Raw genomic sequence first — 112077 nt, 5'->3', positions numbered from 1 at the left:
ACTGCATCACGGCGGCGCTGGGTACCACACCGATCACGCCGACGAAGAATCCGTTCAGGGCGTACCACATATATAAGTGTTCCGTGCCGCTCGCCAGTTGCTGGTAGAGCAGCCATGAGGTCGCGCCCAATGCCACACAGCCGTAGGCGAGTACGCGCCCCGCGCCGTAGCGGTCGGCCAGCGCGCCGAACACGACGCAGCCTATGGTGAGCGCCAAGGTGGCGAAGCTATTGGCGGTGAGCGCGGTGGCGCCGGGAATGGCGAACAACTTCTGCATCAGGGTCGGCGTCATCAAGATCATCACCACCACGGCAGCGGATAACAGCCAGGTCATGAGCATGGTGAGCACCACGGCCGGGCGGTGTGCGCGCACCACTTTCTTCAGCGGCAATTCATCGGCCAATTCTTGACGGGCCTGCATCTCTTTGAACACCGGCGTCTCTTGCAGGTATTGGCGCAGCCACACGGCGAGCAGGCCGAACACGCCGCCGAGGATGAACGGCACGCGCCAGCCTTCGGCCAGCAGTGCGGCAGGATCGTAGGCATGATTGACCGCCGTCGCCACCAGCGAGCCGAGCAGGATGCCGCCGGTCAATCCGGCGGTGAGCGTGCCGCAGGCGAAACCGACGTGGCGTGGCGGCACATGCTCAGCCACGAACACCCAGGCACCCGGCACCTCACCGCCGATGGCCGCGCCCTGCAACACGCGCAAGGCCAGCAACAGCAACGGTGCGGCGATACCCAATGTGGCATAGGTGGGCAGCAGACCGATGAGCAAAGTCGGCACCGCCATCAGCAGGATGCTGAGCATGAACATGCGCTTGCGGCCGAACAGGTCGCCGAAGTGCGCCATGATGATGCCGCCCAGCGGACGCGCCAGATAGCCGGCGGCGAAGATGCCGAAGGTCTGTACCTGACGCAGCCAGTCCGGCATGTCGGGCGGGAAGAACAGTTGCGAGATGGCCGCCGCGAAGAACACGAAGATGACGAAGTCGTAGAACTCCAGCGCGCCGCCCAGCGCGGCCAGCGTCAGCGTGCGGTAATCATTGCGCGTCAGGCTGGACACGTTTCCTCCGCAAGGCATACAGCAGGTTCACCTTGATCGTCACCCACAGCGCATAGATGGCCAGCGGCGCATCGATCAGGTAATCCCACAGGTTGGTCGATTCGAGCACGTTGAAGCTCCAGCCGGTCGCGGCCAGCGCGAACACCAGCGGCAGCAGATAGAGACCGCGCCGCATCAGCCACAGCGCGAGCAGCGCCAGCATCAGCAACAGACCGACACCGCCATAGCCGGAGCGGTAAGGATCGAGCGAGCCCAGTCCCAGCGCGAACGGATACAGTAGCAAGGCCAGTACTGCGAGGAAGCCAAGCAGAGCGCTGCGCTCGCGCGCATCCCACGGCGGTGTCACCTTGAACAATCGTGCATACACCGCGACCGACAACAGCAGCATGCTGGTGATGCTCAGATCGCCCACCATGCCGCGCAGCCAGATCGCCAGCGACCAGCCCGCAACGGGGAACATCACCACTACATAACCCAGCCCCGCCAGCAATGCGCGGCGTTTGCCGTCGAGGCGCTGCGCATAGGGCAGACGCAAGGCGAACAGCAACCACACCAGCGCCAAACCGCTCAATCCCATCCAGTCGGTGAACAGCATCACTTGTCTCCCTTCGCGTCCAGCCGATTCTTCAGCCAGCGTGCGTCGATGCGCACATGTTTGATGAAGGTGCGGTTCCAGGTGTAAGCCAGATGGATGTCGCCGTTGCGCGTCTGGATCATATAAGGATAGGAGAACTCGAAATGGCAGCTACCGCCGCTCACCACCTTGGGTCGGGCCGACTCGACATAGGGCGCGAGAATTTCCGCGTCCGCCTTGCGCAGCAAGGGGTCGCTGCTGCGCAACAACATCTCGGTGACGCCCAGACAGTCACCTTCCGACATCTCCTTGTTGCGCAGCACGTTCATCTCTTCCAGCCGGTGCAGTTCATGCCAGCTTGTGCCGCCGTCCTCCGACAATTGCAGACTCAACGATTCGCGGCCGTGCTCCTGATCGTTCAACACCGCCAGCAAGCGGCCGTCTTCCAGCGCCAGTGCGGCCAGCGCGGCATCGGGATTGCGCATGGAATTCTTGTGCGGTGCTGCCCAGTGACGTCCGCCGTCCCCGCTCGCCATCACCACCACACGCTTATCCGCGTCCTTGCCGGAATAGCGATTGAGCACCAAGGCCTCTTTCTCATTGCGCACCAGCACCACCGGCTGCAGCGTGCCCTGTCCGCCCGCTGCCAGACGCTGTTTGTCGATCACCTTGCCGGAATGGTCCAGACGCAGGATCTCGGAGAACTTGCTGATGAACTCGTGATACACCGGCAGGCCCATGGTGCCGTCGGCGTAGAAGAACGGCGCGCCCTTCACCAGTGTGCTGATGTTGATGAACGGCGAGGTGACCAGTCGGCGCGGCGCGCTCCAGCTTTCACCTTCATCATTCGAGGTCATCAAGGTGATGGAACTGCCCGCCCAACCGCCCAGCGATACCGTCACATAGAACAGCCACAGCTCGCCGTTCGCTGCGCGCACCGCCACCGGATTGCCGACCTTGGCGATGTAGCGATGCAAGCCGAGTTGTGTGCTCTTGCGTCCCGCCACTTCCTGCTCGCGCCACCAAGTGTTCGCGGTCGGATCGTAGATGGCGCTGTTGATGGTGACATCCGCAGCGCCTTCGCGACTGCCGGAGAACCAGAACGCGCGCAGACGGCCGTCCTTCAGCTCCACCAGCGAGGCGGCATGGGTGGAGGTGTGCTGGCGGCTGGAGACCAGATGCGCTTCCAGTTTGCCCATCACCACGCGCGGCTGCGGCGGCTCCGCGCGGCGACCGCGATAGCGTTTCACCGGCGCGGGTGCCGGTTCGGCATCCAGCACCACCGGTTCCGGCAGGCGGAAATCAAAACCCAGTTGCCAGCTGGCGGCCTTGGACAATGCCAAAGTGAACGCCGCCAGCACGAACGCCAGTAAAGCGAGGCGCTTATATTTCCCCATCAACGACACCCTTCCTCATTCTGTATTCCCTCTCCGTTACCTGCCGGTGCGCGCAACAGCCATTCGCGCACGAACAGTTGCTGCATCACGTCGCCGCCCAGCATGGCTTTGATCTCTTCATCGTTATGCCGGCCGCGGATCTCCAGACGCGAGCCGACCACTTCACATTCCGCACAGGGCTCGTCCTGCAAGGGCAACTGCACAGCGAACAGCGCATAGCGCGCTTTCAACTCATCCACCGGGACCGGCGGCTGCGCATGGTAACCGTGAATGCGCGCAGCGGGCAGCAGGAATCGATAGTCCTCCCAGCTGGCGCGAAAATCACACGGCACCCACACATCCTTATCCTGCGTCGCCTGTTGTGCGGTGTCATCGTAGCGTCCCGCCGCGCTGTCGAAGGGGCGCAGGAACATGGCGAGCACGAGCAAGGTCAGCAAGGCCACGACAGTGCTCAAGCCGCGCGTCCAGCGTGATGCATAAAGCGCCAACGCAACCAGCAACAGGGTGACCAAAAGCACCGACCAGAACACCGTGTCGTACAAGCCGGCCATCTGCGCTTCCAGGTTGTACGCGAGCCAGCCGAACAGGGCGAGCGCCGCGACGGAAAGCAGCAGGCTGGCGACGAACGCCGCGCGCGGGATGCGCTGCCAGTTCAAGGCCAGCAGCAAGGCCACGCCCGGCATGGCATCCAGCAGATAGCGCGCAGAACGCTGGCTGGGAATGGCGAAGATCACGAACAACACGATCATCCACATCCACAACAGGCGCTCGTCGTCGTTCATGCGGTAGCGGCGTTGCCACGCGACCACGAACAATGCGATCACCGGGAAGGCGAGCAGGCCCGCATTGAGCGGATAGCCGAGCAGCAGCACCCACACGCTGCTGCCGCCCCACAACAATTTCGCCCAGTAGCTGCCGCCGTGCGGGTCGAACTTGCCGGCGTTCTCGCCCAACACGAACTCCTGCCACACCGCCTGCGGATCGGGATCGAGCGCGAACCACAACGCGAACAGACCCAGCGCAACGACGCCGACGATCACCAGCTTCGTCACATCGTGCAGCAGGAAGGGCCGCAAGCGATAACGGCGCTGGTACAGATACCACCAGGTCAGCGCGATGCCGACCGGCGCGAGCAGCGCGAACGATTTATACAGCAGGCCGATGCCGGTGAAGATGCCGAGCAACAGCGGCACGGCGAAGCGTGAATCGAAGGCGCGCTCGCGCCAGTACAGCAAAGTGAAGAAGGGCAGGAACAGCCAGAACGTCTCGGCCGGGTTGACCAGATAGGGACGCCCGAAACGATAGGTGCTGAAGAAGGCAAGGAAGACCAGCGCGGCGATGGCCCCCACCGCGCATTCGCCGCCCAGCTTGCGCCCGAGCAGGAACACCAGCCAAGCGGTGAGCAGGGTGTAGATCACGCTCGGGTAACGCAGATGCCAGCGGTCCCATTCCGTCGCCCATTCAGTGGAGACGATGCCCTGCCAGAACAACAGCGGCGGTTTGGTGTTGCGCATGTGATCGAGATTCGATTGCAGCGGCAGCCAGTCGCCGCTCAGCGCGGTGAGGCGGGTGATATGCGCATACACGTTCTCGTCGCCGTTGCGCGGGATGTGCAGACCGTCCAGCGCGTAGAAGTAGACGAACACGGCCAGTGCCACCGCCGCCAGATATTGCAGCGGACGCGATTCGGCAACATGTCTCATCGTGTCGCGCAACATGTCAGTTCTTGCGTTCTCGCAGCGCAGCGGCCTTGAACTTGAGACGGCCGAAGGTCCAGATGTCGTTGAGCAGGAAGTTCACCACGCTGGTGACGCCGATGGCGATGAAGTTCGCGATCAGGTAATAGACATGCGGTGCCAGCAGATTGGTGAACATGAACTGCAAGGCGATGCTCACGCCGCAGGCCAGCGTGTATTGCCCGAACTGCACCAGCCAGGGACGGTGATGCAACTCGACACGGTCCTTCCATGTCCACAGCCGGTTCCAGAAGAAATTATTCAGCGTCGCAAGGAAGATCGCCACCGACAGCGAGGCATTGAGCAGCAGCCAATCCACCTGCCCGGCCACACTCTGCACTTGGAAGACATGCTCCTGCATGACATACAGCGCGCCCTGATTGACCACGATGCCGGAGACGCCGACGGTGCCAAACTTGAGGAAGCGGACCGAGAACAGGCGTCGCAGCAGCGACGCCGTGCGCATGCGCAGCTTGAACGGCGTCATGCGGCAGGCTGCTCCTGCAGCAACGCGCGCGCCCGTTCCAGCACTTGCGTCGGCGTGATGCGCTTCAGACACTGGTTGTCGCCGTCGCACGGCGAGTTGCGGTGGTTGTATGCCGTCAGACAGGGCGAACAGGACAACGCTGTGTACAGGCAATGGATGTTGGGTGCGAGCGGACTGTACAGCGCGGGCGTCTCCGGCCCGAAGAACACCAGCGTGGGCAGCGATGTCAGCGCTGCGAACTGGCCCGGTCCGCCGTCGTTGGTCACCAGCAGCGCTGCGCGCTGGAACACAGCCAGCAGATGACGCACGTTGCGCGTATAGCCGGTCAGATCGATGCAATGGTCATGCTGGCAATGCGCCACGATGCGTTTGGCCAGCGGCTTGGCATCGGGCAGGCCGATCAGTCCCACCGCGTAGCCCTCGCGCAGCAGGGTATAGCACAGTTGTTCGTAGTATTCGGGCGGCCAGGCGCGGATGGGCAGGATGCCGCCGTCAGGATAGACCAGCACCAGCTTCTTGCCTGACAGCACAGGAAAATCTTTTTCCAGTTGCGCGATCTCGCGCGCCACTTCGCCTTCCTCGAACTGCAGCAGTGGCGGTGCGCCGACTGCACCGGGTGCGCGTTTGGCGAGAGGACGGCCGCTGCATTCGATGGCCTCGACCATGGTCAGGAACTGTTGCGACAGATGCTGGTAGGGGTTGTACATCACCTTGCGGTTCATGAACGAGCCGCGATACAGACCTTCCTGCGTGTGCGCCTCGAAACCGACACGTACCTTGGCACCGGACAGGTAGGAGAAGATGCTGCTGATGCGCGTGAACAGTTCGCAGTCGATCACCACATCGAAGTCCAGCGCGCGCATCTTGCGGATCGCCTTCAGGCTGTCTCCGGCCAGATCGCCCAGCGCCTTGTCGTTGAGGGTGATGACGTTCTCCCTGGGCATCACGCCTTGCAGGTCGAGCACTTCGCGGTTCTTGCGGAACATCAGCATGTACAGCTCGGCACCGGGATAGCGGCGTTTGAGTTCAGCGAACATGGGCTGCGCCAGCACCAGACTGCCCATCTCGGACAGCAGCACGATCAGGATGCGCTTGGGTTGGGATACCACGACAGGCGCGACGAACGCCGACTTCAATCGCTCATAGAGCGACAAGGCTACGCAGATGGGTACTCCGGCCAGCCGGTCGACGGCTCTCTGGAAATCGATATTCAATGGATGGTCCCATGCTTGAAAAAAGACCGAATGCGGCATGACCAGCATTCGGCGCCACACGATTATCGGCTAAAGCGCCATCCCGGACAAGCGAGCAGGCTGCTGAAAAACGTAGCGAGGATGGGCAGATGCAAGGCGCACGGCGCGCAGGAACCGGAATGTACAAAGTACATGAGGATTCCGAGCACCGCGCAACGCGGCAGATGACCACCGCAGTAGTTTTCCAGCAGTCTGCCGGGGCCCGACTGTTCGCGCCTTCTTACTTGGTGTAAATTGCCGCGCATGGAAGCAACCACCACATCCCCGCAAACGACCCAGCCCCCCGCCTTCCTTGGCAATTACCGCATCCTTCGCAAGATAGGCCACGGTGCGACCAGCGAAGTGTTCCTGGGGTTCGATCCGTTCAGCAAACGCGAAGTCGCGATCAAGGTCATCAAACAGTCCTTCCTCGAAGACACGCGCAATGGTCGCCAGAACCGCAAACACCTGCAGAACGAGGCCGCGCTGTCCGGCACGCTGAACCACCCGCACATCGTCGACATGTATGAGGCGGTGATCGCCGACGACATCAGTTATATCGCGATGGAGTTTGTGCCCGGCGGCACACTGGAACAGCACATCCATTCCGATAACCTGCTGCCGCTGGATGCCGTGGTGGCGCGCATGTACGAATGCTGCCGCGCGCTCAACTATGCGCAATACAACGGCGTCATCCACCGCGACATCAAGCCCGCCAACCTGCTACTGACCGCGGACGGCCAGGTCAAAATATCCGACCTGGGTGCCGCGGTGCGCATGGACATCGAACAGACGCAGAGCAACGTCGGCTCGCCCAACTACATGTCGCCGGAACAGGTTCGTGGCGAATCGCTGTCGCACCTGACCGACATCTACTCACTGGGAGTGGTGATGTACCGCCTGCTCACCGGCCATTCGCCCTACAGCCCGAAGAATCTGGCGCATCTGTACCAGCAGATCATGAACGAGATGCCGCCCATGCCCACCTCGCTGCGCAAGGACCTGCCGCCGCAGCTGGAACGCATCGTGATGCGCGCCCTGCAGAAGAATCCGGCGGACCGTTATGCCAGCTGGCGCGAGTTCGGCGACGAACTGGCCGCACTCGGCCATTTCGAGAAGAGCGACCTCGAGGTGGCCGAGAACGAGAAGTACAAGATCTTGCGCAAGATGAAGTTCTTCAGCGACTTCAGTGACCTGGAGCTGTGGGAAGTGCTGCGCATCGCCGAATGGCATAAACAGCCCGAGAAGACCGTTCTGATGCGCGAGAACGAGATGAGCGATGCCATCTATTTCATCATCGACGGCAGCGTCAGCGTCACGCGCGGCACACGGCTATTGATCGCCCTGCGCGGCGGCGACTGCTGCGGCGAGATGGCCTACATCCGCGGCAAACAACTGCCGCGCTCGGCCACGGTCACCGCCAACACCGAGATATCAGTGATGAAGCTCGACCCGCAACAGATGGTGCAACTTTCCGACAGCTGCCAGAGCCATTTCAATCAGGCCTTCCTTTACGTGCTCGCCGAACGCCTGCGTCTGGCCGACGAGCGCATCTCGCGTCTGGTCAGTTAGAATCGCGCCCTTTCAAAGGAGGAGCAAGTCATGGCACAAAAGACCATCATACAAACACCCGACGCACCCGCCGCCATCGGCACTTACTCGCAAGCGGTGCGTGTCAACGACACCGTCTACCTGTCCGGCCAGATCGGCCTCGACCCGATCAGCATGCAGATGGTGGATGGCATCGAAGAACAGATCCACCGTGTGTTCCAAAACCTGCGCGCGGTCGCCAATGCTGCCGGCGGCAGCCTGGACGACGTGGTCAAGCTCAACATCTTCCTGACCGACCTGATCCACTTCGCCAAGGTCAACGAGATCATGGCAAGCTACTTCCGCCAGCCCTACCCGGCACGCGCCGCCGTCGGTGTCGCCACCCTGCCGCGCGGCGCGCTGGTGGAAGCGGACGGGGTGCTCGTGCTGCAGGATTGAGCCAGCCGCTGAAAATCGCGCCGGCCACGCTGGCCAAACTGGCCAAGCTCGGCATCCATCACCGCGCCGACCTGCTGCTGCACCTGCCCCTGCGCTACGAAGACGAGACCCACCTCACTCCCATCGCCCAAGCATTGCCGGGCGAGACGGTACAGGTGCAGGGCGAGGTCACGCATTGCGAAGTGATGTTCCGCCCGCGCCGCACACTGGTGTGCCGCATCCAGCAGGGTGACGAAGAACTCATCCTGCGCTTCCTCAACTTCTATCCCAGCCAGCAGAAACAACTCGCCGTCGGCAAGACCATACGCGCCATCGGCGAAGTGCGCGGCGGTTTCTTCGGGCTGGAGATGGTGCATCCGAAATGTAGATCGGTGGACGACGACACGCCGCTGCCGCAGAGCCTGTCGCCGGTTTATCCCACCACCGCAGGGCTGTCGCAGACCGTGTTGAGCAAACTGATAGGCAACGCGCTGGAGAGCATCCCGCTCAGTGATACCTTGCCGGCGCCTCTGATCAAGCGATTGAATCTGGCCGACTTCGCCGACAGCTTGCGCCTGCTGCACAGCCCGACACCCGATATTTCCGCCAGCACATTGGAGTCGCGCAGCCACGCCGCCTGGCGACGCATCAAGTTCGACGAGTTGCTGGCGCAGCAACTGTCGATGCGTGTGCATCACCGCGAACGCAGCAACCGCATCGCTCCCGCCCTGCCCGCACACGACAAGCTCACGCATGCCCTGCTCGACAAGCTGCCGTTCCGGCTCACCGGTGCGCAGCAAAAAGTATGGCGCGAGATCGCGCACGACCTGTCGCAATCACACCCGATGCAGCGCCTGCTGCTGGGCGACGTCGGCAGCGGCAAGACCATCATCGCAGCGCTGGCCGCCTTGCAGGCGATAGAGAACGGCTATCAGGTCGCCTTCATGGCGCCGACCGAGATACTGGCCGAGCAGCATTATCTGAAGCTGCGCGAATGGCTGGCACCGCTCGGCATAGAACCGGTGTGGCTGTCTGGCAGCTTGAAGAAGAAGGTGAAGACCGAGGCCGCCGCGCGCATCTCATCGGGCGACACCCTGCTCGCCATCGGCACGCACGCGCTGTTCCAGAAGGATGTCGAGTTCCACAAGCTCGGCCTCGCCCTCATCGATGAACAGCACAAGTTCGGCGTGCAGCAACGGCTGGCTTTGCGCAACAAGGGCAAGGAACCGCACCAGCTGATGATGAGCGCGACGCCCATCCCTCGCACGCTGGCCATGAGCTACTACGCCGATCTTGACGTGTCGGTGATCGATGAACTGCCGCCGGGGCGCACACCCATCGTCACCAAACTGGTGAGCGACGCGCGACGCGAGGAAGTGTTCGAGCGCGTGCGCCAAGCCTGCCTCGTCGGCCGGCAGGCGTATTGGGTCTGCCCGCTGATCGACGAGAGCGAAGCGCTGCAATTGCAGACCGCACTGGACACGCATGCCACGCTGACCGAGACTTTCCCAGAGCTGCGCATCGGCCTCGCCCACAGCAAGTTGAACAGCGAGGAGAAAGCCGCCACCATGGCCGCCTTCAAATCAGGCGAACTGCAACTTCTGGTCGCCACCACGGTGATCGAGGTCGGCGTGGACGTGCCCAACGCCAGCCTGATGGTGATCGACCACGCCGAGCGCATGGGACTGGCGCAACTGCACCAGTTGCGCGGACGCGTCGGACGCGGCGCGGCGGAGAGCATGTGCGTGCTGCTGTTCCAGCAGCCGCTGTCGGAACTGGCGCGCGAACGCCTGCGTGTCATCTACGAGAACACGGACGGCTTCGTCATCGCTCAGCAGGACTTACAATTGCGCGGCCCCGGCGAACTGCTGGGCGCGCGCCAGAGCGGCGTGGCGATGCTGCGCTTCGCCGACATCAGCGAAGACGAAGAATTGCTGGAAGCAGCGCGCGACATCGCTGACGAACTGCTGCGCGACCACCCGGAAGCGGCACGCTCACACTTACAAAGATGGATGGCGAACAAGCATGACTTCCTGCAAGTCTGATCCCTACTGGAACGGCAGCGCACTGGGCTGCGGCGCGGATTTGCGCCCGTGGCTGAACGACCACGGCTCGCTCACGCAACGCATCCAGCAGCGCTGCATGCAGTTCGCCGTACAGCCGGTGCGCAGCGGGCTGGCGCGCATCGCCTACGATGAAGCTTCCGTGCTGGGCATCGCACCGCATCAGTTCGCCTATTCACGCGAAGTGTTCCTGCATGCCGACGGCAAACCGGTGGTGTTCGCGCACAGCGCCTGTCACGCCGACGATCTGCGCGGCGCATGGCAAGCCATGAAGGGATTAGGCAACCGCTCGCTCGGCAGCCTGCTGTTCACCCATCCGCTGGTCGTGCGCCATCCGCTGCATTTCGCCGCCCTGCGCCCGCACCACCCGCTCTATCAAAGTGCCGTCACCGGTCTATCCGCCCGCCCGGAAAGATTGTGGGCGCGCCGTTCCCTGTTCACCCTGCACGGCGCACCGCTGCTGGTGACCGAGGTTTTTCTGCCCGAGATATTGAAGCTCAAGCTCTGAGTCGCTCGGGTAAAATCCCGGCATGGACCTGAAACAACGCCTCTCGCTCTACATCCAGCTCACCCGCCTGAATCGCCCTATCGGCATCCTGCTGTTGCTGTGGCCGACCTTGTGGGCCGTGTGGATCGCGGGTGCGGGCAGTCCCTCATTGCTCATCATCTTCATATTTACGCTGGGCACGGTGCTGATGCGTTCCGCCGGATGTGCCATCAATGACTATGCCGACCGTCACATCGACCTGCATGTAGAGCGCACCCAGCATCGCCCGCTCACCAGCGGCAAGGTGAGCGAACGCGAGACTGTGTGGCTGGCGGTGATACTGGCGCTGCTAGCCTTCGCGCTCATCCTGCCGCTCAACCCGCTCACATGGCTGCTCGCTTTCCCTGCCGTTTTCCTCGCCGGCAGCTACCCGTTCACCAAACGCTTCTTCGCCATCCCGCAAGCCTACCTCGGCATCGCCTTCGGCTTCGGCATCCCCATGGCCTTCGCCGCACAGATCGGCCATGTGCCGCCGGTAGCCTGGGTGCTGCTGCTCGCCAACGTGTTCTGGGCTATCGCCTACGACACCGAATACGCGATGGTGGACCGTGATGACGACATCCATCTCGGCATCCATTCCTCGGCATTGCTGTTCGGTAGTTTCGATGTGGCAGCAGTGATGACGTGCTACGCCATCACGCTGATCCTGCTGGCGCTGGCCGGCGTGATGGCCGGGCTGGGTGGGGTCTACTTCGTCGGACTGCTCGTTGCAGCGGGTATCGCGCTACACCACTACACGCTCATCAAGGACAGACAACGCGAGCAATGCTTCGCAGCCTTCCTGCACAACAACTGGCTTGGTGCGGCGGTGTTTGTGGGGGTGGCGGGGGATTATCTGCTCGCTTGAGCCGCTCACATGGTTCCTGCCTGCAGCCTCAACTGCTCCAGATCGCACCTTCCTGCTCCATGTCCGCACCACCAAGGCCAGCGGCCCATTCCGGAAAATTCTCCGGTCTCCAGATACGTTCGTAGAGCACCTGCCAGTTACAGGAGACGCGGACACTGAGGGTACGGCTCTCCAGCATGCTCACTCTTCCAGCAGACTCCTGAGCATCCACGCATTTTTCTCATGCACTTCCATACGCGCTGACAAGAGGTCTACGGTGGGCTGGTCGCCCGCTTTCTCGGCGATGGGCAGCACTTCCCGCGCGGTGCGCGCGACGGTCTCCTGACCATCCACCAGCTGACGGATCATCTCTTTCGCGCTAGGTACACCGTCGCTTTCCTTGATGCTGGTCAGCGCGGCGAACTGCTTGTAGCTGCCCGGCGCCGGGAAACCCAGTGTGCGGATACGTTCGGCCACCAGGTCGACGGCGTTCCAGGTCTCTGTGTATTGCGTCATGAACATGAGGTGCAAAGTCTGGAACATGGGACCTGTCACGTTCCAGTGGAAGTTGTGCGTCTTGAGATACAGCGTGTAGGTGTCGGCCAGCATGCGACTGAGACCGTCGGCGATCTTCTTGCGATCCTTGTCGTTGATGCCGATGTTGATGGCGACGGGTTTGTTCTTGCTCATGATGGTTCTCCTTCAAACATTGGTTGATGGATGGTGCGTCATGTGGCTGCACCGATGATGTTACTCCTTTGCCCCGGGAAGCGGACTTTCCGCCACTGCCGGCAAAGGGTGTCCGACCTGCTTGCTCATCTCGTTGCGTTCGGCGGCGTAGCGCCCGGTGAGCACGAAGCCGGTCATGCACTGTTCCACATCGAGGAAAGCCATCTTCACGCCGTCGCTGTTGGCGCGCAGTTGCCAGGAACCGACCGCATCGCGCGCCACCGGCAACACCGCAACAGGATGCGCGGGTGTCTTGACCACCACCGGCATGGCGGGAAATACCACCGGTGTCTCGCACCCGGAAAGCGTCTTCGCCAGTGCGCGCGCCGCGTGCATGATGGGTAGCACGAAGGGTTGCACTTTCCCGTCGATCTCGGCGCAATCGCCCAACGCAAAGATGGCCGGGTCGCTGCTGCGCAGGTATGCATCCACCTTGATGCCGCGATTCACTTCCAAGCCTGCCGCCTGCGCCAATGCGATGCGCGGGCGCAAGCCCACTGCGGATATCACCAGACCGGTTTGCAGTTGCGTGCCATCCGCCAGCGTCAGGGTATAGCCATTCTCGCGACGATCCACGCGGCTGACCGAGGTACCGAAATGCCAATCCACACCGATCGCCGCAAGGGGGGCGAGCAACTGCTTGCCCGCCTGTTCCGGCATCAGGCTGGCGAGCGGATACGGACCGGGATCGATGACACTGACTTTGTAACCGGTTGTCGCCCAGTCGTTGGCGAATTCGCAGCCGATGAGTCCGCCGCCCATGATGGTGATGTGCCCCACCCCCTGCACGGACTTGCGCAACTGTGCGTAGTCAGCGATGTCGTTGACCGACATCACCGCATCAGCAGCATCACCCTGCACCGGGATGCGGATGGGGTCGGCTCCCAGTGCGATCACTAACCTGTCGTATGCCAGCTCGCCCGCACTGGTAGCCAGCTTTTTGTTCGTGCGGTCGATAGCATGCACCTCGGTCTCCGCCAGCAGCGTGATGCCGAGTTGCGCGGCCATCTCCGCCGCGCGCGTCAGCACCAGTCCGGCGGCATCCTTACCTTGCGCATAGGCATTGGAGAGCATGGGCTTGGAGTAGTAATCGCCGCTGTCGCGCGTGACCAGCGTGACCGGGATATCTCGATCCAGTTTGCGCAGTTCACGGATGACGGAGTAACCCGCCAGGCCGCTTCCTAATACGACGATTGGTTTCATGCTCATCTCTCCTTTACTTGTTTAGCGGGCTGAAAAACGTAGCGAGGATGGTCAGATGCAAGGCGCGCGGCACACAGCGACGAAGACATACCGATTGGGTAGGCTAGGAAGCGAGCACCGCGCAACGCCGCAGATGACCACCACAGTAGTTTTGCAGCCCGCTAAACCTCGATCATCTCGAAGTCGGCCTTCGCCACTCCGCAATCCGGGCAAGCCCAGTTCTCGGGGATGTCCGCCCATTTTGTACCGGGCTTGATGCCTTCTTCGGGCAAACCCTGAGTCTCGTCGTAGATGAATCCGCACACCACACATTGCCAAACTTTCATGTCGTTCTCCTTAAATTATCTAGTTGCTATCAAGCCGTGACCTTCGCCAACTGGGCGCGGTATTGGTTGGCATGGCGTTCTTCCACTTTGGCCAGTGCCGCGAAGCGCTTGGCCGCTTTTGCCAGGGTGGCCTTGAACATCTCGGCGTGTTCCTTCGATTCATCGATCTGCTGCTTGATCTCGACCGTGGCGGCATCGTGACCTTCCTGCTGCGCGGTCTTGAGGAAGCCGGGGTACATCTCTGTGTACTCGTAGGTCTCGCCTTCGATGGCCATCTGCAGGCAGCGCTCGGTGGTCATCTCCGACTTCGGATACAGCAGGTCGAGATGGCCCAGCGCGTGCATCACTTCCTGCGCGGCGGTCTCTTCGAACACGCGGGCGACTTCCTCGTTGCCTTCGGCGCGGGCGATGGCGGCGAAGTAGCGGTATTTGGTGTGTGCCATCGACTCGCCGGCAAAAGCCGCTTCGAGATTTGCATGGGTCTTGATGTCAGGTCTTTGCATGGTGTTCTCCTTGGTTGGTAGTCGGGTGGCGTCCTGGCCACGGGTGCAATGTAGGCCTATCTGAGTCATCAATCCAATTGATTGTTCAAAGTAAGTTGATTTACTATGCAAATCACATACGCGGTCATTCCGGCGCAGGCCGGAATGACCGCTCAACAGGAGAACACCATGACCCTCAACGAACTGCGCTTCATCGTCGCCGTGGCACAGGAACGCAACTTCCGCCGCGCGGCGGCGAAGTCATTCATCAGTCAGCCCGCGCTGTCGCTGGCGATACAGAAGCTGGAGGAAGAACTCGGCCTGAAGATATTCGAGCGCGGCAAGAACGAGGTTACGCTCACGCCGGTGGGCAGCGCCATCGTAGAGCAGGCGCAGCGTGTACTGGAAGAGGCGGAGCGCATCCGCGAGATCGCCGCGCAGGGCAAGAACCAGCTCAGCACGCCGCTGCGCCTCGGCATCATCCACAGCGTCAGCCCCTATCTGCTGCCCGACCTGATCCCGGAGTTGAAGCGGCTCGCCCCGCAGATGGCGCTGGAGGTGGAAGAGAACATCACCGCCAACCTCGAAGCCCTGCTGCGCAACGGCAAGCTGGACGGGATCATCATCGCCTTGCCGTTCGGCGACTCCGGCATCCTCACCCACCCCCTGTATGACGAACCGTTCGAAGTGGTGGTGAGCAACGACCACCGCTGGGCCGCACGGCGCAGCATCAAGCCGGCCGAACTGGCACAGGAGAAAGTGCTGCTGCTGGATTCCGGCCACTGTTACAGCAACCAGGTGGATGAGGCCTGCCCCGGCAGCCGCAGGAACGACAGCGTGCAGCACGGCACCTCGCTGGAGACCATCCGCAACATGGTGGCTTCCGGCCTGGGCATCACCGTGCTGCCCGCGTCGGCCAACAGCGCGCGCTACCGCAGCAAGTTGTTGAGCGTCGTGCCCTTCACCAAGCCCGCGCCCTCGCGCCGCATCGCTTTGGCCTGGCGCAAGAGTTTCGCCCGCACCGAGGCGGTGGAAGTACTGGCCGCCGCTGTCGGACTAGTCAAGATCACCGGCATCCACCATCTGGACTAAGCCCATGCCAGTAAAATGGATACAGCGGGCTGTTGGCGCTTGCCGCTGCACGGCGTAGAATGCAGCCAAGCATCACCGCACCCCATATCAGGAGCACATCATGCCTACGATACCCGGCCTCTCCGTTTCCAGCCTGAACAACTATGCGCAGCAGCAGCCGGTGGGCACTTCGTCCACTTCGTCGCAGCCGCCGCAGGACACCAAGGATCAGTCTGCGAATGCGCAGAACAATGTGGTCGCCACGCTGACCAGCAACGAACAGAATTCATCCACCTCCGCGCTGACCTACAACGCTTCCGGTCTGCTGAGCCGCTTCCAGCAATCCGTGCCGCAGAGCACCAGCACCGATACCGAACAGGCCGCGCGCGACGCGATACTGAACGCACAGGACGCGATCACCCAGGCGCAGGGTTCTTTCGATTCCAGCCAGACCTCGACCGGCAATTCGGCAATCGACACATTAGCCAGCTTCGGACAAGGCGACGTAGCAACCAAGAACGGCGAAAGCAGCCAGACCGCGCAAGCTGCCATCGCTCAAGCGCAATACGCCAAGAATCAGGCACTGAACGATCTCCGCAGTAACAGCACCGCAACCACCGCCTGACTTCATCGCGCGCACCCTGAATCGGTGCGCGCGAACCTGATGGGGACAACATGATTACCCCACGCCAGCCCTACCGCCAGAACCCGTTCCTGCGCACCAGCTACACGCTGATCGCACCGCTGTATGATTTTGTCATCGAAGCGCCGATGCGCGCCGCACGCAAGCACTCGCTGGCCGCGCTTCCCGCTATGGCAGGGCAAAATGTATTGGTCAGCGGCGCGGGCACCGGTCTTGATCTGCCGCACCTGCCGACCATGCATCGCTACACCGCGCTGGATTTCAACCCTGACATGCTGGCGCGCGCCCGGCCGCGCGGCGACCATCTGGATATGGATTTCATCCTCGGCGACAGCATGGCGTTGCCATTCGATGATGCGCGGTTCGATGTCGTGGTACTGCACCTGATCGTGGCGGTGGTGCCGGAACCGCATCGCGCCTTGAGCGAAGCGGCGCGCGTATTGAAGCCGGGCGGCAAGATATTGCTGTTCGACAAGTTCCTGCAGCCGGGCCAGCGCGCGCCCGTGCGCCGCTTGCTCAACGGCCTGTCGCGCCGCATGGCGACGCGCATGGATGTGGTGTTCGAGGAAGTCTTGAGCCAGGTGCCGCAGCTCACCGTGGAGAGCGATACACCGGCGCTGGGTGGCGGATGGTTCCGCCAGATCATATTGAACAAACATTGAACCTGCCTGTCCACACTGCACCTGCACCGGGTTCAGGCACAATGTGTAACACCTCATGTGAAGCGAGAATCGATATGTCCAAACATGCCGCAATTTCCTCCACCCGCTTTAATGCTTCGGTTGCGCCATCGCTTGCGACCGTCACCCCGCTTTCCAAGCTATTCGCCTTGCCCCTGCTGATCGGCGCGTTGCTGCTGGCGATCGCCACCAGCGCGCAAGCCGCGACCGATACATTCACCGCAAGCGGCACATGGACCGCCCCGGCCGGCGTCACCAGTGTCGATGTGCAAGTGTGGGGCGGCGGTGGCGGCGGTGGTGGCGGAGAAGGCGACAGCTCGGACGGCGGCGGTGGTGGCGGCGGCGGTGCCTATTCCAGAACCACGTCCATCACTGTTGTGCCCGGCACAACCTACACGGTGACCGTCGGCACGGCAGGCACGGCGGGCGCAACCAATGGCGCGGGCGGCACAGGCGGCGATTCGTGGTTCATCAACACCACAACCATCCTCGCCAAAGGCGGCTCGGGCGGATCGGCTCCCGTTTCCGACGAAGGCGGCGTCGCAGGAGCGGGTGGCTCGGCAGCGGCAGGTGTGGGGAACGTCAAATTCTCGGGCGGCAACGGCGGCACCGGACGCGACAGCAGCACCGGACGCGGCGGCCCCGGCGGCTCCTCGGCAGGCACTGCGGCGAACGGCACCAGTGGCGCCAACTCCTGGTACACCTGTACTGCTGCTGCCCCGCCAGCCGGAGGCGGCGTAGGCGGCAACGGTGGCTGCGTCAACAGCCAGAACGGTTTTGCCCCGGCATCGGGTAACGGTGGTGGTGGTGGCGGAGCGGCGGAAAGAACTACAACCGGCGGCGCAGGCGCACCGGGCTTGGTGACCATCACCTACACACCGGGCGGCGGCAGCTCGGGCACGGCCATCTCCAATCCGACGCTGTGCATCAACGATACCGGTATCGGCACCCAGCCCTGGACCGGCCTGACCAATGTCGGCTCACAAAACAATGTATATGCGACGGCGACGGCGGCCAACAACCAGATCACCAACTACCTTAAATGCACCGGCTACAACTTCGCCATTCCCGCTGATGCCACCATCACCGGCATCACGGTCGGGCCGTGGGTGAATGCCACGCGCACCTTCACCGTGAATGCGATGCAACTGGTCAAAACAAATGTCATCCAGCCGACCAATCTCGCCGCCGGAACCAACATCCCGAATGGCGGCGGATCGTTGCTGCCCGCGCCAACGCAACTTACTTTCGGTGATGCCACCAATCTTTGGGGCAACACCTGGACGCCTGCCAACATCAACGCCGCCACTTTTGGCACTGCATTCGCCGCCCAGCGCGGCCCATACACCACGACCCAGACCGTGGCGGTAGACGCGATGCCGGTGACCATCGACTACACACTGCCCGCGCCACTGGCGGCTGACTATCACATGGACGAAAGCAGCTGGAACGGCACTTCGAACGAGGTGGCAGACAGCGGCACAAATGCCCTGCATGGCACCGCTCAACTGGGCGCAACCACGGCCGCAGCCAAACTCTGCAATGGTGCGAACCTTGCAGCCAATTATGTGCAAGTCGCCGACAACGACCGGCTCGACCTGCCGACCACACTTACGGTCACTGCCTGGCTGAAACCCGCCCGCTGGGGCGGTGCTCCCGGCAAGGATGCGCTGATGAGCTTCATCTCCAAGGGCACGAACTACAAGGCGCACATCGATGTTTCCGGCAAGATCTACTGGCAGTGGGGAACCAGCAGTTTGACCTCTGCAGCGTCCGTGCCAACCAGTACCTGGACGCATGTCGCGCTGGTATATGCGAGCGGTTCGCAGACCCTCTATATCAATGGCGTTGCGGACAGCTCGGCGGCGATGACCGGGACACTACCCACCAACACCTTGCCGCTGCAGATCGGTGACGATCAAGGTTACGGTGGCGGCACGCGCCGTTTCGACGGCATGATCGACGAAGTGAAGTTGTTCAATATCGCGCTCACACCGGCAGAGATCGCTGCCGGCTATGCCAACGAAAATGCAGGGAAAGACTGGTACGGCTCGACACGCGTTTGTCCTTCGTTACTGGATCACGTCAGCATCAATGCACCTGTTACAGCGATGGCATTGGCTGCCACCCCCGTAGCGATCTCCCCCCATACCACTACACATGCCCCCCTGAGCGGTTATTCGATCAACCTGTCCACCAATACCGGACTAGGAGACTGGAGCATCGGGACCGGGACCGGCACCCTGACACCGGGCGCAGCGAACAGCGGACAGGCGAGCTACACCTTCGGCGCGGGAGAAAGTGCCGCCTCCCTGTATTTCACCTATCAGGCCGCCGACACCGTGACGATCTTCGTGGACGATAGCGGCGGCATTGATCTGCTGGCGAGCACACCGATCGCCGAGCTTTCCAACACCATCACCTACACCCTGCCTAACTATGTATTCACCGACAGTGCCTGTGTGCATGACTTCGCATTCGGTGCGCCGGGACAAACCTGCGCCGTTCTCAACTGGTCGCCACAAGTGGCGGGCATCGATGCCGCCAATGTCTACATCACGGCATTGAATGCATCGGGCATCCCCACCCGTCTCCACCCGACACAGGTGCGTACGCGCGACATGGCGTTCGCCTTGTCGTGCCACGATCCGGTGGCGCATGCCGGCATACAGGCGGCTTTCTCGGGCGTGACATTGCCGTTGTGTCAGTCCAACGGCGGCACACCCGCCAGCTGGTCTGCCGCCACGCTGGCCGTCAGCTTCCCCGGTGGCAGCCCCTCTTCCGGCCCGTACGCCTTCAACTACGCGGACGTCGGCAAGGTGGAATTCTGGATGCGCAACAGCGCCGCCACCGCACAGGTCGGCTCTAGCGGACTGTTCGTCGTCGTCCCGCACCACTTCGGCATCTCCGCCGTGACCGCCGGCCCGATCAAGGCGGGCAACGATTTCTCCGCCTCGGTGACGGCCTACAACGCTCTACCCACACCGACCGCCACACCGAACTTCGGTAAAGAGACCACGCCGGAAATCGTGTCGATCACCTTCAGCAAATGCCAGCCCACCGGCGCCTCATCGTCCACCGGCACATTCAGTACAGGCACACTGCCCGCTTTCGCCAACGGTACCGTGACCGCCAGTACGCTCAACTGGAGCGAAGTGGGCAACGGCGACCTGACCGCGACACTGCGCAGCGGCAGCTACCTGCTTTCCGGTCTAAGCGCCAGCGGCAACACCGGCACAGGTGGCACGGTCTGCAATGGCGCCGGCAATGTCGGTCCGTTCGTGCCGCATCATTTCAACACCTATGTGACCGCACCGATGGCGGACTGCCCCACCGGACTGATCTGCCCCGTCGCGGGCTGGGCCTATTCCGGGCAGGCGTTCACGGTCAACGTCACTGCGGCGAACGCCAGCGACGCCATCACCGTGAACTACGACGGCACGGCGAACACCTCGCCCAACTTCGCCAAGGCCGTGACACTGACGGCATGGGATGCGGCGGGCAGCAGCACCACACAGGATCCGCCCGCCGCCGCCCCCGGCGCACTGTCGAGTGCCAGCGTCGCGGGCAGCGCATTCAATCGGGGCAGCACGATACTGGGGACGCCTGCGGCACCGCTCTACACTTTCGCCACATCTCCCACCGCGCCTACCGACATCTACCTGCGCGCGGCAGATGCCGATGCCAGTTCGCTGCGCAGCCTGGCCGTCAGCTCCATCGAAGGCGGAGTGAAGGTCGTCAGCGGCCGCATCAAGATCAGCAACAACTACGGTTCGGAATTGCTGCCGCTCACGATGAATGTGACCGCGCAGTTCTACGGTGGCGCGAACTGGTTGACGAGCAACACGGACGATGCGACCTCGTTCAACAGCGCACTCAGCACGGCAGGCGGCAACGTGGTCGTCTCCAATCTCGTGGGAATGGGTGGCACAGTGATCATCAAAGCACCCACCACCGACACCATGACTGACGGCGTACGCGCCATTACGGTGAATGCACCCGGCGTACCAGGCAGTGTCGATCTCAGCCTGAACGCACCGAGCTACCTGCTGACCGGCAGCAACGGCGCAGCCGTCGACCCGAGCATCCCGGGTCGTGCCACGTTCGGCATCTACAAAGGGAATGACGCGTTCATCTACCAGCGCGAGGCTTATTAAATCGCGCGCCTCGCGATGATCGCCGCACGCTGAAAGCAACTATTTTCAGCGCGATTCTGCCGTCACGAGACAGTCCGGCGGCAATAACAATAGACGAACTGCTGCACCTTGCCTGCCGGGGTGTGGTGCGCTTCCTTAGCGTGTTTCAACAACGTGAAGGCTTCGCCGAACTGGTCGTGCAATTCTTCGGGGCGATAGCGCATCACCGGCAAGCCGCTGCACTCCAGCGGGCCATCCTCGGCAAAGGTCGCCACGATCACATGCCCACCCGGCTTCACCGAACGGAACACAGTCTGCACATAGGCTTCACGTTGCTCTGGCGTGGTAAGAAAGTGGAACACCGCACGGTCATGCCAGATGTCATAACGCTTGGCAGGCAGATCCACCTCGGTGATGTCGGCCTCGATCCAGCGCACCATTGATTCATCCTTACCCAAACGCTGGCGTGCTGCTTCCATGGCATGCGCCGAAAGATCGAGTACGGTGAGGTCGTTGTAACCATTGGCCAGCAGATCATCCACCAACGTCGATGCACCACCGCCGACATCGATGATGCCCGCATCCTTGTCCACGCCCGTGGCGCGGATCAGATCTAGCGAGAGCGCGGCATGCGGCTGGAACCAACTCACCGCATCAGTAGATTTCGTCGTATAGACTTCTTCCCAGTGCTGTTTCGGCTGCATACTGACCTCCTATCGGAAGATTAAATCCAGTCTTTGGGGACTAGGTACTTGTCGTACAACTCCGCTTCCGGCGTACCTGCTTCCGGGTGCCAATCATAGCGCCACTTCACCAGCGGCGGCATGGACAGCAGGATGGACTCGGTGCGGCCGTTCGACTGTAGACCGAAGATGGTGCCACGGTCGATGACCAGATTGAATTCAACATAGCGCCCGCGACGATACAACTGGAAGTCGCGCTCGCGCTCGCCGTAGGGCATGTCCTTGCGCTTCTCCAGCAGCGGCACATAGGCCGACAGGTAATGGTCGCCCACGCTCTGCTGGATAGCGAAGCAGGAATCGAAATCCGGCTCGGAAAGGTCGTCGAAGAAGATGCCGCCCACACCGCGCGGTTCGTTGCGATGCTTGAGGAAGAAATACTCGTCGCACCATTTCTTGTACTTCGCATGCAGCGATGCATCGAACGGTGCCAGCGAGTTCTTGCAGATCTGGTGGAAGTGCACCGCATCTTCCTCGAATCCGTAGTAAGGCGTGAGGTCCATGCCGCCGCCAAACCAGAACACCTTCTCGCCATTCGGTTTGTGCGCCATGAACATGCGCACGTTGGCATGCGAGGTCGGCGCATAAGGATTGCGCGGATGCATCACCAGCGACACGCCCATCGCCTCCCACGAGCAACCGGCCAGCTCGGGACGATGCGCGGTAGCGGAAGCAGGCATCTTGTCGCCCTGCACATGCGAAAACGCCACACCGCCGCGCTCCAGCACATTGCCTTCCTCGATGATGCAGCTGATGCCCTCGCCCTTGCCGATGCCGCCCGAACCCGTGGCGCGGGTCCACTTGTCGCGGATGAATTTCTTGCCGTCCACTTGTTCCAGACGGTCAACGATCAGCTCCTGCAGTTCCAGCAGGTAGGTCTTTACGGCGTTGGGATCAACATTGCTCATGCACTTCTCCGATTGCGTTTACGAGCGAACGATTCTATCACCGGCCCACGCCTTGATCGTCGAAGGACGTTTACGTTTTCCCACGCGACCGCGCAATACCCACACGCGCTTACCGAACATTCGCTGGCACTCGGCATAGGTCTTGGCCGCACGCATACCGCTGCTATTGGCACTGGTCGACACCAGCGCGCTATCCACACTGCGGCACAGCTGCTGCGCAAACGGATGCGCCGTCAGCCGCACCGCCAGCGAGTCATGCACCCCGCGCAGCCAGCGCGGACACGATGGTTTCGCCGGCATCAGATAGGTCACCGCCTGCGCGCCATCCTGCTGCAGGCGCGATCGTTCGGCCGACGTGAGTGGACGAATATAAGGCTCCACCTGATGATAATCAGACGCGATGAGGATCAAGCCCTTCTTCTGTGGCCGCTGCTTCAGCTTCAGGATGCGCTGCACCGCGCGCCGATTGCGCGGATCGCAGCCGAGGCCGTAACAGGACTCGGTTGGATAAGCGATCACGCCGCCACGTTTAAGGTGGGCAGCAAGCGCACGGGCGGAAATATCTATTCTTTGCATAGCGGCTAGCGCAAAAAACACAGCTCGAAAAGCTGCACGCGAAGTTTTCTACTCATCACACTTCACCTCCTTCGTTGAGGATAGCAAGGTAAGTGTCATATACGAATACGCGGTTGCGCCGCTGACCGGTGAGTTCGCGTGCGATGCCGAGTTCGATCAGGGTTTGCATGGCTTTTCCCGCAGTGGGGAAACTAATGCCTGCCTCTGCCCCCAGCAGCTTGAGTGTAGACACTGGATGGCTACGCAGGGCAAGCAGCAAACGTTGAGCATTGGCTGCACCGCGTCCGCTTTGCTGGATGCGCTGGCTGTCTTGTTCGAACAGCGCCACCAAGCGCTGTGCAGTCTGTACTGCACCATGTGCGGTTTGTTCTACACCTTCCAGAAAGAAGTCCACCCAAGTTTCCCAGTCACCCTCGGTGCGCACTTTGTCCAGTAGCTCGTAATAGACATTACGGTGCTGTTTGAAATACAGGCTGAGGTAAAGCAGCGGCTGAGCAAGCAAACTGCCTTGGTGCAGCAACAGAGCAATGAGCAGACGTCCTAGTCGGCCGTTACCGTCAAGAAAGGGGTGGATGGTTTCAAATTGCACATGCGCCAGTGCGGCCTTGATCAGCACAGGCGCAGCCTCATTCGGCAGATTGATATAGTGTTCAAGTGCAGACATGCAGGCTTCCACCTCCTGCGGAGGGGGAGGCACAAAGCGCGCATTGCCCGGGCGAGTGCCACCGATCCAATTCTGACTGCGGCGGAATTCACCTGGTGCCTTCTCGCTACCGCGACCGCGCGCCATGAGTCGTGCGTGCATTTCACGCAGCAAGCGGTTGCATAACGGAAAAGGTTCGCTCAGACGCGCCATACCGTGCTCCAACGCAGCAATGTAGTTGGAGACTTCGACCACGTCATCGAACGGCACGCCGGGCGCTTCGTCCAGCTCGAACAGCAGCAGGTCGGATAGTGAAGATTGTGTCCCCTCAATCTGCGACGAAAGAACGGCTTCGCGGCGTACATAGGCATACAAGAAGAGTTGCGGATCTGGCAGCAAGGTACTCACGCTATCGAGCCGTCCCACGGCAAGCGTGGCGCGTTCCAACAGGCGTTGGCGCGCTTCATTGATTGTTAGCGCGGGGATTGGTGGCAGCGCATCAGGCACAAAGGCGTGTACTGTTTCGCCACCCGCGAGGCTGGTGAGATATTGCCCAGTGATGTCTCGCCGCATAGTCGTCACCTTTAATAAGAAATCATGCTATTTAAATTTTAATCGATTTCTTGAATAAGGATGCGCATTTCAGGTAACAGCGCTTAAAAGAAGAACACAGGCTTTCCAGGAGGCCGCCACGTTGAAAGTAGGCGGCAAGCATTCTGGCTTTGCTCATTTCTTAGTGATCCACTTATTCTTTGCAGGCGGCAGGAAATTTCAGTCGGTGACAATTTGTCACCGACTCGCGGAAAATCATACCGAAATTGCAGACAGCCGTACCGCGCTACAATGCGCCCCCCCCCCGGCTCGCCGCCGAACTTTCCGAGCAAGCGCATGACTGACGAACGCCTCATCCACATCGAAGAAAAGATCACCTTCCAGGAAGACCAGATCGACGAACTGAACAAAACGGTCTACCAGCAACAACAAAGACTGGAACGGCTTGAAGAGTTCTGCAGGGAACTTGCCGGTCAGATCCGCTCGCTATCCGAAGCCGGCAATGCAGGCCCGACAGCAAATGAAAGACCGCCGCATTATTGACAGAACCGATCGTCGTTATCATGGCGGCACCCGTCTCGACACCTCGATACAAACACCATGCTCAACAAACTGAACGAATTCTTCTCGACCCTGATCACCCCGGCCAACGACACGCCGCGCCCCGAACACACCCTGCAACTCGCCACCGCCGTGCTGATGATAGAAGTCATGCGCGCGGATGCCCAAAGCACCGATACAGAGCGCGCAACAGTATTGCGCATCCTCAAGGAACGGTTCCAACTCAGCGATAGCGAAGTGCAACAACTCTCTGCACTAGGCCAGCAGACCGCGCAACAAGCTCACGACCTGCACCAATTCACCTCGCTCATCCACCGCGAACTGGGACGAGAAGAAAGGGGCCGCATCGTCGAATACATGTGGCAAGTCGCCTACGCCGACCGCCACATCAGCGCTCACGAGAACCACCTCATGCGCAGAATGACCGACCTGCTCCACATCTCGCAGGCTGACTACATCGCCGCGAAGATGCGCGCCAAACCGGCGGATATGGAATAGCCGCTACCTGTTTCTGGCTGAATCAATGCGCATCGTCCGATTTTCTTCACCGGCGATACCGTGATTTACAGAGTGGAATCAGCGCCCTGACTCCGAGCTGCATACATGAGAAAAATACTCGAATGAATGTGCCCTGCAAGGGGTGTATAAAATAATCGTAGTCGCAACAGCATGAACGCCAACCCGAAGAAGGGAGCAGCTTATCGACCCCGCGATGATTCCTCACAATTAGACGCAACACCAATCAGCCTGACAGGCTGAACGCTTCGGCAACCCATGATGCCGACATAAAGATAACGCCGCATAGATGCGGCGTTTGCTTTTCGGCGTTTCAAAATATTCAAAGTGCCCAGCAAGACAAGGCGCGATCGATCCATTGCGTCGGAGTTTGGATTTATAGAGGTTCCCTTTAGAATGCGCCCCCCGCCATCACCCCGAACAACATGCGCCTGATTCTTGCCCCAATGGATGGCCTTGCCGACCATAGCCTGCGCGACATCCTGACGCGGCTCGGTGGCATCGACCTGTGCGTGGCGGAATTTGTGCGGGTGACGAACCATCTGCTCAACAAAAGAACCTTTCTCAACACTGTGCCGGAACTAGAACGCGGCGGCTGCACACGTGCCGGCGTACCGGTGCGTGTGCAATTGCTGGGTAGCGATCCGGTCTGCCTCGCGGAGAATGCCGCCTTTGCCGCCTCACTCGGCGCACCGGGTATCGACCTCAACTTCGGCTGCCCCTCCCCGCTGGTGAATCGGAACGGCGGCGGCGCGGTGCTGCTCCAGTTCCCCGAGCAGATCCACGCCATCGTCGCCGCCACCCGCCGGGCCGTACCACCACACATCCCCGTCACCGCCAAAATGCGCCTCGGCTTGGAAGACACCTCGCTCACGCTGGATTGTGCCCGCGCCATCGAAGCGGGCGGCGCCGACGAGCTCATCGTCCATGCCCGCACCCGTGCCGACCGCTACCGGCCCCCCGCGCGCTGGGAATGGCTCGCCCAGATCCGCGAGACCGTAAAATTGCCGGTGGTCGCCAACGGCGAAGTGTGGACACCGCAGGACTATCAAAACATCCGCCAGGTCAGCGGCTGCACCGACGTCATGATCGGGCGCGGCGCCATCATCCGCCCTGACCTCATGCATCGCATCAAAACCGGCGACGAAGCCATGCCCTGGCCGGCGCTGCAAGGTTGGGTGATCGATTACTACGAACAGCTCGTCGCCAGAATGGACCCGAGGCACGCGCCGGGCATGATCAAGAAATGGCTGGGCATGATGCGCACCGCCTACCCGGAAGCAGAGACCCTGCACAGCAACATGCGCACCGAACACGATCCGATCGTGGTGGGGAAGATACTGGCAAGTAGCCAGAGTTGATCGGGATGCATCAGTCGAAACGACTGCGAAGGTCTTACACCTTTAAGCGAAAGCAGTTTCTCTACTACTGACTGTCCACCCACCAGCGCGCGAACCAGTCGGTCAAGGCGCGGCTCTCGCCGAGACCGGCGAGGCGCTGATCGATGGCATCGTGATTGCCCCACACCACATCGGCCAGCGCACCATCTGCCTCACGCATCTCGATGTCCCGACAATAAAGACCTTTATCGCGCTGCACGTAATAGCCGTAGGTGCGGCACGCCACCGGGCGCTGGGAATAGACAGGACAGGTGCCGGCAACAAGATCCAGCATCGGGCAAGTGATGGGGCGCGACTGCTGGTTTCTCAGGGCAGTCATCTTGATGTGGATCGCCTGCAAGTGTTCCGGCGGTAGATCGACCAACCCCTCCCGCAGTAGATCCCATTCTGCTGATGTCAGTTGCGGCACCTCGGCAAGCTGCTGACAACAACCATCGCAACCCTTGCCGCACAACCAGTCGGCGTGATCCACCCGGATGGTTCGTACGCGCTCGGCGATATCTTCATGGAGTTGGATCAGTGTGGTCATCATGGGTCGTCTGGATTTTCCGGCTCGACTTGTTGGGGTACGAGAAGAGCAGGCATTTATTTGGAACGAATCTTCTCGAAGCAATGGCGCGCAGCGCCAGTGTCACCTAAAGTATTTCGAGCACATTCTCAGGCGGTCTGCCAATCGCCGCCCTGTCGCCATTGATCACGATCGGACGTTCCAGCAGCTTCGGGTTGGCTGCAATGATGTTCAGCCATTCAGCATCTGATCGATCATCTGCCGGGGAAATGCCGAGCGCCTTTGCGTCATCCTCATTGAAGCGGATGACATCCTTGGCACCTTTGCCCAGCTTGACCAGCACCGCCGCCAGCGCATCCGCCGTAGGCGCGGCTTCCAGATAGTGGATCAGCTCCGGTTCGATTCCCTTTTCCTGCAGCAAGGCCAAGGTCGCTCTGCACTTGCTACATTTGGGGTTGTAATACATTGATACGCTCATGTGCTTCCTTGTTCTTTTCTCAAACAAACTGGGATCGGCCCCCGAAGTCTCATCGGTGCGAATCATAACCTGTCACTCAAATAGCACGCATTCATATCAAGCTAAAATAGCGCATTGTTCTCGACCGCCCCTTACCCAAAGTTAAGAGCGTGGCTAACCCAATACACTAAATCTGAAATGCTCGCGAAAGTGATGCAGAAATTTACGGTGTGGAATCACCACCCCGCCCCCAAGCCGACCAAACAAAACGCCGCATAGATGCGGCGTTTGCTTTCCTAGTGAATATAGATAATGCGAGACCGCCCCCCACTAGCTCATGGCCATTTCCCTCTTATAGAAATCTCTTGGTTCAACATCTCTGCAACGTTGATCCAGTTGATGAGCAACTCGCTGGCACAATTCTTCACTTAATGTCGCGTGGGACAATTTCCCCAATGTCCCTATAGCGTTTTTCCCGTTAATAATCACAACGTCACTTTTTCCTCTTCTGTCTACAAACCAACCCGGCAATGCCAGGACAGCCTTAACCCCCACTCTCTCCCCCACTGCACTAGACAACCAATTCTCAAGCCACCTAGCTTGCCGTGCTGCCTGCTCTAAGGGTGCTGTTTCAGACCATCCGGGGAAATTTAGCCGCTGACCATCAAATACGACATTGGCATCCTCGCTACCACGGTCACGATTTGGCTTCATTCTGCTTTTAGTTTCGACCGCGTAAATCCCCTTGGGAGAAACAATCACGTGGTCGATATTGAAGCCCTCTCCGGGCACGTCGTGAAATACGAAGGCGCCTATACGCATGAGTTGATTCAGCTCTTGTGCAACAGCCACTTCGCCCTCATACCCCTGCCTGAGTTTGGAAATTCTCTTGAGTTGCTTCAGGATGGCATTCATAAAATAGCCCACTGCAACCAAAGCAAATATCACCACAATTGCAGAACGTAACAACGACTCCGGCTTCCCAAGGAAATATGACTGAGATATATGCATTGCGTAGAGAAGCAATGGCACAACAGGCAGCATAACGAAACTTATCAATGCATCATCACCCGCATCATCAAGCGCGGTACGCACTGACTCACCAGGGCTGCGCAACAGCATTCTGCTCAAAGGTGAACGTCGCTTCTCCGCATGTTTCTTCCGCCAAAAATATACCAACCCTATCGGCAAAAAAACTAATGCCGCATAGATGCCCACCAGATATGTCGCCAATAGCCAGTTACTCATATTCATCCAATCAACTTACTACCGCCACAAACTCAGCAATCACTTTCAAGTCCTCAGCCTCTTCTGGAGCCAGAACAATAGCTCTATAGTTTGGATCGGTAGAATTTGGCAGCAAATTGATTTTGGTATGCCTCCAACTTTCACCACCACCTTGAATTTTCTCGCTCTCATAAACCTTGACCGTATATTGGCCACCCGTGTCTGGGTCTTCAATATTGCGATGCTGAACCAATACTGTTTTCCCTTGGCGAGACCCAACTGGATTCAGGCTAAACAAGCACCACGAACCATTCGGGATTCGCTTATTCATTGATTCGCCAATCACCTTTGCAACAAATTGGCCAGAGCGGATACGGAAACTATCAGGAAGCTCAACCCAATCGAATCCGTCAGAACCTTCCTCACCATACCCATATGCCCCCCCTACCAATTGAGTCTCGCTAAACTGACCAGCCGCAATGGCCAGATCATAAATTGGCACTGCATTTATATATGGCTTAACGGCGTTTGAAGGTAGCAATTTAAGTGTCAGGCCTTCATATCGATCATCATTTATTGCTTGCCCAACTATCTCGGGAGGAACATCCAACTGAACTTTCGATTCAAACTCCGATGCAGCCCTACCCATTGCCTCCTTAAACCAAAGATTGGTTTCCTTATCGGTGCAAAATATGTAGCACCCCTTCATGCCGCGAGTCATGAGAGTTCTGTAGGTATTCTTGATGATCAGGTCAGCTTTCTGCGTTGCAGCAACCGGATCAGTTCTGAGCAGTGATTTGTATCCCTTGATTGATGCATCTGTTTTTGCTCGCATCCCCGCATCTGTTATGGCCACGCCATCTCGAATAATAAAGTCGGGGCCAACAATCACACCGATGTAATCGGTTTCCAGCCCTTGGCATGTATGTATACAACCTGCTTCGTTTACCGATTCCGGTTTTAGAATCCATAGGCTGCCATCACTAGCAAGATTCCATTTCATGGAAAAGTTGAATTCATCTAAACGGATATCATCTTCTGAAGGAAATTTCCTGCTAATCCAGTCCCAGCAGTAACCGGCAACGATTCGCGCCTTATTATTGATCCGATTTTTTTCAACGATTGCATCACGAAGCTCATTTGGTGAATCAAAAACCTGAAAATCATAGTTAATACCCTCAAGCGTTTTATTTGCTGTTTCGCGAATCTCCAGAACACTATCTATCCAAGATAGGTATCCATCTGAACCATTGCAGCGAAACTGAGATTGGAGCTGCAGACGATGTACTTGCGCACCAAGTTGGTCACCCCAGTTGGCGATCATATTTGTCTCGCCAATATCTTTAAAGGTTACACGCTGATCTTCATCAATAAAGAAGGCGCTAAATTTAGCGGAATGGATAATTTCCTTGATTTGGTTTTCACCTTTCTGGAACATGCCGGACTTCTCGTTTAGACGGTGAGCTTCATCCACAATAAGTGCATCGAATTCGTTGGATTTCGCACTTGTATAAACCCCAGAACCCTTAAATAGATTCTCAATATGGCTACGCTTGAAAGAACCCGTCAGCAACGAAGCATAAACAGCTCGAGGTGCAGAATTCTTAGTAACGTATTGAGCTAATAGTTGATCCTTTATCAAGGCAACCAGCAGGTTGATAGCAACTACAGATTTCCCAGTACCTGGCCCACCCTCAACGATTAACACGTGCTTTTCTTTTACTGACGAACTTTTAGCTAACGACAATGCAGTTTCGTATGCGACTTTTTGATCGTCAATCATCAAGAACTCTTGATTGCCATTTAAGAGCGACAAGAGCTTGTCCGCCAAATTTTTTGAAGGACGAATTCTGCCCTTCTCAATCCTATACATCACATCACAGGAATCGCCAAACTTGACGTAACGCTTAATAAAGTCAGATAGCTTCTGAGCGTCTTTGCGGAGGAATGCTGGTGCTCTCTGCGTATGATCTGCGTAGAAATCAGCATTGATAACATCGTCCGAAATGCAATTATGCAGATATGCGCATGGCTGTAAGCCGATGCTCTCCTCTTGCACCGCCTCATTAAAGTCTTCTAGTAACGCAGCGTACGTCCATGCTTGATATGACGGATGGCTAACTTCACGCTCCGCCCCTCCCACGAACGTCCTAACTATCCCATCCATAGATGTTGCCTTGACGTTCTCCCATTGCTTCAACTCTATGATGATGGCGACTGGGTGTTTGTTATGGCCCACCCCAGTAAGAATGAAATCAATTCGCTTGGTAGTTTGTGGAAGAGAATATTCAATTGCCACACCTGAATCACATGGAATTCCATCATCGGTGAGAACTTGACTCATATACTGCATCGAGTTCCGCCAGGAAGTGATTTCGCTTTTGCTAGTGGAATGGCCTAAGTGCCGCTGAAATGAAGAGAGAATTTTCTCGTCAATTTCTCCAGCACGAACTTCCTTCAGGAATTCTTTTTTAGTCGATGTATATACGAGCACACCATCCCCAATAATTAGTTATTTGTATTCTGTATACTTCTTCGAGCTGCCTTTTACGATTTCTGCTGGATACTTCTTGGCGTTAATTTCCATCTTTTTCTCAACTGCGGACAGTATGTCCAATTCAAGTTTTTCTGCGAGACGCAGCAGATATATTTGAACATCGGCCATCTCCATAGCTACTTCTTCTAGTTGTTTCTGATTCAAGTTATTACTTTGATCTTCTGTGAGCCATTGGAAATGCTCTACAAGTTCGGCAGCCTCTGCAATTAACGCCATAGAAAGATTTTTGGGTGAGTGGAATTGATCCCAATCTCTATCTTCGGCAAATTGCCTAAGTCCCACCTTTATTTTCTCCAGCCTTTTGTCGCTCATATTCATCCTCTCTTGGATATTGCTTTCGCTCTCCTGCCTAACTATTTATCCCCCGACTTAAAACTACAAAAATCATCTGGATATCGCAAATGCAGTTGCGTCTTCTATGACTTATTCGGGCCGAATAGTACCGACCCTACCGAGTATCTCCAATAGCGAAGAATATATAGGCCGCTGAATACAAAGCGGTGAAGCGTCTCTACTTTAGTGATGCAATGCCTTATCCAGCGAATGCTCGAACTTCTCGGCGTCGTTCTGTGTGACGTAATACTTCACGGTTGGGCCGGTCATCAGCTTGGCGCAGGAATTCACCAGCTCCATGGCGATGGGATATTTACCGGTCGCGATGGCTTCTTTCAGGGCGTTCAATCTGTTGCCTGCGTCTTCCAGGGTGAGGCAGAAGTGGTGCGTGTCGTCGGTGATGCTGATGCTTTTGATGCCTGCATGGGTGACGGCTTGGCAGTGGAACTTTTTCTTGGACATTTGGCGCTCCTGTGTGGGTTTTGCGATGCGTGGCAGTTTGCGCTCTGCGCCGCCTTTGTGCCTAAGCGCGCAGGAATATATTTCCGCTTAAAACAAAACGGGGAAGTGTTTCCACTTCCCCGTTTCCCTCACCCCTGCCCTCTCCCAGCGGGAGAGGGAGTTATCGACTACTTCCGCCCTATCGCGCGATAACCGATGTCTCTGCGCATCTGGCAGCCGTCGAACTTGATGGTGTCGGCGATCTCGTAGGCGCGGTTTTGCGCGTGTTTGACCATGTCGCCGAGGGCGACGACGCAGAGCACGCGGCCGCCGCTGGTGACGACTTTGCCGTCTTGCATGGTGGTGCCGGCGTGGAAGACGTGGGCGTCTTCGAGCTTCTTGGGCAGGCCGGTGATCTCGTCACCCTTGCGCGGGGTGTCGGGATAGTTGGCGGCGGCCATGACGACGCCGAGCGCGGTGCGCTTGTCCCATTCAGCTTCCACCTTGTCCAGCGTGCCGTCGATGCCGTGTTCGATCAGCACGGCGAAGTCGCTCTTGAGGCGCAGCATGATGGGCTGGGTCTCTGGGTCGCCGAAGCGGCAGTTGAATTCCAGCACTTTGAGACCGCCGTCCGGCGAGATCATCAGGCCGGCGTAGAGGAAGCCGGTGAAGGTGTTGCCTTCTTTTTCCATGCCGCGCACGACGGGCATGATGACTTCGCGCAACGTTTTGGCGTGGATGGTGGGCGTGACGACAGGCGCGGGCGAATACGCGCCCATGCCGCCGGTGTTGGGGCCTTGGTCGCCATCGAGCAGGCGTTTGTGGTCTTGGCTGCTGGCCATGGCGAGTACGTTCTTGCCGTCGACCATGACGATGAAGCTGGCTTCTTCGCCGGTGAGGAATTCTTCGACCACGACACGCGCACCGGCATCACCCAGTTTGTTGTCGGACAGCATCATGTCGATGGCTTCGAACGCTTCGTCGTTCGTCATTGCTACGACCACGCCCTTGCCTGCGGCGAGTCCGTCGGCCTTGATGACGATGGGTGCGCCGTGTTTTTGAACGTAGGCTTTGGCGGGTGCGATCTCGCTGAAGGTCTCGAAGAAGGCGGTGGGGATGTTGTGACGCGTCATGAAGCGCTTGGCGAAATCCTTGGAGGATTCGAGTTGCGCGGCGGCTTTGGTGGGGCCGAATATCTTCAGACCCTCGGCACGGAACACGTCGACCACGCCCGCGGCCAGCGGCGCTTCGGGGCCGACCACTGTCATGTAGATGTCGTTAGTCTTGGCGAACTCGAGCAGTTCGGGGATAGCGGTGATGTTGATGTTCTCCACACCTTCTTCGAGTGCAGTGCCCGCGTTGCCGGGGGCGACGTAGACCTTCTGCACTTTCTTGCCTTGCGCCAGTCGCCAAGCGAGTGCGTGCTCGCGACCGCCGGAACCGATGACCAGAATCTTCATGACGACCTTTCTTTGATCGGCTTAGTGACGGAAGTGACGGTGGCCGGTGAAGACCATGGCCAGACCCAACTCGTCGGCAGCAGCGATGACTTCTTCGTCGCGCATGGAACCGCCCGGCTGGATGACGGCCTTGGCACCGGCTTGGGCCAGTACGTCGATGCCGTCACGGAACGGGAAGAAGGCGTCGGAGGCGACCACGGAGCCGGCGAGGCTCAGACCTGCGTGCTGTGCCTTGATGCTGGCGATTTTGGTGCTGTCCACGCGGCTCATCTGGCCTGCGCCGACGCCCAGTGTCTGGCCGCCTTTGCAGAACACGATGGCGTTGGACTTCACGTACTTGGCAACGCGCCATGCGAACAGCAGGTCGGCCATCTGTTCTTTGGAGGGCTGCGCCTTGGTGACGACCTTGAGGTGTTCTGCACCCACGTTCAGTGCGTCCGGGCTTTGCACCAGCAGACCGCCGGAGACGCGCTTCACGTCCCACTGGTTGTGTGCGTTCGACAGCGGCACGGTGAGCACGCGCACGTTTTGCTTGGCGGCGGTGACTTTGAGTGCGGCTTCGGTGGCGCTCGGCGCGATGATGACTTCGACGAACTGGTTGGCGGTGATCAGCGTGGCGGTGGCTTCGTCCAACTCGCGGTTGAAGGCGATGATGCCGCCGAACGCGGAGGTGGTGTCGGTGGCGTAGGCCAGCTTGTAGGCGCTCAATGCGCTGTCGGCGATGGCGACGCCGCAAGGGTTGGCGTGCTTGACGATGACGCAGGCAGGCTGGTCGAAGGTCTTCACGCATTCCCATGCTGCATCGGAGTCGCCGATGTTGTTGTAGCTGAGTTCTTTGCCCTGCACTTGCGTGTAGTCGGCGATGCCGCCGGGCAGCGCGATGAGGTCGCGATAGAACGCGGCGCTCTGGTGCGGGTTCTCGCCGTAGCGCATCTCTTGCACTTTGGCGAAGTTGAAGTTGATCTGTGCCGGGAAGGCTTGCTTGCTACCGTCGCTGTTGATGGCGGTGAGGTAGTTGCTGATCATGCTGTCGTAGGCGGCGGTGTGCGAGAAGGCTTTTTTAGCCAAGTCGAAACGCGATGCATCGGACACGGTGCAGTTGTTGGTTTGCATCTCGGCCAATACGTCGGCGTAGTCGACCGGGTCGGTGACGATGGCGACATGTGCGTGATTCTTGGCAGCGGAACGCACCATGGTCGGGCCGCCGATGTCGATGTTCTCGATGGCGTCTTCCAGCGTACAGCCTGGCTTGGCGATGGTGGCCGCGAACGGGTACAGGTTGACCACGACCAGGTCGATGGTGGGGATGTCGTGCTTCTTCAGCGTGGCGACATGCTCGGGCAGGTCACGACGCGCGAGGATGCCGGCGTGCACTTTCGGTTGCAGTGTCTTCACACGGCCATCGAGCATCTCGGGGAAGCCGGTGTAGTCGGCGACTTCGGTGCACGGCACGCCGTTGTCGGCGAGCAGCTTGGCAGTGCCGCCGGTGGACAACAGCTTGACGCCAAGGGCGTGCAGGCCTTTGGCGAATTCGAGGACACCGGATTTGTCGGAGACGCTGATGAGTGCTTGGGTGATGGCCATTTTTTTCTTTCGTGGATGATTATTTGATTCGGTGTTCCTGCATCTTCTTGCGCAGGGTGTTGCGGTTGATGCCGAGCAGGTCGGCGGTGCGTGTCTGATTGCCACCGGCATGGTGCAGCACGGTTTCGATCAGCGGTTTTTCCACACAGTCGATCACCATGTCGTACACGCCGCAGGATGGTTCTTCGCCGTCCAGGTCTTTGAAGTAATCGTTGAGCGCCTTGCGCACATGCTTGGCGATGTCGTTCTCGTTGATGCCACACTCTTCGCTGCTCATTTACTGCCCCCTTGATGTTCTTTGCTGCGGTGCTGCCTGTCTCCGATGCCGATACATGGCGGCGCTGCTGCACCGCCATGTGCCGACCCTTCTCCTCCCCCTCCGCCCCGACATACTTTGTGCCGGTGGCTCGTTGCGGGCCGCTTACGCGGCTGCCGCCTCCCGTTCGTACTGCAGTCGTGCGTTGCCGACTTTTTGTTCTTCAAAGAAATCGGAGACGGCTTGCATCTGCTCGTCCACGCTTTCCAGTTGATTCATGCGATGGCGGAACACGGCGGAACCGGCCAGCCCTTTGGTGTACCAGGAGATGTGCTTGCGCGCGACGCGCAGCCCGGTGTGTTCGCCGTAGAAGTCGTAAAGGTCAGCCAGATGCGCGACCAGAACATTCTGGATCTCGCCGACTTGCGGCGACAGCAGATGGGTGCCGGTATTCAGGAAATGCTCGATTTCACGGAACAGCCAGGGTCGACCCTGCGCGGCGCGGCCGATCATGACGGCGTCGGCGCCGGTATGGTCGAGCACGTATTTGGCTTTTTCCGGCGTGGTGATGTCGCCGTTGGCGATGATGGGGATGCGCACCGCATCTTTCACGGCGCGGATGGTGTCGTATTCGGCGTCGCCGGTGTAAGCGCAGGCGCGGGTGCGGCCGTGGATGGCGAGTGCCTGGATGCCGCTGGCCTCGGCGATGCGCGCGATGTTGGCGGCGTTGCGATTCTGTTTGTCCCAGCCGGTGCGGATCTTGAGCGTGACCGGCACGTCGACCGACTTGACCACGGCTTCCAGGATCTCGGCCACCAGCAGTTCGTTCTGCATCAGCGCGGAACCAGCCATGACATTGCAGATCTTCTTGGCGGGGCAGCCCATGTTGATGTCGATGATCTGCGCGCCGTTGTCCACATTGTGCTGCGCGGCCTGCGCCAACATCTTCGGATCGGCACCGACGATCTGCACCGAGATGGGATCGACTTCGCCTTCGTGGTTGGCGCGACGTTTGGTCTTCTCGGAACCGTACAACAATGAATTGGAAGCCACCATCTCGGACACTGCCATGCCCGCGCCCATGCGCTTGCACAGGATGCGGAACGGACGATCGGTCACACCCGCCATGGGGGCGACGATCAGGTTGTTCTTGAGTATGTACTTACCGATTTGCACTCAGGGGGCCTTAAAATCTACTGCGCAACTTGATTGCGGCGTTGCGCGGTGCTCGCTTCCTCGTCTACCTATTTGGTATGCCTTCGTCACTGCGCTCCGTGCGCCTTGCACTCAAATTGCTCGTAACGATTTTCGAGGCCCCCTTGTGATCATTCCTGAAGGGGGCGGCGATTATAAATTAATCAACTCGCCCATGCTATGATGCCCGCAGTTTTTTACGGGCAGTACCCTTTCTGGGCTGTCTACTTAACCCTAAAGTGAGAGGTGTCCATATGGAGTTCGACATCATCATCGTCGGTGGCGGTCTGGTCGGTGCAAGTCTGGCGGCTTCATTGCGCGATAGCGGTCTGCGCTTGGCATTGGTTGAAAGTGGTTCCTCACCCCAAGCATCCAGAGCCGACGACGACTGGGATGCCCGCATCTACGCCTTCACCCCTGGCAACGTTCAGTTCCTGCACGAATGTGGTGCATGGCAGCGACTGGATATGTCACGCGTGCAACAAGTGGAAGAGATGCGCGTGTTCGGCGACACCGGTGCCAAGCTCAATTTCAGTGCTTATCAATTGGGTGTGCCGGAGATGGCTTTCATCCTGGAGAGCCGTTTGTTGCATGAGGCGCTATGGCAAGGTCTGCGCGAGCAAGAGAACCTCACCCTGTTGAATCCGGCGCAATGTGCAGCGCTTGCCATCGATGGCGATGCGGCCAATCTGACGCTGAAGGACGGACGCGAAGTGAAAGCCAAGCTGATCGTCGGCGCGGATGGTCGCGATTCCTGGGTGCGCCATCAAGCTGTCATGCCGGAAGTGCCTACGCCTTACAACCAGCATGGTCTGGTCGCCAACTTCACTATCAGCAAAGCGCATCGCGGCATCGCTTATCAGTGGTTCACCGAAGACGGCATCCTCGCCCTGCTGCCTTTGCCGGGGCGCCGCATCTCCATCGTGTGGTCGGTGACGCCGGAGAAGTCGGCCGAGTTGCTGGCACTGTCGCATGAGGAATTGTGCGCGCGCGTGTCGGAAGCTTCCAACCACACGCTGGGCGAACTGAAAGTGATCACCGCGCCCGCCGCTTTCGCGCTGCGCGTGCTGAATCTGGCACACATCACCAAGCCGCGTCTGGCGCTGGTGGGCGATGCGGCGCATAACGTGCATCCACTCTCGGGTCAGGGTGTGAACCTCGGCCTGCGCGACGTGCGCGAGCTGTCGCAAACACTGATGCAACGCGGCGCGCTGGATTGCGGCGACCTGCGCCTGCTGCGCCGTTACGAGAAGGCCAGACAGGATGACATCCTGTCCATGCAGCTCACCACCGATGCGCTGAAACATCTGTTCGTGAATGCCAACCCGGTGCTGCGCACACTGCGCAACGTCGGCATGGCCGCCACCAACGCTATCGTGCCGCTGAAGAAGATGCTGGCACGCCACGCCCTCAACTGATCCCACAACCTAGGACGCATCGAATGTTCAGAACCCTGCTGTTGCTTTTGCTCTCCACTTCACTCGCCTATGCCGCCGACGACAAGGCCGCAACCGTCAAGGACGCACTACAGAAATACCAGCAATTGATCGGGCCGGTGGATCAGGTGAATCCTTCGCCCGTCTCCGGTTTGTATGAGGTGGTGACCGGCGACCATATCTTCTATACCGACGAGAAGGCCGAGATCCTGATCGACGGCCAGATGTTCGATCTGCAGGCACGCCGCAATCTGACCGAGGCGCGCGCACGCATCCTGTTCGCGGTGGAATTCGACAAACTGCCGCTGAAGCTGGCCATGAAGAAAGTGAAGGGTGACGGCAGCCGCAAACTGGCTTACTTCACCGACCCGAATTGCGGCTACTGCAAGAAGCTGGAACAGGAACTGAAGAGTATCGACAACGTGACGCTGTATCTGTTCATGTACCCGATCTTCGACGGCTCCGCCGAGAAAGTGCAGTCCGTGCTTTGCAGCAAGGACCCGGTGAAAGCATGGGACAGACTGATGCAGGACAACGTGCAACCCAAGCCTGCCACCTGCAAGCTGCCGACTGCTGAAGTCATGGCGCTTGGTCGCAAACTGAAGGTGAACGGTACGCCCGCGCTGATCTTCGCCAACGGCGTGGTCAATCCCGGTTATATGCCGGCGGATAGACTGGAACAGGCGCTGAACGCGAACAAATAAAAAACGGGGCTTGTAGCCCCGTTTTTTATTCTCAGGACTTGCCCGCCAGGGCAGTCCGCAATGGCGGGAAGGATGGCGGCTCTTTCTGGAAGTAGCCGCGATAGCGACGCACGAAAGCTTCCGGCGGCATCTGCTTGGTGTCTTCGACCAGACTGTGCGTGAAGCCGTTCACAAAATACAACTCCATCTTGTGCGACACCTTGCTGTGGGTCTTCACACGCTTCTCGCATTCGAAGAAGTCCTTGATGCGGCCATAGGTCTGCGCCGATAGCGCGACGCGGTTCGGCTCGCCGCTCGATTCCACGCGCGAAGCGTAGTTCACCGATTCACCCCAGATGTCGTAGGCGAACTTCTGCGTACCGACCATCCCGGCGATCACATGCCCGGTGTGGATGCCGACGCGGATCGACCAGTTGTTGCGGTTACCGCGCTCGGTCACCGCCTGCACGATCTCCATCGCCGCCATCACCGCGTCCACCGGATGCGATGGGTTGCGTTCCGGCAGACCGGCCGCGCACATATAGCTGTCGCCGATGGTCTTCAACTTCTCCATACCGTAGCGCGCGCAGATCTCGTCGAAGGCGCTGAAGTAGTCATGCAGCATGTGCACCAGATCTTCCGCCGCCAGCTTTTCGGTGGAGGCGGAGAAACCGACGAAGTCCGTGAACAGGATGGTGACGTCTTCCAGATACTTCGGCTGCACCGTGCCCTTGGCGCGAAACTCTTCGGCCACGGTCCCGGGCAGGATGTTGCGCAACAGCGCTTGCGACTCCATGCGCTGCGCTTCGACCTCCTCGTTGCGCTGCGCCAGATCATGTTCCAGCGTGCTGCACTGCTTGCGGGCGGCATGCAGGTCGTCGCTGATGGTATCGAATGCGGCGGCGATCTCGCCCAATTCATCCTTGCTTTGCAGGCCGATGCGCGCCTCACCGCCGTCCAGTACGGTGGCGACGCCCGGCGCAAAGGACTGTATGCCGTCGACGACGCGGCGATAGACACGTATCGCGAAGGACAAGGCGACCAGCAGGGAAAGAACGAATACGACGAGTGCCGTGCGTTCGGACCACCACTCGACCGCCTGCAAGTGTTGCCGTGCCTGCTCTATCGACTCGCTCTCATGCGCTTCGAGCGCAGGCAGGTCCTGATAGATCAACTGCTGACTGTAGGGCTCCGCGTGCAGCACAAGTTCGGTCATGGCTTGCGCCGAATCGATGCCGAAATGGTTGTAGAACTGATGCCAGGAAGCGGCCAGTTCCATGTAGCGCGACTGCATGGCTGTCACTTTTGGAAGCAGCGCCTCATCCGCCATTGCTTTGAGCCGGGTGATCTCACCTGCCACGCGCGCGGATTGTGCTTCTACCTTGTCTTTTTCCTTGGGGCTGAGTGCAGGCACGCTGTCCTGCGGCAATTGCCCCAGACGGTCGACCTGCTTCTGGATATCGACGATGCCCTGCTTGACCGAGGTGGTCACTGCCAATAGTTTGGTCTCTTGCTGCAATTGCTCGACTGCCTGACTCTTTTGGTGTGCGTTCCAGAAGTTGAGCGCGAAGTTCAGCGCAAACAAGGACAGGATCATCAACAGAGAAATCCGAATCAGGCTTTTTATTCGCATAGTCGAAGCTTTCTTTTTCCATTCAATTCGTCGCGTACATCTGCCACGAAACTTGTCAGGTGAAGCTGGCCGGTAAGCCGGGTTCTGTCGTGGACAGTCATTCCTCTAGGCGTTTCGTTACCTTACGCTCAAGCAACCTACCCGCTGGCGACGCGAGCAACGTCATAGCCAGCCTATTTGGTCTTGCTCCGGATGGGGTTTACCCTGCCGTCCGTGTTACCACGTCCGCGGTGAGCTCTTACCTCGCCATTTCAACCTTACCTGTACTGCTTACGCAGCCATCGGCGGTGTATTTTCTGTGGCACTTTCCATCGCCTCACGGCGTCCGGCCGTTAACCGGCATCCCGCTCTATGGAGCCCGGACTTTCCTCTGCATAAACGTACTATGCAGCGACTGCCTAGCCAGCTTCGGGGCGGAGTTTAGCACGGTGGTCAAAGAGCGTCCGGGTACCCGGACTTTGGCTCCAACTAACATGCTTGGCATGAAAGTCTTCACCGCAACGCGTTGTAGTTCCGACGTCACGCGCTACGCGCATGAGTCTGCACTGCAACTGACGTTGTCCTCTGCATAAACGTACTATGCAGCGACTGTCTAGACAGCTTCGGAGTGGAGCTTAGTACGGAGGTAAAGAGAGTCCGGCAGCCCGGACCATGAAGCTACTAGCTTGCTTCGACCTGCAAGCTGATGCCCACGGACTTCCATTGTTTGGCCTCGGCTTGCAGGGCGGTCTCTGTCAGCGGATTCTGTGCCAGCCAATCACCGCTCAGGTGCAGGTGGAACTTCGTCCCGCTGAATCTTCCCTGCATCACGGGCAGCACGACATCGCTGCGGTTCCTGTAGAACAAGGCGGCCAGCCGTAGCGCCATCACCTTGGCGGTCACTTGCCATTCCGATAATTGCTCACGCACTTTCTCCAGCTTGCCGCGGTGCGACAGTGCCAGCAGACTTAAGCGTTGCTGTGCCTTGCGCGAGAAACCGGGCATATCGGCATTGGCGAGGATGTAGGCGGAATGTTTGTGATAGCCGCTGTGGGCGACGCTGATGCCGATCTCGTGCAGGTCGCATGCCCAGGCCAGCAATTGCATGTCTTCTTCATCGGCATGTTCGTCGGCGAACTGCTGCGCCAGATGCGCCGCCAGTCCGCGCACACGTACGGTCTGCGCATGGTCAACGTGATAGCGACGCATGAATTGCTGCACGGTCGCCTCGCGCATGTCGTTATGGGTGAATCGCCCAAGCAGGTCATACAGCACGCCTTCGCGCAACGCACCCAGCGCGGGACGCATCAGTTCGATGCCCAGTTCACAGAAGGCGGCATACATGATGGCGAAGCCGCCCGCGAACACCGGCACACGGTCCGATTTCATGCCGGGGAGTTCAAGCTTGGCGACATCACCGACCTCCAACAGTTTTGCGCGCAGCTGCTCCAGCCCTTCCCGCGTGATTCCGGAGGCGCTGTAGCCGTTCTGCTCCAGCACGTCGCAGATCACCCGCGCGGTGCCAGATGAACCCAGGGCCACACCCCAGTGTCCGTGCGAGTATTCCGACACGATGGCTTGTAGTTCGTTGCGCGCGGCAAGTTCGGCCTGCTTGAGGTTCGACTTGGCCACCTTGCCGTCGGCAAAGAAACGCGCGCTGTAGCTGACACAGCCCATGTACAGGCTTTCCAGGTGGATGGGCTGCAAGCCTTCGCCGATGATGAATTCGGTGGAGCCTCCGCCGATGTCCATCACCATGCGCCGTTCTTCGTCTTGCGGCAGACCCTGCGCGACTCCCAGATAGATCAGGCGTGCTTCTTCACGACCTGCGATGACTTCGATGGGGAAGCCGAGCGCCTCTTCCGCCCGTTTGAGGAATTCGGGGGCATTCTTGGCAACACGCAGGGAGTTGGTGCCGACGGCGCGCACCGCTTCGCGCGGCAGGTCGCGCAGTCGCTCGCCGAAACGGTGCAGGCATTCGAGTGCGCGTTGCTGGGAGGGTTGGTCCAGACGTTTTTCCGGCGTGATGCCGGAGGCTAGTCGCACCGCTTCGCGCAGACCGTCCAGCATGTAGAGCTGGTCGTTCTCGACGCGGGCGACCTGCAGTCTGAAACTATTGGAACCGAGGTCGACGGCGGCGAGGAGTGGCTGGCGGTGCAAAACTCTGCTGGCAGCTTACTGCTGCACTTCCCGTTCGATCTCTTCGACGGTGACGTGACGCACGTCACGGCCTTTGACCATATAGACCACGTATTCGGACATGTTCTTGGCATGGTCGCCGATACGCTCGATGGCCTTGGCCACGAACAGGATCTCCAGCGAAGTGGAGATGGTGCGCGGGTCTTCCATCATGAAGGTGATGAGGTAACGCATGATGGCGCGGAACTCCTCGTCCACCTGCTCGTCCTGGCGCACGACTTCGGCCGCGGCGGTGAGGTTGAGACGGGCGAAAGCGTCCAGCGATTTGCGCAGCATGTCGAGCGCGATATCGCTGGCATGTTTGATCTCGTTGTAGCGCGGCAGATGCAGACGCTCTTTCTGCGACAGCAGCTTGGCCATGCGCGCGATCTTCTCGGCCTCATCGCCGATGCGTTCCAGATCGGTGATGGTCTTGATCACGGTCATCACCATACGCAGGTCGCCCGCGGCAGGTTGACGACGCACCAGGATGTGGTTGCAGCTCTCGTCGATCTCGACTTCCATCAGGTTCACACGGTGGTCGTCTTCGATCACCTGGTTCATCAGTGCGACATCACCCGTGATGAGCGATTCGATCGCCAGCTTGATCTGGTTCTCGACCAGCCCGCCCATCTGCAGTACGCGCGCGCGAACGGCTTCCAGTTCTGCGTCGAATTGTTTGGAGGTGTGTTCGGTACCGACCATGATCATTCCTTAATGGATTAATACAAATTGCGAATGTTACTGATGCTCCGTTACGCTTATGTTACCGAGCCGTCATTGTCTGCACGCCGTCGGGTGTACCCAGCAGCAGCACATCGGCCGGGCGCAAAGCGAATAGACCGTTGGTCACCACGCCGGGCAGATGGTTCAGTTTCGCCTCCAGCTCGGTCGGATCCATGATGCTCAGACCGTGTACGTCGAGGATGACATTGCCGTTGTCGGTGGTGAAACCTTCGCGCAGCTTGGGCTGGCCGCCCAACTTCACCATCTCGCGTGCGATGTAACTTTGTGCCATCGGGATGACTTCGATCGGCAACGGGAACTTGCCCAGCACATCCACCAGTTTGCTCTGGTCGCAAACGCAGATGAACTTCGCGCTCGCTGCCGCCACGATCTTCTCGCGCGTCAGCGCGCCGCCGCCGCCTTTAACCATGTGCATATGTTTGGTGATCTCGTCCGCACCGTCGACATAGACCGGCAGATCGCCGGCATCGTTCAGCGACAGCACTTCGATGCCGTGGCCTTGCAGACGCTTGGCGGAAGCTTCTGAGCTGGCGACCGCGCCGCGGATCTTATGTTTGATCTTCGCCAGTTCATCGATGAAGAAGTTGGCGGTGGAGCCGGTGCCCACGCCGACGATGCAATCGTTGGGAACATAGGCGATAGCCGCTTGGGCGACTGCGCGTTTCAGATCGTCTTGTGACATTGCCATATCTATTCTCTTTGTAGTCTCTCTCGGTGCGCTGATTATTGCAGGAATTCGCGGAATAAGGAAACGGATGCCGCTGCAGAAGCGCTCGGTTGCTTTTCAAATCCGGCGTATGCGATTAGGATTTGACTGCCGTGGGGGTGTAGCTCAGTTGGGAGAGCGTCTGGTTCGCAATCAGAAGGTCGTCAGTTCGATCCTGATCACCTCCACCAAACCGCTCCAACCTCATTTCCGACTTATCCCGTACATGGCCTGCAGGCGTATGCATTCCGGATTCTGCGAGCCGTCCTCCAAAAGCGCTGGGAATTCGCGACAGACGGAGGGGCGATTCTCGTAGATGGTGCACAACTTATCCTCGCCCAATGCGATGCAACGTCCCGGAGCCTGCTCGGTGCCCTTCATGCAGGCGCGGAACGGGGTCAGCGATACCGCCATATCCGACGGCACATAGCCGCCCGGCTGGCTATCCATCTCGCCCTGATAGAAGGAGACGCGATAGTGCATGCAGCAGACCGCACACCCTATACACGGATTGTCACCACCGGACATGTCGTAGAACGTACGACCATCGTCAGTCCGAATCGATTCTTGGCTCATTTGTTTAACCGCGTGGATGGTGCTGTGTATGCAACTGTTTCAGACGCTCGCGCGCCACATGGGTGTAGATCTGCGTGGTCGATATGTCCGAATGTCCCAGCAGCATCTGCACCACGCGCAAGTCTGCGCCATGATTGAGCAGATGTGTGGCAAATGCGTGGCGCAGGGTGTGCGGCGACAAAGGTTTATGCAGACCGCCCTGCTTGGCGTACTTCTTGATCAGGTACCAGAACATCTGCCGCGTCATACCCTCGCCGCGCCCCGTTACAAACAGGTCATCGCCCAATTTGCCCGCAAGCAATACCGGGCGGGTTTCTGCGAGATAACGCTTGATCCAATCCAGCGCCTCTTCGCCCAACGGCACGAGTCGCTCCTTGCTGCCCTTACCCATCACGCGCGCCACGCCCATATCCAGACTCACCTGCGCCACCTTCAAGGTCACCAGTTCCGATACGCGCAATCCGCTGGCGTACAACACTTCCAGCATGGTGCGGTCGCGCATGCCAAGCGGCGTGCCGGTATCCGGCGCATTCAACAGCAATTCGACATCCTCTTCGGTGAGACTCTTGGGCAGACTGCGCGGCAGCTTGGGCGTGGCGATCTGCAAGGTGGGATCGACTGTTATCCGGTTCTGACGCAGCAGGTAGCGAAACAGGCGTTTCAGACTGGAGATGGCGCGCGAGGTCGAGGTCGCTCTGGCTTTCTGTTTGCTCACCAGATAGGCGAGGAATCCTTGAATATCGGCGTGGGTCGTCGCCAGCAGTCCGCAACCGCGCTGTTCTGCCATCCATAGTGAGAATTTGTTCAGATCGCGGCGATAGCTTTCCAGCGTGTTGCGCGATAACCCGTCTTCCAGCCACAACGCATCACTGAACTCATCCAGCAGTTCAGCGTCGCTCATGGGCTAGCAGCCACCGTTTGATGTCGAGCGCATCTTCATCCGCGCGATGCATGAAGCCCCCCAGTCCCGTCTTGCCCACCACACGATGACAGGGGATGACGAGCGGGATGGGATTGCTGCCGCAAGCCTGGCCGACAGCTTGCGCGCTGGAACCGATCTGCGTGGCCAGCTCGCCATAGTTTCGTGTCTGCCCGCAGGGGATGTCCAGCATCGCCTGCCACACGTTGCACTGGTGGTGGGTACCGTCGAGCTCGAATGGCAGGTCGATCTCATGTTGCGGGTCGGCCAGATAGGCTTGCAGCTCGGCGCAGATCGTTTGCGCCATCGCGCCTACAGGGGCTTGTAGTTTAGTACTCTGCGGCAGGAATTCGATGCCCAGCAGATCCGTGTCGGAACAACGGATGCCGAGCTTGCCGAAAGGGGCGGAGATGATGGCTTGGTATTTCATGCGCGCATCATATCTGAAACGCAGGAATCTGCTTCGCTACCGTCATAACCGGTGCTCATCCGCAAATTACGGACGAAAAAACGGGAGCCGAAGCTCCCGTTCTTTGGTATTGCCAGCAGTCGCAGCTTAAGCTTTGACTTTGCGTGCCGGCAGCTTTTCCTTGATACGTGCCGACTTGCCGGAGCGGTCGCGCAGGTAGTACAGCTTGGCGCGACGTACGTCACCGCGACGCTTCACTTCAACGCTAGCGATCAGCGGAGAGTAGCTCTGGAAGGTACGCTCGACGCCTTCGCCGGAGGAGACCTTGCGCACGATGAAGCTGGAGTTCAAGCCCTTGTTGCGCTTGGCGATCACCACGCCTTCGAACAACTGCACACGCTTGCGCTCGCCTTCGATCACGTTCACGCCGACCACAACGGTGTCGCCGGGTGCGAAATCAGGGATGGTCTTGTTCAGACGCGCGATTTCTTCTTTTTCAAGAATGCCGATCAGATTCATTTTGTTTCCTTTTCTTGTACGGAAGCTTGTTCCTGCTGGTACTCAGCCAGTAGCCGAGCTTCCTGTTTAGTCAACTGGCGATCCGCCAGCAAATCCGGACGACGTTCCGCAGTCCTGCCTAATGACTGCTTCAATCGCCACTTCTCTATCTCGGCGTGGTGCCCGGACATCAACACGTCCGGAACCGCCTCGCCGTTATAAACCTCGGGCCGCGTGTAGTGGGGGCAATCCAGCAAGCCTTCCACGAAGGAATCCTGCTGCGCCGATGCATCGTCGCCCAATACGCCGGGGATCTGCCGCACCACGCTGTCCATCACCACCATCGCTGCCAACTCGCCACCGGACAATACATAGTCTCCGATAGAAAGCTCTTCATCCACCTGGCTGCGCAACAGGCGTTCATCCACGCCCTCATAACGACTCGCCAGCAATATCAATCCCTCATCCCGCGCCAGCAGTTCCATCACCACTTCGTGGCTAAGCGTCCTGCCCTGCGGCGAGAGGTGGATCACACGACTCTTCGCCTTGCCGCTTGCGGCCTGCGCTGCTTTCGCTGCGCTGATCGCTTTTTCCAGCGGCTCCGCCAACATCACCATGCCGGGACCGCCGCCGTAGGGGCGATCGTCGATGGTGCGGTAGTTGTCGGTCGTGAAGTCCCTGGGATTCCACGTCTGCAGCGCAAACTTGCCCTGCTCTACCGCCCGTCGCGTCACACCATATTGGGTGATCGCTTCGAACATCTCGGGGAACAACGTGACGACGTCGAACCTCATTTAAGGTAATCCGCCTGCCAATCCACCCGGATTATCTTGTTGGCCAGATCGACATCCCGCGCGACGCTTTCGATGAAGGGGATCAGCAATTGGCCATGTTGGCCTTGCACCACCAGCACATCGTTGGCGCCCGTCTCCAGCAGATTTTCGACTGTGCCCAGCACTTCGTCCTGCAGATTCTGTACCGTCATGCCGATCAGGTCGGACCAGTAGTACTCGCCCCCCTCCTGCTCGGGCAACTCCGCGCGCGGCACAGCGATCAACTGGCCTTTCAGCTTTTCAGCTGCCGTACGGTCGGGCACACCTTCCAGCTTGGCGACCAGCACCTTGCCGTGCACCTTGGCCTCCAGCACCTTCGTGGACTGCCAGGCGGCCTCGCTTCCCAAGTACCAAACGTCGTAATCAAGCAGGCTGTCCAGATATTCGGTGAAAGTCTGCACCTTCACCCAGCCCTGAATGCCTTGCGCGCCTACGATCCTCCCCATGACGACCATGGGGCTTGCCTCATCAGGCAGTTGCAGTTGCACCGGCTTTTTTAACCAGACGGCTTACAGTCTCGCTCAACTGCGCGCCCTTGTCTTTCCAGTGCGCAACGCGATCCAGCGCGATACGCAGACTCTCTGTGCCTTCGACAGCCAGAGGATTGTAGAAGCCGACGCGCTCGATGAAACGGCCATCGCGACGGTTGCGAGAATCAGCAACAACCACGTTGTAGAACGGACGATTCTTGGAACCGCCGCGAGAAAGACGAATGACTACCATAATGATTTCCGATATAAAAAGTTGATCTGGCCCGTGCCAAAGGGCGCGAATTCTACGACACCTTGCCGAAGTAAGGCAAGGACAGAATTTTTCAGGGAAATCAGCGCTGGAGGATGACCTGCAGGACGAATTGGGTGCCCAGATAGGCGAGCAGCAGAAAAGCGAACCCGCTCAGGGTCAAACGCACCGCGGTATGGCCGCGCCATCCGTAGAAGTGATGACCCACCAACAGTCCGCCGAAAACGAACCAGGAGATCAATCCGAACAACACCTTATGCGAAAACTGGAAGGGCTGCCCAAACACCTGCTCCGAGAACAGGATGCCCGAGACCACGGTAACCGTCAGAATCACGAAACCGATGCCGATGACACGGAACAGCAAGGATTCCATGGTCATCAGCGGCGGCATACTCTTCAATATCTTGGGCAGCCTGGCATGATGCAGGCGCTTTTCGACCAGCGAGATCAACCCGGCATGCAAAGCGGCGATGGTGAACAAGCTGTATGCCAACATCGCCATCAGCACATGCGTATCGAACAGTCCGGATGGCGGCTGGGACAGGATGTGTCCGACCGGGAACAGGGCGGGCAACAGCACACTGATCGCCGCCAGCGGCAACACCAGCGCCAGCAAGCCGGAAAGCGGGTAGAACAGTCGGGCCACCCAGTAGATCAGTACGGTCAGCCACAAGATCAGCGACAGGGCATAGGTCACGCCCAGATTCAGCGCGCCCCATACGAACAGGGTCTGATACAACAAGCCGGCATGCAGCAGCAGTGGCAGGATCACCGCGAATCCGAGCGCGCCACGATTCTTCTGCTCGGCTGTGCCGGCGGCTTGGGCGCGCCAGAACAGGAATGCCAATACAGCGTACAGGGCGAAAGTCAGCAGAGGCAGAGCTTGGTTCGACATGAAGAGTGCGGATGTTTTAGACTGTGCGGATTCTACACCAAGTCATCACAGGATCATTGAGTGCCTCTAGAATTCATTCTTCGGGATGAAGCGCAAGGAGCCGCGCAGTGAGCGACGAGACATATCAGTTAGATAGGCGAGCAGCGAACGACAACGAAAGTTGCGGCGAGACTTACCTTCAGGTTAGTCGGGGCCAATACGCGACGCAGCGATTCGCCCGAATAATGAATTTATAGAGGTACTCATGCTCGACAATCTCACACAACGTTTTTCCGGCATCGTCAAGAACCTGCGCGGACAGGGACGCCTGACCGAAAGCAACATCCAGGACGCACTGCGCGAAGTACGCCTCGCCCTGCTGGAAGCCGACGTAGCCCTACCGGTGGTGAAGGAATTCATCGCCAAGGTCAAAGAAGCCGCGCTGGGCGAGGAAGTCATCGCCAGCCTGACACCGGGGCAGGCGCTGATCGGCGTAGTAAATCGCGAACTGACCAAGTTGATGGGCGAAGCCAACGTCGGCATCAACCTCACTACCGTGCCGCCTGCCGTGATCCTGATGGCCGGTCTGCAAGGTGCGGGCAAGACCACCAGCAGCGGCAAGCTGGCCAAGCTGCTCAGCGAGCAGCACAAGAAGAAAGTGCTGTTGGTCAGTTGCGACGTGTACCGCCCCGCCGCCATCGAGCAACTGCGCACGCTGGCCGAGCAACTGAAGATCGATTTCTTCCCTTCCGACAACTCACAGAAACCGCAGGCCATCGCACTGGCCGCGCACGACTGGGCTAAGAAGCATCATCACGACGTCCTGATCGTCGACACCGCCGGTCGTCTCGCCGTAGACGAAGCGATGATGGTCGAGATCAAGGATCTGCACACCGCGCTTAAGCCGATCGAGACCCTGTTCGTGGTCGATGCGATGACCGGACAGGATGCCGTGAACACCGCCAAGGCCTTCGGCGAGACCCTGCCACTCACCGGCGTGATCCTCACTAAACTGGACGGTGACGCACGCGGCGGCGCGGCTTTGTCGGTGCGGCAGATCACCGGCAAACCGATCAAGTTCGTCGGTGTCAGTGAGAAGCCGAACGGCCTGGAAGCCTTCCACCCGGAACGCATGGCGCAGCGCATCCTCGGCATGGGCGATGTGCTGTCGCTACTGGAGGAAGCGCAACGCAATGTGGATATCGGCGCGGCAGAGAAGCTGGCCAAGAAGATGCAGAGCGGCAAGGGATTCGACCTCAACGACTTCAAGATGCAGATCGTGCAGATGAAACAGATGGGCGGCATGGCCGCGCTGATGGACAAGTTGCCCGCCCAGTTGGCGAATGCCGCTGCAGGCGCCAAAGTCGACGAACGTCAGATCAACCGTACCGAAGGCATCATCAATTCCATGACACCCTGGGAGCGCAGCCACCCGGAGCAGATCAAGGCTTCACGCAAGAAGCGCATCGCGGCAGGTTCCGGTGTGCAGGTGATGCATGTGAACCAGCTGCTGAACCAGTTCGAGCAATCGCAGAAGATGATGAAGATGTTCAGCGGCAAGGGCATGATGAGCAAGATGATGAAGTCCATGGCAGGCAAGAAATTGCCCGGAATGAGATAACAAAGGAAAAACCAATGAGCATCAAAGCAATCATTTTCGATGTGGACGGCACACTGGCGGATACCGAGGACGGCCACCGCAAGTCGTTCAACAAGGCATTCGCCGAGAACGGGCTGGACTGGAACTGGGATGTCGCGCTGTACGACAAGCTGCTGAAAGTCACCGGCGGCAAGGAGCGCATCAAGTATTTCGTCTCGGATTTTCTGCAGGACTACACCAAGCCTGATGATTTCGACGACTTCGTCAAACATCTGCATGCCGTGAAGACCGGTCACTACACCGCCATGCTGCGCGAAGGCGCGATCCCGCTGCGCCCCGGCATCAAGCAACTCATCCATGACGCGCGCGCTGCGGGCATCACGCTCGCCATCGCCACCACTACCACGGCAGAGAACGTGAGTGCATTGCTGGAGGTCGGACTCGGCAAGGACTGGGCAAGTTATTTCGCCGCCAACGGATGCGGTGACATCGTCCCCAAGAAGAAGCCCGCACCGGATATCTACGACTGGGTGCTAGACAAACTCGCACTGCAATCCGGCGAGTGCATCGCGCTCGAGGATTCCTATAATGGTCTGCACTCTGCGCTGGCGGCCGGCATCAAGACCTACATCACCACCAACCCGTACACGCACACGCAGGACTTCACCGGCGCCGCAGCCGTGCTGAAAGACCTGAGCGACCTGCCCGCTTTCTACCAAATGAGCGGCCTGCGTATTTAGGCAATCGGCGGGATTCCTGCTAATCTTGCGGACACCATCAATCGTCCGTGAATCACCATGCAAGGTTATCTGAAACGCATCCTGACCGCCCGCGTCTACGACGTGGCCGTTGAAACACCGCTCGAACTCGCGCCCGACCTGTCGGCGCGCACCGGCAACACCATTCTGTTCAAACGCGAGGACATGCAGCCCGTGTTCTCGTTCAAGCTGCGCGGCGCTTATAACAAGATGGCGCAGCTCACCCCCGAACAACTGAAGCGCGGCGTGATCGCCGCCTCGGCCGGCAATCACGCGCAGGGTGTGGCGATGTCCGCGCACCGCCTCGGCTGCAAAGCCATCATCGTGATGCCCACCACCACCCCGCAGGTGAAGATAGAAGCGGTCAAACATTTCGGCCAGCGTTCGGTGGAGATCGTGCTGCACGGTGACAGCTACAGCGATGCCTGCACCTACGCCTATGCGCTGGAAAAGGAAAAGAAGCTCACCTTCGTGCATCCCTTCGACGATCCGGACGTGATCGCCGGACAGGGTACCGTCGCGATGGAGATCCTGCGTCAACGCCAAGCCCCCATCCACGCCATCTTCTGCGCCATCGGCGGCGGCGGACTGATCGCGGGTGTGGCGGCCTACGTCAAGCAGGTTCGTCCGGATATCAAGGTGATCGGCGTGCAAACTACCGATTCGGATGCGATGGCGCGTTCGCTGAAATCGAAGAAACGCGTCACGCTCAACGACGTCGGCCTGTTCTCGGACGGCACAGCGGTCAAGCTGGCGGGCGAAGAGACCTTCCGCATCTGCAAGAAGTATGTGGACGAGGTGGTGTTGGTGAATACGGACGAGGTATGCGCCGCGATCAAGGACGTGTTCCAGGACACGCGCTCCATCCTTGAACCGGCCGGTGCGCTCGCAGTCGCCGGTGCCAAGGCATATGCCAAGCGCGAACAACTCAAAGGCGAGACCTTGGTCACCGTGTGCAGCGGCGCGAACATGAACTTCGACCGCCTGCGCTTCGTGGCCGAGCGCGCCGAGATCGGCGAGAAGCGCGAAGCCATCCTGGCCGTGAGCATCCCCGAGACGCCGGGCAGCTTCCGCAAGTTCTGCTCGCTGCTGGGCAAGCGCAACATCACCGAGTTCAACTACCGCTACGCCGACCCGGCAGCGGCGCAGGTGTTCGTCGGCATCCAGGTCAAGGATCAATCGGAAACTTCGGATCTGATCGACAAACTCCAGCGCAACAAGTTGCCAGCGCTGGACCTGTCCGACAACGAGATGGCCAAACTGCATCTGCGTCACTTGGTGGGCGGCCATGCGCCGGAAGCCAAAGACGAGATCATGTTCCGTTTTGAATTCCCGGAACGCCCCGGCGCGCTGATGAACTTCCTCAACAGCATGAGCCATAACTGGAACATCAGCCTGTTCCACTATCGCAACCACGGCGCGGACTACGGCCGTGTGCTGGTCGGCATGCAAGTGCCGCGTCAGGACAAGAAGGCGCTCAAGACTTTCCTCGACACCTTGGGCTACCGCTATTGGGACGAGAGCGACAATCCGGCATATCGCCTGTTTTTGGGGTGATGCGGTGAGCACGGATCACTTCCGTGTCTTATCGAGTCCGCAACACTTCGCCGCCATGATCCGAATTTGCGGGGATTACCGCGAAGTTAAGCCCCGTTCTATTGGCAATGTTGCGCGTTGCTCGCTTTGTTGGAAATTGAATAGGGGCTTATGAACATCCAAGCTAGGAAGCTGACCCTCCGGCAACGTATAATCGCCGCCCGCGAAAATATGGGCGCGGCAGAACGGCTGCGTCTGAGTCATACCATTCTGGACGCAGTGAGCAGTTTGCCCGCGTATCGGCAAGCCGCGACCATACTGGGCTACCTGAACTTCGGGGCCGAACTGGATACCGAGCATTGGATCGCGCAAGCACTGCGCGACGGCAAACGTGTGGTGCTGCCGCGTGCGAACAAGGCAAGCAAGCATCTGGATCTGTATCAGGTGCAGGATCTGCAGCTAGACGTGGCGCCCGGTTCGTGGGGCATACGCGAGCCGCTGATCGAGCGATGTATAAAAGAAGAAGCGTTGGGAACGATAGATCTCATATTGTTACCCGGCGTCGCGTTCACCCGGGACGGGGGACGCCTGGGTTATGGGGGCGGTTTCTACGACAGGCTGCTGGCACGCATGCCGCACCGACCAGCTTTGGTCGCTGCTGCGTTCGGGCTGCAAGTGGTCGAAGACATCCCGCTGGAGGACACCGACCGCGCAGTGGAATGGTTGGTGACGGAAAACGAAATATTGCGTTGTAACCGAGAGAGAGAGTAAGCGATGGCGACACAGATACCCGATCATGATCCGCAGGAAACACAGGAATGGCTGGAATCGCTCCAGTCCGTTCTGGAAAAGGAAGGCGCCCAGCGTGCCCACTTCCTGCTTGACCAACTGATCAACCATGCACGGCTGGCCGGCGACGATATGCCGATCAGCGCGACCACCCCCTACGTCAATAGCATCAAGGTGGAAAAGGAAGAGCGTTCCAGCGGCAACCATGAATTGGAACACCGCATCCGCGCACTGACGCGCTGGAACGCCATGGCGATCATCCTGAATGCAAACAAGGAATCCTCCGAGTTGGGCGGCCACATCGCCAGCTTCGCTTCGGCAGCCACTTTGTATGACGTCGGGTTCAACCATTTCTTCCGCGGTCACACCAAAGATCAAGGCGGCGACCTGGTTTATTTCCAAGGCCACTGCTCACCCGGCATCTATGCGCGCGCCTTCCTCGAAGGCCGCCTGTCGGAAGAACAATTGCGCAAGTTCCGCCAAGAAGTGGACGGCGACGGTCTGTCTTCTTACCCACACCCGTGGTTGATGCCTAGCTTCTGGCAGTTCCCCACGGTATCGATGGGTCTCGGTCCGCTGATGGCAATTTATCAAGCGCGTTTCATGCGCTACCTGCAGCATCGCAATCTGTCTCAGACCAACGGCCGCAAGGTATGGGCGTTCCTTGGCGACGGCGAGACGGACGAACCGGAATCGCTGGGCGCGATCTCCATGGCCGGCCGCGAAGGTCTGGACAACCTGATCTTCGTGATCAACTGCAACCTGCAACGACTGGATGGTCCGGTACGCGGCAACGGCAAGATCATTCAGGAACTGGAAGGTGTGTTCCGTGGCGCAGGCTGGAACGTGATCAAAGTGGTATGGGGTCGCTGGTGGGATCGTCTGTTGGCCAAAGACAAGAGCGGCCTGCTGGAAAAACGCATGATGGAAGTGGTGGATGGTGAGTACCAGACCTACAAATCCAAAGATGGCGCTTATGTGCGCGAACATTTCTTCGGCAAGTATCCTGAGTTGCTCGAACTGGTCGCTGACATGTCCGACGACGAGATCTGGCGCCTGAACCGCGGCGGCCATGATCCGTTCAAAGTGTTCGCAGCCTACTCGGCAGCGTCCAAGCACAAGGGACAACCGACCGTGATCCTAGCCAAGACCGTGAAAGGTTACGGCATGGGTTCCTCGGGCGAAGCGCAGAACCCGACTCACCAGCAGAAGAAGATGGACATCGGGTCGCTGCGTAACTTCCGCGACCGTTTCAATATCCCCGTGAGCGACGAGCAACTGCCCAACCTGCCCTTCGTGCGCCCCGCGCCCGACAGCCAGGAAGCCAAGTACCTCAAGGAACGCAGTGCCAAGATGGGCAACATCCCGGCACGCGAACCATTGGCGCATCCGCTCAACATCCCGACACTGGACGCTTTCGATGCACTGCTGAAATCCAGCGAAGAGCGCGAATTCTCCACCACCATGGCCTTCGTGCGTATGCTCGGCATGCTGGTGAAAGACAAGGCTATCGGCAAGCAGATCGTCCCTATCGTGCCGGACGAATCACGCACCTTCGGCATGGAAGGCATGTTCCGCCAGCTCGGTATCTTCTCGCAGGTGGGTCAGTTGTACACACCGCAGGATGCCGACCAGCTGATGTTCTATAAAGAATCGGCGAGCGGCCAGATCCTGCAGGAAGGCATAAACGAAGCAGGCGGCATGGCCGACTGGATCGCGGCGGCCACCGCCTACGCCAACCACGGCGTGGCGATGATTCCGTTCTACATCTACTACTCCATGTTCGGCTTCCAGCGTATCGGCGATCTGGCTTATGCAGCGGGCGACCTGCGCGCACGCGGTTTCCTGGTCGGCGGCACAGCCGGTCGCACCACGCTGAACGGCGAAGGTCTGCAGCATCAGGACGGCCACAGCCATCTGATGGCCGCGACCATCCCCAACTGCGTGTCCTACGACCCTACGTTCGCCTACGAACTGGCCGTGATCGTGCAGGACGGCATGCGCCGCATGTATCAGGAACAGCAGGACGTGTTCTATTACCTCACGGTGATGAACGAGAACTACACCCACCCGGCCATGCCGAAAGGTGCCGAGCAGGGCATCATCAAGGGTATGTACAAGTTCAGCAGCAGTAAGGCCAAATCCAAAGCCAAAGTACAGTTGCTGGGCAGCGGCACCATCCTGCGTGAAGTCATCGCGGCAGCGGAACTGCTAGCACGCGACTTCGACATCTCTTCCGATGTGTGGAGCGTGACCAGCTTCAACGAGTTGCGCCGCGATGGTATCGACTGCGAACGCTGGAACATGCTGCATCCCGAAGCCAAGCCGCGCACAAGCTACGTTGAGCAGTGCTTGGATGCGAAGACACCTGTCGTCGCCGCAACCGACTACATGCGCGCTTATCCGGATCAGATCCGTCCTTATGTGAAAGCAGAGTACAAGACGCTGGGTACGGACGGTTTCGGCCGTTCCGACTTCCGCAAAAAGCTGCGTGAATTCTTCGAGGTGGACCGCTACTTCGTCGCCGTTGCCGCATTGAAGGCATTGGCCGACGAAGGCAGTATCGAAGCGAGCGTAGTCAGCCGCGCGATCAAGCAATACCAGATCGACGCTGACAAACCGAATCCCACCACGGTGTAATCGAGGAGAACGACGTGGCAGAAATCAAGAATGTATCGGTTCCGGACATCGGCGGATTCAAAGGTGTCGAAGTCATTGAAGTCGGCGTGAAGGCCGGCCAGCAGGTCACTGCCGAACAGACGCTGATCACCCTGGAGACCGACAAGGCGACCATGGATGTGCCGGCACCGTTCGACGGCGTGCTGAAAGAGCTCAAGGTCAAGGTCGGTGACAAAGTATCGGAAGGTGATCTGATCGCGCTGATCGAAGCCAGTGCTGCTGCAGCACCGGCAGTCGCCGCACCGTCCGCACCCGCACCGCAGGCGGCACCTGCTGCAAAACCGGCACCGACTGCTGCGCCCGTTGCAGCAGCAGCGCCGGTCGCAATGGCTCCCGGCGGCAAGGCACACGCCAGCCCGTCCATCCGTCGCTTCGCCCGCGAACTCGGTGTCGATCTGACACAGGTGAAGGGCAGCGCGGATAAAGGTCGCATCACCAAGGACGACGTGCAGAACTTCGTCAAACAATCGCTGGCGCAGCCGCGCGGCGCGGCAGCCGGTGGTGCATTGCCGGGACTGCTACCGTGGCCGGATGTGGATTTCGCCAAGTTCGGCGCAGTCGAATCCAAGCCGCTGTCGCGCATCAAGAAGATCTCCGGCGCGAACCTGCACCGCAACTGGGTGATGATCCCGCATGTCACGCAGTTCGAGGATGCCGACATCAGCGAGCTGGAAGCTTTCCGCAAGCAGCTCAACGACGAATACGCCAAGCAGAACATCAAGATCACCCCGCTGGCCTTCATGCTCAAGGCGGTCGCCACCACGCTGCGCCACTTCCCGGATTTCAACGCTTCGCTGGATACGAGCGGCGAGAACCTGATCGTGAAGAAATACATCCACATCGGCGTCGCGGTGGACACACCGGACGGCCTGATGGTGCCGGTGATCCGCGACGTCGACCAGAAAGGCATCGTGCAGCTGGCGCAGGAATTGATGGAAGTCAGTGCGCGCGCACGCGACAAGAAGATCACCGCTGCCGACATGCAGGGCGGCTGCTTCACCATCTCCAGTCTGGGCGGTATCGGTGGCACGGCATTCACGCCGATCATCAATGCGCCTGAAGTGGCCATCCTGGGCGTGTCGCGTTCCAGCATGAAACCGGTGTGGAAAGACGGCGAATTCGTGCCGCGCCTGATGCTGCCGCTGTCGCTGTCCTACGACCACCGTGTGATCGACGGCGCGATGGGCGCGCGCTTCACCACCTATCTTGCGCACGTGCTCGCTGACGTGCGTCGTCTGGCCGTCTAACCAGTGACACAACCGATCGGCATCCTCGGCGGTACTTTCGATCCCATCCATCATGGGCATCTTCGCATCGCCCAGGAAGCGTTGGAGCAATGTGGCATGTCGCAAGTACGCTTCATGCCCAGTGGCACACCGCCGCATAGGCCCGCTCCCTTAGCACCCGCCAAGATGCGCTGGGAGATGGTGCGACTGGCGGTGAACGGCCACCCCGACTTCATGGTCGATGTGCGCGAAGTGTTCCGTACGGATCCCTGCTACACCGTCGATTCGCTCTCCGCGCTGCGAGCCGAACTGGGTATGCAACAACCGCTGTGTTTGATCCTGGGCGGCGATGCCTTCATGCAACTGCACACCTGGCACGAATGGCAGCAGTTGTTCGCACTGGCGCACATCGTGGTGTTGCAACGCGCGGGCGGCTTGCCGCTGGGTAACGCGATGGCGCAGGCCGACGCGGCACTGCAGACCGAATACCGCGCCCGCCTCGCCCCCGGTGCGCAAGCCCTGCACGAATCACCTGCCGGCGCGATCTTCGTCGCCGACATGCCCGCACTGGAGATATCCTCCACCGACATCCGCCGCCGCTGTATGGACGGCAAGAGCATCCGCTATCTGGTGCCCGATGCCGTCACCCATCATATTCAAACCAATCAGACCTACTCATCATGCTAAACGTAAAAGACAAGACCGCCGCCGTCGTGGCTGCACTGGAAGACATCAAAGCGGTTGATATCGATGTCATCGATACCCGCAAATTCAACTCGCTGTTCGAATCGATGGTGATCGCCAGCGCACAATCCACACGCCAGACCAAAGCGTTGGCTGACCATGTATCAAAGAAACTGAAAGAGATCGGCGAAGAAGTGGTCGGCATCGAAGGCGGTGACAGCGGCGAATGGGTGCTGGTCGATCTGGGCGATGTCATCGTCCACATCATGCAGCCCGCCGTGCGCGCGTATTACAACCTTGAAGAACTCTGGGGCGTCCAACCCAAGCTGCGCGCCCAAGCCGGCAAATGAAACTGATGATCCTCGCGGTGGGCAACAAGATGCCCGCGTGGATCACCGAGGGCTTCAACGAATACGCCAAGCGCATGCCGCGCGAGGCGAGCATCTCGCTGGTAGAGATCAAACCCGAGCCGCGCACCACCGGCAAGACCACCGCACAGATCATGGAGTCCGAGGCGCAGCGCATCCTCGCCGCCCTGCCCGCTTCCGCACACTGCATCGCGCTCGATGAACACGGCGCGACACCGACCACCAAGCAACTGGCACAACAGCTAAAAGACTGGATGCAACAGGGCGGCGATGTCGCCTTCATCATCGGAGGTGCCGACGGCCTGCACGAATCGGTGAAACAGCGCGCGCGCCAATTGATGGCCCTGTCCGCCTTCACCCTGCCGCACGGCATGGTACGCGTACTGCTGGCGGAACAGCTTTATCGCGCGCACTCGCTGATGCACAATCACCCCTATCACAGAGAATGAATCCGGGTCAGCCATGAGCACCAACCACTCACGCATCTATCTCGCCTCGCAGAGTCCGCGTCGCCGCGAACTGCTCAAACAGATCAGCGTGCGTTTCGATCCGCTGCTGCTGCGCAACGATCCGCGCCGCGAAGTGCATGTGGACGAGACACCGCTTGCGGGCGAGCTGCCGGTCGACTATGTGCAGCGCATCTGCCGCGCCAAGGCGGAGGCGGGCTGGGAAGCGCTGCTGTTGCGCAAGCTGCGGCCTTACCCGGTGCTGGCCGCCGACACCACGGTCACTGTCAACGGCAAGATCATCGGCAAGCCGGACAACAACGAACATGCCCTGCAGATACTGAGCGAACTTTCAGGCACACAGCACCAGGTGCTCACCGCAGTGGCCGTCGCTTTCGAAGGACGGCTGGAGATGCGTCTATCGACCACCACCATCACCTTCGCCGAACTGAACGAAACACGCATACGCCGCTACCTGCTGACCGGTGAAGCGCACGACAAGGCAGGTGCCTACGGCATCCAGGGCGCTGCCGGTGCATTCGTAAAACATATCGACGGCAGCTACACCGGCGTGATGGGGCTGCCATTGTTCGAGACGATAGAATTGCTGCAACATTTCGGAGTCTCCACCGCATGAATGAAGAGATACTGATCAACGTCACCCCGCAGGAGACGCGCGTCGCCGTGATGCAGCAGGGCGTGGTGCAGGAACTGCACATCGAGCGCGGCAGCCAGCGCGGACTGGTCGGCAATGTCTACGTCGGCAAAGTGAAGCGTGTGTTGCCCGGCATGCAATCGGCCTTCATCGACATCGGATTGGAGCGCTCGGCCTTCCTGCATGTGGCCGATATCTGGGAGAACCGCATCAACGGCGATGCAGCCAAACCCATCGAGAAAGTATTGTTCGAAGGCCAGAGCGTACTGGCGCAGGTGATCAAGGACCCGATCGGCAGCAAGGGCGCACGTCTCTCCACACAGTTGAGCTTCGCCGGCCGCCTGCTGGTCTACCTGCCGCAGGAAGCTCACATCGGCGTATCGCAACGCATCGAGAACGAAGAAGAGCGCGAGACCCTGCGCGTCCGCCTGCAGCAATTGCTGCCGCCCGAACACGGTGGCGGCTACATCATCCGCACCATGGCTGAAGGCTCGACAGACGAGGAGATGCGCACCGACGTGGCCTATCTTGACAAGTTGTGGGGCAAGCTGCAGCAACAGGCGAAACAACTGGGCGCACCCGCCCTGCTGTACAAGGAGCTGGATATCAGCCTGCGCGTGCTGCGCGATTTCTTCGGCCAGGAGACTGCCCGCATCCTGGTGGATTCGCGCGACACCCACCAGCGCATGCAGGCATTCGCGGCAGACTTCAGCACGGCAGCAGTGGAAAAGTTAAGTCACTACATCGGCACACGCCCCTTGTTCGACCTGTACGGCATCGAGGACGAGATCGAGTCGGCGCTGTCCAAGCGCGTCAATCTCAAATCGGGCGGCTACCTGATCATCGACCAGACCGAAGCGCTGACCACCATCGATGTGAACACCGGCGGTTTCGTCGGCGGCCGCAACTTCGACGACACCATCTTCAAGACCAATCTGGAAGCGGCGCAGGTCATCGCCCGCCAACTGCGCCTGCGCAATCTGGGCGGCATCATCATCTGCGACTTCATCGACATGGACAGCCAAGAGCACCGCGACGGCGTACTGGAAGAGTTCCGCAAGATGCTGGCGATGGACCGCACCCGCGTCAATGTGAACGGGTTCTCTGCGCTGGGGCTGGTCGAGATGACGCGCAAGCGCACCCGCGAGAGCCTGGCGCATGTGCTGTGCGAGCCCTGCCCCACCTGCCAGGGACGCGGCGAGGTGAAGACCGCGCAGACCGTTTGCTACCAGATCCTGCGCGAAATCCTGCGCGAGGCCCGCCAATTCAATGCCCGCGAGTACCGCATCCTCGCCTCGCAGCAGGTGATCGACCTGTTCCTGGACGAGGAATCGCAAAGTCTGGCCCAGTTGTCCGACTTCATCGGCAAGCCGGTCTCGCTGCAGGTGGAGAATCTTTACAATCAAGAGCAATACGATGTCATCCTGATGTAGGAGTCGTGCGTTAACTGCCAGCCTTCCGGTTTTTTGTTTACAGAAACCCGGACCCAAGGCAACAGCAACAGTGCGATTTCAAGCCGACGCAAGTCGGCTTTTTTTTATGTGTATCATCTCGCCATGCCCCATCAACTGCATAAATCCATGTTTCGCTCGACCTGCCTATGGGCTGCGCTATGCCTGCCTGCTGCAGCAGGGGCAGCAGTCGATAACCCTCTCCCCGCGCTGGCCAGCACCGGCATGCAACAGGCGGATGCGACAAGAGAATACGTATCGCAGCATTTTGTCCGCCTGGTCACCGGACTGGATCGCTTCTTCGGTGATGAGCGCAATTTCCAGGAGAGCAATCGCAGCGTGCTCCAGATCGACCTCGACGAGCAGATGACGGCCGGCGGCCAGCGCGAGACCACGCTGTCCGGCCGCATCAAACTGCACCTGCCTTCTACCGAACATCGCTTGCATCTGCTGCTGGAGAGCGATCCGGAGCAGAACACCGCCGGCCCCGGTGCCGGCCAGAATCAGACACAACGTATCGGACCTTTCCGTGCGCCGGGGGAATACGGCTTGGCGCTGCGCGTGGAAGAGAGCGAAGAACAGGTCTGGCACACCAGCACCGACGTGGGTATCAAACTACATGCACCGCTGGAACCCTTCGCCCGTGCGCGCGCCAGCCTCGTCATACCGATAGGTGAATGGCGCATGAAACCGGCGCAATCGCTGTACTGGTTCAGCCAGTCTGGTCTGGGCGAGACCACGCAAGTGGACTTCGATCGCCCGCTGGCTCCGCAGACACTGTTCCGCGCCACCAGCAGCGTGACCTGGCTGCATCTGCCGCAGCGCTTCGACCTGCAGCAGAACTTCACCGTCTTTCACACACTGGACGAGAAACGCGCAGTGCAATACCAGCTCAGCCTGATCGGCGTCAGCAAACCTCAGTCCCGCCTGGACGATGCCGTGATATCTGTACTGTATCGCCGTCAATTGAACCGGCGCTGGCTGTACTTCGAATTCAATCCGCAATTGCATTTCCGGCATGCGCAAAGCTACGACATGGATCCGCTGCTCTGGCTGCGCCTGCAAATGCTGTTCGACGAGGAATAAGGCCGATAACAAGCGCTTTTCATCTGTTGGCACATCGGCAATGCCGTATATCCTGCAGCCTCGAATATATGTACAGGTGTCCTATGCTTAAGCGATTCGCCACACTGCTGGTTGCATGTTCAATCAGCCTCACTCCCCAGTCCTATGCACAGCCGGGCCCCGAACATGCCAAGGCCGAATCGGCAGCCGTCACCACATTCCTCAATGACCTGTCCGCCAACAACGGCATCTACATGTCGATACGACGCATCGAGTTCTTCTCGGACCTCGCGAAAGGGCAGCAACCCTTTGCCACCGTCGTGACCTGCTCCGACTCGCGCGTGCACACCAATATGTTCTCGCGCGCGCCCGAGGGCCAGTTGTTCATGATCCGCAACATCGGCAACCAGCTCACCACGACGGAAGGATCGGTTGAGTACGGCGTGCACCACCTGCACACGCCGGTGCTGATGTTCGTGGGCCATTCCCGTTGCGGTGCCATCGCGGCGGTCAGCGGTAACTATTCCAAAGAATCGGAAGCCATCAAGCGCGAACTGGACACCATCAACATCTCTTCCAACCTCAACAATATGGATGGCGTGCAGGCCAACGTGCATAACCAGGTCAGTGCCGCCATGATCAAGTTCGCGGAAGAGATACGCAAAGGCGAACTGGTGGTGATCGGTGGGGTGATGGATTTCGCCGACGATATGCATAACGGCGCAGGCAAGCTGCACATCATCAACGTGAACGGTGAAAGTGACCGCAGCAAACTGGGAAATGTGAAAGCGTTGCTATCCGAAAAGAGCCTGCGGACCGGCACGCACTGATACCTGGATCAGGGTCGCAGGCAGCTTTCCGGATCGACGCTGCTGCCGGTGACCGCCACAACCTTGTGGCGCGACTGTGCGCCCTGCTTGAGCTCCACCTGCTTCAGCGCCACACCGAAGGCATCGGCGATGAACCTGCATAACGCATCGTTGGCACGCCCCTCGATGGGCGGTGCGGCAAGGCGTATCTTCAATGCCTCGCCATGCAAGCCGGACACCTCGCTGCGCTTGGCACCCGGTTGAACATGCAGCGTCAGCGTCAACACGTCACCGTTGCGGCGATACCACCCGCTCACAGCAGGCGCGTCGCGGCCTGTTCCAGCCCGCCGACCATCACGATCAGCAACAGCTGGCACAACAGCAGCAGTACCAGTATGGACAGGTCCAGACTGCCAACGGTGGGGATGCGACGGCGCAGGGGTTGCACGAAGGGCAGGTTCACTGCCGTCAGCAGCGGCGCCAGCGGCGTATGCGGATTGACCCAGGACATGACCGCCTCCAGTAGCAGGCTGGCCATCAACAGATACAAGCTCAGCTTCAGCAGCTTGACCAGCGTCCACAGCAACAGTCCGATCAGCGGGAAGGTGTCGAACGGGTAGCCCTGCAAGCTGATGAAGGCCACCAGATAGACGAATTCAAAGACGAGGGCCAGTAGCAGCGTGGCGCTATCCATGCCGGGCAGCGCAGGCAGACGACGGCGCAGCGGCAACACGATGAAGTCGGTGATCGCCAGCACGAACTCACCCACCGGATTGCGCATCGGCACACGCAGCCAGACCGCATGGAAGCGGAACAACAATACCGCCGCAAACGGTTGCAGCAGTGCATCGGCCAGGAACAACAAAGCTTCAGACAGCATCTTCAATCCTTACCCAATTCATCGCCTAATTCCTTGGAACGCGCCGCTGCCGCATGGGCGGCGGCGACGATATGCGCGCGCACATTGTTCGCCTCCAGACTCAATAGCGCACGCTCGGTCGTGCCGTTCTTCGATGTCACATTGGCACGTAGCGTGGCGATATCCTGCTGGCTGCTCTCTGCCAGCTTGGCTGCGCCGATGAAGGTATCCAGCACCAATTGCCGCGATTGGAATGCATCCAGCCCCAGCTCCTGTGCCGCCTGCTGCATCGCTTCGATGAAATAGAACACATAGGCCGGGCCGCTGCCCGAGATGGCCGTCACGCTATCCAGCATGGATTCTTCCTCCACCCACAAACTGGTGCCGACCGCCTCGATGATCGCCTCGGCACGTTCGCGGTTGGCAGCGCTCACCGCCTCCAGCGCGTACAGACCGGCCACGCCATGGCGGATCAATGCCGGCGTGTTGGGCATGGCGCGCACGATATTGCCGGTACCCAGCCAGCGGGCGATGTCATGCGCACGGATGCCGGCCGCGATGGAGATGATCATTTGCCCGGTCAGCAACGGTGCCAGGTTGCGGCAGGTGCTCTGCATCTGCTGAGGCTTCACAGCCAGCAGAATGATCTCGCTAAACGGGACCGCATCACTCATGTCTGTCGTGGCGCGCACCACGAAATCGTGATGCAGCTTCAAGCAACGCGCCTCATCCACCTCGACCACGCGAATCTTGGACGGGGAATAGCCGCGCTTGAGCATGCCACCGATCAGGGCCGTCGCCATATTGCCGCCACCAACAAAACAGATGTTCATTGTTCGCCTCCGTAGTTTCTGGCACCGAAGATCGCGGTGCCCACGCGCACGATGGTCGCGCCTTCCTGTATCGCCACCGCAAAGTCATGTGACATACCCATCGAGAGCGTGTCCATTTGCATGCCCTGCGCATTCAATACCGCCAGCAATTCGCGCATCTGCACGAACGGTGCACGCTGCAACAACGGATCATCAACCGGCGCGGGGATCGCCATGAGACCACGCAACTTCAATCGAGGCAACCGCACGACCTCACCTGCCAGCTGCAAGACCTCTTGCGGTGCCACGCCGCTCTTGCTTGCCTCGCCGCTCACATTGACCTGCAGGCAGATATTCAGATCCGGTAAGGATCCCGGCCGTTGCGCCGACAAACGTTCGGCGACCTTCAGCCGGTCGACACCATGCACCCAGTCGAAATGTTCGGCGATGGGGCGTGTCTTGTTGCTCTGTATCGGTCCGATGAAATGCCATTCCAGCGGCAAGTCACGCAGCGCCCCGATCTTGTCCAGTGCTTCTTGCAGATAGTTCTCGCCGAAAGCGGTCTGTCCGGCCTGGTATGCCTCGCGCACGGCTTCGGCCGGAAAGGTCTTGCTGACCGCCAGCAGATGCACCGCGTCGCGGGGACGACCTGCCGCTAACGAGGCTTCTGTTACAGCCCGCTTCACGGCTTGCAAGTTGGAAAGGATTGCAGTCATAATCCGGCGGCCTGCACGATATTGGCGGTTGTTTAACGACTGGGGAATTATATATGGATATCACCGAACTGCTCGCCTTCGGCGTGAAGAACAAAGCTTCCGACTTGCACCTCTCCGCCGGTTTGCCTCCGATGATCCGCGTGCACGGCGATATGCGCCGTATCAACCTGCCGGCCATGGAGCACAAGGAAGTGCACGCCATGATGTACGACATCATGAACGACGGGCAGCGCAAACATTACGAGGAGAACAAGGAAGTCGACTTCTCCTTCGAAGTCCCCAATCTCGCCCGTTTCCGTGTCAACGCCTTCATCCAGAATCGCGGCGCCGGTGCGGTCATGCGTACCATTCCTTCCAAGATCCTGTCACTGGAAGACCTGAACGCGCCCCCCATCTTCAAGACCATCGCCGAGAACCCGCGCGGCATGGTGCTGGTCACCGGCCCGACCGGCTCGGGTAAATCGACCACGCTGGCGGCGATGGTGAACCACATCAACGAGAGCGAGATGGGCCACATCCTGACCGTGGAAGACCCGATCGAATTCGTGCACGAATCCAAGAAATGTCTGATCAACCAGCGCGAAGTCGGTCCACACACGCTGTCGTTCAACAACGCTTTGCGCAGCGCGCTGCGTGAAGACCCGGACGTGATCCTGGTCGGCGAGATGCGCGACCTGGAGACCATTCGCCTCGCCATGTCCGCTGCCGAGACCGGCCACCTGGTGTTCGGCACGCTGCATACCAGCTCCGCCGCCAAGACCATCGACCGTATCATCGACGTGTTCCCCGCCGACGAGAAGGAGATGGTGCGCGCGATGCTGTCCGAATCACTGCGCGCCGTAATCTCGCAGACCCTGCTCAAGACCAAGGACGGCGCAGGCCGCGCAGCCGCGCACGAGATCATGATCTGCACCCCCGCCATCCGTAACCTGATCCGCGAAGCGAAAGTGCCGCAGATGTATTCCGCCATCCAGACCGGCGGCAACATCGGCATGCAGACGCTGGACCAGTGTCTGACCGATCTGGTCAAACGCGGTGTCGTCGCATCGGGCGAGGCACGCAGCAAGGCAGCCAACAAGGATCTGTTCCCCGCTTAGGTCGGCGCAGAGCATCACCGAATCAGGAGAAGCACATGGAAAGAAGTCAGGCTACCGAACTCGTACACAATCTGCTGAAAGGCATGATCTCACAGAAAGCGTCCGACCTGTTCGTCACCGCCGGCTTCCCGCCGGCATTCAAGGTGGACGGCAAGATGACGCCGGTGTCCAATCAGATCCTGTCCCCGCAGCACACGCAGGAACTGGCGCGCAGCATCATGAACGACCGCCAGGCCGCCGAATTCGAAGCGACGCACGAATGCAACTTCGCCATCAGCCCGCCCGGTATCGGGCGCTTCCGTGTCAACGTGTTCATGCAGCAACAAAAGGTCGGCATGGTGTTGCGTACTATCACCACCAAGATCCCGACCTTCGAAGAATTGCGCCTGCCGGACGTGCTGAAAGAAGTCACGCTCACCAAACGCGGACTGGTGATCCTGGTCGGCGGCACCGGCTCCGGCAAATCGTCCACGCTGGCAGCCATGATCGGCTACCGCAACTTCAACAGCCAGGGTCACATCATCACCATCGAAGACCCGGTCGAATACGTGCATGAACACCAAAAGTGCATCATCACCCACCGCGAAGTCGGGGTGGATACCGACAACTGGCACAATGCGCTGAAGAACACCCTGCGCCAGGCACCCGACGTGATCCTGATCGGCGAGATCCGTGACCGCGAAACGATGGAATACGCGGTGGCCTTCGCCGAGACCGGCCACCTGTGCATGGCCACGCTGCATGCCAACAGTGCCAATCAGGCGCTGGATCGCATCATCAACTTCTTCCCGGAAGAACGCCGCGAGCAATTGTTGATGGACCTGTCGCTCAACGTCAAAGCACTCATCTCGCAACGGCTGATCCCCAAAAAGGACAGCAAGGGCCGGGCCGCCGCGTTCGAGATCCTGCTCAACTCGCCGCTGATCTCCGACCTCATCTTCAAGGGCGAGGTGCACCAGATCAAGGAAGTGATGGGCAAGTCGCGCGAGATCGGCATGCAGACCTTCGACCAGGCGCTGTACGACCTGCACGAAGCCGGCATGATCAGCTACGAGGAAGCATTGAAGAACGCCGACTCGGTCAACGACCTGCGTCTGCGTATCAAACTGGAAAGCTCGGAGACCAAGGACCGCGACGTGATGAGCGGCACCGAACACATGAAACTGACCTGATGCTGCACGGCCCGGAAAAAAGCCGCCTTGAAGGCGGCTTTTTTATTTGCGGTTGCTACCGCTGACGATCTTGTATTCGAACAAGCGGCACTCGATGGCACCGTTGAACAGCGGCGTGCGTTTGGATGGCGTCAATCGCATCAATTTGGCGATACGTAGATCGCCTGTGAACAAGTAGGCGTTCCAACCGCCGAACTTCTTTTTCAACGCATCGCCCAGCTGCGGATACAACTCGGCCAGTTCGTCCTCGTCACCCATACGTTCGCCGTAGGGCAGATTGGCGACGAGGATGCCTTCCTTCGCCGGCGGGGATGCTTCCAACACATTGCACTGCTTCAGATCCACTGTCTCGCGTATGCCCGCTTCTTCCAGATTCTGATGGGCAGCCACCAAGGCATCACCGTACAGATCGCTGCCGTGCAGCGGCAACTCACATACCGGCTTCTGCGCCGCGATAGCGGCTTCGCGCATCGCTTGCCAGGTCTTGGCATCGAAGTTCTTCAGTTTTTCGAAAGCAAAATGGCGCGCGATGCCGGGCTGGATGTTGAGCGACATCTGCGCCGCCTCGATCAGGAAAGTGCCGCTGCCGCACATCGGATCGAGCAAAGGGATGCCCGGCTGCCAGCCGGTCATCTTCAAGATGCCCGCCGCCAGATTCTCGCGCAGCGGCGCGATGTTGGTATGGGTGCGCACGCCGCGCTTGTACAGCGCCTCGCCCGAGGTATCCAGATACAGCGTGAACTTGTCGCCCTCAAAGAAAGCGTGGATGCGCATATCCGGTTCCAGCTTGGCCACGCTGGGTCGCTCCTTCTTCTCGGCGCGGAACTTGTCGCACACCGCGTCCTTGATCTTGAGCGTGATGAACTCCAGGCTGGTCAGCGGGCTCTTGATCGCCGTGACCTTGACCAAAATGGTGTGCTGCACTTCGAACCAGCGCGTCCACGGCAGATCGTAGGCAGCCTGATACACATCCTGTTCGTTGCGATACGGCGTCGGTGCCTGCACACGCCACAGGATGCGCGAGGCGAGGCGGCTTTGCAGATTGATGCGATAGCAGGTCGGCCAGTCACCCGAGAAGCCGACGCCGCCGTCTGTCGCTTTCACACCGGCGGCACCGCATGAAAGCAGTTCGTCGGAGAGCAGTTTTTCCAGTCCGCGCGGACAGGTGGCGAAAAAGTCAGGCATATCAGAAAGGCTTCACGACGACGAGGATGACGACCGCCAGCAACACCAGCACCGGCACTTCATTGAAGAAACGGAACCACACGTGACTGCGCACATTGCGGTCTTCCGCGAACACCTTCACCAGATGACCGCAGTAAAAATGATAGACGACCAGACCGACCACAAAGGCGGTCTTGGCATGCAACCAGCCGCCGGAAAAACCGTAACCGAACCACAACCACAGGCCGGTGATCACGGCCAGCGCACCGATGGGCGTGACGAACTTGTACAGCTTGCGCTCCATCAGCTTGAAGCGCTCCTTCACCGCCGCTTCTTCCGCCATCGCGTGGTTGACGAAAATGCGCGGCAGATAGAACAAGCCGGCGAACCAGCTGACCACGAAAAATATATGGAATGCTTTCAGCCACAACATTTTGATTACCTCGACAATCTACGTCTGAACAGAACCAGAGAAATATAGAACCCGACCAGCGCATAGGTCAGCAGCACGCCGATATGAAAAACCGCCTGCGCCGGCACCTCACCCTTCATCAAGGGGCGCGCCAGATCCACCGCATGCGTCAACGGCAAGGCGGCGGCAAGCGCCTGCAATGCCTCCGGCAGCTGAGTGACCGGGAAAAAGACGCCGCATAGTAGCATCATCGGTGTGATGACCAGCGTGAAGTAGTACATGAAGAAGTCGTAGGCGGGTGCCAGCGCGGTCATGATCAGACCAACCGCGGCGAAGGTCAGGCCGATGAGCAACACCAGCGGGATCATCCACAAAGACATCAGCGAATCCGACAGGCCGAGTATCCAGATGACGATGAGCACGGCCACGCCCGACATCAGGCTCTTGGTCGCCGACCAGAGAATCTCCGACAGCACGATGTCATCCAGCGTCACCGGCGTGTTCATGATCGCTTCCCAGGTGCGCTGCTCGTGCATACGGGCGAATGCGCCGTACAGTGATTCGAAACTGGCGCTGTTCATGCTGCTGTAGCACAGTGTGCCGGCCGCGAGGAAAGCGATGTAGGAAGTACCGCCCATCTCTGGCAACAGGCTGCCCAGACCGTAACCCAGACCCAGCATATAGATCACCGGATCGGCCAGATGCCCGAGGATGGCGGGCACGGCGACCTTGCGCCACACCAGCCATTGCCTGCGCCAGATGGGGAAGAAACGCAGCGTCAAAGTCGGCAATGCAAAATGACTCATGCTCATTCCCTCATCTCCCTGCCGGTCAATTTGAGGAACACGTCTTCCAGATTCGCCGGACGATGCAGATAGCGCAGTGCACTCTGCGCCTGCAAGTGTGCCACCAGCGGCTGCGCATCGCGCACGTAGCAGAACACCGACTCGCCGCTGACTTCATGACGCTGCGCATACGTTGCGGCATGCTCGCTCGCCCATTGCCCGGCCGTCTCGCCGAACACCTCCACCACCTGCGGCTCGATGTTGCTTTCGATCAGTTCGCGCGGCGAACCCTGGCTGATGAGCTTGCCGTTGTCCATCACTGCCAGGCGGTGACACAGGCGCTCGGCTTCGTCCATGAAGTGAGTGGTGAGCAACAGCGTCTTGCCCTGTTGCGTCAGCGCGTTCAGACGTTGCCAGATCAGGTGGCGCGCCTGCGGATCGAGACCGGTGGTTGGCTCGTCGAGGAACACCACATCGGGATCGTTCACCAGTGCGCGCGCCAGCGTCAGGCGACGTTTCATGCCGCCTGACAGCGTCGGCACTTTCGCGTCGCGCTTGCTGGTGAGGCTGGCGAATTCGAGCAAGTCCGGGATGCGTGCCTCGATCTCGCTGTCCGGCATGCCGAAATAGCGCCCGTACACCAGCAGATTCTCCGCCACGGTGAAGTCCGGGTCGAGGTTGTCCATCTGCGGCACCACGCCCACTTTGATGCGCGCCTCGCGCGCGGCCTGCGGCACCGGCAGATCGAGCAGCGTGGCCGTGCCTGCATCCGGCGCGATCAGTCCCAGCAGGAGGCGCAGCGTGGTGGTCTTACCCGCGCCGTTGGGGCCAAGTAGCCCGAAACATTCGCCCTTGTGGATGGACAGATCGAGCCCGTCCACCACGCGGTGGCCGCCGTAGGATTTTTGCAGACCTTTGGCCTGTATGACTGGATTCACAATTCAACTCCGGAAAAATGTTTCTTCACGATATCGCGCAATTGTGTCAGCCGACCGTGGAAGAAATGTTCTGCTGCCGGCAATACCACAATGGGCAGATGCTGCGGCCGCGCCCATTCCAGCGCATCAGCCAGCGGCACCACATCATCATGCTCACCGTGTACGACCAATGTGTCGGCCGATACGGCCGGCATCGCGAAACGCCCGACGGCAGGCGCGGCCAGGATCAAGTGTCGCGGTTGCAAGCGCTGCGCTGCGCGCGCTGCGACATAACCGCCGAAAGAAAAACCGGACAACACCAGCGGCAGTTCGCCGCCGAATTGCTCCTGCGCATAGCGCACCACCGCGATCAGGTCTTCAGTCTCGCCTTCGCCGCCGGTGAATTCGCCGTCGCTCGCGCCGACACCGCGAAAGTTGAAGCGGAAGGATGCGCAGCCCATGTCGGCGAAGGTCTTGGCCAGCGTCATCGCCACCTTGTTCTCCATCGTGCCTCCCATAGTGGGTAAGGGATGCGCCACCACGGCGATCGCGCGCAGTTCGCCCTCCGGCAGATGCGCCACGCCTTCGAGCCGCCCTGCCGGGCCCTGCAGATCAAAGCTCTTCAATACGACTGCCATCAGATCTTCAAACGCTCCACCACACGGCCATGTTGCAGATGCTCCTCGATGATCTCATCCAGATCGCTCTCGTCGACGAAGGTGTACCAGGTGCCTTCGGGATAGATCACCAGCACCGGACCATCGTCGCAACGGTCCAGACATCCGGCGGAATTGATGCGGATCTTGTTCTGCCGGTCCGAGATGCCCAATGCCTTGACCTTGTCTTTCACATAGTCGCGCGCCTTCTGCGCACCGTGGTTGTTGCAGCAGTCGCTGCCGTCCTCGCGCTGATTGGTGCAGAAGAACACATGCTTGTCGAAATACTGCGTCATTTATCGCTCTCCTCCCCATTCATGATGCGGCGCCGTGCCCAAGCCAGATAGATCACCAGCAACACGGGGAACACCGCCGAAACGATCTGCGACATCCAGTTGAAGTTGCGCAGATGACCGTAGTGCCAATGATACAAGCGCATCGCGGCCGCAGGTGCCGCGCTGTCCAATACCCCTGCCGCCAATGCCAGATAAACGGCACTCGCCGCCGCCGCCGCCCACAGCAGCACCGGACGCGACAACCAGAAACTGGCACCCGTCAGTGCCAGCCCTGCCAGCAGCCCGAGCACGGCCTCGCCGTTCAACCACAGCATCAAGGCCCAGGACCGCAACAGCACCGCCGCCGTGATGAACTTGCCCAGCGCCACCACGCTCAGCATCAACAACAATGCCGCCACCACGTGACGCCGGATGCGGAACAGGGTCTGCAACAGCAAGCCGATCAGCAACAGGTTGCAGGCCACCGCCGCACTCGCCCACATGCTGAATTGAGGCGGCGCGAACGCCGCGATGCGCCCCGCTTCTTCGGTGAGGAACACATTGCCCAGCATGGGTAGCGAAGGATTGATCTGCGCGAACATCCACAGCATCACCAGCGCCAGACCGAAATCCACCCCGTCACCGCGCTGGAACAGTTCGATACGCCACTGCGTGGCGCGCGCGAACCATGCCCGCGGCGCGATCCACACTGCCAGCACAGCCCCGCACAACGCCCCCAGTCCGTTGGTAAGCACATCCACACTGGCCGCAGCCCGCATCGGCAGATACGTCTGCAGATATTCCATCGCCATCGACAACAGCAATGCGGCCAATGTCGCGAGCAACACACTCTGCCCTGGCTTGAAACGCGTACCCAGATTGAGCGCCAGCAACATACCCAGCGGCAGATAGGCCAACCAGTTGGCTGCCGCGTCGAACGCCGTGTAGGCTTGGCTCAGCGGCGAAGCGAGCACTTCCACAAAGGTCGGCGCCGACGCCTGCCAACCCGCAAAAGGGGACAGGCTGGCGTACGCGATCATCAATACATATCCCGCCAGCAGATAGCGGCGCAGCAAGGAACGATTGGTTCTAAATGACAGTGCGGTCATCAGATATACCCGATGAAATAGGTCGGGCTCATTTTGGTTGACTCGGCAGTAGGGGTAGTAAAGAATGCGTCCCGCAGTTAAAAAAACTATTACGTTCGACAACATCGACGGGAGGAGATTATGGCATACCTGCACTGGTCCAATGAGCTGGACACGGGTATCGAAGTCATCGACAAACAGCATCGGCGCATCGTCGATCTGATCAACGAATTGAATACCGCAAACGAAGGTGGAGACACCGCCGTGATCAACCACGTGCTGGGCGAACTGGTGGACTACACCTTGTCCCACTTCAGTTTCGAGGAAGAGCTGCAGGAGAAGGCGAACTATCCCTTCTTCAAAGCACATAAACGCGTGCACGAGATATTCACCAAGCGCGTCGGCGAATTCCAGCAGCGCGCCGCCAATGGCGAAAACGTCGCCCCCGAACTGCTCTCCATGCTGAAGATCTGGCTGGTCAACCACATCAAGGGCGACGATGCCGACTATGTTGAAGCCGTGGTGAACTCGCTCGGCGTCGAGATCAAGAAATCCGACACCTCCGGCGGTTGGCTGGGCAACACCCTTAAGAAGATCTTCGGCTGATTCACTTCGAAGCGGCGTTCAGCCGCTTCGCAATCACCGCAGGCAGTTTATTCGGCGCCTTGATGCGCAACTGCTTGTTCACGCTGTACACCCCGAACACCACCGTGATCGACTTCACAGGCACATCGAACTCACCCGCCAGAAACTTCACCAGATGTGCCGTGGCGCGTCCGTGCACCGGATTCTCAGCGACATGGATCTCCAGCTGATTGCCGATGCCTTTGCTCAATTTAGTCTGCTTTGCGCGCGGCCGGCCCAGGATGTTCAACACCAGCGTTTCGTCCTGCCACAGACAGAACGTATCCATCTCCAGCCCGGATTTAGAACTTTTCATACGGTGCCAGATAACGCCATTGCTCCGCTGGCAGCTTGCCCATAGACAAACGCCCGATGCGCAGACGGCGCAAACTCAACAATTCCAGACCGACGCTGTCGCACATGAACGCGATCTGCCCGTGCCGCACGCCCTTCAAGGCAAAGCGTAGCCGTGTCTCGCTCTGGCGGCTGACCTTAGCCGGTGACAACGGTTTGCCGTTATACGTCAGCCCGTGATTCAACAGCTTCAGCCCTTCCTCAGACAACTCGCCCGACACCTCGGCGACATACTCCTGCTCCACCGTCGCCGCACCATCCACCAGTTTGCGTGACACGCGGAAGTCCTGAGTGAACACTGACATACCGCTCGCATTCGGCTCCAGCGGCAGGCACGGCGTCATGCGCACGAAATGTTGTTGCAGCACACGGATATGGGAATGGTCATCCTCCGCCTGCGTATCCGCACGCAGCAGTGCCGTCACCGCCTCGTCACTCATACCGAGTGGCCGATGCAACATGATAGTCACCGTCTCCACCGGCACCGCCTTGGCCGCCGCATCGAGCTCCACCTTCTGATCCGTCACCATGAACTGCGGCAACTCCACCACCTGCCCATCCACCTTCACCCAGCCACCCGCGATATACAGCTCCGCCTCGCGGCGCGAGCACGCAGTCAGTTCGGCAAGACGTTTGGCAAGGCGGATAGGTTCGGTCATGGGAGGTACTTGATAGAAACAGGGCTCGCATTGTAAACGCTAGCTCACGCCGTTCCCCTGTAAAATCCGCGCATGACCACCCCACCCAAACCCGCGAACCGCCCCACATTGGAAGGCGTCACACTGGAAAAGATCGTCACGCAACTATCCGAGAGTATGGGATGGGAAGCGATGGCTGATGCCGTGCCGATCCGTTGCTTCACGCATGATCCGAGTGTGAAATCGAGTTTGAAGTTTTTGAGGAGGACGCCTTGGGCTAGAGCGAAGGTGGAGGAGTTGTATCTGTGGTCACTTCGTTCGAAGTGATTTTCTGAAGCTGTTCGTGCTCAACGAAGAGCGCACATCTTCAACATCAAAGTCAACACCGTCTGGGGTAGCCCGACGGTGTTGACTTTGATGTTAGGAGAGGCGACCTACTTAGTGAGCCTCATCCCAATTCATCCCCTCCCCCAATCCCACTTCAAGTGGAACCTTGAGGTCAGCCACCCCACACATCAACTCCCGCACCCTATCCTTCACACGCGAAAGTTCAGCATCAGGCACTTCCAACACCAGTTCGTCATGCACCTGCATGATCATCTTGGTTTGCAACTTCTCCTGCTCCAGCCAATCCTGCACCGCGATCATCGCGAGCTTGATGAGATCGGCCGCCGTGCCCTGCATCGGCGCATTGATCGCCGCGCGTTCAGCCGCCTGACGGCGCATACCGTTCGCGCCGTTGATCTCGGGTAGCCACAAACGACGCCCGAACCAGGTCTCAACAAAACCCTGCGCCTTGGCTTGTTCGCGCGTGTCGTCCATGTAGCGCTTCACGCCGGGGTAACGCGCGAAGTAGACGTCGATGTATTGCTTGGCGGCACTGTTCTCGATACCGAGCTGTGAGGCGAGGCCGTAGGCGGACATGCCGTAGATGAGGCCGAAGTTGATGACCTTGGCGTAGCGGCGCTGCTCGCTGCTCACATCATTCAGTGACACGCTGAACACTTCAGCGGCGGTGGCACGGTGGATGTCCTCACCGTTGGCGAAGGCTTTGAGCAGACCTTCGTCGCCGGAGAGGTGCGCCATGATGCGCAGTTCGATCTGCGAGTAGTCGGCGGATACGATGCGCGAATTCGGCGGGGCGATGAAGGCTTCGCGGATGCGACGGCCTTCGGGGGTGCGGATGGGAATGTTCTGCAGGTTGGGGTCGCTGGACGAGAGTCGTCCGGTGACGGCTACGGCTTGCGAGTAGCTGGTGTGCACGCGACCTGTCTTGGCGTTCACCATCAGCGGCAGTTTGTCGGTGTAGGTGGATTTAAGTTTGGCCATGCCCCTATGCTCCAGCAGCAGTTTGGGCAACGGGTAGTCGAGCGCGAGTTCCTGCAACACTTCTTCGTCGGTGGAACGCGCACCGGTGGCGGTCTTCTTCTTGGAGGGGATGCCAAGTTTGTCGAACAGGATCTCTTGCAACTGTTTGGGTGAGGCGAGATTGAACGGCTGGCCTGCCAACTCGAATGCTTGTTTCTCGATCTCGTTCAAGCGCAGACCCAACTCGTGGCTTTGTCGTGACAGTTTGCCGCTGTCGATGAGCACGCCGTTGCGTTCCATCTTGAACAGCACTTCACGCACCGGCATCTCAATGTCTCGATAGACCTCAGCCAATCTTCCTTGCAGTTGCGGCGACAGGGTCTGGTGCAGTTGCAGGGTGATGTCGGCATCTTCTGCGGCGTACTTGGTGGCCGTTTCGACATCGACTTGATCGAAGCCGATCTGCTTCGCGCCCTTGCCAGCCACATCGGTGTAGCTGATGGTGCTCATGCCGAGATGACGCAGCGCGAGATTTCCCATCTCGTGCGGCTTGTGCGATTCCAGCACGTAGGATTGCAGCAGTGTGTCTTCGGCGATGCCGCGCAGGGCGATACCGTGGTTGGCGAAGATGTGCTGGTCGTATTTCAGGTTCTGTCCCAGCTTCTTGTGCGCGTCGCTTTCCAGCCAAGGGCGGAGCATTTCCAGCGCGCGGTCGAAACCGATCTGATCCGGCGCACCGGGATAGTTGTGCGCCAGCGGGATGTAGGCGGCGGCGTGCGGCGTGATCGACAGCGAAATACCAACCAGTTGCGCGACCATGGGGTCGAGGCCGGTGGTTTCGGTGTCCAGGCTCACCAAGGGGGCGACCAGCAGTTTTGCCAGCCAGACATCGAGTTGGGCTTCAGTGAGGATGGCTTGGTAATTCGAGGTGTCGTTCTGGAACAGGTCTTGCGGGGCTTCGGCTTGCGTGAAGTCGCGCTGCGCAACGCTGGGTGTGGTACGCGGCTTCGGAGCAGATGCTTCGCCGGTCAATTCGCGCATCAGGCTGCGGAAGCCGAAGTGCTCATACATGGCCTTCAGCTTTTCGGTGTCGGCGACGGGGGCGACCAGCTCGTCGAAACGCTTGTCCAGCGCCACGTCGCATTTCACGGTGACCAGTTGCTTGCCCATCGGCAGCCATGCCAGTGCCTCGCGCAGGTTGTTGCCGACCGCGCCTTTCACTTCGTCAGCGTGCGCGATGAGGTTGTCCAGCGAGCCGTATTCTGTGAGCCATTTGACGGCGGTCTTGGGTCCGCACTTCGCAACGCCGGGGACGTTATCCACGGTGTCGCCGACCAGCGCGAGGTAATCGATGATGCGTTCGGGTGGCACGCCGAACTTCGCGGTGACGCCGGCGATGTCCAGCTTCTCTTCGCTCATGGTGTTGACCCACAGCGTGTGGTCGTCAACCAGTTGCGTGAGGTCTTTGTCGCCGGTGGAGATGATGCAGCGCGCGCCATTGCGCGAAGCCTCGCGTGCCAGCGTGCCGATCACGTCATCGGCTTCCACACCGTCCACCATCAGGATGTTCCAGCCGGCGGCCGCCACCACTTCGTGCAGCGGCTCGACCTGCGCGCGCAGGTCGTCCGGCATGGACGGGCGGTTTGCCTTGTATTCCGGGAACCAATCGTCGCGAAACGTCTTGCCCTTCGCGTCGAACACGCAGGCGCTATAATCCGCCGGGTAGTCGGTTCGCAGACGTCGCAGCATGTTGAGCACGCCCTGTATGGCACCGGTGGGTTCACCCTGCGGGCTACGCAGATCGGGCATGGCATGGAATGCGCGGTAGAGATAGGACGAGCCGTCCACCAACAACAGGGTTTTCATAATTAGGGATCCGCAATGAACAACGATATGAAACTGCCGCCGGCACAATCGCCCGAATTGATGCAATCGAAGGAGTCCTGGCGGGTGTTCGGCATTATGTCAGAATTCGTTTCAGCGACCGAACGCCTGAACAACATCCATCCGGCGGTGAGCATCTTCGGCAGCGCGCGCACACCGCATGAGCATCCCTATTACCAATTGACCGAAGAGATCTCGCGCCTGCTGTCGGACGCCGGATTCTCGGTCATCTCAGGCGGCGGCCCCGGCATCATGGAAGCAGCCAACAAGGGCGCGTTCTACGGCAAGTCGCCCAGCGTCGGTCTCAACATCCAGTTGCCGCATGAGCAGCACAACAACCCCTACCAGAACATCAGCCAGACCTTCCACCACTTCTTCACGCGCAAGGTGATGTTCGTGAAGTTCGCCAGCGCCTATGTGGTGATGCCCGGCGGCTTCGGCACGCTGGACGAGCTGATGGAAGCGCTGACGCTGGTGCAGACCGGCAAGACGCGGCGCATGCCCATCATCCTGGTCGGCAGCAAGTTCTGGGGCGGTCTGGTGGAATGGTTCAGAACCACGCTGCTGGAAGAGAAGGTGATCGGCCCCGGCGACCTCGATCTGGTCCAGGTCATCGATGAACCGGAACAGGTGGTGGCTGCCATCTTCAAGCATTACGAGACGCGCGGCTTCGAGCCTTCTCCCGCGGAACGCGAGATGCAGCTCAATCTTTAACGTAGAATCGCACACCTCACTGAACGGACCCCCATCATGCGCATCCTTACCCTGCTCATCCTGTTATGTATCGGCCTGAACGTCCACGCCGAGACCGACACCACGCCCGAGGTGACCATCACCCCGCAGTCCGATACGCTGATCGAGGAATATCGTTCGCACGGCAAGCTGTACATGATCAAGATCACCCCGAAGTACGGCCCGCCCTATTACCTGATCGACGAGCGCGGCGACGGCAAGTTCGCGCGCCAGGACAATCTGGATTCCGGCCTGCGCGTGCCGCAATGGATCATCAAGACCTTCTGACAGGACACAGGCATGGCAGTTTTCACCAGTGTCTCTGAAGCAGACATCACGCATTGGCTTTCCCATTATTCGCTGGGCACCCTGCAGGCACTGCAGGGTATCCCGGCCGGCATCGAGAACACCAACTACTTCGTCACCACCGGCAACGGCCGCTTCGTGCTGACGCTGTTCGAGAAACTCACGCCCGACGAGCTGCCGTTCTATCTCAACCTGATGTCGCATCTGGCGCGGCACGGCATCCCCTGCCCGGCACCGGTGGCCGACCGCGACAACCGCTTCCTCGGAGAACTGAACGGCAAGCCGGCCTGCATCGTCAGCCGCCTGTCGGGCAAATCGGTCACGCAGCCGGGCGTCGCGCAATGCGCGGCCGTAGGCGCGATGCTGGGACAGATGCACATCGCCGGACAGAGTTTCGGCGAAGCGATGGAAAATCCGCGCGGCGCGGCCTGGCGCGCGGCTGCCTCGCAGCAAGTCGCAAGATTCCTGCCACAGGAGGCGGCACAGTTGCTGGCGGATGAAGTCGCTTTGCATGCCGCACGCGAAAACGCCGATCTGCCGCGCGGTGTGATCCATGCCGACCTGTTCCGCGACAACGTGCTGATGGAAGACGACCGCGTCGGCGGCCTCATCGATTTCTATTTCGCCTGCACGGATGTGCTGTTGTATGACGTGGCAATCACGCTCAACGATTGGTGCATGCAGACGGACGGGCATCTCGATGTCACACGCGCCGGAGAATTCCTGCGCGCCTACCATGCAGTGCGCCCGTTCACGACAGCCGAAGCCGGCGCATGGCCGATGACCTTGCGTCTGGCCGCGCTGCGCTTCTGGATCTCGCGCCTGTACGACCTGCACCTGCCGCGTGATGGCGAGATGGTCAACGCGCATGATCCGGCCGTGTTCGAGCGCATCCTGCGCAATCACATCGCCACTGACCGTCCGGTCTGGCTATAGGAGACAACCATGGAGATACGCAAACTCGAAGCCGCGCGCGGCTGGACCTGGGTCAAACAGGGCTTTCAACTTCTGATGCGCAATCCGCTGCTCAGCATCAGCAGCGCTATCCTGTGTCTGCTGTCAGTGTTCGTAGCGCTGATGCTGCCGCTGATCGGGCCTTTGCTTGCGGTGGCGCTGATGCCCATCATGCTGGCCGGATACATGAACATCTGCCGCGCGCTGGAAGAGAACGAGAAGGTGGCACCTGCCATGTTGCTGGCCGGTTTCAAAAAACACACTTCCAGTCTGGTCGCACTGGGTGCGTTCCTGATGCTGGGTATGTTGTTCGCCTCGACTGTGATGGTGACCGTGGGCGGCGAGTCGTTCGCCGCGCTGATGGAACAGATGCACAGTGCCGAGGACTCACAGAAGCTGATGCAGGCCATCGCGGGCGGCGACAGCCGTGTCTCGCTGGCCGTGCTGATCGGATTGACGCTCATGCTGGCACTGGTGGTGGCCTGGCAATACGCGCCCATCCTGGTGTTCTTCAGCGGCATCTCGCCATGGCTCGCTTTAAAGGCCAGCTTCGCCGGCACACTGCGCAACATCATTCCTTACACCGTGTACAGCCTGATCATGCAGGTGCTCACCATGCTGCTCGGCATCCTGCCGTTCGGCATCGGCATGCTGCTGTTGCTGCCGCTGGGCCTGACCTCGCTGTATGTCAGCTATCGCAACATCTTCCCATGGCTGGATGAGACCAACCAAGCGGCCATCAAGGTCGAAACGGAGACGGTGCAATGAATTTCAATCCCAGCCCCGAAGCCAGACGGCTGGCGCAGAGCCCGCACAACGTGTTCATCGTCGGCCTGTTCGCCTTCGACCTGTTCATGACACCTGCCGTGCTGGGCATGAAGCTGGGCATGATCAGTCTGCTGATTCCGCTGTTCTGCTCGGGCGCACTGATGGCCTACATCAACTGGCGCGGTAAACAGGATACGGTGTGGTTCGTGCAGATGCACTGGCGACTGGCGTGGACGCGCTGCCGCATATTGATCATCGGTTATGCCGTCTCGGCCTCGCTGATCCTGATCGCCTGGCTGCTCAGCCAGATATCGAACGACCCACACATGGCGAGCATCATCTGGACGGCGCTCACCCGTATCGCGCTGATGCCAACGCTGATCATCGTGCTGGTCACCTCGGTGATGGCGTTCTCCGCTTTTTCGATGGCGCAGAAAGGCGAACTGCCGGACAAGCTGGTGGCGAAGTTTCCGCCACCCGAAAATGTTGCCGCCGCTCAGGCTTGAATGAACTCTTCGTATGCGGCCAGCACTTCTGCCGCATACATCAAGGATGGGCCACCGCCCATATACACCGCCACCGCCAGCATCTCATTGATCTGTTCACGTGTCGCGCCCAGCTTCACCAATCCCCTGACATGAAAGCCGATGCAGCCTTCGCAGCGTGTCGAAACAGCGATGGCGGTGGCGATCAATTCTTTCTGCAGCGCACTCAACACACCTTCCGCCATGGCGGATATTGCCATGGTGTCGAATCCTGCCATCGGCGCCTGCGCTTCTTTGCGGAAGGTGGTCAATTCCTTGCTGATACCGCGCGTGATCTCTTTGTACGATTTACTCATCACCACTCTCCTAGGTTGTAACCTTGTCCTGCACTATAAATATCGCCGCCTGCCCCTGATGCCCGCCCTGTGCATCAAGCAGATTCCAGATCGTGCAATCTGCGATGTGGAATCTGCGACCGCTCTTTGCCACACGCACACCGGAATAGCCGTCGATGTAACCCTGTTGCGCGACCTTGGCCAATGCCTGCTCGCGCGCTTGCTGCGCCACAGCTTCAGCAGATAGACGTGAAGGCAGTTGTGCGAACTCCTCCGCACTCATCTCGAACTGCTGCAAGGCATAGCGGTTGCCATAGAAGAAGATGGGATCGGCCTCGGTGCCGTGGGCGACGATGGCGAACGGCGCTTCCCACAGCGCTTGCCGCAATGCCTCGGCTTCTTCCGGCAATGCCTGCAGCAGCTGCTTGCCTGTGAGTCGCTGATAGCTTTCCGCGATCAGACGCAGCCGCGCATCAGATGGGCGTGAGCTTGGCATATTCGAGCGCCAGCCACTTGCTGCCGGCGCGTTTGAAGTTGACCTGCACGCGGCCTTCGTTGCCGCTGCCTTCGCTATCCGTCACCACGCCCTCGCCGAACTTCTGGTGGAACACCTGCTGGCCGATGCGCCATGCAGATTTGGGCGAAGGCGGCGCGGGGATGCTGGGCGCACCACCAAACGCGGACACATAGCTTTCCGTCTCGCGGCGACCGGAGTCGAAAGTCTTGCGCGCGGTGAAACGCGGCGTGATCCAGTGCAACAGTTCTTCCGGCAACTCGCGCAGGAAGCTGGACACCAGACCGTAGTGCGTCTTCCCGTGCAGCATGCGGCTCTGCGCGAAGGTGAGATACAAACGGCGACGTGCGCGCGTGATCGCCACATACATCAGTCGGCGCTCCTCGTCGAGGTCGCCGTTGTCGATGCTGTTCTGGTGCGGGAACAATCCCTCTTCCAGGCCAGTGATGAACACGGTGTGGAACTCCAGCCCCTTGGCGGCATGCACCGTCATCAGATGCAGCGCGTCCTCGCTGTCGCCCGCCTGATGCTCGCCCGATTCCAGCGTGGCATGGGTGAGGAAGGCCGTGAGACTGTCGTCCTCGTTCTCATGCACGAACAGCGCAGCCGAGCTGATCAGTTCGTTCAGGTTCTCCAGCCGCTCCTGCGCCTCACGCTTCTTGGCACCGGTCTCGTTCTGGTAGTGCGCCACCAGCCCGCTGTGTTCCAGCACGTGCTCCATGATCTCTGGCAGCGGCAGCCCCTTGGTCGCACTGCGCAGCGCTTCGATGATGCCGACGAAGGCCGTCACCTTGCCGCCCGCACGCGCCGCCGCATCCCACAAGGTTGTGTTGTATTGCTTGGCCGCTTCCTGCAACTGTTCGATGCTGCGCGCGCCGATGCCGCGCGTGGGGAAGTTGATGATGCGCAGCAGGGCGTTGTCGTCGTCGGTGTTCTCCATCAAGCGCAGGTAGGCCAGCGCGTGTTTGATCTCCTGCCGCTCGAAGAAGCGCAGGCCGCCATACACACGATACGACAAGCCCGCCGACACCAGCGCATGTTCCAGCACGCGCGACTGCGCATTGGAGCGATACAGCAAAGCCATCTCGGTGAGGTGCACGCCCTCGCGGCTGAGTTGCTTGATCTCCTCGACGATGAAGGCGGCCTCGTCCACATCGGTGCCCGCTTCGTACACGCGGATCTGCTCACCCTTGTCGGCATCGGTCCACAGGTTCTTGCCGAGGCGCTCGCGGTTGTTGGCGATCAGCGCGTTGGCCGCGTCTAGGATGTTGCCGTGCGAGCGGTAGTTCTGCTCCAGCTTGATGACCGACTCCACATGGAAGTCACGCAACAGTTCCTGCATGTTGCCCACGTTGGCACCACGGAAAGCGTAGATGGATTGGTCGTCATCACCCACGGCAAAGAGCGCATTGCTCTGCCCCGCCAGTAACTTCAGCCAGCGGTACTGCAAGGGATTAGTGTCCTGGAACTCATCCACCAGAATATGTTTGAAACGATCCTGATAGTGCTCGCGCAGCGCCTGATTGCGCGCCAGCAACTCATAGCAGCGCAGCAGCAATTCGGAGAAATCCACCACGCCTTCGCGCTGGCATTGCGCGTCGTATTCTGCGAACACTTCCACCTTTCGGCGTGTGTAGGGATCGTAGGCTTCCACCTCGTGTGCGCGCAGGCCCTGCTCCTTGTTGCCGCTGATGAAGTGCTGCATCTCGCGCGGCGGATATTTCTCGTCGTCCACATTCATCGCCTTCATCAGGCGCTTGATGGCGGAGAGCTGGTCGCCCGAGTCGAGGATCTGGAAGGTCTGCGGCAGATTCGCTTCGCGATGGTGCGCGCGTAGCATGCGGTTGCACAGGCCGTGGAAGGTGCCTATCCACATGCCTCGCGTATTGATAGGCAGCATCGCAGACAAACGCGTCACCATCTCCTTGGCCGCCTTGTTGGTGAAGGTCACTGCCAACAGACCCGACGGCGACACCTGGCTGGTGCTGATGAGATAGGCGATGCGCGTGGTCAGCACGCGCGTCTTGCCGCTGCCCGCACCGGCCAGTATCAGGGCGGACTGGGCGGGGAGTTCGACGGCGGCGCGTTGTTCGGGATTGAGGCCGGCAAGCAGAGAAGAATTCATCGCTGGATTATCCCACAGGCAAGCACACGATTTCCCCCAAACAAAACGGGGAAGCATTTCTGCTTCCCCGCCTTGGTGACGCTTAGAACAATGTTGCTTACTTGTTCTTCTTCTCAATCATCTCGTGCATGATCGGCGAGAGGATGATCTCCATCGCGTGGCTCATCTTGCCGCCGGGCACCACCATGGTATTGGCACGGGACATGAACGAGTTCGGGATCATGGACAGGTAGTACGGGAAGTCCACGCCTTTCGGATTGCGGAAACGGATGACCACGAAGCTTTCGTCCGGTGTCGGGATGTCGCGCGCGATGAAAGGATTGGATGTGTCCACGGTCGCCACACGCTGGAAGTTGATGTCAGTGTGTGTGAACTGCGGGGTGATGTATTTGATGTAGTCCGGCATGCGACGCATGATGGTGTCCACGGTCGCTTCGGCGGAATAGCCTCGCTCGGCCTTGTCGCGATGGATCTTCTGGATCCACTCGAGGTTGACCACCGGCACCACGCCGATGCCGAGGTCGACATACTTACCCGCGTCGACGCCCTTGGCTTCATTCTTGACCAGACCGTGCAGACCTTCGTAGAACAACAGGTCAGAGCCGGCTTCGATGTCTTCCCAGGGTGTGAACACGCCGGGTGTCAGGTCGGTCAGGCCGAAGTGCTTGTTGTGCTCGACGGCTTCCGGCTCGCTGTGCACGTAGTAGCGACGCTTGCACATGCCGGTATCGCCGTATTGCTTGAACATCTCTTCGATCTTGTCGAAGTGATTGGCCTCGGGGCCGAAATGGCTGAAGCTGTTGTTGCCCGCCTTGGTGGCTTCGGCTGCCGCTGCGCGGAAGGCCATGCGGTCCAGGCTATGCAGGCTGTCGCCTTCGATCACGGCGGCCTTGATCTTTTCTCTGCGGAAAATGTTCTCGAACGCGCGTTTGACGGTGGTGGTGCCTGCGCCGGACGAACCGGTTACGGCGATGACGGGGTGCTTGACGGACATAGGTTCTCTCTCCTGAAAACGATATGGATAAAATTTTTGGAGCGCGATTCTACCTTGTTTCGGTTCCGGTAGCGAGGTGCGGGCGGCGCACCTGCGATGTCGCTATAATGCCGAACCTGCAATTTCCAGCCATTCAATCCCCCGACCATGCAACAGCACTATTCACCCAAAGACATCGAAGCCGCCGCCCAGCAACAGTGGGAGGCCACTCAGGCTTTCAAGGCCGACGAGCACAGCAACAAACCCAAATACTATTGCCTGTCCATGTTCCCCTACCCCTCGGGCAAGCTGCACATGGGCCATGTGCGCAACTACACCATCGGCGACGTGTTGAGCCGTTATCACCAGATGAAGGGCTACAACGTGATGCAGCCCATGGGCTGGGACGCTTTCGGCCTTCCGGCCGAGAACGCGGCGATGGCCAACAACGTGCCGCCCGCCGCCTGGACCTATTCCAACATCGACTACATGAAGCAGCAGTTGAAGTCGCTGGGCTTGGGGGTCGACTGGTCGCGCGAAGTGACCACTTGCAAGCCGGACTATTACCGCTGGGAACAATGGCTGTTCACCCGCCTGTTCAAAAAGGGTGTCATATATAAGAAGACCTCCGTGGTGAACTGGGACCCGGTGGACAACACCGTGCTGGCCAACGAGCAAGTGATCGACGGCCGCGGCTGGCGCTCCGGCGCGGTGGTGGAAAAACGCGACATCCCCATGTATTTCTTCCGCATCACCCAGTACGCCGATCAACTACTGGGCGACCTCGACCAGCTCGACGGCTGGCCAGAGCAGGTCAAGACCATGCAGGCCAACTGGATCGGCAAGAGCTACGGCGTGCGCTTCGCCTTCCCCTACGGTACTGGCGAAAAACTCTGGGTGTACACCACCCGTGCCGACACCATCATGGGCGTGACCTTCGTCGCCGTGGCGGCGGAACACCCGCTGGCGGCACTCGCCGCGCAGAACAACACTGCGCTCGCCGCCTTCATCGACGAATGCAAGCTCGGCAGCGTGGCCGAAGCCGACATCGCCACCATGGAAAAGAAGGGCATGGACACCGGCCTCAAGGTCACCCACCCGCTGACCGGCGAGCAAGTGCCGGTGTGGGTCGGCAACTATGTGCTGATGGGTTACGGCGAAGGCGCTGTGATGGCCGTGCCGGCGCATGACGAGCGCGATTTCGGTTTCGCAAAGAAATACGATCTGCCGATCAAGCAATCCATTCAGGTCGCGAGCGAGACCTTCTCCACCGATGCATGGGCCGAGTGGTACGGCGACAAGGAGCGTGGTGTTTGTATCAATTCTGGCAAATACGACGGACTCGGCCACGACGCTGCCGTGGACGCCATCGCTGTCGATCTCGCCGCCAAAGGCTTGGGCGAGAAGAAGACGCAATACCGCCTGCGCGACTGGGGCATCTCGCGCCAGCGCTACTGGGGCTGCCCCATCCCCATCATCCACTGCCCGACTTGCGGCGATGTGGCCGTGCCGGACGAACAGTTGCCGGTGGTGCTGCCGGAGGACGTGGTGCCGGATGGCGCGGGTTCCCCGCTGGCGAAGATGCCCGAGTTCTACGAATGCAGCTGCCCGCAATGCGGCGGTAAGGCACGGCGCGAGACCGACACCATGGACACCTTCGCGGAGTCGAGCTGGTATTACGCGCGTTACGCCAGCCCGCAATGCGACACCGCCATGGTCGACAAAGCAGCCGCCGATAAATGGTTGCCGGTGGATCAATACATCGGCGGTATCGAGCACGCCATCCTGCACCTGCTCTATGCGCGTTTCTTCCACAAGCTGATGCGTGACGAAGGTCTGGTACAGGGCGACGAGCCGTTCAAGAACCTGCTGACGCAAGGCATGGTGGTCGCGCCGACGTTCTACCGCGATCTCGATGGCGGCAAGAAGTTGTGGATCAACCCGGCCGAGGTGGATGTAGAAGTCGATGCCAAGGCGCGCCCGCTGGGTGCCACGCTGAAGACCGACGGCCAGCCGGTGATCATCGGCGGCACCGAGAAGATGTCCAAGTCCAAGAACAACGGCGTCGACCCGCAGGCCATCATCGACGCCTACGGTGCCGACACCGCGCGCCTGTTCATGATGTTCGCCGCGCCACCCGACCAGCAACTGGAATGGTCGGATGCCGGTGTCGAAGGTTCGTTCCGTTTCCTCAAGCGCGTGTGGAAGGCAGTGCATGACCATGTCGAGCAAGGCGTGGTCGCCGCATATAAAGATGGCGAATTGAGTGCCGCCGCGAAAGCCATACGTTTGCAGTTGCACCAGACCATCCAGAAGATCGACGATGACTACGGTCGCCGCAAGACCTTCAACACCGCCATCGCCGCGACCATGGAGCTGCTCAATGCGTTGGGCAAGTTCGACGAAGACACACCTGTCGCACGCAGCGTCGCGCAGGAAGTGCTGGAGAACGCAGTGCTGTTGCTCAACCCCATCGTGCCGCACATCTCCGAATCGTTGTGGACCGCATTGCGTCCCGGTAGCCAGCTACGCGAACAGACCTTCCCCAAGGCCGATCCGGCCGCGCTGGTGCAGGACGAGATCGAGCTGATGATCCAGGTGAACGGCAAGTTGCGCGGCAAACTGATGGTCTCCAAGGACGCGGACAAGGCCAGCATCGAACAGCTCGCACTGGCGCACGAGGCCGTGCAGCGTCATCTGGAAGGCGCGACCGCGAAGAAGGTCATCGTGGTGCCGGGTCGTTTGGTCAACGTGGTGGCTTGATATGACATCCCTGCGCAACATCATGCTGTCCCTCTCGCTGCTGACGCTGGCCGCGTGCGGTTTCCATCTGCGCGGCAGTGACCTGCAGGATGTGCGCTTCGGTTTCAACTCGCTCTATATCAAATCGCAAGGGGAGACACCCTTCGTCGCCGAACTGCGCCGCACCCTGAGCCGGAGCAAGATGGAGCCGGTCGCGACGTCAGACCAGGCTGAACTGATCCTGGAGATCGTTTCAGAGAATGTCGGCAAGCAGATCCTGTCACTGTCCGGCAGCGGTCGTGTGCGCGAGTACCAGTTGAGCTATCGCGTCTCCATGCGCGCCTATGATCTGCAACAAGTCGAGTGGCTGCCGCCGGACGATGTGCAACTGAACCGTGTGTTGTCTTATGACGACGCGCTGATCCTGGCCAAGGAGCAGGAAGAGGCGCAGTTGTACAAGGACATGCGCGCCGATGCCGTGGCGCAGACCGTGCGTCGCCTGATGCGGGCCAAACCGCAGCCGCTGGAATAAACCTACGGCCCATGAACATCTCCAGCGAAGATTTGCCGCGTCATCTGGCCAAGGGCTTGGGTTCGCTGTATGTGATCCACGGTGAAGCTTTGTTGCTCGCCATCGAGGCGGCCGATGCGATACGCGCAGCCGCGCGCGCAGCCGGCTACGATGAACGCGAGGTGTTGATAGCCGACCAGGGCTTCAAATGGTCGGCACTGCGCAATAGCGCGCAGAGCATGTCGCTGTTCTCGGCGCGCAAGGTAATCGACCTGCGCATCCCGGGCGGTAAGCCCGGCGTGGAAGGCGCGCAAGCCTTGCAGGAACACTGCGGAAATCTGAACGCCGACACCTTGACGCTGATCTCGCTGCCCAAACTCGACGGCACGGCGATGAAGAGCAAATGGTTCACAGCGCTGGCGCAGCATGCCACCGTGATCAGCGCGGATGAGGTGTCCATCAATGCGCTGCCCATATGGATCGCCGGGCGATTGAAGCGTCAGGAGCAAAGTGCGGATGCAGACACCCTGGCCTTTCTGGCACAGAAGGTGGAAGGTAACCTGCTCGCTGCCTTCCAGGAGATACAGAAACTTGCCTTGTTGTTCCCGGCCGGGCCGCTCAGCTTCGAGCAGGTGAAGGACTCGGTGATGGATGTGGCACGTTACGACGTGTTCAAACTGTCAGAAGCGATGCTGGCGGGCGATGCGGAACGTTATGTGCGCATCCTCGAAGGTCTGCGCGCCGAAGGTACGGCGACAGTCCTGATCCTGTGGGCCGTGGCAGAGGATATCCGCGCGCTGGCCAAAGTGTCGCGCGCGGTGCAGCAGGGCGGCAATCTGTCCGGTGCCTTGCGCGATGCGCGTGTGTGGGGCATCCGCCAAAAACTGGTGGAACGCGCGGCACGCCGTTTCAATCCGACCTTCGCCGAACGCGCATTGAAACAGGCAGCACAGATCGATCGTCTGGTTAAAGGTTTGCGCCAGGGCGATGTATGGGACGAGCTACTGCAGCTGGGAGTGCGCTGCGCGCGGGCGGGTGCGCGATGAGCGAAGTCTTGCTGGTGGTCACCACCTTGCCGGATCGCGCCACCGCGGAACGTATCGCTGAAGCGCTGGTCACAGCCCGCGTCGCTGCCTGCGTGAATGTACTGGCCGAATGTACGTCGGTCTATCGCTGGCAAGGCAAAGTAGAGCGTGCGGGTGAAGTGCCCCTGCTGATCAAGACCACCCGTGAAGCTTATGCGCGACTGGAAGCGACTTTACGCACCATGCATCCCTATGATGTGCCGGAGATCGTTGCCTTGCCGGTGACGGCTGGATTGCCAGCCTATCTGGATTGGGTGACTCAGGAAACCAAGGATAACGGGAGCCACTAAGAATGATACGTCGTCTGTTATTGATCGCATTGTTAAGCATCACACCGTTGGCGCAAGCCGACATGCTCTCCTTCGGCAGCAAGCCCAAATTCCTGCCGCCGGATCAGGCGTTCTCGCTGGAAGTACGCCCGCTCGATCAGCGCACCCTGATTGCCAGCTTCAACATCACCCCCGGTTATTACCTGTATCGCGACAAGACCACCTTCAGCCTGGGCGAAGGATCCGCCAAGATCGCGCAGGTGTCACTGCCGGAGGGCGAAGCAAAGAACGACCCTAACTTCGGCGTGATGAAAGTGTTCCACAATAGTTTCCAGGCCGAGATCGCACTGCAAGGAGTCGATCCAAAACTGCCGCTGGTGCTGAACGCCAGTTATCAGGGATGCAGCGATGATGGCCTGTGCTATCCGCCCATCGAGAAGACCCTCACGCTCGATCTGGTGACGACCGTCAGCAACCCCGCGTCGGCCGTTTCCCCGCCAACCGAGGATGAGAACTCGCAGATCGCACGCCTGTTCAAGGACGGCAACTTCTGGCTGATCGTGGTCAGCTTCCTGGGGTTCGGCCTGCTGCTCTCGCTCACCCCCTGCGTGTTCCCGATGATCCCCATCCTGTCCGGCATCATCGTCGGGCGCGGCCACAAGATCACCCACACACACGCATTCCTGCTGTCGCTGGCCTATGTGCTGGGCATGGCCATCACCTATGCGGTGGCGGGTGTGGCGGCCGGTTATTCCGGCGCGCTGATCTCCAATGCTTTGCAGACGCCCTGGGTGCTGGGCAGTTTCGCCGCCATCTTTGTCGTGCTGTCGCTGTCCATGTTCGGCCTGTACGAGCTGCAACTGCCCGCCGCACTGCAAAGCAGACTGACCGACACCAGCAACAAGCTGCATGGCGGCCACCTCACCGGCGTGTTCGCCATGGGTGCCTTGTCCGCCATCATCATGGGGCCCTGTGTCGCCGCGCCTCTGGCAGGCGCCCTGCTCTACATCAGCCAGACGCACGATGCTGTGCTGGGTGGCAGCGCCCTGTTCGCGATGGGCCTGGGTATGGGCGTGCCATTGCTGATCATCGGTACTTCGGCAGGCACCTTGCTGCCCAAGGCCGGGCCGTGGATGGAATCGGTGAAGCGCTTCTTCGGCGTGCTGATGCTGGCACTGGCGATCTGGATCGTGTCGCCGGTCATCCCGCTCGCCGCGCAGATGCTGGCCTGGGCGGTACTGCTGATCTTCTGCGCCATCCATCTGCATGCGCTCGACCCGCTGCCCAGCAATGCGCGTGGCATCAAGAAACTGGGCAAAGCGCTCGGCATTCTCTCTTTGCTGCTGGGCGTGGCCTATCTGATCGGCGCACTGTCCGGCGCGCGCGACATCCTGCGCCCGCTGGGCACACTGCCAAACACGGCCGGGGTTGCCGCACCCGCCGAGGCCAAGCTTTTCGAGCGCGTGAAAAGCCTCGCCGCGCTCGAAGCACGCCTGGCGCAAACTCAGGGCAAGGTGGTGATGCTGGACTTCTATGCCGACTGGTGTATCTCGTGCAAGGAGATGGAGCGATTCACCTTCAGTGACCCGGCCATCCATGCGCGCATGAGCAAAGCGCTGCTGTTGCAAGCCGACGTCACCGCCAATGACGCGGACGACAAAGCCCTGCTACAGCGCTTCCAGCTGTTCGGCCCGCCCGCCATCCTATTCTTCGACAAGCAAGGTCGCGAGCAAGCCGATCTGCGCGTGATCGGCTATCAGGATGCGCAGCAGTTCGGCGCGTCGCTCGCCCGGGCTGGTCTATGACTATGATTCCGCTCAACTTCACCGAAATGATGGACAAAGTTCCCCATTTTGCGGCAAACTGCGCGCCATGAAACACATCCTCGTTCTTCACGGCCCCAACCTGAACCTGCTCGGCACGCGCGAGCCAGAGGTGTATGGTCGCGTCACGTTGGATGAAATTAACATCAAATTGGCGGCACAAGCTGAAAAGAGCGGCGCCAAACTGGACTACTTCCAGAGCAATACCGAAGGCATGCTGGTCGACCGCGTGCAGCAGGCGCGTGTCGACGGCACCGACTTCGTCATCATCAACCCGGCCGCATTCACCCACACCAGCGTCGCCTTGCGCGATGCGCTGGCGGCGGTCGCCATCCCTTTCGTCGAGGTGCACCTTTCCAACGTGTTCGCCCGCGAGGCGTTCCGCAAGGAATCGTACTTCTCGGACATCGCGGTCGGCGTCATCAGCGGCTTGGGGGCAACCGGTTACGAACTCGCTTTGCAATTCGCACTACAACATTCTGTAAGGAGCTAAAAAATGGATCTGCGCAAACTGAAGACACTGATCGAACTGGTGGAGAACTCGGGCATCGCCGAGCTGGAACTGACCGAAGGCGAAGAGCATGTGCGCATCTCGCGCGCCAGCTCCGTTGCCGCGCCCATGCAGCATCATATGTATGCCGCCGCGCCGCAGCACGCACCCGCACCGGCCGCCGCGCCAGTGGCTGCCGCACCCGCTGAGCCCGCCCAGCCTGAAGGACACGTGGTCAAGTCGCCGATGGTCGGCACTTTCTACCGCGCCCCTTCCCCTGGTGCCAAGTCTTTCGTCGATATCGGCTCCACCGTGAATGCCGGCGACACCTTGTGCATCATCGAAGCGATGAAACTGTTGAACGAGATCGATACCGACAAGGGCGGCGTCATCAAAGCAGTGCTGGTCGAGAATGGTCAGCCGGTCGAATTCGGCCAGCCGCTGTTCATCGTCGGTTAACGCATCATGGCCGTGTTCGAACGCAAACCCAGAACGTCCGCGCCGGAGAAACCCGTTATGTTTGAAAAGATCCTTATCGCCAATCGCGGCGAGATCGCGCTGCGTATCCAGCGCGCGTGCCGCGAGATGGGCATCAAGACCGTCGCCGTGCACTCCGAGGCGGACGCCGAAGCGAAATACGTGAAACTGGCCGACGAGTCGGTATGTATCGGTCCGGCTTCTTCCAGCCTGAGTTATCTGAGTGTCCCCGCCATCATCAGCGCGGCGGAAGTCACCGACGCGCAGGCCATCCATCCCGGCTACGGCTTCCTGTCCGAGAACGCCGACTTCTCCGAGCGTTGCGAGAAATCCGGCTTCGTGTTCATCGGTCCGCGCGCCGAGACAATCCGCCTGATGGGCGACAAGGTCTCCGCCAAGAACGCCATGAAGAAAGCCGGCGTGCCCTGCGTACCCGGCGTGGACGGCGCACTGCCTGATGACCCGGCCGAGATCATCAAGATCGCCAAGTTCATCGGTTATCCGGTGATCATCAAAGCCTCCGGTGGCGGCGGCGGGCGCGGCATGCGCGTGGTGCACACCGAGGCTGCGCTGCTCAATGCCGTGACCATGACCAAGACCGAAGCACAGGCGGCCTTCAACAATCCCATGGTGTACATGGAGAAGTTCCTGGAGAACCCGCGCCACATCGAGATCCAAGTGCTGGCCGACCAGCACGGCTGTGCGGTATACCTTGGCGAGCGCGACTGCTCCATGCAGCGCCGCCACCAGAAGGTGATCGAAGAAGCGCCCGCACCGGGCGTCGACCGCAAGCTGATCGCCAAGATCGGCGAGCGTTGTGCCGAAGCCTGCCGCAAGATCAACTACCGCGGCGCGGGCACGTTCGAATTCCTGTACGAGAACGGCGAGTTCTTCTTCATCGAGATGAACACCCGTGTGCAGGTGGAGCATCCGGTCACCGAGATGATCACCGGGATCGACATCGTGCAACAGCAGATCCGTATCGCGGCCGGCGAGAAGCTGCCGTTCCGCCAGAAGGACATCCTGTTCCGCGGCCACTCTATCGAGTGCCGCATCAACGCGGAACATCCTTACACCTTCGTGCCGTCGCCGGGCCGCATCAGCAACTGGCACGTACCCGGCGGTCCCGGCATCCGCGTCGATTCGCACGTGTACAACAACTATTTCATCCCGCCGCATTACGACTCGATGATCGGCAAGTTGATCTCCTATGGCGACACGCGCGATCAGGCTATCGCCCGCATGCGCACCGCCTTGTCCGAGATGGTGGTGGAAGGCATCAACACCAACATCCCGCTGCACCAGGAGTTGATGAACGATGCCGCCTTCGTGCGTGGCGGTACCAGCATCCATTATCTGGAACACAAGCTGGCGGAACGTACCAAAGGTAAATAACACATGTCCTGGCTAACGCTGTCGGTCCGGGCGGAAGCCAGTCATGCCGAGGCATTGAGCGAATCACTACTGGCGCATGGCGCATTGTCGGTGGATATGCTCGATGCCGATGCCGACACGCCGGATGAGCAGGCCATCTTCGGCGAACCCGGCGAACCCACCTCCAGCGTGTGGCAGCACAACTTGATCAATGCCCTGTTCGAAGCGGACGCCGACGTCGAGTCCATCCTGCGCACCTGCTACGACGAACTGGGCATCACTGCCCCCGCCGAACATCGTATCGAGACACTGGAAGAGAACGACTGGGTGCGCCTCACCCAGTCACAGTTCGACCCCATCCGCATCAGTGATCGCCTGTGGATCGTGCCGACCTGGCATGAAGCCAGCGACCCCTCCGCCATCAATATCGCGCTCGACCCGGGTCTTGCTTTCGGTACCGGCAGCCATCCAACCACGCGCTTGTGCCTGCGCTGGCTGGATGCCCATATCCGGGGCGGCGAGACGGTGCTGGATTACGGCTGCGGTTCCGGCATCCTCGCCATCGCCGCGATGAAGCTGGGGGCGAGCAGCACCGTCGGCGTGGACATCGATCCACAGGCGGTGATCGCCAGCCGCGACAATGCTCAGGCGAACCATGTCGAAGCGGATTTCTTCATCCCGGATGGCGTCAAGCTCACGCAATACGATGTAGTGGTCGCAAACATCCTCACCAATCCGCTACGCGCACTGGCACCGTTGCTGTCGAACGCCGCCAAGTCGGGCGGCCGCATCGTGCTGTCGGGCATCCTCGCTGATCAGGCGGATGAAGTGATGCGCATCTATTCGCAATGGTTCGACTTCGCCCCGGCGGTGATCGAAGATGGCTGGTGTTGCCTGTCCGGAGTGAAACGATGAGCGACACCACGCTCTGCCCGCAATGCGCCACCCGTTTCAAGGTCAGCGAGGAACAGCTCGAAGCCCATGACGGCATGGTGCGTTGCGGTCGTTGCCAGAACGTGTTCAATGCACGCGAACATCTGCAGGAAGAAGAGCCCAGCCCGCAATTGAGCTTGCTGATCGATGAGGAGCCCGCTGCCGTGGCAGAGGACTCCGGTGACGACACCGTCAAATTGCCCGTCGCTGAGACCCCACCCGATAGCGAAGCAGAAGCCGTCGATGGAAAAATCGATGGCGCGCCCTTGGCAACGGAAGGAGCCGTTACGCTGGATGAGACCAGCGACAGCTCCGTGGACGTGGCGCCTGAAGAACAGTCCGGCCATCCCGACCTCACGCCCATCCCGAATCTGACCGGACTGGAGGACGAGCCCGCCACGCTGGCGCAGCAAGTGCAGTTCGTGGACGACCCCGTCGAAGCGGATGAAGCCGCCACCCGCAAACCCAAGCGTTATCTGGCCACCTTTTTCGGCGTGACCCTGTTCCTGCTACTGACCGCCCAAGCCACTTATCACTTCCGCGACGCACTGGCAGTGAAGCTGCCCGGACTCAAGCCCTTGCTGGTGCAGCTCTGCAACCAACTCGAGTGCACCGTCGAATTGCCGCGCGAGGCGGAACTGCTGTCCATCGAATCTTCCGAACTGGAAGCGCATGCCAAGTTGATGAATGTCATCACCCTGCACGCACTGCTGCATAACCGCGCCAGATACGCACAAGCCTGGCCCAGCCTGGAACTCACCCTCACCGACTCGCGCGACGAAGTCATCGCCCGCCGCAGTTTCCACCCTGCCGACTACCTCAATAGCGATGAAGAGATGGAACAGGGCATCGGTCACAACCGCGAGCGGGAGATCGCCTTGCGACTGGATACAACCGACCTTCGTCCGAGCGGTTACCGGCTTTTGCTGTTCTATCCGCAATAAGCCACGAACCTGAATTGGCTGGAAGAGACGCCAAACACTGCTACGTCAAGCCACCTCACACCGAAGCCCCTCAACAAGTAAGGGAAGCAAAAACTCTCCCTCATGCCGCTGCATGCCGGCAGCGGCACGCTTGTTTGGCATACGTCTCAGGACAGGCAACGGCGTATCCTTGAACCGACCAAAAGCAAGGAGGCTTCCTCGGCAGACAAAAAACAGGGGAGACCGAAGTCTCCCCTGTTTCATTGGTGCTTGTGCCTGGTTCGGATCCCGGCGAACCGGAACCCTTATATCAGCTCAAACTTACCAGGCGGACTCAAGCATCAGGGTCAGCAGGTTCTTGCCTGTGGAACCAACCACTGTCGCATCACTTGCACCGCCTGCATTGAATGCAGTACCGGAACCGATAGAGTAGTTGGCAACTACAGCCACGTTTTGCATCAGGTCATACACGCCAGTGAAGGTGATGTACTTCTCCGATTCGCCAGCGCCGTTCGTGCCGCTCAGGTAGTTGGCACCAACCGACAGCGTATGCGGGATCACAGTGAAATCCGCACCGATTTGAGTAGCTTTTACGTCGTTAGTAGTGCTGGCGTTGAACTGACTCGCCACAGTTCCATTGCCCTTGGCCGCTTTGGAATATGCGAAGTACAAGCCGGTTTCCATGCCGGCCAGTTCACCATGAGCTTGTGCAGTCAGACCGTTGCCCTTGGTGGCGACCTTGGTTGCAGCAGTTGTTCCAGTGTAGCTTTCGCCAGTCACGAATTCAGCACTGATCACCGTTGCGAAGTCAGCGATAGTCGGCGTAGCAGCGATATGCACTGCAGTCGAAGACATCTGGGTTGCTGCCACAAATTGGGGTGCAAAGCGGGACACGTTGATGTAGCCCATGTCGGAACGCACTACCGCAGCGATACCGGTGGATGCGCCTTGACCGATGCCTGTGTACTGGTGCGCGAACACTTGCGTGCGGTTCTCAGCCCAACGGATCGCACGGTTCAGCGCGTTGCTGGATTCTGTGTAGCCGTAGAATGCGCCCAAAGAGTCGGTTGTGAACGGAATCACGGAGACCGATGCGGAGTCCAGTTCAACTACGACCGGCACGCGCAGGCCAGCAGCAAAAGCACCGGCAGCCTTCAGGTTGTTTTCCATCATCATGCCGACCTTGAGTGCGCCGCTGTCCGCCACGCGACCGCCGAAGAACAAGGAATATTCGTCAGGGAACTGCCACTGACCACCATTAGTTGAAGAACCAGAAACGGCACCCGCTGCATCAGAGCCGTTGGTCTTCTGATAACGAACCTTCAACAGTACAGCCGCGTTCAGAGAAGCCGGGATAGACAGGTTCTCGTCTTCAACCTTTTCTTGTGCGCCCATCATGGTGAAGCCTGCTGCCTTGAATGCACGACCAAAACCGTTCAGAACGGGGAAGTGTTGTGCGTGGCAAGCAGCGCAAGCCATGCCGGTCTGACGTGAGAATGCCGGGATGGCGGATGCTTCCGGTGCGAAGGCCACAGCGGCCATGACGCCTGCCAATGACAGTACGATTTTCTTCATTGCGTAATTCCTCCAGAACGAAGTATTCAAGTTTCCCAATGATTCCTTGTGCGATTGGGTAACTGACTGATGCACAAGCCGGCGGCGATGCTAGCAACGCCCCCGTAAGTGCCCCGTCAAGGAGAGGTGAAGGAAATGTGAAGTCGGTTTTTTTGCAACAACCCTGCTTGCGCGTGGGCGCAGCAGGAGGAATCAGATGGGCGCTTCGGGAATGAAATTCACTGTCACAGTCGTCCCTTGCCCGGCGATGCTGTCTATCACGATGTGCCAGCCGTACCGTTCGCAGATGCGTTTGACCAAAGACAGTCCGACCCCAAACCCGGCACTCTGCCGGCCCTTGTAGTGCCGTTCGAATACGCGAGTCCGCTCTTCACCGTCCATACCGACGCCGGTGTCGCTGACGACCAGACTATCCCTGTGCAGAACGAGCCGAACGATGCCTGCCTGTGTGTGGAACATCGCGTTGCGCAACAGGTTGCTCACCACGATCTCAAGCAGTGCTTGCTCGACGGGCAGCGACGGCTCCGCTTGCAGCTCCAGCATCAATTCCACCGGTCGTTCGGCGAGCAGATGGCGATGTTTCTCTACCGCATCTTTCACGATAGTCGCCACGGGGCACAGCGGCTCGTCCGCACCGGGCTGGCGCTCGCGCGACATCAATAACAAAGCGCGGGTCATCTCGGTCATGTCCTGCACGGCACGCTTGATGCGAATCAGCCGCTCGCGTTGCTTGCCGGACAGGGATGCATCCTGCTCCAGCACCTCCACCGCCCCCATGATCACCGCCAAAGGTGTACGCAACTCATGGCTGACATCACCGGTAAAGTTCTTCTCCCGCTCCACGAATTCACCCAGCCGCTGCACATAGTGCTCGAACGTGCGCGCCAGTTCACCGACCTCGTCATCTTGCACCAGCTTGGTCAGCGGAAGGTTCGACATGCCGGGCTCAGCTTGCCGGACCTGATCCGCCAGACGCGTGACCGGCGCCACGACGCGGATAGCCAGCCAGAAGCCGCCGCCAGCCGATGCCAAAGTCATGAACAAGGTGAAGGCGACCAAAATACCGGCGAACTCAGCTTCATGCTGAAGCTGCGTATCGATATCGAACAACATGAAGTAGCTAATCCCCTCACGTTCTGCGACCAAGACCCGGTAGTGGTGCTCCTCTATACTCACATCGTGAATGCCGGGCGACAGCCCTCTGACTTCATCAGGGATGTTTCGACTGGGTTCCTTTTCGGAATAGACAAACCCCTTTATGGACATGGTGTTCGGTGGCGTGTAGGAAGGATGCCCATAGCGTGCGACCGCGTCCTGCAGTTCGTCCTGCAAGGTCTCATCGATCAATTGGTTGCCCAGATGCTGGGCAAAAACGAACAGTGCGCTGGAGAGCAGCAGACTCAGCAGCACCCCAAAGCTTGCAAATACGAATGCGACCCTGAAGCGGAGACTATGCCTGCGACTCATCTTCGACCTTTAACTGATAGCCGAAACCGCGCACGGTATGCAGCAATTTGCTCTGAAACGGCTTGTCGACCAGTTCGCGCAGCAAATACCAGTGTGCGCGCAAGGAATCGCTATCCGGCCGTGCCTCGCCCCAAATTGCCCGTTCGATATCACCTCTGGCAACGACCTGCGGCGATCTGGCCATCAGCAGTTCCAATATCTTGTACGGGATCGGCGGCAGTAGTATCTGGGTGCCTGCGCGTTTGACCGTAATGGTGAGCGGATCAAGGCTGAGGTCGGCCACAGCCATACCCCGTTTTTGAGTCAACCCGCTGCCGCGCCGCTGCAAAACGCGTAAACGCAACTCCACTTCCCGCAGTTCCGCCGGCTTGACCAGATAATCGTCCGCCCCGGCCTCCAGCCCTCGGATCTTGTCCTCAAGCTCATCGCGAGCGGTGATCATCAGGATAGGCGTGTGCTTGCCGGCTTCCGTCCGTAATTTTTTGCACAGGGTGATGCCATCCATACCCGGCAGCATCAGATCGAGCACGATGGCGTCGTAATCGTTGACCACTGCCAGATGCAGCCCGGTGATGCCATCCCCCGCCGCATCCACCACATGACCTTTCGCCTCCATGAAGTCGAACATATTGGAGGCCAGATCGCGATTGTCTTCGATGATCAATACATGCATGGTGGTCCGTCCTGACAAGGTAATAGCTGTGAAGCCGAGGCGCGCACCATACCACCACAAATAATGTGAGAGCCAGCGGGCTTGCCATTGCATGACAAAACTTCCGGTATAATCCGCCCGCCGTTCAAACCGATGGGAGAGTGTGCTGTCATCAGCACCGCCGAAGGCGTAACACCCGCAACCGCTCAGGCACCATGTACTATCGGGACAGGCAAATCTGGAGAGCGCTGTTAAGTCAGCCACCGAAGGGGCACGCGGATATTCCGTAATCTCTCAGGTACCAAGGACAGATGGGGGCGAGGCTATGTGGCCTCGCCCTTTTTTATCGCCCGGAAAACATACATGACGCTCAAGACGACTCCTTTGAATGCAGCCCACCGCGCCATGGGCGCCAAGATGGTGGATTTCGGCGGCTGGGATATGCCGGTGAACTACGGTTCGCAGATCGACGAACACCATCAGGTGCGCAACGATGTCGGCATGTTCGACGTGTGCCACATGCGCGTTGTGGATGCCAAAGGCGACGGCGTGCGCGCCTTCCTGCGCTACCTGTTGGCTAACAACGCCGACAAGATCACCGTGCCCGGCAAAGCGTTGTATTCCGCCATGCTGCGCCCCGAAGGTGGTGTGATCGACGACCTCATCATCTACTTCATGACCGAGCAGTGGTTCCGCATCGTGGTCAACGCGGGCACGGCGGACAAGGACATCGCGTGGATGAAGGAGCAGGCTGCAGTACACGCGCCGAACCTCACCATCACGTCGCGCGACGACCTCGCCATGGTCGCGGTGCAGGGCCCGAATGCACGTGCCAAGGCATGGCAAGTGCTGCCGCAGACCAAGGACGCGACCGAGCATCTGGTGAATTTCCAGGCCGCCGACTGCGGTGAATACTTCATTGCCCGCACCGGCTACACCGGCGAAGACGGTTTCGAAGTGATGCTACCGAAAGAAAAAGTGGAAGCGTTCTGGTATGACCTGAACAAGGCGGGCGTGAAACCTATCGGCCTCGGCGCGCGCGACACGCTGCGTCTGGAGGCAGGTATGAACCTGTACGGTCAGGACATGGACGAGACGGTCGGCCCGCTGGAATCCGGTCTGGCGTGGACTGTGGATCTGAAGAGCGAGCGTGACTTCATCGGCAAGGCAGCACTGCTGGCCAACCCGCCAAGCAAGAAGCTGGTTGGCCTGCTGTTGCTGGATCGCGGCGTGTTGCGCGGCCACCAGAAGGTCGTCACGCCGCATGGCGACGGTGAGATCACCAGCGGCACCTTCTCGCCCACACTGGAGAAATCCATCGCGCTGGCGCGCGTGCCGAACGGCGTTGCCGTCGGCGACACCGTGCAAGTCGTTATCCGCGATAAGATGCTGGCTGCGCAAGTCGTGAAATACCCATTCGCCCGCAACGGCAAGGGCCTGATTTAATTTTCTTTGAGGACTAGACCATGAGCAATCCGACCGACCTGAGATACACCGCCTCCCACGAATGGGTGAAGACTGAAGCCGACGGCAGCATCACCGTCGGCATCACTGACCACGCGCAGGAACTGCTGGGCGACATGGTGTTCGTTGAGGCACCCGCTGCCGGCCGCAAGCTGAAAGCCGGCGAAGAGTGCGCCGTGGTGGAATCTGTGAAGGCTGCCGCCGACGTGTACGCACCGGTCGCCGGTGAAGTGACCGCCGCCAACGCCGATCTGGATAACGCACCGGAAGCCATCAATAACGAACCGTACGGCGCCTGGATCTTCAAGATGAAGCCGGACAATGCCGCCGACGTTGCCGCGCTGATGGATGCCGCAGCCTATCAGGCGCATGTAGACAGCGAAGCGCACTAAACCAGAACCATCGCCACTGGGGACACAGGACACCTGTGCTCGCAGTGGCGTTTTCAATTACTCCTGACATCCCGAGCTCACCATGAACACCGACCATTTCGTCACACGCCACAACGGTTCCAACGCACAAGACGTGCAAGCCATGCTGGACAAGATCAACGCGCCTACGCTGGATGCACTGATCGATCAGACCGTGCCTGCCGCCATCCGTTTGCAGCAGCCGTTGAAACTGGCGGACGGGATGTCGGAACATGAGTTCCTCGATCATCTGCGTGGTATCGCGGCAAAGAACAAGTTGTACAAGAGCTACATCGGCCTGGGCTATTACGGCACCGTGTTGCCCGCCGTGATCCAGCGCAACGTTCTGGAGAACCCGGGCTGGTACACCGCCTACACACCCTACCAGGCCGAGATCGCGCAGGGACGGCTGGAAGCGTTGCTGAACTACCAGACCATGGTGATGGACCTGACCGGCATGGAGATCGCCAACGCCTCGCTGCTGGATGAAGCCACTGCCGCCGCCGAAGCGATGACCATGTTGCACGGCCTGCGTTCGCGCGACGATGTGGCCGCAGGCAAGAACAGCTTCTTCGTATCGCACGAATGCTATCCGCAGACCATCGAGTTGCTGAAGACACGAGCCAAGCCGCTGGGCATCGAACTGGTGATCGGCGACTTCAAGACCGTCACGCTGAATGACCAGCTATACGGCGCATTGCTGCAATACCCGAGCGCCGATGGCACGGTGCATGACTACGCCGATTTCGTCGCGCGCGCCAAAGCGAGCGGCATGAGCATCGCGGTGGCGGCTGACATCCTCAGTCTGGTTCTGCTCACACCGCCGGGCGAGTGGGGTGCGGACGTAGTGTTCGGTTCCACCCAGCGCTTCGGTGTACCGATGGGTTACGGCGGCCCGCACGCCGCATACTTCGCCTGCCGCGATGCACACAAGCGTTCCATGCCGGGCCGCATCATCGGCGTATCGGTGGATGCCGACGGTAACCCTGCCTTGCGTATGGCGCTGCAGACACGCGAACAACATATCCGCCGCGAGAAGGCCACTTCCAACATCTGCACCGCGCAGGCACTGCTGGCGATCATGGCCGGTATGTACGCGGTGTATCACGGTGCGGAAGGGCTGCGCGGCATCGCACGCCGCGTGCATCAAGCGACTGCCGTACTCGCGGGTGAATTGAAAAAACTGGGCTACCAGCTCGCCGACGGCACGTTCTTCGACACGCTGCATCTGCTGAACACCGACAACGTGAAGATCCACGCACTGGCCGAAGCCGCGCAGATCAACTTCCGCTACACCGCCGACGGCCTCACGCTGTCGCTGGACGAGACGGCATCTGTCGCCGACCTGAATGCCATCCTCGCCGTGTTTGCGCAGGCTGCGGAAAAAACCGCACCATCTGTGTCCCGCGAACAAGTGATCGCCCAAGCGCTGATGTTCACGCCGCGCAGCTCGACCGTCCTCACGCACGCGGTGTTCAACGTGTATCACACCGAAACCGAGATGATGCGTTACATCAAGCGTCTGGAGAACAAGGACCTGTCGCTGACGCACTCCATGATCTCGCTCGGTTCCTGCACCATGAAGCTTAATGCGGCCTCAGAGATGCTGGGTTTGACCTGGCCCGCATTCGCCAACCTGCATCCCTTCGTGCCGCTGGAACAGGCAGAAGGTTATGCCGAATTGATCGCCGGCCTAGATGCAGACCTGTCCGAGATCACTGGTTTCGCCAAGATGAGCTTCCAGCCAAACAGCGGCGCGTCCGGCGAATACGCGGGCTTGCTGGTCATTCAGGCTTATCACCGTTCGCGCGGCGAAGCACAGCGAAACGTGGTGCTGATCCCCTCTTCTGCGCACGGCACCAACCCGGCCAGCGCCGCGATGTGCGGCATGAAGATCGTGATCGTGAAGTGCGATGCACGCGGCAACATCGACGTGGACGATCTGCGCACCAAAGCGGAAGAACACAAGGACGACTTGTCCTGCCTGATGGTGACCTACCCCAGCACGCACGGCGTGTACGAGGAATCCATCAAGGACATCACCGCCATCATCCACGCCAACGGCGGTCAGGTGTACATGGACGGCGCGAACATGAACGCGCAGGTCGGCCTCACCAGCCCCGGCAACATCGGCGCGGACGTGTGCCACCTCAACCTGCACAAGACCTTCGCCATCCCGCACGGCGGCGGCGGACCGGGTGCAGGCCCGATCGGTGTAGCTGCACATCTCGCACCGTTCCTGCCTTCGCACCCAGTGGTGAAAGTCGGCGGCACGCAAGGCATCCATGCGGTATCCGCCGCGCCTTACGGCAGCGCGCTGATCCTGCTGATCTCCTACGGCTACATCAAGATGATGGGTGGCAAGGGACTGACCGAGGCGACGAAGATGGCGATCCTGAATGCGAACTACATCAAGGAGTCGCTAAAGGACAGCTACGCCACGCTGTACAGCGGCAGCAACGGCCGCTGCGCGCACGAGATGATTTTGGATTGCCGCGAGTGGAAGAAGGAAGGCGTGGAAGTGGCCGACATCGCCAAACGTTTGATGGACTTCGGCTTCCACGCGCCGACCACTTCCTTCCCGGTGGTAGACACGCTGATGGTGGAACCGACCGAGAGCGAATCCAAATCCGAGCTGGATAGATTCTGCGCGGCGATGATCGCCATCCGTGGCGAGATCGAAGAAGTCGTGAGCGGCAAGGTGGACAAGAAGGACAACATCCTCAAACACGCACCGCACACTGCCAGGTCGGTGTGCGCCAATGAGTGGGCACGTCCTTACTCGCGTGAGCAGGCTGCTTATCCGCTGCCCTACGTGCGCGAGAATAAATTCTGGCCGGCCGTGGCGCGGGTGGATAATGTGTACGGTGACAAGAACCTCATCTGTTCTTGCCCGCCAGTATCCAGCTACATTTGATTCACTCCGTCATTCCCCCTTCGCGGGAATGACGGAAATATAAGGAGCATCATCATGGCCAAAGACCCCAGCAACAAGACCGCAGTCACCCTGGATGGCGCACCCCTCACCCTGTTCGGCAGTTTCCCCGTCGTGGGCCAGCAGGCCCCGGACTTCGCGCTGGTGGACAAGGACCTGAAGGATGTCTCGCTGAAGGACTACACAGGCAAGCGCAAGGTTCTGAATATCGTGCCTAGTCTGGACACCGCCGTGTGCGCCACTTCCACCCGCAAGTTCAACGAGGCCGCAGGCCAGCTCAACAACACCGTGGTACTGGTGATCTCGGCCGACCTGCCGTTCGCGATGAGCCGCTTCTGCGTGGCGGAAGGTTTGGAGAACGTGGTCACGCTGTCGCTGATGCGTGGTCGCGACTTCATGCGCAACTACGGTGTGAAGATCGCCGACACCGCATTGGCCGGATTGACTGCACGCGCGGTGCTGGTACTGGACGACAAGGACAGGATCATCCACGCCGAACTGGTGGACGACATCACGCACGAGCCGAACTACGACGCGGCATTGGCTGTATTGCGTTAAGGGCGGCAGATGTCGGCGGGCATGAACATCCACAAACGCATCATCGGGATCTGCTGGGTGCTGTTCGGCGCGCTGATCCTGTCACTGCTGGCGGTGAATTTCAGCCACACTGATACGCGCATCACTTTCGTTGGCGTACTGGTCGGGCTGACCTATGCTGTTGCTGGTTTCGCTCTGCTCTCAAACTGGCCGCGCTCCTGGCGCATCGGTCTGCCCTGCGCCGCTTTGTCGATATTCTCTTTCCCGGTCGGCACCGCCATCGGTTTCTACTATCTCTGGTACTACTTCCGGCGCGAGAAGACCATCTGACGTGGACGAACTGACCGCACTGCCGCAGAACGCGCTGCTGGAATCCCGTATCGAGATATGCCGCCTGCTGGTGGCGATCTCAAAAGCCCGTCATTCGATCTCCGCCGATGTCGGCAGTCACATCTTCATCACGCACATCCTGCATGTCGATCTGCGCGCAGAACATCTGGTGGTGTCGTTTTGCGCCAACAAGACGCTCAACAACCTCGTGCTGGAATCGGGCCCGCTGCGCTACACCGGCAGCTATATGGATGCGCACATCGCTTTCGACCTAAGTACACCGACCGAAGTGCAGTTCAACGATGCGCCAGCCATCCAGTATCCGCTGCCCCCTTCCGTCGTGCTGTATCACCGCCGCGATTGTCCGCGCGCCGACGTTCCGGCCAACATCTCTTTGCGCTGTATCGCCGACGAGGGCGGTTTCATGCCGTTCGAATCGCGCATCACCGACATCAGCCATGACGGTTTCGGTGCCATCCAGTACGAGGGAGACATCAACCTCGACCCCGGCACACTGCTGAAAGGCTGCCGCATCATGCTGCCCGGCAGCGGCTCCGTGGTCGCGGACCTTGAATTGCGCTACACCCTCATCACGCTGCGGCCCGATGGCAGCGCCGCTCACCGCTCCGGCTTCCGTTTCGTCAGCAAACCCGAGGGGCTTGCCCGGCTCGTGGGTACGTTCATGCAGGATCTGGACAAGCGTAGCGCGTGACGCTGGCTCAGTCGGCCAGCCAGCAGCAGGACAAAGCGGGTATGACGATGGCGTCTTCCACCGGTTCGACACGCATACCACTGCACAACTCGCGCATCGGACCATGCGCGAAGAAACCATAGGGCCGTAGCACTTCCAGTGCCAATGGCTGGGCCTCGTTATTGAAGTTCGCCACCACCAGCACACGGTTGCGCGGCGAGGTCGGGTCGCTGCGCACGAACACCAGCAGATTGGGATTCTCCACCAGCACTTGCTGCCGGTTATCGAAGTCCGAGAAGGCGGCAAGCTCCTTGCGCAGCGCGATCATCTTCTTCAAGCCGGTGAAGATACGGTGCTCCACGGTCCCCGGCTTGCGGCGCAGTTCCGCCTTGACCCAATCGAAACTGGAGCGATGCGCCCATCGCGTATCGTCGCGTCGGGATGGATCGGCCAGATACTCCACGCTATTGAGCATGCCGATACCGTCGCCGTAATACAGCAGCGGGATACCGCCGAATGACAGGATGACGCTGTGCAGCAACAGGATGGTGCGGATGGCTTCGTCTATCGCGCGCTCGTCGCCGGATTCGATGGCGGATTCCAGACCGGCCAGCGAGGCGAGCGAACCGGAGATGCGCGCATCGCCGGTCTTGGCATTCTCGCCGAAAGGCAGGCCGCGCGCGGGCGACCCCTCGAATCGTCCGGTGAAATAATCGATCAGGAAACGGCGATGGCTGTAGGGATCGTAGCCCGCCAGCACGGCGTCCTTATCATCGAAGCCGAGGCCGATGTCATCATGGCAGCGCGCATAGTTGAGCCAGGTCGCGCGCTCCAGTTTGGCGGGCATATGCTGCACACCGAGATTGAGCAGTTTGGCGTTCTTGGTCGCCACCGCATCCCACAGCAGCGCCATCAGGGTCGCGTTGTAGGCGATCTCGCATTCCTTGGCCATGATCGCGTCCTCGCCGAAATACTTGGCGATCTCGCTCGGCGCGACGATAGCCTCGGCGATGAACAGCACGCCGGGCGCGGTGACCTGACAGCAGTCTTTCATCAGTTGCAACAACAGGTGCGCCTCGCGTTCGTTCTGGCAGGTGCTGCCGACCTTCTTCCACAGAAAGGCCACCGCATCCATGCGCAGTATGTCCACGCCCTTGTTAGCCCAGAACAGGATGATGTCGACCATCTCGATGAGCACGGCGGGGTTGCGGTAATTGAGGTCCCACTGGTAGTTGTTGAACACCGTCATCACCCACTTGCCCATCGCCTCGTCCCAGGTGAAGTTACCGGGTGCGGTGTTGGGGAATATCTCCGGCAAGGCTTCTTCGAACGCGTCTGGCATCTCGCGGTCGTCGTACATGTAGTAATAGTCCTGGAACTTCTTGTCGCCCGCGCGCGCCAACTTGGCCCATGCGTGCTCGTTCGAGGTGTGGTTCACCACCACATCCAGCACCAGCAGCATCTCGCGCTTCTTCAGCGTGGCCGCCAGCGCCTCCAGGTCTGCATTCGTGCCGTAGCGCGCATCCACCTTGTGGAAGTCTCGCACCGCATAACCGCCGTCGCTGGCCCCTTCCGGGCAATCGAGGATGGGCATCACGTGCACCATGTTCACACCCAGGTCCTGCAGATAGGGCAGCTTCGCGCGCAGCCCTTTCAGGTCGCCGGCGAAGCGGTCGCAATACAGCGCCATGCCCACCCACTTCTGGCTGAGGAACCAGTTGTAGTCCCGTTCGCGCACCAGGTCCGATTTGCGCAGATGCGGCGCGCGCTCGATATAGCGATGCGCCAGCGTCTCCACCAGACTGACCATCTGCGCTTTGAAATCAGGCCGGTCGCCGTACAGATGATGGAACAGGCTGTGGATGTTGTAGAAGTTCGCGCCGAGGCGGGTATAGAAATGGCGCAGGCGCAGTTTGCCGATCTCCGGATTCAGTTCGACCAGGATCTCGTTCAACATCGCATGTGAGGCTTGTTCGTACATTCTGTCCCGTTCAGTTGGTGTCCAGCAGCCAGGCTTCGATCTCCGGCCAATGATACGCCGCACCTTCGATGATGCCCGCGCTGTAATTGCCGTTCATGCCGAGGAATCCGCCTTGCGCCGTGCACAGCGATGCTTTGTGGATATGCTTCACTTGTTGCTTCAATTCTGGCGAGGCATTGGCGACCAGCACCGCCGGCACATCGCTCTTCAAAACATCAAGATCGTTGCCACTGTCGCCCGCGAACACGGTATCGAGCCTGCCGTATCCCTGCTGTTGCATCAGGAATTCGATGGCGTGCAATTTGTTGGCGGACGCCGGCAACACATCCAGCAGGCCGACATGCGCGGCCTCGTCGACGCTCCAGATCAGATTGGCTTTGACGCCGTGCTCGGCCAGCAAGCGTTGCATCTGCGCTTGCAATGCGACAGTATCCGCCGTCAGATCGACATAGAAACTCAACTTGTGCAGGTTCTGCTTGGAGGGCTCCTGCAAGCGCAGATCTCCGAACACCTGCAGCAACTGCGCCAATCCTTCGCGCGACAGTTCGCCCCAGTCGGGTGCGATCCGCTCATCCCATTCATCCCGCCGACGCCAGCCCCCCGCTTCGACCTGATACAGCGTCGAGCCCACATCGGCGATGACGAAATCCGGCTCCGGCAGATCGTAGTCCGCGATGGCTTGTTCGATCAGTTCGCGATGCCGCCCGCTCACATAGGCCAACTGCACATCGTCGCGCTGCACCAGACGCTGAAATGTCTCGCGCGCCCCCGGCGATTCTGGCTGGGCGCCGTTGGGGATCAGCGTCCGGTCAAGGTCGGTGCACAACAGATGACGGCTCATGCGCCGCTCCTTCCATTGGCAAAGAAGTCATAGTGCGCGATAGCCTCCAGCACACCAGCGGCATGCTGCTGCCGTGTCTGGTAGATGCTGTCGATGGCCGCGACGTCGGCCAGCTCATCCAGATGGCGATTGCTCACCACCGCCCCCAGTGTGTTGCCCATCAGCATGTCGGTGTCGGCGGCGGTCGCGCCGCATACCAGCGTGTTCTCCAGCGCGAAGCCGAGCTGCTCCGCGCACCAGCGCATGGCCAGCCCCTTGGAAGCGCGCACCGGCACCACATCGAGGAACTGGCCGAAGGAGAACACCGCATTCACGGTCTGCTCGTTGCGCAGCAGGGTCTGTCGGACTTCATGCGGGCTCGCCAGTGCGTGGTCCACGTAGTAGCTGATCTTGAACGGGTTCTGGTGCATCTTAGGTTGCAGGGTCAGTCCCGGCACTTCGGCCAAAACATCGCGTACCTCCTGCGGGTTCCAGCGGTGATTGATATGGCGCACCCAGCTCTCGGAGCGCGTCAAAGCCGGGGCATAGTGGATCTCCGTACCCTGCCCGGTGATCAGCACATCCGGCTTGGGGATGTTGTATTCGCGCAGTCTGGCCAATGCGTCATCCAGACGGCGGCCGGTGGCGATGCCGAAGATGGTCGTCTTGCGATTCGCCTGCATGAGCTGCAGGAATTCACCCAGCGCCTCATCATTCCCGATCAGGTTCAGATCGATACTGGTGAAGATCGCGCGATTGCGGAACACACCCGCACGGCGGATGCCGGTGATAGGTGCCACCGGCTCGGACTTCTCCACCAGTGGGCGGATCACCTGCAGGTATTTGTCCACGTGCGCCTGCCAGGAATAATGGCGCGTCACGCCTTCGATGCCGTTCTTCGCCAGACGACGCCAGGCGCGCCGATCGCTCAAGGTTTCGAGCAGTGTCTGTGCCATCGCGGTCCTGTCCAGCGGATTGATCAGGTAGCCGTTGCCGCAGTTGCCGATGATGTCAATGGGGCCACCGTCCTCGGTCGCCACGATGGGCAGGCCGCAGGCGGCGGCTTCGATCAATGTCAGCCCGAACGGTTCGGTCAGTGCGGGATTGACGAACACGCCGCGCGTCGCGGCTGCCAAGCGATACATCACGGCCACCTCTTCCTGCGCGTGATGTTTGGGGTAGGCGACTTTGCCGTACAGATCATATTTGTCGATCGCGAGCAGGATGCTGTTGAGCACGCCCGCCGAGGTGTCTTCCATCTCATGGATATCTTCGCGGTTGCCTGCCACGATCACCAAGTTGGCGATCTCCTGCAATGCTGGCGACTGCCCATAGGCTTCGATCAAAGCCACGATGTTCTTACGCGGATCGGGTCGCGACAAGGCAAGGATGATTGGTTTGTTGGGTTCTTTCAAAAAGCGTTTGAGTTGCAGTGCGATGGCACTTTGTTTCTCATCACCCTGCGGCGGATAGAACTGTTTCAGATCGGTGCCGGGCGGCACCACGCGCATGCGTGCCGGTTGGTAGAAATCATACAGACCGTATTGCTGCTCGACTTCCTGCTGCGTGCTGGTGATCACGCGCTCGGCCACACCCAGCGTGTCTTCCTCCGCTTCGATGCGGCGCGTGATGTGATAGGTACTCTCGATCTCGCTGCGCTTGACGCCACTGGCCAGCAGTTGCTTGCGCTTGCTGCGACCCAGCGAATGACCGGTGAACACCAGCGGGATACCGAGCTGGTGCGACAAGCGCGAACCGACGTAACCCGCGTCGGCATAGTGACCATGGATCACATCCGGTAAGCGAGACTGTGCTTTAAGAAAGACCAAAGCGTTGTCGGAAAAGCACTCCAGCGTGTCCCACAACATCTCTTTGCGCAGATACACCGGCTCGCCACAATCTATGCGCACGATGTGTGCCTTATCCGAAAGCGCCTCGACCGGCTCGGCATAATCCGCGCTGACATGTTCGTCAGGCACGCGACGTGTCAGCAGGACCACTCGCTCCACGTCCTTTCGTTCGCCCAAGGCGCGCGCCAACTCCACCACATATTTGGTCTGGCCGCCGGTATCGGCATCACGCCCCAGTTCCAGATCGTGCCCGCGGATCAAACCGTGCACGCTGACCAGCACGATAAAGAGCGGGGGGCGGTTCATGATCGCCACGCTTTCAGGAAGGGCGCGTAGAAATCCGCCTGCTCTGGGATGGCACCGCGCAGGGTGCAGATCGCCGCCGCGAACTCATGGGCGCGGGCCAGCGTCTGTTCCGCCGGCCAGCCCTGCAGCTGGCCCATTATGAACACCGCGGAGAAGCCGTCACCGGCCCCGACCGTGTCCACCACCGCTACGGGCTCACCTTTCGGCATCATGCTCACTTCGCCCCCCTCTCGCTGCACCAGCCAGGCCCCTTCGGCCCCGCAGGTCACCAACACCTGGCCGATATCGAAGGTCTGCATGAAGGCACGGGCATATCCAGCCAGCGTATCGCCCGGCAAGGCGAACATTTCGGCCAGCAGGGTCATCTCTTCGTTGTTCAGCTTGACCATGTCCGCGCGATACAGCGAATTCCGCAACACCAGCGCGTCGTACCAGGGGGCGCGCAGGTTCACATCGAAGAAGGTCGGCACGCTGGTGTTGTTCAGCACCATCTTCAATGCGCTTCTGGACACCGCGTGGCGCTGTGCCAGCGTGCCAAAATAGACCAGCTCGGGATGGATGGACAACGCGACCATGCGCGCGACCGAGGCGTGGATATGGTCGTAGGCTTGTTCCGGCAGGATCTCGAAGCGATGCGAAGCGCCCTCAAAATGGACCTTCACCTGCCCGGTCGGATAGCTCTGGTCGCACTGCACACCCATCGTCTCCATGCCGCAGGCAGCCATCGCCTCCAGCAATTCGGCGCGCAGTGCGTCGTTGCCGGTACGGGTGATGAGAACGGGATTGAGGCCGAAAGCTTTGAGGTGTCTGGCGACGTTGAACGGCGCGCCACCGAGGACGCTACGGTCCGGAAAGACATCGGCGAGGACCTCGCCGAACAGCGCAACGGTAGCTCCACTGCGCCGAGAAGATAGGGTGGAATCGGGAATTGTGCGTGTCTGGTCTGCTGTTTCTTTCATCGGCCTGTTGGTACATGCCGCCACATTGGCTCCGCGACGAACTAATTGGTGAGTGATGCCGGCATTATACCGGAGTTTGCCCGTGCATTAGCGCAATTGCGGTCTACTCTGTTAATTGCTCCGTCAATCCCCTGCATCTGTCGTCATCGCGCCAAGGTTTGAA

General features: G+C 59.7%; 113 protein-coding genes, 1 tRNA gene, 1 other RNA gene and 1 riboswitch (1 of these 116 cut by a window edge). Of the genes, 53 read left to right on the top strand and 62 right to left on the bottom strand.

The annotated features are described in order from the left end of the window. The 6 genes in view from ACYCZ5_RS05560 to ACYCZ5_RS05535 are tightly spaced (at most 16 nt apart) and all read right to left on the bottom strand, a layout consistent with a single transcriptional unit that may run on beyond the window. On the bottom strand, positions 1 to 1066 hold the 5' portion of the coding sequence (locus ACYCZ5_RS05560) for an MFS transporter (protein WP_461543791.1). Its footprint begins 203 nt before the window's first position; 1066 of the gene's 1269 nt are visible here — the first part of the coding sequence; its start codon is at positions 1064 to 1066; its stop codon lies beyond the left edge, outside the window. Beyond that, positions 1044 to 1661, bottom strand: a complete 618-nt coding sequence (locus ACYCZ5_RS05555; RefSeq protein ID WP_461543790.1) for a hypothetical protein — start codon at positions 1659 to 1661, stop codon at positions 1044 to 1046. Before ACYCZ5_RS05555 ends, ACYCZ5_RS05560 begins: the two co-directional genes overlap by 23 nt. After that, entirely contained in the window at positions 1661 to 3037 is a 1377-nt protein-coding gene (locus ACYCZ5_RS05550) for a sialidase family protein (protein ID WP_461543789.1), read from the bottom strand. The genes ACYCZ5_RS05555 and ACYCZ5_RS05550 overlap by 1 nt, the downstream gene beginning before the upstream one ends. Further along, complete coding sequence (locus tag ACYCZ5_RS05545; RefSeq protein ID WP_461543788.1) at positions 3037 to 4740, bottom strand: ArnT family glycosyltransferase; 1704 nt, start codon at positions 4738 to 4740, stop codon at positions 3037 to 3039. The genes ACYCZ5_RS05550 and ACYCZ5_RS05545 overlap by 1 nt, the downstream gene beginning before the upstream one ends. 16 nt (positions 4741 to 4756) lie before the next feature. Beyond that, positions 4757 to 5260, bottom strand: a complete 504-nt coding sequence (locus ACYCZ5_RS05540; protein ID WP_461543787.1) for a GtrA family protein — start codon at positions 5258 to 5260, stop codon at positions 4757 to 4759. Beyond that, positions 5257 to 6474, bottom strand: a complete 1218-nt coding sequence (locus ACYCZ5_RS05535) for a glycosyltransferase family 9 protein (RefSeq protein WP_461543786.1) — start codon at positions 6472 to 6474, stop codon at positions 5257 to 5259. Before ACYCZ5_RS05535 ends, ACYCZ5_RS05540 begins: the two co-directional genes overlap by 4 nt. Positions 6475 to 6756: 282 nt before the next feature. Between ACYCZ5_RS05535 and ACYCZ5_RS05530 the strand changes: the two genes are divergently transcribed. From ACYCZ5_RS05530 to ubiA, 5 genes are read left to right on the top strand one after another with little or no spacing between them, the layout of a single operon-like run. Further along, on the top strand, positions 6757 to 8064 hold the full coding sequence (locus tag ACYCZ5_RS05530) for a protein kinase domain-containing protein (RefSeq protein WP_461543785.1): 1308 nt from the start codon (positions 6757 to 6759) through the stop codon (positions 8062 to 8064). Between the two features lie 30 nt (positions 8065 to 8094). Next, complete coding sequence (locus ACYCZ5_RS05525; RefSeq protein ID WP_459718305.1) at positions 8095 to 8481, top strand: RidA family protein; 387 nt, start codon at positions 8095 to 8097, stop codon at positions 8479 to 8481. Then, positions 8478 to 10505, top strand: coding sequence for an ATP-dependent DNA helicase RecG (gene recG / locus ACYCZ5_RS05520; RefSeq protein ID WP_461543784.1), 2028 nt, complete (start codon positions 8478 to 8480; stop codon positions 10503 to 10505). Before ACYCZ5_RS05525 ends, recG begins: the two co-directional genes overlap by 4 nt. After that, positions 10486 to 11031, top strand: a complete 546-nt coding sequence (locus tag ACYCZ5_RS05515) for a chorismate--pyruvate lyase family protein (protein WP_461543783.1) — start codon at positions 10486 to 10488, stop codon at positions 11029 to 11031. Before recG ends, ACYCZ5_RS05515 begins: the two co-directional genes overlap by 20 nt. Positions 11032 to 11053: 22 nt before the next feature. After that, on the top strand, positions 11054 to 11917 hold the full coding sequence (gene ubiA, locus ACYCZ5_RS05510) for a 4-hydroxybenzoate octaprenyltransferase (RefSeq protein ID WP_461543782.1): 864 nt from the start codon (positions 11054 to 11056) through the stop codon (positions 11915 to 11917). Between the two features lie 180 nt (positions 11918 to 12097). Here the strand turns inward: ubiA and ACYCZ5_RS05505 are convergent, their stop codons facing one another. The 4 genes from ACYCZ5_RS05505 to ACYCZ5_RS05490 all read right to left on the bottom strand — a co-directional run bounded on the left by ACYCZ5_RS05505 (position 12098) and on the right by ACYCZ5_RS05490 (position 14657). Then, positions 12098 to 12586 (bottom strand): Dps family protein, encoded by a 489-nt coding sequence (locus ACYCZ5_RS05505; RefSeq protein ID WP_461543781.1) that lies wholly within the window; start codon positions 12584 to 12586, stop codon positions 12098 to 12100. A 60-nt stretch (positions 12587 to 12646) separates the two neighbouring features. Further along, positions 12647 to 13828 carry an FAD-dependent oxidoreductase gene (locus tag ACYCZ5_RS05500; protein ID WP_461543780.1) on the bottom strand — a complete coding sequence of 394 codons (1182 nt, stop codon included), beginning with the start codon at positions 13826 to 13828 and terminating at the stop codon, positions 12647 to 12649. 161 nt (positions 13829 to 13989) lie between these two features. Continuing rightward, positions 13990 to 14154 carry a rubredoxin gene (locus tag ACYCZ5_RS05495; protein WP_461543779.1) on the bottom strand — a complete coding sequence of 55 codons (165 nt, stop codon included), beginning with the start codon at positions 14152 to 14154 and terminating at the stop codon, positions 13990 to 13992. Positions 14155 to 14183: 29 nt separating this feature from the next. Further along, on the bottom strand, positions 14184 to 14657 hold the full coding sequence (locus ACYCZ5_RS05490) for a rubrerythrin family protein (protein ID WP_461543778.1): 474 nt from the start codon (positions 14655 to 14657) through the stop codon (positions 14184 to 14186). A gap of 168 nt (positions 14658 to 14825) precedes the next feature. Here ACYCZ5_RS05490 and ACYCZ5_RS05485 point away from each other — a divergent pair, with 168 nt between their 5' ends. The 4 genes from ACYCZ5_RS05485 (at position 14826) to ACYCZ5_RS05470 (ending at position 21187) form a co-directional block, all read left to right on the top strand. After that, entirely contained in the window at positions 14826 to 15728 is a 903-nt protein-coding gene (locus ACYCZ5_RS05485; protein ID WP_461543777.1) for a hydrogen peroxide-inducible genes activator, read from the top strand. Between the two features lie 100 nt (positions 15729 to 15828). Continuing rightward, entirely contained in the window at positions 15829 to 16332 is a 504-nt protein-coding gene (locus ACYCZ5_RS05480) for a hypothetical protein (RefSeq protein ID WP_461543776.1), read from the top strand. Between the two features lie 50 nt (positions 16333 to 16382). Continuing rightward, positions 16383 to 17012: a class I SAM-dependent methyltransferase gene (locus tag ACYCZ5_RS05475; protein ID WP_461543775.1), complete on the top strand. Its 630-nt coding sequence runs from the start codon at positions 16383 to 16385 to the stop codon at positions 17010 to 17012. A 74-nt stretch (positions 17013 to 17086) separates the two neighbouring features. Continuing rightward, positions 17087 to 21187: a DUF6701 domain-containing protein gene (locus ACYCZ5_RS05470; RefSeq protein WP_461543774.1), complete on the top strand. Its 4101-nt coding sequence runs from the start codon at positions 17087 to 17089 to the stop codon at positions 21185 to 21187. Positions 21188 to 21249: 62 nt separating this feature from the next. Here ACYCZ5_RS05470 and ACYCZ5_RS05465 read toward each other — a convergent pair whose 3' ends face one another. The 4 genes from ACYCZ5_RS05465 to ACYCZ5_RS05450 are packed head-to-tail and all read right to left on the bottom strand — an operon-like array spanning position 21250 to position 24606. Further along, positions 21250 to 21870: a class I SAM-dependent methyltransferase gene (locus tag ACYCZ5_RS05465; RefSeq protein WP_461543773.1), complete on the bottom strand. Its 621-nt coding sequence runs from the start codon at positions 21868 to 21870 to the stop codon at positions 21250 to 21252. Between the two features lie 20 nt (positions 21871 to 21890). Then, on the bottom strand, positions 21891 to 22814 hold the full coding sequence (hemF, locus tag ACYCZ5_RS05460) for an oxygen-dependent coproporphyrinogen oxidase (protein ID WP_461543772.1): 924 nt from the start codon (positions 22812 to 22814) through the stop codon (positions 21891 to 21893). Positions 22815 to 22832: 18 nt separating this feature from the next. Next, positions 22833 to 23390: an L-threonylcarbamoyladenylate synthase gene (locus tag ACYCZ5_RS05455; RefSeq protein WP_461543771.1), complete on the bottom strand. Its 558-nt coding sequence runs from the start codon at positions 23388 to 23390 to the stop codon at positions 22833 to 22835. Positions 23391 to 23445: 55 nt separating this feature from the next. Beyond that, positions 23446 to 24606, bottom strand: coding sequence for a Fic family protein (locus ACYCZ5_RS05450; protein WP_461543770.1), 1161 nt, complete (start codon positions 24604 to 24606; stop codon positions 23446 to 23448). A 315-nt stretch (positions 24607 to 24921) separates the two neighbouring features. Between ACYCZ5_RS05450 and ACYCZ5_RS05445 the strand changes: the two genes are divergently transcribed. From ACYCZ5_RS05445 to ACYCZ5_RS05435, 3 genes are all read left to right on the top strand, one after another. Beyond that, complete coding sequence (locus ACYCZ5_RS05445; RefSeq protein WP_461543769.1) at positions 24922 to 25128, top strand: SlyX family protein; 207 nt, start codon at positions 24922 to 24924, stop codon at positions 25126 to 25128. A 57-nt stretch (positions 25129 to 25185) separates the two neighbouring features. Then, entirely contained in the window at positions 25186 to 25644 is a 459-nt protein-coding gene (locus ACYCZ5_RS05440; RefSeq protein ID WP_461543768.1) for a tellurite resistance TerB family protein, read from the top strand. Positions 25645 to 26087: 443 nt separating this feature from the next. Next, complete coding sequence (locus tag ACYCZ5_RS05435) at positions 26088 to 27023, top strand: tRNA dihydrouridine synthase (RefSeq protein WP_461543767.1); 936 nt, start codon at positions 26088 to 26090, stop codon at positions 27021 to 27023. Between the two features lie 64 nt (positions 27024 to 27087). On the opposite strand, the gene ACYCZ5_RS05430 is transcribed toward ACYCZ5_RS05435, so the two are convergent. From ACYCZ5_RS05430 to dusB, 10 genes are all read right to left on the bottom strand, one after another. Continuing rightward, entirely contained in the window at positions 27088 to 27594 is a 507-nt protein-coding gene (locus ACYCZ5_RS05430; protein ID WP_461543766.1) for a YkgJ family cysteine cluster protein, read from the bottom strand. A 103-nt stretch (positions 27595 to 27697) separates the two neighbouring features. Beyond that, positions 27698 to 28036 (bottom strand): arsenate reductase (glutaredoxin), encoded by a 339-nt coding sequence (arsC, locus tag ACYCZ5_RS05425; RefSeq protein WP_461543820.1) that lies wholly within the window; start codon positions 28034 to 28036, stop codon positions 27698 to 27700. 321 nt (positions 28037 to 28357) lie between these two features. Further along, positions 28358 to 29275 (bottom strand): nuclease-related domain-containing protein, encoded by a 918-nt coding sequence (locus tag ACYCZ5_RS05420; protein WP_461543765.1) that lies wholly within the window; start codon positions 29273 to 29275, stop codon positions 28358 to 28360. 10 nt (positions 29276 to 29285) lie between these two features. After that, complete coding sequence (locus ACYCZ5_RS05415; RefSeq protein WP_461543764.1) at positions 29286 to 31748, bottom strand: DNA/RNA helicase domain-containing protein; 2463 nt, start codon at positions 31746 to 31748, stop codon at positions 29286 to 29288. Positions 31749 to 31766: 18 nt separating this feature from the next. Then, positions 31767 to 32123, bottom strand: a complete 357-nt coding sequence (locus tag ACYCZ5_RS05410) for a nucleotide pyrophosphohydrolase (protein ID WP_461543763.1) — start codon at positions 32121 to 32123, stop codon at positions 31767 to 31769. A 204-nt stretch (positions 32124 to 32327) separates the two neighbouring features. Next, positions 32328 to 32606, bottom strand: a complete 279-nt coding sequence (locus tag ACYCZ5_RS05405) for a hypothetical protein (protein ID WP_461543762.1) — start codon at positions 32604 to 32606, stop codon at positions 32328 to 32330. Positions 32607 to 32773: 167 nt separating this feature from the next. Continuing rightward, the gene (gene purD / locus ACYCZ5_RS05400; RefSeq protein ID WP_461543761.1) at positions 32774 to 34045 is read right to left on the bottom strand and encodes a phosphoribosylamine--glycine ligase; all 1272 of its coding nucleotides are present in this window, start codon (positions 34043 to 34045) and stop codon (positions 32774 to 32776) included. A 21-nt stretch (positions 34046 to 34066) separates the two neighbouring features. Beyond that, positions 34067 to 35629 (bottom strand): bifunctional phosphoribosylaminoimidazolecarboxamide formyltransferase/IMP cyclohydrolase, encoded by a 1563-nt coding sequence (gene purH, locus ACYCZ5_RS05395; protein WP_461543760.1) that lies wholly within the window; start codon positions 35627 to 35629, stop codon positions 34067 to 34069. A gap of 19 nt (positions 35630 to 35648) precedes the next feature. After that, a complete protein-coding gene (locus tag ACYCZ5_RS05390; protein ID WP_461543759.1) occupies positions 35649 to 35906 on the bottom strand; it encodes a helix-turn-helix domain-containing protein in 258 nt (85 codons plus the stop codon). 144 nt (positions 35907 to 36050) lie between these two features. Then, positions 36051 to 37061, bottom strand: coding sequence for a tRNA dihydrouridine synthase DusB (gene dusB / locus ACYCZ5_RS05385; protein WP_461543758.1), 1011 nt, complete (start codon positions 37059 to 37061; stop codon positions 36051 to 36053). Between the two features lie 272 nt (positions 37062 to 37333). On the opposite strand from dusB, the gene ACYCZ5_RS05380 reads away from it, so the two are divergent. Together ACYCZ5_RS05380 and ACYCZ5_RS05375 are read left to right on the top strand one after the other, a co-directional pair. Then, complete coding sequence (locus ACYCZ5_RS05380; protein ID WP_461543757.1) at positions 37334 to 38497, top strand: UbiH/UbiF family hydroxylase; 1164 nt, start codon at positions 37334 to 37336, stop codon at positions 38495 to 38497. A gap of 23 nt (positions 38498 to 38520) precedes the next feature. Then, complete coding sequence (locus ACYCZ5_RS05375) at positions 38521 to 39219, top strand: DsbC family protein (protein WP_461543756.1); 699 nt, start codon at positions 38521 to 38523, stop codon at positions 39217 to 39219. 31 nt (positions 39220 to 39250) lie between these two features. On the opposite strand, the gene ACYCZ5_RS05370 is transcribed toward ACYCZ5_RS05375, so the two are convergent. From ACYCZ5_RS05370 to rpiA, 5 genes are all read right to left on the bottom strand, one after another. Beyond that, positions 39251 to 40795 (bottom strand): adenylate/guanylate cyclase domain-containing protein, encoded by a 1545-nt coding sequence (locus tag ACYCZ5_RS05370; protein ID WP_461543819.1) that lies wholly within the window; start codon positions 40793 to 40795, stop codon positions 39251 to 39253. A 93-nt stretch (positions 40796 to 40888) separates the two neighbouring features. After that, an RNA gene (gene rnpB, locus ACYCZ5_RS05365) (RNase P RNA component class A) lies at positions 40889 to 41241 on the bottom strand. Between the two features lie 250 nt (positions 41242 to 41491). Further along, positions 41492 to 42970, bottom strand: a complete 1479-nt coding sequence (ppx, locus tag ACYCZ5_RS05360) for an exopolyphosphatase (RefSeq protein ID WP_461543755.1) — start codon at positions 42968 to 42970, stop codon at positions 41492 to 41494. Positions 42971 to 42985: 15 nt separating this feature from the next. Continuing rightward, positions 42986 to 43693, bottom strand: a complete 708-nt coding sequence (gene phoU, locus ACYCZ5_RS05355; RefSeq protein WP_461543754.1) for a phosphate signaling complex protein PhoU — start codon at positions 43691 to 43693, stop codon at positions 42986 to 42988. Positions 43694 to 43754: 61 nt separating this feature from the next. Next, positions 43755 to 44417: a ribose-5-phosphate isomerase RpiA gene (gene rpiA / locus ACYCZ5_RS05350; protein WP_461543818.1), complete on the bottom strand. Its 663-nt coding sequence runs from the start codon at positions 44415 to 44417 to the stop codon at positions 43755 to 43757. Between the two features lie 139 nt (positions 44418 to 44556). On the opposite strand from rpiA, the gene ACYCZ5_RS05345 reads away from it, so the two are divergent. Continuing rightward, positions 44557 to 44632, top strand: a tRNA-Ala gene (locus ACYCZ5_RS05345). Positions 44633 to 44645: 13 nt separating this feature from the next. Here the strand turns inward: ACYCZ5_RS05345 and ACYCZ5_RS05340 are convergent. The 8 genes from ACYCZ5_RS05340 to ACYCZ5_RS05305 form a co-directional block, all read right to left on the bottom strand. Further along, the gene (locus ACYCZ5_RS05340; protein WP_461543753.1) at positions 44646 to 45017 is read right to left on the bottom strand and encodes a YkgJ family cysteine cluster protein; all 372 of its coding nucleotides are present in this window, start codon (positions 45015 to 45017) and stop codon (positions 44646 to 44648) included. Positions 45018 to 45021: 4 nt separating this feature from the next. Beyond that, on the bottom strand, positions 45022 to 45918 hold the full coding sequence (gene xerD / locus ACYCZ5_RS05335) for a site-specific tyrosine recombinase XerD (protein WP_461543751.1): 897 nt from the start codon (positions 45916 to 45918) through the stop codon (positions 45022 to 45024). Then, on the bottom strand, positions 45905 to 46366 hold the full coding sequence (locus ACYCZ5_RS05330; RefSeq protein ID WP_461543750.1) for a methylated-DNA--[protein]-cysteine S-methyltransferase: 462 nt from the start codon (positions 46364 to 46366) through the stop codon (positions 45905 to 45907). The genes xerD and ACYCZ5_RS05330 overlap by 14 nt, the downstream gene beginning before the upstream one ends. A gap of 126 nt (positions 46367 to 46492) precedes the next feature. Further along, positions 46493 to 46864: a 50S ribosomal protein L19 gene (rplS, locus tag ACYCZ5_RS05325; RefSeq protein ID WP_461543749.1), complete on the bottom strand. Its 372-nt coding sequence runs from the start codon at positions 46862 to 46864 to the stop codon at positions 46493 to 46495. Further along, on the bottom strand, positions 46861 to 47637 hold the full coding sequence (gene trmD, locus ACYCZ5_RS05320; RefSeq protein ID WP_461543748.1) for a tRNA (guanosine(37)-N1)-methyltransferase TrmD: 777 nt from the start codon (positions 47635 to 47637) through the stop codon (positions 46861 to 46863). The genes rplS and trmD overlap by 4 nt, the downstream gene beginning before the upstream one ends. Beyond that, a complete protein-coding gene (gene rimM / locus ACYCZ5_RS05315; protein WP_461543747.1) occupies positions 47634 to 48131 on the bottom strand; it encodes a ribosome maturation factor RimM in 498 nt (165 codons plus the stop codon). Before rimM ends, trmD begins: the two co-directional genes overlap by 4 nt. A gap of 13 nt (positions 48132 to 48144) precedes the next feature. After that, positions 48145 to 48399 carry a 30S ribosomal protein S16 gene (gene rpsP, locus ACYCZ5_RS05310; RefSeq protein ID WP_461543746.1) on the bottom strand — a complete coding sequence of 85 codons (255 nt, stop codon included), beginning with the start codon at positions 48397 to 48399 and terminating at the stop codon, positions 48145 to 48147. 100 nt (positions 48400 to 48499) lie between these two features. Then, positions 48500 to 49312, bottom strand: a complete 813-nt coding sequence (locus ACYCZ5_RS05305) for a cytochrome C assembly family protein (protein ID WP_461543745.1) — start codon at positions 49310 to 49312, stop codon at positions 48500 to 48502. Between the two features lie 244 nt (positions 49313 to 49556). Here ACYCZ5_RS05305 and ffh point away from each other — a divergent pair, with 244 nt between their 5' ends. From ffh to ACYCZ5_RS05240, 13 genes are all read left to right on the top strand, one after another. Then, the gene (gene ffh, locus ACYCZ5_RS05300; protein ID WP_461543744.1) at positions 49557 to 50912 is read left to right on the top strand and encodes a signal recognition particle protein; all 1356 of its coding nucleotides are present in this window, start codon (positions 49557 to 49559) and stop codon (positions 50910 to 50912) included. 14 nt (positions 50913 to 50926) lie between these two features. Beyond that, the gene (locus ACYCZ5_RS05295; RefSeq protein ID WP_461543743.1) at positions 50927 to 51631 is read left to right on the top strand and encodes an HAD-IA family hydrolase; all 705 of its coding nucleotides are present in this window, start codon (positions 50927 to 50929) and stop codon (positions 51629 to 51631) included. Positions 51632 to 51688: 57 nt separating this feature from the next. Continuing rightward, positions 51689 to 53206, top strand: a complete 1518-nt coding sequence (ilvA, locus tag ACYCZ5_RS05290; RefSeq protein ID WP_461543742.1) for a threonine ammonia-lyase, biosynthetic — start codon at positions 51689 to 51691, stop codon at positions 53204 to 53206. Between the two features lie 150 nt (positions 53207 to 53356). Then, positions 53357 to 53956, top strand: a complete 600-nt coding sequence (locus tag ACYCZ5_RS05285) for a 5-formyltetrahydrofolate cyclo-ligase (protein ID WP_461543741.1) — start codon at positions 53357 to 53359, stop codon at positions 53954 to 53956. Positions 53957 to 53959: 3 nt separating this feature from the next. Continuing rightward, the gene (aceE, locus tag ACYCZ5_RS05280; protein ID WP_461543739.1) at positions 53960 to 56614 is read left to right on the top strand and encodes a pyruvate dehydrogenase (acetyl-transferring), homodimeric type; all 2655 of its coding nucleotides are present in this window, start codon (positions 53960 to 53962) and stop codon (positions 56612 to 56614) included. 14 nt (positions 56615 to 56628) lie between these two features. Further along, a complete protein-coding gene (gene aceF / locus ACYCZ5_RS05275) occupies positions 56629 to 57900 on the top strand; it encodes a dihydrolipoyllysine-residue acetyltransferase (RefSeq protein ID WP_461543738.1) in 1272 nt (423 codons plus the stop codon). Between the two features lie 3 nt (positions 57901 to 57903). After that, on the top strand, positions 57904 to 58566 hold the full coding sequence (nadD, locus tag ACYCZ5_RS05270) for a nicotinate-nucleotide adenylyltransferase (RefSeq protein WP_461543737.1): 663 nt from the start codon (positions 57904 to 57906) through the stop codon (positions 58564 to 58566). Further along, positions 58560 to 58913 carry a ribosome silencing factor gene (gene rsfS, locus ACYCZ5_RS05265; protein ID WP_461543736.1) on the top strand — a complete coding sequence of 118 codons (354 nt, stop codon included), beginning with the start codon at positions 58560 to 58562 and terminating at the stop codon, positions 58911 to 58913. The genes nadD and rsfS overlap by 7 nt, the downstream gene beginning before the upstream one ends. Continuing rightward, the gene (gene rlmH / locus ACYCZ5_RS05260) at positions 58910 to 59380 is read left to right on the top strand and encodes a 23S rRNA (pseudouridine(1915)-N(3))-methyltransferase RlmH (RefSeq protein WP_461543735.1); all 471 of its coding nucleotides are present in this window, start codon (positions 58910 to 58912) and stop codon (positions 59378 to 59380) included. Before rsfS ends, rlmH begins: the two co-directional genes overlap by 4 nt. Positions 59381 to 59393: 13 nt before the next feature. Continuing rightward, positions 59394 to 60014 (top strand): Maf family protein, encoded by a 621-nt coding sequence (locus ACYCZ5_RS05255; protein WP_461543734.1) that lies wholly within the window; start codon positions 59394 to 59396, stop codon positions 60012 to 60014. After that, positions 60011 to 61465 (top strand): ribonuclease G, encoded by a 1455-nt coding sequence (gene rng / locus ACYCZ5_RS05250; RefSeq protein WP_461543733.1) that lies wholly within the window; start codon positions 60011 to 60013, stop codon positions 61463 to 61465. The genes ACYCZ5_RS05255 and rng overlap by 4 nt, the downstream gene beginning before the upstream one ends. 147 nt (positions 61466 to 61612) lie before the next feature. Beyond that, positions 61613 to 62569, top strand: a complete 957-nt coding sequence (locus ACYCZ5_RS05245) for a hypothetical protein (RefSeq protein WP_461543732.1) — start codon at positions 61613 to 61615, stop codon at positions 62567 to 62569. Between the two features lie 83 nt (positions 62570 to 62652). Beyond that, a complete protein-coding gene (locus ACYCZ5_RS05240) occupies positions 62653 to 63378 on the top strand; it encodes a carbonic anhydrase (protein ID WP_461543731.1) in 726 nt (241 codons plus the stop codon). Between the two features lie 8 nt (positions 63379 to 63386). On the opposite strand, the gene ACYCZ5_RS05235 is transcribed toward ACYCZ5_RS05240, so the two are convergent. From ACYCZ5_RS05235 to ACYCZ5_RS05220, 4 genes are read right to left on the bottom strand one after another with little or no spacing between them, the layout of a single operon-like run. After that, positions 63387 to 63674, bottom strand: a complete 288-nt coding sequence (locus tag ACYCZ5_RS05235) for a DUF167 domain-containing protein (protein ID WP_461543730.1) — start codon at positions 63672 to 63674, stop codon at positions 63387 to 63389. Beyond that, positions 63671 to 64237: a YggT family protein gene (locus tag ACYCZ5_RS05230; protein ID WP_461543729.1), complete on the bottom strand. Its 567-nt coding sequence runs from the start codon at positions 64235 to 64237 to the stop codon at positions 63671 to 63673. The genes ACYCZ5_RS05235 and ACYCZ5_RS05230 overlap by 4 nt, the downstream gene beginning before the upstream one ends. Before the next feature lie 2 nt (positions 64238 to 64239). Next, on the bottom strand, positions 64240 to 65049 hold the full coding sequence (gene proC, locus ACYCZ5_RS05225) for a pyrroline-5-carboxylate reductase (RefSeq protein WP_461543728.1): 810 nt from the start codon (positions 65047 to 65049) through the stop codon (positions 64240 to 64242). Continuing rightward, positions 65046 to 65744, bottom strand: a complete 699-nt coding sequence (locus ACYCZ5_RS05220; RefSeq protein WP_461543727.1) for a YggS family pyridoxal phosphate-dependent enzyme — start codon at positions 65742 to 65744, stop codon at positions 65046 to 65048. The genes proC and ACYCZ5_RS05220 overlap by 4 nt, the downstream gene beginning before the upstream one ends. A gap of 53 nt (positions 65745 to 65797) precedes the next feature. On the opposite strand from ACYCZ5_RS05220, the gene ACYCZ5_RS05215 reads away from it, so the two are divergent. Both ACYCZ5_RS05215 and ACYCZ5_RS05210 read left to right on the top strand, forming a co-directional pair. Next, positions 65798 to 66841 (top strand): type IV pilus twitching motility protein PilT, encoded by a 1044-nt coding sequence (locus ACYCZ5_RS05215; RefSeq protein WP_461543726.1) that lies wholly within the window; start codon positions 65798 to 65800, stop codon positions 66839 to 66841. 35 nt (positions 66842 to 66876) lie between these two features. Beyond that, a complete protein-coding gene (locus ACYCZ5_RS05210) occupies positions 66877 to 68013 on the top strand; it encodes a PilT/PilU family type 4a pilus ATPase (RefSeq protein ID WP_461543725.1) in 1137 nt (378 codons plus the stop codon). A 42-nt stretch (positions 68014 to 68055) separates the two neighbouring features. Here ACYCZ5_RS05210 and ACYCZ5_RS05205 read toward each other — a convergent pair whose 3' ends face one another. From ACYCZ5_RS05205 to ACYCZ5_RS05175, 7 genes are read right to left on the bottom strand one after another with little or no spacing between them, the layout of a single operon-like run. After that, complete coding sequence (locus ACYCZ5_RS05205) at positions 68056 to 69198, bottom strand: THUMP domain-containing class I SAM-dependent RNA methyltransferase (protein ID WP_461543724.1); 1143 nt, start codon at positions 69196 to 69198, stop codon at positions 68056 to 68058. 1 nt (position 69199) lies between these two features. Further along, the gene (locus ACYCZ5_RS05200) at positions 69200 to 69610 is read right to left on the bottom strand and encodes a CopD family protein (protein WP_461543723.1); all 411 of its coding nucleotides are present in this window, start codon (positions 69608 to 69610) and stop codon (positions 69200 to 69202) included. Positions 69611 to 69615: 5 nt separating this feature from the next. After that, a complete protein-coding gene (locus ACYCZ5_RS05195; protein WP_461543722.1) occupies positions 69616 to 70395 on the bottom strand; it encodes an ABC transporter permease in 780 nt (259 codons plus the stop codon). A 2-nt stretch (positions 70396 to 70397) separates the two neighbouring features. Beyond that, entirely contained in the window at positions 70398 to 71312 is a 915-nt protein-coding gene (locus ACYCZ5_RS05190) for an ATP-binding cassette domain-containing protein (RefSeq protein ID WP_461543721.1), read from the bottom strand. Beyond that, on the bottom strand, positions 71309 to 71929 hold the full coding sequence (locus ACYCZ5_RS05185; protein ID WP_461543720.1) for an alpha/beta hydrolase: 621 nt from the start codon (positions 71927 to 71929) through the stop codon (positions 71309 to 71311). Before ACYCZ5_RS05185 ends, ACYCZ5_RS05190 begins: the two co-directional genes overlap by 4 nt. Next, positions 71929 to 72243, bottom strand: coding sequence for a (2Fe-2S) ferredoxin domain-containing protein (locus ACYCZ5_RS05180; protein ID WP_461543719.1), 315 nt, complete (start codon positions 72241 to 72243; stop codon positions 71929 to 71931). The genes ACYCZ5_RS05185 and ACYCZ5_RS05180 overlap by 1 nt, the downstream gene beginning before the upstream one ends. After that, complete coding sequence (locus ACYCZ5_RS05175; RefSeq protein WP_461543718.1) at positions 72240 to 73331, bottom strand: VanZ family protein; 1092 nt, start codon at positions 73329 to 73331, stop codon at positions 72240 to 72242. Before ACYCZ5_RS05175 ends, ACYCZ5_RS05180 begins: the two co-directional genes overlap by 4 nt. 120 nt (positions 73332 to 73451) lie before the next feature. Between ACYCZ5_RS05175 and ACYCZ5_RS05170 the strand changes: the two genes are divergently transcribed. Then, the gene (locus ACYCZ5_RS05170) at positions 73452 to 73916 is read left to right on the top strand and encodes a bacteriohemerythrin (protein WP_461543717.1); all 465 of its coding nucleotides are present in this window, start codon (positions 73452 to 73454) and stop codon (positions 73914 to 73916) included. A 1-nt stretch (position 73917) separates the two neighbouring features. Here the strand turns inward: ACYCZ5_RS05170 and ACYCZ5_RS05165 are convergent, their stop codons facing one another. Both ACYCZ5_RS05165 and ACYCZ5_RS05160 read right to left on the bottom strand, forming a co-directional pair. After that, complete coding sequence (locus ACYCZ5_RS05165; protein ID WP_461543716.1) at positions 73918 to 74250, bottom strand: DUF167 domain-containing protein; 333 nt, start codon at positions 74248 to 74250, stop codon at positions 73918 to 73920. Continuing rightward, the gene (locus ACYCZ5_RS05160) at positions 74237 to 74947 is read right to left on the bottom strand and encodes an RNA pseudouridine synthase (RefSeq protein ID WP_461543715.1); all 711 of its coding nucleotides are present in this window, start codon (positions 74945 to 74947) and stop codon (positions 74237 to 74239) included. The genes ACYCZ5_RS05165 and ACYCZ5_RS05160 overlap by 14 nt, the downstream gene beginning before the upstream one ends. A 72-nt stretch (positions 74948 to 75019) precedes the next feature. On the opposite strand from ACYCZ5_RS05160, the gene ACYCZ5_RS05155 reads away from it, so the two are divergent. Further along, a complete protein-coding gene (locus tag ACYCZ5_RS05155; protein WP_461543714.1) occupies positions 75020 to 75253 on the top strand; it encodes a VF530 family protein in 234 nt (77 codons plus the stop codon). A 111-nt stretch (positions 75254 to 75364) separates the two neighbouring features. Here ACYCZ5_RS05155 and polA read toward each other — a convergent pair whose 3' ends face one another. Next, on the bottom strand, positions 75365 to 78100 hold the full coding sequence (gene polA / locus ACYCZ5_RS05150; protein ID WP_461543713.1) for a DNA polymerase I: 2736 nt from the start codon (positions 78098 to 78100) through the stop codon (positions 75365 to 75367). A gap of 15 nt (positions 78101 to 78115) precedes the next feature. On the opposite strand from polA, the gene ACYCZ5_RS05145 reads away from it, so the two are divergent. Genes ACYCZ5_RS05145 through ACYCZ5_RS05125 form a run of 5 tightly spaced genes read left to right on the top strand, consistent with a single transcriptional unit; the run spans position 78116 to position 81384 of the window. Next, the gene (locus ACYCZ5_RS05145) at positions 78116 to 78832 is read left to right on the top strand and encodes an LOG family protein (RefSeq protein WP_461543712.1); all 717 of its coding nucleotides are present in this window, start codon (positions 78116 to 78118) and stop codon (positions 78830 to 78832) included. A gap of 36 nt (positions 78833 to 78868) precedes the next feature. Continuing rightward, positions 78869 to 79138 carry a DUF2782 domain-containing protein gene (locus ACYCZ5_RS05140; RefSeq protein WP_461543711.1) on the top strand — a complete coding sequence of 90 codons (270 nt, stop codon included), beginning with the start codon at positions 78869 to 78871 and terminating at the stop codon, positions 79136 to 79138. Between the two features lie 12 nt (positions 79139 to 79150). Further along, positions 79151 to 80092, top strand: coding sequence for a homoserine kinase (locus tag ACYCZ5_RS05135; protein ID WP_461543710.1), 942 nt, complete (start codon positions 79151 to 79153; stop codon positions 80090 to 80092). Between the two features lie 9 nt (positions 80093 to 80101). Next, positions 80102 to 80878 carry a BPSS1780 family membrane protein gene (locus ACYCZ5_RS05130; protein WP_461543709.1) on the top strand — a complete coding sequence of 259 codons (777 nt, stop codon included), beginning with the start codon at positions 80102 to 80104 and terminating at the stop codon, positions 80876 to 80878. Continuing rightward, complete coding sequence (locus tag ACYCZ5_RS05125) at positions 80875 to 81384, top strand: hypothetical protein (protein WP_461543708.1); 510 nt, start codon at positions 80875 to 80877, stop codon at positions 81382 to 81384. The genes ACYCZ5_RS05130 and ACYCZ5_RS05125 overlap by 4 nt, the downstream gene beginning before the upstream one ends. Here the strand turns inward: ACYCZ5_RS05125 and ACYCZ5_RS05120 are convergent. From ACYCZ5_RS05120 to ACYCZ5_RS05105, 4 genes are all read right to left on the bottom strand, one after another. Next, on the bottom strand, positions 81375 to 81719 hold the full coding sequence (locus ACYCZ5_RS05120; protein ID WP_461543707.1) for a carboxymuconolactone decarboxylase family protein: 345 nt from the start codon (positions 81717 to 81719) through the stop codon (positions 81375 to 81377). The two genes, ACYCZ5_RS05125 and ACYCZ5_RS05120, sit on opposite strands and share 10 nt — an antisense overlap. A gap of 10 nt (positions 81720 to 81729) precedes the next feature. Further along, positions 81730 to 82194: an MEKHLA domain-containing protein gene (locus tag ACYCZ5_RS05115; RefSeq protein WP_461543706.1), complete on the bottom strand. Its 465-nt coding sequence runs from the start codon at positions 82192 to 82194 to the stop codon at positions 81730 to 81732. Then, a complete protein-coding gene (locus tag ACYCZ5_RS05110; RefSeq protein ID WP_461543705.1) occupies positions 82172 to 84337 on the bottom strand; it encodes a UvrD-helicase domain-containing protein in 2166 nt (721 codons plus the stop codon). Before ACYCZ5_RS05110 ends, ACYCZ5_RS05115 begins: the two co-directional genes overlap by 23 nt. 97 nt (positions 84338 to 84434) lie before the next feature. Then, positions 84435 to 85331: a phosphoribulokinase gene (locus ACYCZ5_RS05105; RefSeq protein ID WP_461543704.1), complete on the bottom strand. Its 897-nt coding sequence runs from the start codon at positions 85329 to 85331 to the stop codon at positions 84435 to 84437. A gap of 147 nt (positions 85332 to 85478) precedes the next feature. Here ACYCZ5_RS05105 and leuS point away from each other — a divergent pair, with 147 nt between their 5' ends. From leuS to ACYCZ5_RS05055, 10 genes are all read left to right on the top strand, one after another. Continuing rightward, on the top strand, positions 85479 to 88073 hold the full coding sequence (gene leuS / locus ACYCZ5_RS05100; protein WP_461543703.1) for a leucine--tRNA ligase: 2595 nt from the start codon (positions 85479 to 85481) through the stop codon (positions 88071 to 88073). Position 88074: 1 nt separating this feature from the next. Further along, positions 88075 to 88584, top strand: a complete 510-nt coding sequence (locus tag ACYCZ5_RS05095; protein WP_461543702.1) for an LPS-assembly lipoprotein LptE — start codon at positions 88075 to 88077, stop codon at positions 88582 to 88584. Between the two features lie 11 nt (positions 88585 to 88595). After that, the gene (holA, locus tag ACYCZ5_RS05090) at positions 88596 to 89609 is read left to right on the top strand and encodes a DNA polymerase III subunit delta (protein WP_461543701.1); all 1014 of its coding nucleotides are present in this window, start codon (positions 88596 to 88598) and stop codon (positions 89607 to 89609) included. Further along, a complete protein-coding gene (gene cutA / locus ACYCZ5_RS05085) occupies positions 89606 to 89938 on the top strand; it encodes a divalent-cation tolerance protein CutA (protein ID WP_461543700.1) in 333 nt (110 codons plus the stop codon). Before holA ends, cutA begins: the two co-directional genes overlap by 4 nt. A gap of 2 nt (positions 89939 to 89940) precedes the next feature. Continuing rightward, the gene (gene dsbD, locus ACYCZ5_RS05080) at positions 89941 to 91722 is read left to right on the top strand and encodes a protein-disulfide reductase DsbD (RefSeq protein WP_461543699.1); all 1782 of its coding nucleotides are present in this window, start codon (positions 89941 to 89943) and stop codon (positions 91720 to 91722) included. A gap of 67 nt (positions 91723 to 91789) precedes the next feature. Beyond that, positions 91790 to 92233 carry a type II 3-dehydroquinate dehydratase gene (gene aroQ / locus ACYCZ5_RS05075; RefSeq protein ID WP_461543698.1) on the top strand — a complete coding sequence of 148 codons (444 nt, stop codon included), beginning with the start codon at positions 91790 to 91792 and terminating at the stop codon, positions 92231 to 92233. A gap of 3 nt (positions 92234 to 92236) precedes the next feature. After that, positions 92237 to 92689 (top strand): acetyl-CoA carboxylase biotin carboxyl carrier protein, encoded by a 453-nt coding sequence (accB, locus tag ACYCZ5_RS05070; protein WP_461543697.1) that lies wholly within the window; start codon positions 92237 to 92239, stop codon positions 92687 to 92689. Positions 92690 to 92746: 57 nt separating this feature from the next. Further along, the gene (accC, locus tag ACYCZ5_RS05065; protein WP_461543696.1) at positions 92747 to 94102 is read left to right on the top strand and encodes an acetyl-CoA carboxylase biotin carboxylase subunit; all 1356 of its coding nucleotides are present in this window, start codon (positions 92747 to 92749) and stop codon (positions 94100 to 94102) included. A gap of 3 nt (positions 94103 to 94105) precedes the next feature. After that, positions 94106 to 94996 (top strand): 50S ribosomal protein L11 methyltransferase, encoded by an 891-nt coding sequence (gene prmA / locus ACYCZ5_RS05060; protein ID WP_461543695.1) that lies wholly within the window; start codon positions 94106 to 94108, stop codon positions 94994 to 94996. Beyond that, a complete protein-coding gene (locus ACYCZ5_RS05055; protein ID WP_461543694.1) occupies positions 94993 to 95958 on the top strand; it encodes a DUF3426 domain-containing protein in 966 nt (321 codons plus the stop codon). The genes prmA and ACYCZ5_RS05055 overlap by 4 nt, the downstream gene beginning before the upstream one ends. Before the next feature lie 300 nt (positions 95959 to 96258). Here the strand turns inward: ACYCZ5_RS05055 and ACYCZ5_RS05050 are convergent, their stop codons facing one another. The 3 genes from ACYCZ5_RS05050 to ACYCZ5_RS05040 form a co-directional block, all read right to left on the bottom strand. Next, positions 96259 to 97512 (bottom strand): hypothetical protein, encoded by a 1254-nt coding sequence (locus ACYCZ5_RS05050; protein ID WP_461543693.1) that lies wholly within the window; start codon positions 97510 to 97512, stop codon positions 96259 to 96261. Positions 97513 to 97704: 192 nt separating this feature from the next. Further along, positions 97705 to 98922 (bottom strand): sensor histidine kinase, encoded by a 1218-nt coding sequence (locus ACYCZ5_RS05045; protein ID WP_461543692.1) that lies wholly within the window; start codon positions 98920 to 98922, stop codon positions 97705 to 97707. A 40-nt stretch (positions 98923 to 98962) separates the two neighbouring features. Beyond that, the gene (locus ACYCZ5_RS05040; protein WP_461543691.1) at positions 98963 to 99745 is read right to left on the bottom strand and encodes a response regulator transcription factor; all 783 of its coding nucleotides are present in this window, start codon (positions 99743 to 99745) and stop codon (positions 98963 to 98965) included. Positions 99746 to 99859: 114 nt separating this feature from the next. After that, positions 99860 to 99952: riboswitch (glycine riboswitch) on the top strand. A 42-nt stretch (positions 99953 to 99994) separates the two neighbouring features. Here ACYCZ5_RS05040 and gcvT point away from each other — a divergent pair. From gcvT to ACYCZ5_RS05010, 6 genes are all read left to right on the top strand, one after another. Beyond that, positions 99995 to 101077, top strand: coding sequence for a glycine cleavage system aminomethyltransferase GcvT (gcvT, locus tag ACYCZ5_RS05035; protein WP_461543690.1), 1083 nt, complete (start codon positions 99995 to 99997; stop codon positions 101075 to 101077). Positions 101078 to 101097: 20 nt separating this feature from the next. Then, positions 101098 to 101487: a glycine cleavage system protein GcvH gene (gene gcvH / locus ACYCZ5_RS05030; protein ID WP_461543689.1), complete on the top strand. Its 390-nt coding sequence runs from the start codon at positions 101098 to 101100 to the stop codon at positions 101485 to 101487. Positions 101488 to 101569: 82 nt separating this feature from the next. Continuing rightward, positions 101570 to 104422 (top strand): aminomethyl-transferring glycine dehydrogenase, encoded by a 2853-nt coding sequence (gene gcvP, locus ACYCZ5_RS05025; protein WP_461543688.1) that lies wholly within the window; start codon positions 101570 to 101572, stop codon positions 104420 to 104422. Between the two features lie 54 nt (positions 104423 to 104476). Then, positions 104477 to 104998, top strand: a complete 522-nt coding sequence (gene tpx, locus ACYCZ5_RS05020; protein WP_461543687.1) for a thiol peroxidase — start codon at positions 104477 to 104479, stop codon at positions 104996 to 104998. 21 nt (positions 104999 to 105019) lie between these two features. Continuing rightward, positions 105020 to 105307 carry a hypothetical protein gene (locus ACYCZ5_RS05015; protein ID WP_461543686.1) on the top strand — a complete coding sequence of 96 codons (288 nt, stop codon included), beginning with the start codon at positions 105020 to 105022 and terminating at the stop codon, positions 105305 to 105307. A gap of 1 nt (position 105308) precedes the next feature. Further along, positions 105309 to 106019 carry a flagellar brake protein gene (locus tag ACYCZ5_RS05010; protein ID WP_461543685.1) on the top strand — a complete coding sequence of 237 codons (711 nt, stop codon included), beginning with the start codon at positions 105309 to 105311 and terminating at the stop codon, positions 106017 to 106019. 7 nt (positions 106020 to 106026) lie between these two features. Here the strand turns inward: ACYCZ5_RS05010 and ACYCZ5_RS05005 are convergent, their stop codons facing one another. From ACYCZ5_RS05005 to ACYCZ5_RS04990, 4 genes are read right to left on the bottom strand one after another with little or no spacing between them, the layout of a single operon-like run. Beyond that, positions 106027 to 107979 carry an amylosucrase gene (locus ACYCZ5_RS05005; RefSeq protein ID WP_461543684.1) on the bottom strand — a complete coding sequence of 651 codons (1953 nt, stop codon included), beginning with the start codon at positions 107977 to 107979 and terminating at the stop codon, positions 106027 to 106029. A 10-nt stretch (positions 107980 to 107989) separates the two neighbouring features. Beyond that, on the bottom strand, positions 107990 to 108820 hold the full coding sequence (locus ACYCZ5_RS05000) for an HAD-IIB family hydrolase (protein WP_461543683.1): 831 nt from the start codon (positions 108818 to 108820) through the stop codon (positions 107990 to 107992). Further along, the gene (locus tag ACYCZ5_RS04995) at positions 108817 to 110955 is read right to left on the bottom strand and encodes an HAD family hydrolase (protein WP_461543682.1); all 2139 of its coding nucleotides are present in this window, start codon (positions 110953 to 110955) and stop codon (positions 108817 to 108819) included. Before ACYCZ5_RS04995 ends, ACYCZ5_RS05000 begins: the two co-directional genes overlap by 4 nt. After that, on the bottom strand, positions 110952 to 111914 hold the full coding sequence (locus ACYCZ5_RS04990; protein WP_461543680.1) for a carbohydrate kinase family protein: 963 nt from the start codon (positions 111912 to 111914) through the stop codon (positions 110952 to 110954). The genes ACYCZ5_RS04995 and ACYCZ5_RS04990 overlap by 4 nt, the downstream gene beginning before the upstream one ends. Positions 111915 to 112077 lie beyond the last annotated feature (163 nt).

This window comes from Sideroxydans sp. (assembly GCF_054604835.1).
The sequence above is the reverse complement of the archived record's forward strand: the minus strand, read 5'-3'. Positions and strand labels throughout refer to the sequence as shown.

What these genes read in the sequence shown, in the direction of transcription:
- ACYCZ5_RS05555 (WP_461543790.1), bottom strand. Translation starts at nt 1,661, where the DNA reads ATGCTGTTCACCGACTGGATGGGATTGAGCGGTTTGGCGCTGGTGTGG.
- ACYCZ5_RS05550 (WP_461543789.1), bottom strand. Translation starts at nt 3,037, where the DNA reads ATGGGGAAATATAAGCGCCTCGCTTTACTGGCGTTCGTGCTGGCGGCG.
- ACYCZ5_RS05545 (WP_461543788.1), bottom strand. Translation starts at nt 4,740, where the DNA reads ATGAGACATGTTGCCGAATCGCGTCCGCTGCAATATCTGGCGGCGGTG.
- ACYCZ5_RS05540 (WP_461543787.1), bottom strand. Translation starts at nt 5,260, where the DNA reads ATGACGCCGTTCAAGCTGCGCATGCGCACGGCGTCGCTGCTGCGACGC.
- ACYCZ5_RS05530 (WP_461543785.1), top strand. Translation starts at nt 6,757, where the DNA reads ATGGAAGCAACCACCACATCCCCGCAAACGACCCAGCCCCCCGCCTTC.
- ACYCZ5_RS05525 (WP_459718305.1), top strand. Translation starts at nt 8,095, where the DNA reads ATGGCACAAAAGACCATCATACAAACACCCGACGCACCCGCCGCCATC.
- ACYCZ5_RS05515 (WP_461543783.1), top strand. Translation starts at nt 10,486, where the DNA reads ATGACTTCCTGCAAGTCTGATCCCTACTGGAACGGCAGCGCACTGGGC.
- ubiA (WP_461543782.1), top strand. Translation starts at nt 11,054, where the DNA reads ATGGACCTGAAACAACGCCTCTCGCTCTACATCCAGCTCACCCGCCTG.
- ACYCZ5_RS05505 (WP_461543781.1), bottom strand. Translation starts at nt 12,586, where the DNA reads ATGAGCAAGAACAAACCCGTCGCCATCAACATCGGCATCAACGACAAG.
- ACYCZ5_RS05500 (WP_461543780.1), bottom strand. Translation starts at nt 13,828, where the DNA reads ATGAAACCAATCGTCGTATTAGGAAGCGGCCTGGCGGGTTACTCCGTC.
- ACYCZ5_RS05495 (WP_461543779.1), bottom strand. Translation starts at nt 14,154, where the DNA reads ATGAAAGTTTGGCAATGTGTGGTGTGCGGATTCATCTACGACGAGACT.
- ACYCZ5_RS05490 (WP_461543778.1), bottom strand. Translation starts at nt 14,657, where the DNA reads ATGCAAAGACCTGACATCAAGACCCATGCAAATCTCGAAGCGGCTTTT.
- ACYCZ5_RS05485 (WP_461543777.1), top strand. Translation starts at nt 14,826, where the DNA reads ATGACCCTCAACGAACTGCGCTTCATCGTCGCCGTGGCACAGGAACGC.
- ACYCZ5_RS05480 (WP_461543776.1), top strand. Translation starts at nt 15,829, where the DNA reads ATGCCTACGATACCCGGCCTCTCCGTTTCCAGCCTGAACAACTATGCG.
- ACYCZ5_RS05475 (WP_461543775.1), top strand. Translation starts at nt 16,383, where the DNA reads ATGATTACCCCACGCCAGCCCTACCGCCAGAACCCGTTCCTGCGCACC.
- ACYCZ5_RS05470 (WP_461543774.1), top strand. Translation starts at nt 17,087, where the DNA reads ATGTCCAAACATGCCGCAATTTCCTCCACCCGCTTTAATGCTTCGGTT.
- ACYCZ5_RS05465 (WP_461543773.1), bottom strand. Translation starts at nt 21,870, where the DNA reads ATGCAGCCGAAACAGCACTGGGAAGAAGTCTATACGACGAAATCTACT.
- hemF (WP_461543772.1), bottom strand. Translation starts at nt 22,814, where the DNA reads ATGAGCAATGTTGATCCCAACGCCGTAAAGACCTACCTGCTGGAACTG.
- ACYCZ5_RS05455 (WP_461543771.1), bottom strand. Translation starts at nt 23,390, where the DNA reads ATGCAAAGAATAGATATTTCCGCCCGTGCGCTTGCTGCCCACCTTAAA.
- ACYCZ5_RS05450 (WP_461543770.1), bottom strand. Translation starts at nt 24,606, where the DNA reads ATGCGGCGAGACATCACTGGGCAATATCTCACCAGCCTCGCGGGTGGC.
- ACYCZ5_RS05445 (WP_461543769.1), top strand. Translation starts at nt 24,922, where the DNA reads ATGACTGACGAACGCCTCATCCACATCGAAGAAAAGATCACCTTCCAG.
- ACYCZ5_RS05440 (WP_461543768.1), top strand. Translation starts at nt 25,186, where the DNA reads ATGCTCAACAAACTGAACGAATTCTTCTCGACCCTGATCACCCCGGCC.
- ACYCZ5_RS05435 (WP_461543767.1), top strand. Translation starts at nt 26,088, where the DNA reads ATGCGCCTGATTCTTGCCCCAATGGATGGCCTTGCCGACCATAGCCTG.
- ACYCZ5_RS05430 (WP_461543766.1), bottom strand. Translation starts at nt 27,594, where the DNA reads ATGATGACCACACTGATCCAACTCCATGAAGATATCGCCGAGCGCGTA.
- arsC (WP_461543820.1), bottom strand. Translation starts at nt 28,036, where the DNA reads ATGTATTACAACCCCAAATGTAGCAAGTGCAGAGCGACCTTGGCCTTG.
- ACYCZ5_RS05420 (WP_461543765.1), bottom strand. Translation starts at nt 29,275, where the DNA reads ATGAGTAACTGGCTATTGGCGACATATCTGGTGGGCATCTATGCGGCA.
- ACYCZ5_RS05410 (WP_461543763.1), bottom strand. Translation starts at nt 32,123, where the DNA reads ATGAGCGACAAAAGGCTGGAGAAAATAAAGGTGGGACTTAGGCAATTT.
- ACYCZ5_RS05405 (WP_461543762.1), bottom strand. Translation starts at nt 32,606, where the DNA reads ATGTCCAAGAAAAAGTTCCACTGCCAAGCCGTCACCCATGCAGGCATC.
- purD (WP_461543761.1), bottom strand. Translation starts at nt 34,045, where the DNA reads ATGAAGATTCTGGTCATCGGTTCCGGCGGTCGCGAGCACGCACTCGCT.
- purH (WP_461543760.1), bottom strand. Translation starts at nt 35,629, where the DNA reads ATGGCCATCACCCAAGCACTCATCAGCGTCTCCGACAAATCCGGTGTC.
- ACYCZ5_RS05390 (WP_461543759.1), bottom strand. Translation starts at nt 35,906, where the DNA reads ATGAGCAGCGAAGAGTGTGGCATCAACGAGAACGACATCGCCAAGCAT.
- ACYCZ5_RS05380 (WP_461543757.1), top strand. Translation starts at nt 37,334, where the DNA reads ATGGAGTTCGACATCATCATCGTCGGTGGCGGTCTGGTCGGTGCAAGT.
- ACYCZ5_RS05375 (WP_461543756.1), top strand. Translation starts at nt 38,521, where the DNA reads ATGTTCAGAACCCTGCTGTTGCTTTTGCTCTCCACTTCACTCGCCTAT.
- ACYCZ5_RS05370 (WP_461543819.1), bottom strand. Translation starts at nt 40,795, where the DNA reads ATGATCCTGTCCTTGTTTGCGCTGAACTTCGCGCTCAACTTCTGGAAC.
- phoU (WP_461543754.1), bottom strand. Translation starts at nt 43,693, where the DNA reads ATGGTCGGTACCGAACACACCTCCAAACAATTCGACGCAGAACTGGAA.
- rpiA (WP_461543818.1), bottom strand. Translation starts at nt 44,417, where the DNA reads ATGTCACAAGACGATCTGAAACGCGCAGTCGCCCAAGCGGCTATCGCC.
- ACYCZ5_RS05340 (WP_461543753.1), bottom strand. Translation starts at nt 45,017, where the DNA reads ATGAGCCAAGAATCGATTCGGACTGACGATGGTCGTACGTTCTACGAC.
- xerD (WP_461543751.1), bottom strand. Translation starts at nt 45,918, where the DNA reads ATGAGCGACGCTGAACTGCTGGATGAGTTCAGTGATGCGTTGTGGCTG.
- ACYCZ5_RS05330 (WP_461543750.1), bottom strand. Translation starts at nt 46,366, where the DNA reads ATGAAATACCAAGCCATCATCTCCGCCCCTTTCGGCAAGCTCGGCATC.
- rplS (WP_461543749.1), bottom strand. Translation starts at nt 46,864, where the DNA reads ATGAATCTGATCGGCATTCTTGAAAAAGAAGAAATCGCGCGTCTGAAC.
- trmD (WP_461543748.1), bottom strand. Translation starts at nt 47,637, where the DNA reads ATGAGGTTCGACGTCGTCACGTTGTTCCCCGAGATGTTCGAAGCGATC.
- rimM (WP_461543747.1), bottom strand. Translation starts at nt 48,131, where the DNA reads ATGGTCGTCATGGGGAGGATCGTAGGCGCGCAAGGCATTCAGGGCTGG.
- rpsP (WP_461543746.1), bottom strand. Translation starts at nt 48,399, where the DNA reads ATGGTAGTCATTCGTCTTTCTCGCGGCGGTTCCAAGAATCGTCCGTTC.
- ACYCZ5_RS05305 (WP_461543745.1), bottom strand. Translation starts at nt 49,312, where the DNA reads ATGTCGAACCAAGCTCTGCCTCTGCTGACTTTCGCCCTGTACGCTGTA.
- ffh (WP_461543744.1), top strand. Translation starts at nt 49,557, where the DNA reads ATGCTCGACAATCTCACACAACGTTTTTCCGGCATCGTCAAGAACCTG.
- ACYCZ5_RS05295 (WP_461543743.1), top strand. Translation starts at nt 50,927, where the DNA reads ATGAGCATCAAAGCAATCATTTTCGATGTGGACGGCACACTGGCGGAT.
- ilvA (WP_461543742.1), top strand. Translation starts at nt 51,689, where the DNA reads ATGCAAGGTTATCTGAAACGCATCCTGACCGCCCGCGTCTACGACGTG.
- ACYCZ5_RS05285 (WP_461543741.1), top strand. Translation starts at nt 53,357, where the DNA reads ATGAACATCCAAGCTAGGAAGCTGACCCTCCGGCAACGTATAATCGCC.
- aceE (WP_461543739.1), top strand. Translation starts at nt 53,960, where the DNA reads ATGGCGACACAGATACCCGATCATGATCCGCAGGAAACACAGGAATGG.
- rsfS (WP_461543736.1), top strand. Translation starts at nt 58,560, where the DNA reads ATGCTAAACGTAAAAGACAAGACCGCCGCCGTCGTGGCTGCACTGGAA.
- rlmH (WP_461543735.1), top strand. Translation starts at nt 58,910, where the DNA reads ATGAAACTGATGATCCTCGCGGTGGGCAACAAGATGCCCGCGTGGATC.
- ACYCZ5_RS05255 (WP_461543734.1), top strand. Translation starts at nt 59,394, where the DNA reads ATGAGCACCAACCACTCACGCATCTATCTCGCCTCGCAGAGTCCGCGT.
- rng (WP_461543733.1), top strand. Translation starts at nt 60,011, where the DNA reads ATGAATGAAGAGATACTGATCAACGTCACCCCGCAGGAGACGCGCGTC.
- ACYCZ5_RS05245 (WP_461543732.1), top strand. Translation starts at nt 61,613, where the DNA reads ATGTTTCGCTCGACCTGCCTATGGGCTGCGCTATGCCTGCCTGCTGCA.
- ACYCZ5_RS05240 (WP_461543731.1), top strand. Translation starts at nt 62,653, where the DNA reads ATGCTTAAGCGATTCGCCACACTGCTGGTTGCATGTTCAATCAGCCTC.
- ACYCZ5_RS05230 (WP_461543729.1), bottom strand. Translation starts at nt 64,237, where the DNA reads ATGCTGTCTGAAGCTTTGTTGTTCCTGGCCGATGCACTGCTGCAACCG.
- proC (WP_461543728.1), bottom strand. Translation starts at nt 65,049, where the DNA reads ATGAACATCTGTTTTGTTGGTGGCGGCAATATGGCGACGGCCCTGATC.
- ACYCZ5_RS05220 (WP_461543727.1), bottom strand. Translation starts at nt 65,744, where the DNA reads ATGACTGCAATCCTTTCCAACTTGCAAGCCGTGAAGCGGGCTGTAACA.
- ACYCZ5_RS05215 (WP_461543726.1), top strand. Translation starts at nt 65,798, where the DNA reads ATGGATATCACCGAACTGCTCGCCTTCGGCGTGAAGAACAAAGCTTCC.
- ACYCZ5_RS05210 (WP_461543725.1), top strand. Translation starts at nt 66,877, where the DNA reads ATGGAAAGAAGTCAGGCTACCGAACTCGTACACAATCTGCTGAAAGGC.
- ACYCZ5_RS05205 (WP_461543724.1), bottom strand. Translation starts at nt 69,198, where the DNA reads ATGCCTGACTTTTTCGCCACCTGTCCGCGCGGACTGGAAAAACTGCTC.
- ACYCZ5_RS05200 (WP_461543723.1), bottom strand. Translation starts at nt 69,610, where the DNA reads ATGTTGTGGCTGAAAGCATTCCATATATTTTTCGTGGTCAGCTGGTTC.
- ACYCZ5_RS05195 (WP_461543722.1), bottom strand. Translation starts at nt 70,395, where the DNA reads ATGAGTCATTTTGCATTGCCGACTTTGACGCTGCGTTTCTTCCCCATC.
- ACYCZ5_RS05185 (WP_461543720.1), bottom strand. Translation starts at nt 71,929, where the DNA reads ATGGCAGTCGTATTGAAGAGCTTTGATCTGCAGGGCCCGGCAGGGCGG.
- ACYCZ5_RS05180 (WP_461543719.1), bottom strand. Translation starts at nt 72,243, where the DNA reads ATGACGCAGTATTTCGACAAGCATGTGTTCTTCTGCACCAATCAGCGC.
- ACYCZ5_RS05175 (WP_461543718.1), bottom strand. Translation starts at nt 73,331, where the DNA reads ATGACCGCACTGTCATTTAGAACCAATCGTTCCTTGCTGCGCCGCTAT.
- ACYCZ5_RS05170 (WP_461543717.1), top strand. Translation starts at nt 73,452, where the DNA reads ATGGCATACCTGCACTGGTCCAATGAGCTGGACACGGGTATCGAAGTC.
- ACYCZ5_RS05165 (WP_461543716.1), bottom strand. Translation starts at nt 74,250, where the DNA reads ATGAAAAGTTCTAAATCCGGGCTGGAGATGGATACGTTCTGTCTGTGG.
- ACYCZ5_RS05160 (WP_461543715.1), bottom strand. Translation starts at nt 74,947, where the DNA reads ATGACCGAACCTATCCGCCTTGCCAAACGTCTTGCCGAACTGACTGCG.
- ACYCZ5_RS05155 (WP_461543714.1), top strand. Translation starts at nt 75,020, where the DNA reads ATGACCACCCCACCCAAACCCGCGAACCGCCCCACATTGGAAGGCGTC.
- polA (WP_461543713.1), bottom strand. Translation starts at nt 78,100, where the DNA reads ATGAAAACCCTGTTGTTGGTGGACGGCTCGTCCTATCTCTACCGCGCA.
- ACYCZ5_RS05145 (WP_461543712.1), top strand. Translation starts at nt 78,116, where the DNA reads ATGAACAACGATATGAAACTGCCGCCGGCACAATCGCCCGAATTGATG.
- ACYCZ5_RS05140 (WP_461543711.1), top strand. Translation starts at nt 78,869, where the DNA reads ATGCGCATCCTTACCCTGCTCATCCTGTTATGTATCGGCCTGAACGTC.
- ACYCZ5_RS05135 (WP_461543710.1), top strand. Translation starts at nt 79,151, where the DNA reads ATGGCAGTTTTCACCAGTGTCTCTGAAGCAGACATCACGCATTGGCTT.
- ACYCZ5_RS05130 (WP_461543709.1), top strand. Translation starts at nt 80,102, where the DNA reads ATGGAGATACGCAAACTCGAAGCCGCGCGCGGCTGGACCTGGGTCAAA.
- ACYCZ5_RS05125 (WP_461543708.1), top strand. Translation starts at nt 80,875, where the DNA reads ATGAATTTCAATCCCAGCCCCGAAGCCAGACGGCTGGCGCAGAGCCCG.
- ACYCZ5_RS05120 (WP_461543707.1), bottom strand. Translation starts at nt 81,719, where the DNA reads ATGAGTAAATCGTACAAAGAGATCACGCGCGGTATCAGCAAGGAATTG.
- ACYCZ5_RS05115 (WP_461543706.1), bottom strand. Translation starts at nt 82,194, where the DNA reads ATGCCAAGCTCACGCCCATCTGATGCGCGGCTGCGTCTGATCGCGGAA.
- ACYCZ5_RS05110 (WP_461543705.1), bottom strand. Translation starts at nt 84,337, where the DNA reads ATGAATTCTTCTCTGCTTGCCGGCCTCAATCCCGAACAACGCGCCGCC.
- ACYCZ5_RS05105 (WP_461543704.1), bottom strand. Translation starts at nt 85,331, where the DNA reads ATGTCCGTCAAGCACCCCGTCATCGCCGTAACCGGTTCGTCCGGCGCA.
- leuS (WP_461543703.1), top strand. Translation starts at nt 85,479, where the DNA reads ATGCAACAGCACTATTCACCCAAAGACATCGAAGCCGCCGCCCAGCAA.
- ACYCZ5_RS05095 (WP_461543702.1), top strand. Translation starts at nt 88,075, where the DNA reads ATGACATCCCTGCGCAACATCATGCTGTCCCTCTCGCTGCTGACGCTG.
- holA (WP_461543701.1), top strand. Translation starts at nt 88,596, where the DNA reads ATGAACATCTCCAGCGAAGATTTGCCGCGTCATCTGGCCAAGGGCTTG.
- cutA (WP_461543700.1), top strand. Translation starts at nt 89,606, where the DNA reads ATGAGCGAAGTCTTGCTGGTGGTCACCACCTTGCCGGATCGCGCCACC.
- dsbD (WP_461543699.1), top strand. Translation starts at nt 89,941, where the DNA reads ATGATACGTCGTCTGTTATTGATCGCATTGTTAAGCATCACACCGTTG.
- aroQ (WP_461543698.1), top strand. Translation starts at nt 91,790, where the DNA reads ATGAAACACATCCTCGTTCTTCACGGCCCCAACCTGAACCTGCTCGGC.
- accB (WP_461543697.1), top strand. Translation starts at nt 92,237, where the DNA reads ATGGATCTGCGCAAACTGAAGACACTGATCGAACTGGTGGAGAACTCG.
- accC (WP_461543696.1), top strand. Translation starts at nt 92,747, where the DNA reads ATGTTTGAAAAGATCCTTATCGCCAATCGCGGCGAGATCGCGCTGCGT.
- prmA (WP_461543695.1), top strand. Translation starts at nt 94,106, where the DNA reads ATGTCCTGGCTAACGCTGTCGGTCCGGGCGGAAGCCAGTCATGCCGAG.
- ACYCZ5_RS05055 (WP_461543694.1), top strand. Translation starts at nt 94,993, where the DNA reads ATGAGCGACACCACGCTCTGCCCGCAATGCGCCACCCGTTTCAAGGTC.
- ACYCZ5_RS05050 (WP_461543693.1), bottom strand. Translation starts at nt 97,512, where the DNA reads ATGAAGAAAATCGTACTGTCATTGGCAGGCGTCATGGCCGCTGTGGCC.
- ACYCZ5_RS05040 (WP_461543691.1), bottom strand. Translation starts at nt 99,745, where the DNA reads ATGCAATGGCAAGCCCGCTGGCTCTCACATTATTTGTGGTGGTATGGT.
- gcvT (WP_461543690.1), top strand. Translation starts at nt 99,995, where the DNA reads ATGACGCTCAAGACGACTCCTTTGAATGCAGCCCACCGCGCCATGGGC.
- gcvH (WP_461543689.1), top strand. Translation starts at nt 101,098, where the DNA reads ATGAGCAATCCGACCGACCTGAGATACACCGCCTCCCACGAATGGGTG.
- gcvP (WP_461543688.1), top strand. Translation starts at nt 101,570, where the DNA reads ATGAACACCGACCATTTCGTCACACGCCACAACGGTTCCAACGCACAA.
- tpx (WP_461543687.1), top strand. Translation starts at nt 104,477, where the DNA reads ATGGCCAAAGACCCCAGCAACAAGACCGCAGTCACCCTGGATGGCGCA.
- ACYCZ5_RS05015 (WP_461543686.1), top strand. Translation starts at nt 105,020, where the DNA reads ATGAACATCCACAAACGCATCATCGGGATCTGCTGGGTGCTGTTCGGC.
- ACYCZ5_RS05005 (WP_461543684.1), bottom strand. Translation starts at nt 107,979, where the DNA reads ATGTACGAACAAGCCTCACATGCGATGTTGAACGAGATCCTGGTCGAA.
- ACYCZ5_RS05000 (WP_461543683.1), bottom strand. Translation starts at nt 108,820, where the DNA reads ATGAGCCGTCATCTGTTGTGCACCGACCTTGACCGGACGCTGATCCCC.
- ACYCZ5_RS04995 (WP_461543682.1), bottom strand. Translation starts at nt 110,955, where the DNA reads ATGAACCGCCCCCCGCTCTTTATCGTGCTGGTCAGCGTGCACGGTTTG.
- ACYCZ5_RS04990 (WP_461543680.1), bottom strand. Translation starts at nt 111,914, where the DNA reads ATGAAAGAAACAGCAGACCAGACACGCACAATTCCCGATTCCACCCTA.